Origin of the sequence: Prosthecobacter sp. SYSU 5D2 (genome assembly GCF_039655865.1) — a bacterium.
GTDB lineage: Bacteria > Verrucomicrobiota > Verrucomicrobiia > Verrucomicrobiales > Verrucomicrobiaceae > Prosthecobacter.
Map to the genome: position 1 here is coordinate 115,344 of NZ_JBBYXL010000010.1, position 115,343 is coordinate 230,686.

Annotated in this window: 94 protein-coding genes and 1 tRNA gene (2 of these 95 cut by a window edge); 57 read left to right on the top strand and 38 right to left on the bottom strand. The window is 59.1% G+C overall.

All coding sequences use genetic code 11. The features are described 5' to 3' along the window. Positions 1 to 827: the 3' portion of an MFS transporter gene (locus WJU23_RS17540; protein ID WP_346333909.1), read on the top strand. 439 nt of this gene lie to the left of the window's left edge; only the last 827 of its 1,266 coding nucleotides appear in the window; its start codon lies beyond the left edge, outside the window; the stop codon is at positions 825 to 827. Positions 828 to 873: 46 nt separating this feature from the next. Here WJU23_RS17540 and WJU23_RS17545 read toward each other — a convergent pair whose 3' ends face one another. The 3 genes from WJU23_RS17545 to WJU23_RS17555 form a co-directional block, all read right to left on the bottom strand. Beyond that, positions 874 to 1,890 (bottom strand): hypothetical protein, encoded by a 1,017-nt coding sequence (locus WJU23_RS17545; RefSeq protein ID WP_346333910.1) that lies wholly within the window; start codon positions 1,888 to 1,890, stop codon positions 874 to 876. 152 nt (positions 1,891 to 2,042) lie between these two features. Then, positions 2,043 to 2,879: an acetyl-CoA carboxylase, carboxyltransferase subunit beta gene (gene accD / locus WJU23_RS17550; protein WP_346333911.1), complete on the bottom strand. Its 837-nt coding sequence runs from the start codon at positions 2,877 to 2,879 to the stop codon at positions 2,043 to 2,045. Positions 2,880 to 3,012: 133 nt separating this feature from the next. After that, complete coding sequence (locus WJU23_RS17555) at positions 3,013 to 3,804, bottom strand: ComF family protein (protein ID WP_346333912.1); 792 nt, start codon at positions 3,802 to 3,804, stop codon at positions 3,013 to 3,015. Positions 3,805 to 3,918: 114 nt separating this feature from the next. Here WJU23_RS17555 and WJU23_RS17560 point away from each other — a divergent pair, with 114 nt between their 5' ends. Further along, on the top strand, positions 3,919 to 4,677 hold the full coding sequence (locus WJU23_RS17560) for a hypothetical protein (RefSeq protein WP_346333913.1): 759 nt from the start codon (positions 3,919 to 3,921) through the stop codon (positions 4,675 to 4,677). 7 nt (positions 4,678 to 4,684) lie between these two features. After that, on the top strand, positions 4,685 to 4,954 hold the full coding sequence (locus WJU23_RS17565; RefSeq protein ID WP_346333914.1) for a hypothetical protein: 270 nt from the start codon (positions 4,685 to 4,687) through the stop codon (positions 4,952 to 4,954). Between the two features lie 67 nt (positions 4,955 to 5,021). Here the strand turns inward: WJU23_RS17565 and WJU23_RS17570 are convergent, their stop codons facing one another. Beyond that, positions 5,022 to 5,924 carry an RNA polymerase sigma factor RpoD/SigA gene (locus WJU23_RS17570; RefSeq protein WP_133793399.1) on the bottom strand — a complete coding sequence of 301 codons (903 nt, stop codon included), beginning with the start codon at positions 5,922 to 5,924 and terminating at the stop codon, positions 5,022 to 5,024. A gap of 492 nt (positions 5,925 to 6,416) precedes the next feature. On the opposite strand from WJU23_RS17570, the gene WJU23_RS17575 reads away from it, so the two are divergent. The 6 genes from WJU23_RS17575 (at position 6,417) to WJU23_RS17600 (ending at position 11,676) form a co-directional block, all read left to right on the top strand. Next, positions 6,417 to 6,490 (top strand) — tRNA-Gly (locus tag WJU23_RS17575). Between the two features lie 183 nt (positions 6,491 to 6,673). Then, on the top strand, positions 6,674 to 7,090 hold the full coding sequence (locus WJU23_RS17580) for a hypothetical protein (RefSeq protein ID WP_346333915.1): 417 nt from the start codon (positions 6,674 to 6,676) through the stop codon (positions 7,088 to 7,090). 67 nt (positions 7,091 to 7,157) lie between these two features. Then, positions 7,158 to 8,336 carry an outer membrane beta-barrel protein gene (locus WJU23_RS17585; protein ID WP_346333916.1) on the top strand — a complete coding sequence of 393 codons (1,179 nt, stop codon included), beginning with the start codon at positions 7,158 to 7,160 and terminating at the stop codon, positions 8,334 to 8,336. Positions 8,337 to 8,446: 110 nt separating this feature from the next. Beyond that, a complete protein-coding gene (locus WJU23_RS17590; RefSeq protein WP_346333917.1) occupies positions 8,447 to 10,639 on the top strand; it encodes a polysaccharide biosynthesis tyrosine autokinase in 2,193 nt (730 codons plus the stop codon). A gap of 24 nt (positions 10,640 to 10,663) precedes the next feature. Next, positions 10,664 to 11,227, top strand: a complete 564-nt coding sequence (locus WJU23_RS17595; RefSeq protein WP_346333918.1) for a polysaccharide biosynthesis/export family protein — start codon at positions 10,664 to 10,666, stop codon at positions 11,225 to 11,227. Positions 11,228 to 11,235: 8 nt separating this feature from the next. Next, a complete protein-coding gene (locus WJU23_RS17600; RefSeq protein WP_346333919.1) occupies positions 11,236 to 11,676 on the top strand; it encodes a YkgJ family cysteine cluster protein in 441 nt (146 codons plus the stop codon). A gap of 52 nt (positions 11,677 to 11,728) precedes the next feature. On the opposite strand, the gene WJU23_RS17605 is transcribed toward WJU23_RS17600, so the two are convergent. After that, positions 11,729 to 12,514, bottom strand: coding sequence for a hypothetical protein (locus WJU23_RS17605; RefSeq protein ID WP_346333920.1), 786 nt, complete (start codon positions 12,512 to 12,514; stop codon positions 11,729 to 11,731). A gap of 155 nt (positions 12,515 to 12,669) precedes the next feature. Here WJU23_RS17605 and WJU23_RS17610 point away from each other — a divergent pair, with 155 nt between their 5' ends. Genes WJU23_RS17610 through WJU23_RS17620 form a run of 3 tightly spaced genes read left to right on the top strand, consistent with a single transcriptional unit; the run spans position 12,670 to position 18,784 of the window. After that, complete coding sequence (locus tag WJU23_RS17610; protein ID WP_346333921.1) at positions 12,670 to 16,899, top strand: FHA domain-containing protein; 4,230 nt, start codon at positions 12,670 to 12,672, stop codon at positions 16,897 to 16,899. Between the two features lie 24 nt (positions 16,900 to 16,923). Then, on the top strand, positions 16,924 to 18,414 hold the full coding sequence (locus WJU23_RS17615; RefSeq protein ID WP_346333922.1) for an Hsp70 family protein: 1,491 nt from the start codon (positions 16,924 to 16,926) through the stop codon (positions 18,412 to 18,414). 34 nt (positions 18,415 to 18,448) lie between these two features. Continuing rightward, entirely contained in the window at positions 18,449 to 18,784 is a 336-nt protein-coding gene (locus tag WJU23_RS17620) for a hypothetical protein (RefSeq protein ID WP_346333923.1), read from the top strand. A 29-nt stretch (positions 18,785 to 18,813) separates the two neighbouring features. Here the strand turns inward: WJU23_RS17620 and WJU23_RS17625 are convergent, their stop codons facing one another. Further along, positions 18,814 to 22,458 (bottom strand): DEAD/DEAH box helicase, encoded by a 3,645-nt coding sequence (locus WJU23_RS17625; protein ID WP_346333924.1) that lies wholly within the window; start codon positions 22,456 to 22,458, stop codon positions 18,814 to 18,816. A 136-nt stretch (positions 22,459 to 22,594) separates the two neighbouring features. Beyond that, positions 22,595 to 23,077: a TspO/MBR family protein gene (locus tag WJU23_RS17630; protein WP_346333925.1), complete on the bottom strand. Its 483-nt coding sequence runs from the start codon at positions 23,075 to 23,077 to the stop codon at positions 22,595 to 22,597. A 96-nt stretch (positions 23,078 to 23,173) separates the two neighbouring features. On the opposite strand from WJU23_RS17630, the gene WJU23_RS17635 reads away from it, so the two are divergent. Beyond that, entirely contained in the window at positions 23,174 to 25,219 is a 2,046-nt protein-coding gene (locus tag WJU23_RS17635; protein WP_346333926.1) for a serine hydrolase, read from the top strand. A gap of 110 nt (positions 25,220 to 25,329) precedes the next feature. Beyond that, positions 25,330 to 26,328 carry a sulfite exporter TauE/SafE family protein gene (locus tag WJU23_RS17640; RefSeq protein ID WP_346333927.1) on the top strand — a complete coding sequence of 333 codons (999 nt, stop codon included), beginning with the start codon at positions 25,330 to 25,332 and terminating at the stop codon, positions 26,326 to 26,328. Positions 26,329 to 26,338: 10 nt separating this feature from the next. On the opposite strand, the gene WJU23_RS17645 is transcribed toward WJU23_RS17640, so the two are convergent. From WJU23_RS17645 to WJU23_RS17655, 3 genes are all read right to left on the bottom strand, one after another. Then, positions 26,339 to 29,419: a DUF2339 domain-containing protein gene (locus tag WJU23_RS17645; protein WP_346333928.1), complete on the bottom strand. Its 3,081-nt coding sequence runs from the start codon at positions 29,417 to 29,419 to the stop codon at positions 26,339 to 26,341. Positions 29,420 to 29,529: 110 nt separating this feature from the next. Beyond that, positions 29,530 to 33,012, bottom strand: coding sequence for an autotransporter domain-containing protein (locus tag WJU23_RS17650; protein WP_346333929.1), 3,483 nt, complete (start codon positions 33,010 to 33,012; stop codon positions 29,530 to 29,532). 263 nt (positions 33,013 to 33,275) lie between these two features. After that, positions 33,276 to 36,125, bottom strand: coding sequence for an autotransporter domain-containing protein (locus WJU23_RS17655; RefSeq protein WP_346333930.1), 2,850 nt, complete (start codon positions 36,123 to 36,125; stop codon positions 33,276 to 33,278). A gap of 285 nt (positions 36,126 to 36,410) precedes the next feature. Here WJU23_RS17655 and WJU23_RS17660 point away from each other — a divergent pair, with 285 nt between their 5' ends. Together WJU23_RS17660 and WJU23_RS17665 are read left to right on the top strand one after the other, a co-directional pair. Then, positions 36,411 to 36,785 carry an NADH-quinone oxidoreductase subunit A gene (locus WJU23_RS17660; protein WP_346333931.1) on the top strand — a complete coding sequence of 125 codons (375 nt, stop codon included), beginning with the start codon at positions 36,411 to 36,413 and terminating at the stop codon, positions 36,783 to 36,785. 19 nt (positions 36,786 to 36,804) lie between these two features. Continuing rightward, positions 36,805 to 37,122, top strand: coding sequence for a Dabb family protein (locus tag WJU23_RS17665; protein WP_346333932.1), 318 nt, complete (start codon positions 36,805 to 36,807; stop codon positions 37,120 to 37,122). A gap of 12 nt (positions 37,123 to 37,134) precedes the next feature. On the opposite strand, the gene WJU23_RS17670 is transcribed toward WJU23_RS17665, so the two are convergent. The 5 genes from WJU23_RS17670 to WJU23_RS17690 all read right to left on the bottom strand — a co-directional run bounded on the left by WJU23_RS17670 (position 37,135) and on the right by WJU23_RS17690 (position 43,114). After that, positions 37,135 to 38,010, bottom strand: coding sequence for a DUF6268 family outer membrane beta-barrel protein (locus WJU23_RS17670; RefSeq protein ID WP_346333933.1), 876 nt, complete (start codon positions 38,008 to 38,010; stop codon positions 37,135 to 37,137). Between the two features lie 70 nt (positions 38,011 to 38,080). Then, positions 38,081 to 39,967 carry a glucosamine-6-phosphate deaminase gene (gene nagB, locus WJU23_RS17675; RefSeq protein ID WP_346333934.1) on the bottom strand — a complete coding sequence of 629 codons (1,887 nt, stop codon included), beginning with the start codon at positions 39,965 to 39,967 and terminating at the stop codon, positions 38,081 to 38,083. A gap of 202 nt (positions 39,968 to 40,169) precedes the next feature. Further along, positions 40,170 to 40,802 (bottom strand): bifunctional 4-hydroxy-2-oxoglutarate aldolase/2-dehydro-3-deoxy-phosphogluconate aldolase, encoded by a 633-nt coding sequence (gene eda, locus WJU23_RS17680; RefSeq protein ID WP_346333935.1) that lies wholly within the window; start codon positions 40,800 to 40,802, stop codon positions 40,170 to 40,172. An 89-nt stretch (positions 40,803 to 40,891) separates the two neighbouring features. Beyond that, a complete protein-coding gene (locus WJU23_RS17685; RefSeq protein WP_346333936.1) occupies positions 40,892 to 41,767 on the bottom strand; it encodes an Ig-like domain-containing protein in 876 nt (291 codons plus the stop codon). Positions 41,768 to 41,995: 228 nt separating this feature from the next. Next, positions 41,996 to 43,114: a hypothetical protein gene (locus WJU23_RS17690; RefSeq protein WP_346333937.1), complete on the bottom strand. Its 1,119-nt coding sequence runs from the start codon at positions 43,112 to 43,114 to the stop codon at positions 41,996 to 41,998. Between the two features lie 351 nt (positions 43,115 to 43,465). Between WJU23_RS17690 and WJU23_RS17695 the strand changes: the two genes are divergently transcribed. Then, on the top strand, positions 43,466 to 44,566 hold the full coding sequence (locus WJU23_RS17695) for a serine hydrolase domain-containing protein (RefSeq protein WP_346333938.1): 1,101 nt from the start codon (positions 43,466 to 43,468) through the stop codon (positions 44,564 to 44,566). A 66-nt stretch (positions 44,567 to 44,632) separates the two neighbouring features. On the opposite strand, the gene WJU23_RS17700 is transcribed toward WJU23_RS17695, so the two are convergent. Continuing rightward, complete coding sequence (locus WJU23_RS17700) at positions 44,633 to 45,163, bottom strand: LysR substrate-binding domain-containing protein (protein ID WP_346334059.1); 531 nt, start codon at positions 45,161 to 45,163, stop codon at positions 44,633 to 44,635. Further along, complete coding sequence (locus WJU23_RS17705; RefSeq protein WP_346333939.1) at positions 45,164 to 45,526, bottom strand: LysR family transcriptional regulator; 363 nt, start codon at positions 45,524 to 45,526, stop codon at positions 45,164 to 45,166. Positions 45,527 to 45,664: 138 nt separating this feature from the next. On the opposite strand from WJU23_RS17705, the gene WJU23_RS17710 reads away from it, so the two are divergent. Continuing rightward, positions 45,665 to 46,618, top strand: a complete 954-nt coding sequence (locus WJU23_RS17710) for a zinc-binding dehydrogenase (protein ID WP_346333940.1) — start codon at positions 45,665 to 45,667, stop codon at positions 46,616 to 46,618. Between the two features lie 173 nt (positions 46,619 to 46,791). Further along, on the top strand, positions 46,792 to 47,445 hold the full coding sequence (locus tag WJU23_RS17715) for a hydrolase (RefSeq protein WP_346333941.1): 654 nt from the start codon (positions 46,792 to 46,794) through the stop codon (positions 47,443 to 47,445). Positions 47,446 to 47,620: 175 nt separating this feature from the next. Here the strand turns inward: WJU23_RS17715 and WJU23_RS17720 are convergent, their stop codons facing one another. Together WJU23_RS17720 and WJU23_RS17725 are read right to left on the bottom strand one after the other, a co-directional pair. Next, positions 47,621 to 49,612, bottom strand: coding sequence for an FAD-dependent oxidoreductase (locus WJU23_RS17720; protein ID WP_346333942.1), 1,992 nt, complete (start codon positions 49,610 to 49,612; stop codon positions 47,621 to 47,623). A 350-nt stretch (positions 49,613 to 49,962) separates the two neighbouring features. Further along, positions 49,963 to 50,343, bottom strand: a complete 381-nt coding sequence (locus tag WJU23_RS17725) for a hypothetical protein (protein ID WP_346333943.1) — start codon at positions 50,341 to 50,343, stop codon at positions 49,963 to 49,965. Positions 50,344 to 50,899: 556 nt separating this feature from the next. On the opposite strand from WJU23_RS17725, the gene WJU23_RS17730 reads away from it, so the two are divergent. The 10 genes from WJU23_RS17730 (at position 50,900) to WJU23_RS17775 (ending at position 61,294) form a co-directional block, all read left to right on the top strand. Then, a complete protein-coding gene (locus WJU23_RS17730; RefSeq protein ID WP_346333944.1) occupies positions 50,900 to 51,445 on the top strand; it encodes a hypothetical protein in 546 nt (181 codons plus the stop codon). Positions 51,446 to 51,656: 211 nt separating this feature from the next. Beyond that, positions 51,657 to 52,430 carry a glucose-1-phosphate cytidylyltransferase gene (gene rfbF, locus WJU23_RS17735; RefSeq protein WP_346333945.1) on the top strand — a complete coding sequence of 258 codons (774 nt, stop codon included), beginning with the start codon at positions 51,657 to 51,659 and terminating at the stop codon, positions 52,428 to 52,430. After that, positions 52,430 to 53,533, top strand: coding sequence for a CDP-glucose 4,6-dehydratase (rfbG, locus tag WJU23_RS17740; RefSeq protein WP_346334060.1), 1,104 nt, complete (start codon positions 52,430 to 52,432; stop codon positions 53,531 to 53,533). The genes rfbF and rfbG overlap by 1 nt, the downstream gene beginning before the upstream one ends. 14 nt (positions 53,534 to 53,547) lie before the next feature. Further along, complete coding sequence (locus WJU23_RS17745) at positions 53,548 to 54,777, top strand: class I SAM-dependent methyltransferase (protein ID WP_346333946.1); 1,230 nt, start codon at positions 53,548 to 53,550, stop codon at positions 54,775 to 54,777. Positions 54,778 to 54,962: 185 nt separating this feature from the next. Then, positions 54,963 to 55,499: a dTDP-4-dehydrorhamnose 3,5-epimerase family protein gene (locus tag WJU23_RS17750; protein ID WP_346333947.1), complete on the top strand. Its 537-nt coding sequence runs from the start codon at positions 54,963 to 54,965 to the stop codon at positions 55,497 to 55,499. Then, complete coding sequence (locus WJU23_RS17755) at positions 55,496 to 56,368, top strand: NAD(P)-dependent oxidoreductase (RefSeq protein WP_346333948.1); 873 nt, start codon at positions 55,496 to 55,498, stop codon at positions 56,366 to 56,368. Before WJU23_RS17750 ends, WJU23_RS17755 begins: the two co-directional genes overlap by 4 nt. 125 nt (positions 56,369 to 56,493) lie before the next feature. Beyond that, positions 56,494 to 57,240 (top strand): CmcI family methyltransferase, encoded by a 747-nt coding sequence (locus WJU23_RS17760; protein ID WP_346333949.1) that lies wholly within the window; start codon positions 56,494 to 56,496, stop codon positions 57,238 to 57,240. 39 nt (positions 57,241 to 57,279) lie between these two features. Beyond that, positions 57,280 to 58,515, top strand: coding sequence for a glycosyltransferase family A protein (locus WJU23_RS17765; RefSeq protein WP_346333950.1), 1,236 nt, complete (start codon positions 57,280 to 57,282; stop codon positions 58,513 to 58,515). Positions 58,516 to 58,637: 122 nt separating this feature from the next. Next, positions 58,638 to 59,726, top strand: coding sequence for a TIGR00180 family glycosyltransferase (locus tag WJU23_RS17770; RefSeq protein WP_346333951.1), 1,089 nt, complete (start codon positions 58,638 to 58,640; stop codon positions 59,724 to 59,726). A 134-nt stretch (positions 59,727 to 59,860) separates the two neighbouring features. Beyond that, positions 59,861 to 61,294 (top strand): oligosaccharide flippase family protein, encoded by a 1,434-nt coding sequence (locus WJU23_RS17775; protein WP_346333952.1) that lies wholly within the window; start codon positions 59,861 to 59,863, stop codon positions 61,292 to 61,294. Between the two features lie 6 nt (positions 61,295 to 61,300). Here WJU23_RS17775 and WJU23_RS17780 read toward each other — a convergent pair whose 3' ends face one another. Beyond that, complete coding sequence (locus tag WJU23_RS17780) at positions 61,301 to 62,590, bottom strand: glycosyltransferase (RefSeq protein ID WP_346333953.1); 1,290 nt, start codon at positions 62,588 to 62,590, stop codon at positions 61,301 to 61,303. Between the two features lie 638 nt (positions 62,591 to 63,228). Here WJU23_RS17780 and WJU23_RS17785 point away from each other — a divergent pair. From WJU23_RS17785 to WJU23_RS17800, 4 genes are all read left to right on the top strand, one after another. Further along, complete coding sequence (locus WJU23_RS17785; RefSeq protein ID WP_346333954.1) at positions 63,229 to 63,405, top strand: hypothetical protein; 177 nt, start codon at positions 63,229 to 63,231, stop codon at positions 63,403 to 63,405. Position 63,406: 1 nt separating this feature from the next. Further along, entirely contained in the window at positions 63,407 to 63,703 is a 297-nt protein-coding gene (locus WJU23_RS17790) for an ISAs1 family transposase (RefSeq protein ID WP_346333955.1), read from the top strand. 79 nt (positions 63,704 to 63,782) lie between these two features. Further along, entirely contained in the window at positions 63,783 to 65,123 is a 1,341-nt protein-coding gene (locus tag WJU23_RS17795; RefSeq protein ID WP_346333956.1) for a PQQ-binding-like beta-propeller repeat protein, read from the top strand. 317 nt (positions 65,124 to 65,440) lie between these two features. Then, the gene (locus WJU23_RS17800; protein ID WP_346333957.1) at positions 65,441 to 67,174 is read left to right on the top strand and encodes a hypothetical protein; all 1,734 of its coding nucleotides are present in this window, start codon (positions 65,441 to 65,443) and stop codon (positions 67,172 to 67,174) included. Between the two features lie 19 nt (positions 67,175 to 67,193). Here WJU23_RS17800 and WJU23_RS17805 read toward each other — a convergent pair whose 3' ends face one another. Next, positions 67,194 to 67,913 carry an ABC transporter ATP-binding protein gene (locus WJU23_RS17805; RefSeq protein ID WP_346333958.1) on the bottom strand — a complete coding sequence of 240 codons (720 nt, stop codon included), beginning with the start codon at positions 67,911 to 67,913 and terminating at the stop codon, positions 67,194 to 67,196. A gap of 182 nt (positions 67,914 to 68,095) precedes the next feature. Between WJU23_RS17805 and glpX the strand changes: the two genes are divergently transcribed. After that, a complete protein-coding gene (glpX, locus tag WJU23_RS17810) occupies positions 68,096 to 69,145 on the top strand; it encodes a class II fructose-bisphosphatase (RefSeq protein ID WP_346333959.1) in 1,050 nt (349 codons plus the stop codon). Positions 69,146 to 69,207: 62 nt separating this feature from the next. Here glpX and aroE read toward each other — a convergent pair whose 3' ends face one another. From aroE to WJU23_RS17845, 7 genes are all read right to left on the bottom strand, one after another. Beyond that, positions 69,208 to 70,122: a shikimate dehydrogenase gene (gene aroE / locus WJU23_RS17815; protein WP_346333960.1), complete on the bottom strand. Its 915-nt coding sequence runs from the start codon at positions 70,120 to 70,122 to the stop codon at positions 69,208 to 69,210. A 71-nt stretch (positions 70,123 to 70,193) separates the two neighbouring features. Then, complete coding sequence (locus tag WJU23_RS17820; protein ID WP_346333961.1) at positions 70,194 to 71,717, bottom strand: MFS transporter; 1,524 nt, start codon at positions 71,715 to 71,717, stop codon at positions 70,194 to 70,196. A 134-nt stretch (positions 71,718 to 71,851) separates the two neighbouring features. Next, a complete protein-coding gene (locus WJU23_RS17825; protein WP_346333962.1) occupies positions 71,852 to 73,225 on the bottom strand; it encodes a voltage-gated chloride channel family protein in 1,374 nt (457 codons plus the stop codon). A 28-nt stretch (positions 73,226 to 73,253) separates the two neighbouring features. After that, positions 73,254 to 73,490 carry a hypothetical protein gene (locus WJU23_RS17830; protein WP_346333963.1) on the bottom strand — a complete coding sequence of 79 codons (237 nt, stop codon included), beginning with the start codon at positions 73,488 to 73,490 and terminating at the stop codon, positions 73,254 to 73,256. Further along, positions 73,487 to 74,257 carry a tetratricopeptide repeat protein gene (locus WJU23_RS17835; RefSeq protein ID WP_346333964.1) on the bottom strand — a complete coding sequence of 257 codons (771 nt, stop codon included), beginning with the start codon at positions 74,255 to 74,257 and terminating at the stop codon, positions 73,487 to 73,489. The genes WJU23_RS17830 and WJU23_RS17835 overlap by 4 nt, the downstream gene beginning before the upstream one ends. Positions 74,258 to 74,289: 32 nt before the next feature. Next, positions 74,290 to 75,570 (bottom strand): tubulin beta chain, encoded by a 1,281-nt coding sequence (locus WJU23_RS17840; protein WP_346333965.1) that lies wholly within the window; start codon positions 75,568 to 75,570, stop codon positions 74,290 to 74,292. 61 nt (positions 75,571 to 75,631) lie between these two features. Then, complete coding sequence (locus WJU23_RS17845) at positions 75,632 to 77,044, bottom strand: tubulin beta chain (protein WP_346333966.1); 1,413 nt, start codon at positions 77,042 to 77,044, stop codon at positions 75,632 to 75,634. A gap of 302 nt (positions 77,045 to 77,346) precedes the next feature. Between WJU23_RS17845 and kdsA the strand changes: the two genes are divergently transcribed. From kdsA to raiA, 5 genes are all read left to right on the top strand, one after another. Further along, positions 77,347 to 78,177, top strand: a complete 831-nt coding sequence (gene kdsA, locus WJU23_RS17850; protein ID WP_346333967.1) for a 3-deoxy-8-phosphooctulonate synthase — start codon at positions 77,347 to 77,349, stop codon at positions 78,175 to 78,177. A 1-nt stretch (position 78,178) separates the two neighbouring features. After that, positions 78,179 to 78,697, top strand: coding sequence for a hypothetical protein (locus tag WJU23_RS17855; RefSeq protein WP_346333968.1), 519 nt, complete (start codon positions 78,179 to 78,181; stop codon positions 78,695 to 78,697). Positions 78,698 to 78,699: 2 nt separating this feature from the next. After that, positions 78,700 to 79,674 (top strand): LptA/OstA family protein, encoded by a 975-nt coding sequence (locus WJU23_RS17860; RefSeq protein WP_346333969.1) that lies wholly within the window; start codon positions 78,700 to 78,702, stop codon positions 79,672 to 79,674. A gap of 128 nt (positions 79,675 to 79,802) precedes the next feature. Beyond that, positions 79,803 to 80,555: an LPS export ABC transporter ATP-binding protein gene (gene lptB / locus WJU23_RS17865; RefSeq protein ID WP_346334061.1), complete on the top strand. Its 753-nt coding sequence runs from the start codon at positions 79,803 to 79,805 to the stop codon at positions 80,553 to 80,555. Between the two features lie 68 nt (positions 80,556 to 80,623). Next, positions 80,624 to 81,214, top strand: coding sequence for a ribosome-associated translation inhibitor RaiA (raiA, locus tag WJU23_RS17870; RefSeq protein WP_346333970.1), 591 nt, complete (start codon positions 80,624 to 80,626; stop codon positions 81,212 to 81,214). A gap of 730 nt (positions 81,215 to 81,944) precedes the next feature. On the opposite strand, the gene WJU23_RS17875 is transcribed toward raiA, so the two are convergent. The 4 genes from WJU23_RS17875 to WJU23_RS17890 all read right to left on the bottom strand — a co-directional run bounded on the left by WJU23_RS17875 (position 81,945) and on the right by WJU23_RS17890 (position 87,688). Beyond that, positions 81,945 to 83,243, bottom strand: a complete 1,299-nt coding sequence (locus WJU23_RS17875; RefSeq protein ID WP_346333971.1) for a DUF1501 domain-containing protein — start codon at positions 83,241 to 83,243, stop codon at positions 81,945 to 81,947. Positions 83,244 to 83,282: 39 nt separating this feature from the next. Beyond that, positions 83,283 to 85,508, bottom strand: a complete 2,226-nt coding sequence (locus WJU23_RS17880) for a DUF1549 domain-containing protein (protein WP_346333972.1) — start codon at positions 85,506 to 85,508, stop codon at positions 83,283 to 83,285. A 196-nt stretch (positions 85,509 to 85,704) separates the two neighbouring features. Further along, on the bottom strand, positions 85,705 to 86,742 hold the full coding sequence (locus WJU23_RS17885) for a sugar phosphate isomerase/epimerase family protein (RefSeq protein ID WP_346333973.1): 1,038 nt from the start codon (positions 86,740 to 86,742) through the stop codon (positions 85,705 to 85,707). An 85-nt stretch (positions 86,743 to 86,827) separates the two neighbouring features. Further along, a complete protein-coding gene (locus tag WJU23_RS17890) occupies positions 86,828 to 87,688 on the bottom strand; it encodes a phosphoenolpyruvate hydrolase family protein (RefSeq protein WP_346333974.1) in 861 nt (286 codons plus the stop codon). A 113-nt stretch (positions 87,689 to 87,801) separates the two neighbouring features. Between WJU23_RS17890 and WJU23_RS17895 the strand changes: the two genes are divergently transcribed. From WJU23_RS17895 to WJU23_RS17955, 13 genes are all read left to right on the top strand, one after another. Further along, positions 87,802 to 88,689, top strand: coding sequence for an AraC family transcriptional regulator (locus WJU23_RS17895; protein ID WP_346333975.1), 888 nt, complete (start codon positions 87,802 to 87,804; stop codon positions 88,687 to 88,689). 188 nt (positions 88,690 to 88,877) lie between these two features. Then, positions 88,878 to 90,596, top strand: coding sequence for a GspE/PulE family protein (locus tag WJU23_RS17900; RefSeq protein ID WP_346333976.1), 1,719 nt, complete (start codon positions 88,878 to 88,880; stop codon positions 90,594 to 90,596). A gap of 356 nt (positions 90,597 to 90,952) precedes the next feature. Further along, positions 90,953 to 92,197 (top strand): type II secretion system F family protein, encoded by a 1,245-nt coding sequence (locus WJU23_RS17905; RefSeq protein WP_346333977.1) that lies wholly within the window; start codon positions 90,953 to 90,955, stop codon positions 92,195 to 92,197. A gap of 77 nt (positions 92,198 to 92,274) precedes the next feature. After that, positions 92,275 to 92,721 carry a type II secretion system major pseudopilin GspG gene (gene gspG / locus WJU23_RS17910; RefSeq protein ID WP_346333978.1) on the top strand — a complete coding sequence of 149 codons (447 nt, stop codon included), beginning with the start codon at positions 92,275 to 92,277 and terminating at the stop codon, positions 92,719 to 92,721. A 173-nt stretch (positions 92,722 to 92,894) separates the two neighbouring features. Continuing rightward, positions 92,895 to 93,332: a prepilin-type N-terminal cleavage/methylation domain-containing protein gene (locus WJU23_RS17915; RefSeq protein ID WP_346333979.1), complete on the top strand. Its 438-nt coding sequence runs from the start codon at positions 92,895 to 92,897 to the stop codon at positions 93,330 to 93,332. Between the two features lie 152 nt (positions 93,333 to 93,484). Continuing rightward, positions 93,485 to 93,907, top strand: a complete 423-nt coding sequence (locus WJU23_RS17920) for a prepilin-type N-terminal cleavage/methylation domain-containing protein (protein ID WP_346333980.1) — start codon at positions 93,485 to 93,487, stop codon at positions 93,905 to 93,907. Next, complete coding sequence (locus WJU23_RS17925) at positions 93,882 to 94,538, top strand: prepilin-type N-terminal cleavage/methylation domain-containing protein (protein ID WP_346333981.1); 657 nt, start codon at positions 93,882 to 93,884, stop codon at positions 94,536 to 94,538. Before WJU23_RS17920 ends, WJU23_RS17925 begins: the two co-directional genes overlap by 26 nt. A gap of 346 nt (positions 94,539 to 94,884) precedes the next feature. Beyond that, positions 94,885 to 95,814, top strand: coding sequence for a hypothetical protein (locus WJU23_RS17930; RefSeq protein ID WP_346333982.1), 930 nt, complete (start codon positions 94,885 to 94,887; stop codon positions 95,812 to 95,814). Continuing rightward, entirely contained in the window at positions 95,804 to 97,030 is a 1,227-nt protein-coding gene (locus WJU23_RS17935; RefSeq protein WP_346333983.1) for a hypothetical protein, read from the top strand. The genes WJU23_RS17930 and WJU23_RS17935 overlap by 11 nt, the downstream gene beginning before the upstream one ends. Positions 97,031 to 97,033: 3 nt before the next feature. Next, entirely contained in the window at positions 97,034 to 97,624 is a 591-nt protein-coding gene (locus tag WJU23_RS17940) for a hypothetical protein (protein WP_346333984.1), read from the top strand. Continuing rightward, entirely contained in the window at positions 97,621 to 98,289 is a 669-nt protein-coding gene (locus tag WJU23_RS17945; RefSeq protein WP_346333985.1) for a hypothetical protein, read from the top strand. Before WJU23_RS17940 ends, WJU23_RS17945 begins: the two co-directional genes overlap by 4 nt. Positions 98,290 to 98,341: 52 nt before the next feature. Next, the gene (locus WJU23_RS17950; RefSeq protein ID WP_346333986.1) at positions 98,342 to 98,731 is read left to right on the top strand and encodes a DUF3307 domain-containing protein; all 390 of its coding nucleotides are present in this window, start codon (positions 98,342 to 98,344) and stop codon (positions 98,729 to 98,731) included. Between the two features lie 62 nt (positions 98,732 to 98,793). After that, entirely contained in the window at positions 98,794 to 100,026 is a 1,233-nt protein-coding gene (locus WJU23_RS17955) for an LL-diaminopimelate aminotransferase (protein ID WP_346333987.1), read from the top strand. Positions 100,027 to 100,121: 95 nt separating this feature from the next. On the opposite strand, the gene WJU23_RS17960 is transcribed toward WJU23_RS17955, so the two are convergent. Next, positions 100,122 to 100,835 carry a hypothetical protein gene (locus WJU23_RS17960; protein ID WP_346333988.1) on the bottom strand — a complete coding sequence of 238 codons (714 nt, stop codon included), beginning with the start codon at positions 100,833 to 100,835 and terminating at the stop codon, positions 100,122 to 100,124. Positions 100,836 to 100,943: 108 nt separating this feature from the next. Here WJU23_RS17960 and WJU23_RS17965 point away from each other — a divergent pair, with 108 nt between their 5' ends. From WJU23_RS17965 to WJU23_RS17980, 4 genes are all read left to right on the top strand, one after another. Continuing rightward, complete coding sequence (locus WJU23_RS17965; protein ID WP_346333989.1) at positions 100,944 to 101,237, top strand: hypothetical protein; 294 nt, start codon at positions 100,944 to 100,946, stop codon at positions 101,235 to 101,237. Between the two features lie 276 nt (positions 101,238 to 101,513). Further along, entirely contained in the window at positions 101,514 to 104,015 is a 2,502-nt protein-coding gene (locus tag WJU23_RS17970; RefSeq protein WP_346333990.1) for a serine/threonine-protein kinase, read from the top strand. Positions 104,016 to 104,081: 66 nt separating this feature from the next. Beyond that, positions 104,082 to 105,620 (top strand): 4-alpha-glucanotransferase, encoded by a 1,539-nt coding sequence (malQ, locus tag WJU23_RS17975; protein WP_346333991.1) that lies wholly within the window; start codon positions 104,082 to 104,084, stop codon positions 105,618 to 105,620. 229 nt (positions 105,621 to 105,849) lie between these two features. Further along, the gene (locus WJU23_RS17980) at positions 105,850 to 108,717 is read left to right on the top strand and encodes a PAS domain S-box protein (protein ID WP_346333992.1); all 2,868 of its coding nucleotides are present in this window, start codon (positions 105,850 to 105,852) and stop codon (positions 108,715 to 108,717) included. 25 nt (positions 108,718 to 108,742) lie between these two features. Here WJU23_RS17980 and WJU23_RS17985 read toward each other — a convergent pair whose 3' ends face one another. Both WJU23_RS17985 and WJU23_RS17990 read right to left on the bottom strand, forming a co-directional pair. Then, the gene (locus WJU23_RS17985) at positions 108,743 to 109,345 is read right to left on the bottom strand and encodes a nitroreductase family protein (protein WP_346333993.1); all 603 of its coding nucleotides are present in this window, start codon (positions 109,343 to 109,345) and stop codon (positions 108,743 to 108,745) included. A gap of 129 nt (positions 109,346 to 109,474) precedes the next feature. Next, positions 109,475 to 111,259 (bottom strand): phosphoenolpyruvate carboxykinase (GTP), encoded by a 1,785-nt coding sequence (locus WJU23_RS17990; RefSeq protein WP_346333994.1) that lies wholly within the window; start codon positions 111,257 to 111,259, stop codon positions 109,475 to 109,477. A 360-nt stretch (positions 111,260 to 111,619) separates the two neighbouring features. On the opposite strand from WJU23_RS17990, the gene WJU23_RS17995 reads away from it, so the two are divergent. After that, entirely contained in the window at positions 111,620 to 111,931 is a 312-nt protein-coding gene (locus WJU23_RS17995) for a type II toxin-antitoxin system RelE/ParE family toxin (protein ID WP_346333995.1), read from the top strand. A 6-nt stretch (positions 111,932 to 111,937) separates the two neighbouring features. On the opposite strand, the gene WJU23_RS18000 is transcribed toward WJU23_RS17995, so the two are convergent. The 3 genes from WJU23_RS18000 to WJU23_RS18010 all read right to left on the bottom strand — a co-directional run. Continuing rightward, a complete protein-coding gene (locus tag WJU23_RS18000; protein WP_346333996.1) occupies positions 111,938 to 113,698 on the bottom strand; it encodes an ATP-binding cassette domain-containing protein in 1,761 nt (586 codons plus the stop codon). 92 nt (positions 113,699 to 113,790) lie between these two features. Then, on the bottom strand, positions 113,791 to 114,936 hold the full coding sequence (locus tag WJU23_RS18005; protein WP_346333997.1) for a 1-deoxy-D-xylulose-5-phosphate reductoisomerase: 1,146 nt from the start codon (positions 114,934 to 114,936) through the stop codon (positions 113,791 to 113,793). A gap of 18 nt (positions 114,937 to 114,954) precedes the next feature. After that, positions 114,955 to 115,343, bottom strand: the 3' end of a protein-coding gene (locus tag WJU23_RS18010; RefSeq protein ID WP_346333998.1) for a phosphatidate cytidylyltransferase. It continues 508 nt past the right edge of the window; 389 of the gene's 897 nt are visible here — the last part of the coding sequence; its start codon lies beyond the right edge, outside the window; its stop codon occupies positions 114,955 to 114,957.

Sequence of the window (115,343 nt, forward strand, 5' to 3'; positions counted from 1 at the left end):
GCACCCATGCAGGAGGCATTTTTCATGCAACAGGGGTGCTGGGCACCTGGCTGGCCACGCTGACATCCATAGGAGTGGAGAATGAATGGCGGCTGGCGTATCTGATCGGCATCCTGCCGGCGCTGCTGACACTGTGGGTGCGTAGCTCCGTGAAGGAGCCTGAGAAATGGGAGGAGGCCAGGTCCAGCGGTAAACGCATGGGCAGCTATGCGGATCTCTTCGGCGATGCGCGCTGGCGCATGCGGGCGCTGCTGGGCATGGCGCTGGCGGCGGTGGGGCTGGGCACTTTTTGGGGCGTGTGCGTGGCCACGCAAGACCTGACGCGGGAGCTGCTGGAGAAGCTTAATTATGAAAGCGGGGATGCGGAGAAGAAAGCCAAGTTTGCCTACGGTATCATCCAGGTGGCGGGGGCGGGGCTGGGCCAGCTCAGCTTTGGGCCGCTGTGCGCGCGGATGGGGAGAAAACGTACTTTTGCGCTGATGCATGTGCTGAGCTTCCTGATGGTGCTGGTGGTCTGCTATCTGCCGCAAAGTTATGGGCAGATGCTCTTCATGCTGCCGCTGTTCGGCTTTGTGACCCTGAGCATCCACTCGGGCTACGCGATCTATTTCCCGGAGCTGTTTCCGAACCATCTGCGCTCAACCGGATCCAGCTTCTGCTTCAATGCGGGCCGTTTGTTGGCAGCCCCGATGCTCATCCTCTCCGGTTATGTGAAGACGAAGGCCGATCTGCCAGATGCGGTGGCGATGATGGGCGGACTGTTCCTGGTGGGGCTGGTCGTGCTGGCTTTCCTGCCGGAGACGAAGGACCAGGAGCTGCCGGAGTGAGTGGCCTTACGCTGCCTTGATGACCTTTCAGGGCCACCCGTTAGCTTTACTGCGCCGATGTTTTCACCACGTCGCGGGCGAGTTTCAAGACTTCGCCCCCGTGCTCCATGATGATGGATTTTTCTTTTTCGGGCTCCTTTTTGGCGGGCAGCGGGGTGCTGGGGGCACCGCTGGGGTTATAGGCTTTGATCTCGGGAAGAGGGATCTGTTTCTTTTGGCTGGTGGTGGCTGCTTGCGTGCCGGAGGCGGGTGCAGGGGGCGTCAGGGCAGGGGCGGTGGCAGGGGCGGTGGCAGGGGCGGTGGCAGGGGGTGTCGCACCGGGAGTGGGCGGAGCGGGTTTTTCGATCTCAGCCGGGGATGAAGCGGGAGGGGTGGTGGTTGCCGGGTTGGATGTGCCTGCTGCGGCTGCAGGTGGTGGGGTGGAAGGAGTGCCGGTTGCCGAAGCAGACGGTGGGGTGGCTGGCGGACTGTCGGGGGTTGGAGTGGAAACGGTGGCGGGTGAAGCTTCCGTCTTCATCTTCACGGCCTTGTACAGCAGGTTGTAATTATGCCGGATGGCAGCGGGAAAGGAGACGCGGCCGGGCTCGACGATTTTTTCGCGGAGGAGCTTGGAGGAGAGGTCGGCGACGAGGTCGGTGCCGACTTTGACGGCGCGCTCGATCTGGGGGGCCGCGACGGAGGTGGAAGCGGAGGCACCGCCTTTGATGAGCTCGCTGCTGATGGTGCGGCCCTGGAGGGCGAGGCTGCTCTGGGCGGAGACGAGGTCGCCATTGGGGGCGAAGCTGAGCTCGAGGCTGGCGTGGTCATCGGAGGCGAAGAAGCCGCGGCGATGGTCAATGCGGACGGAGACGAAGATGCCTCCATCCGGGGAAGGGGAGACCTCGGGCTGATAGGTGCGGTAGCCGGCCTCGGACAGTTCGTATTCGGCGGCCTTGCCTTTCCGCGCCAGCCAGCCGCCCAGGCTCTCGCCAAAGGCATCCACATCCACTTCAACTTCGGCATGGGCCGGATTCAGCATGCCTAGCAGGGCGATGAGGAGCAGGGGGCGTTTCAGCATTTTCATGGGGAGAATACGGGGAACGCTTTTAAACTGTTTCCAAAGCGGGTTTATTCAACCGGGATTGTGGGGCCGGTCATGGAGCAGGGGCGTGGACATGCTGGTAGTGCAGCGCACTCACAGACGGGGAAGTCAGAATCAGTTGGGGCCCAACTGAACTACTTTGCCTTGCTGGTGTACTTGAGCAGGTTGGCGAGGGTGGAGCGCATGTCTTTGCGCTCGACGATCATGTCCACGAGGCCGTGCTGTTTCATGAACTCGGCGGTCTGGAAGCCTGGGGGCAGGTCGGCATGGGTGGTCTCTTTGACCACGCGGGGGCCGGCGAAGCCGATCATGCACTTGGGCTCGGCGAGGATGACATCCCCCAGGGTGGCGAAGCTGGCGGTGACACCGCCGGTGGTGGGATGGGTGAGGACGGAAAAATAGGGGAGGCGTGCCTCGGCATGGCGGGCCAGGGCACCGCTGGTCTTGGCCATCTGCATAAGGCTGAGAATGCCCTCGTGCATGCGTGCGCCGCCGGAGGCGGAAAAAACGATGACGGCTTTTCCCTCAGCGGTGGCGGCCTCAATGGCGCGGGTGATTTTCTCTCCAACGACGCTGCCCATGCTGGCTCCGAGGAAACGGAAGTCCATGATGGCCAGGAGGACGGGTACGCCTTCGATATTGGCACGGCCGGTGACAACAGCTTCCTTTAGGCCAGTCTTGTTCTGATAGGCTTTGACCTTGTCCACATAACCTTTGAAACCGAGGGCGTCCACGGAGTCCAGATTCGTGTCCATTTCCTGAAAGCTGCCTTCATCCACCAGGCTGGCGATGCGTTCGCCGCTGCTGATGGTGAAATGATAGCCGCAGTTGGTGCAGACGCGGAGGTTGCGGGCGAGGGTCTGCTCAAAGAGGCTCTCGCTGCAGGACGGACACTTGGTCCACAGCCCTTCAGGCATGTCCTGCTTCTTTTCACCCAGTTCGTTGACAGTGCGCTTTTTGAAAAATCCCATGATGTGATGTTTGTCGGAAGACCGGTCAAGACTGGGGGCTCCATTCATCCCCGGATGGCTACCGCAGGAGCGGCTGTGGAAACGCTCCACAACCCGAACAGAGGCCCGGAGGTGACCGGACGTGAAACGGATACTAACCACGCGCCACGGTAATCACCACCACTTTTTCTGCTCCAGCCTCCTGCTTTAAAATTTTGGCGCATTCATGGGCTGTGGCACCCGTGGTCAGCACGTCATCCACCAGCAGGATGCGCCTGCCTTGCAGAGGGGGAAGGGTGTGCCAGGGACGGGGTTTGCGGAGCGCAAAGGCGCGTTTGAGGTTTTGCAGCCGCTTTTTCCGGTGCAGGCGGGCCTGGGGGCTGGTACGCGAATGGCGGCGCAGAATCTGGGCGGCGGGGATGCCAGTGTGGGCGGAAAGCCTGCGGCAGAGCTCCCAGCTCTGGTTAAAACCGCGCCAATACTGGCGGGTCCAGTGCAGGGGCACAGGAACGAGCAGCCACTGGCGGAGATCTTCCCCTGCCAGCCGCGGGTCACTGAGAGCGGCGGCAAGCATGTCGGCCAGTCCGGCGCGGAGGGTGAGCTGACGTCCGTATTTAAATTGGAGGATCATTTCCCGCAGGGGCCCGTCAGCCTTGAACCCGGCGACGGCAAAATCGAAGGCGATACGGCGGCCGGCACAGTTTTTGCAGACGAATGCCTCCGTCATCGCACCGTCAAAAGGCTCGCCGCAGACGCAGCAATAGGGAGCCTGGATTTCAACCAGTTCCTCACAACAGGAACCGCAAAACCAGGCAGCCTTGCCTTGGTGGGGTGCATCCTCCGGCAGCGGATCCTGGCAGCCGTGGCAGACCCGGGGATAAAGCATGTCCAGAGCGGTCTGCCAAAACCGCCGGGCGGTGCGAAGGACTGGCTCGGCAACAGACATGAGGTGTGGAGAGAAAATGATCTTCTGCTGCAGCTCGCAGGAAAACAACCTGTAAGTAAGATCGTGAAAACGGATGCTCTTGCCAGCCTGCCGGATGGCTGTCTTAATGGGAGCATGACACGCCTGCTATGGATGTTGGTTTGGATCTGGGCCTGCCCGCTGGCGCTGGCGGTGGAATTGCTGGGGGAGCCGCAGATTCGGGTCGTAGGTACGGAGGCCACATTGACCTGGAAGACCGATGTGGCTTGTGGCACACGCGTGAGCTTTGGACGTGCAGAAGGAAAGCCGGATCAAAAGGTGGAAGGGCCGGTGACGGCGATTCATGAGGTGACGCTGAAGGACCTGCAGAAGGATGTGACGTACCACTTCACCCTGGGCAGTGCCCGGCAAAAGCTGCATACAGGGAGTTTTCAGACCGGCAGTGCAGCCCTCACGCCAGCACCGCCGCAGGCGGCTCCGGCGCGCTCTTCCGTGCTGGACAAGGTGAAAGGTTTTTTCACGCCGGATGAAAAACCGGCGGCCAGTCCTGCCGCCACGCAGGCGCAGCCGCGTGCTCCGCCGACTCAGCAGACGTGGGGGCGCATGGAGACATTGCGGGATCATTTTGAAAGACACGGGCCGGATTTTCACAGTCGCTCCATGGAGGATTATGCAGCGCAGGCCTGGCACTTTCTACAACGGGCCCGCGCCGGTGAGGTGCCGATGAAATGGGATGACAGTGATGCGACGCTCAGGATCTTCGATCCAAGGACGCGGGCCTTTGCCGCCTATGGCCGTGATGGCAGGACCAAAACTTTTTTCCGCCCGGGCAACGCCTCTTATTGGCAGCGCCAGCCTGGCCGTCTCATCCAACCTTCAAGCCTGCCTTTTTGATCCGTCTATGAAAACGCCATCATATTTCTGTCCTGTCTGTGGTTATGCCAGGTTGAAAGAACTGCCCCGCAGTGCTTCCGGCGGTCCCAGCTATGAAATCTGTCCGGCCTGTGGTTTTCAATTTGGCGTGAGCGATGACGACGATGAGATCACCTATGAGCAGTGGCGTGCGGACTGGGTGGACGGGGGTATGGAATGGACCAGCCTGGGCATCCCGAAACCGCGCGGGTGGGAAAAGCAGAAAGTGACGCTCCTGCCGAAGGAAGGAGATGCCTAACAATAAATAAAAAAGGCAGGCCATTGCCGGCCTGCCTTTTCGGGAATGCGTTTGTAAGCTGGAACGATCAGCCGAGAAGCTTGTCCTCAGCGGCGGCGGCCTTTTTCTTTTTCTTGGCGCCGGCGTTGCGGAGAGCTTTCGGAATGGGGTCTTCCTTCTTCTGCAGCGCACGGCGCAGCTTGCGCAGGGCGATGTTCTGAAGCTGGCGGATACGCTCACGCGTAACGCCGAATTCCTGGCCCACTTCTTCAAGCGTGCGGGGCTTCTGGCCGGCGAGGCCAAAGCGTGCGTCAATGATCTTGCGCTCGCGCTCGTCCAGCACGGTCAGCAGGCCGTCGAGCTGGCCATGCATGTTTTTGTGGCTGAGGAGATCGAATGGCGTCTGGGCATTTTCATCGCCGACGATTTCACCAAACTCGGTGCTGTCGTCATCGCTGATAGGCGCGTCCAGGGAGGCTGGGCGCATGGAGGCGACCTTGAGCTGGCTGAGCTTGGCACGGTCAATGCCGATCTCTTCGGACAGTTCGTCATCGGTCGGTTCGCGTCCCAGCTCTTCAGACATAGCCATCGCGACGCGACGCATCTTGCTGATCTTGTCCACCATGTGTACCGGGAGGCGGATCGTCTTTGACTGGTTGGCGAGCGCGCGCTTGATGGACTGCTTGATCCACCAGGCTGCATACGTGGAGAGCTTGCCGCCCTTGTTAGGGTCAAAGCGCTCCACAGCCTTCATCAGGCCGATGTTGCCTTCTGAGATCAGATCGAGCAGCGGCAGGCCATAGTTGGCATAATCCTGGGCGATTTTAACGACCAGCCGGAGGTTGGCGCGGATCATGTGTGAGCGCGCTTCCGGGTCGCCGCGCTTGATGCGTTCGGCGAGTTCTACCTCCTGATCAGGAGTCAGCAAGTCGGTCTTGCCGATCTCCCGCAGGTAGATCTTGATACCTCCGTCGAGTTCCATGTTAGACATTACAAATATAAATACGGTGCAGTTTTGCTTTTCTTGACGCCCTGCTGAAAAACAGGGGGTCGGCAGCTTAGCATAAGGATGACTGACTTTCTCCTCATTTTTTCAAAGCAACTTTTCTGCCAAATTGATGCGATACGGAAACGGGCCGGATTCACGGTCTCAAGGCGTGCCTTTTGACACTGTGGTTGAACTAAAGTTTGAAACGAACGTCAACAAAATTTACAGATATTTTTAAGATTTGTTAACAAATTGGATTTTTCAGGATGAGGTCATCATGAGTGATACCGGATTTTTGAGGAAGGGTTACAACTTGCAAATTCAGCCTTGCCAGATGCTCCTGGCCTGCTATTACTCGGCAAAGAATGAAAAGCAGGTCTTTTTGAAATTTGGCAAAACACATTTATCAGTTTTTCTAAATTTTAAAAGTTTTTGTGTTAATTCTAAAAAATATCTTGCGAGCTTAAGATCTTGCAGGTTATTATGACTTCAATCGCGGGTATAGCTTAGTGGTAAAGTTCCAGCCTTCCAAGCTGGCCATGTGGGTTCGATTCCCACTACCCGCTCCAGTTGTAATAATCTGACAGAAACTTTTCGCCATGAGACATTTCAGCGCTCTGAGCCTCATCCATTGCCTTCTTGGCCTGGCTTTCACGGCTATTGCCCCTCTTGCCCAGGCACAATCTGGCGGATGTGATGATATTTCACGGGATGTTGCAACGGCGATTCAGAATGATCCTTCAAAGGCTCTGATGATTGTGGAAGATGCGCTTGTGATCAATGAATCTTGCGCCTGCGAGATCATCAAGGCCGCAATCATTGCTTCCCAGGCTGACAGCGCGATGGTGAACCAGATCGTCCAGACTGGCATTTCGGTGGCCCCAAAAATGTCCGGAGTGATCATGGACTGCGCGACAGCGGTGTCACCGGCGGCGATGAGCAGCGTGAGCGCCACGACGACGGCTTCTTATGAGCCTACAGATTCCGGCAAGAATCCTGACAAGAACCCGCTGCCCATTGTGGCCCCCGCTGAGGAAGATTTCATCATGAGCCCAAGCATTCGCGGGGTGTATCTGATCCAGCCGCCGCCAACAGGCTTTGTCCCTTGTGATCCCAAGTATCGCAAGTGCTATGACAAGCCAACTTCCCCGTGCTTTTGCACGCCCTGAAACCGGGAATCATTGTTGAGCCACCCTCAAACCTCATCCCTCCCCGACTATGTGCATTCCCAATGCTATGATTGTTACGGCCTTTTTGGCCGTTTTTGCTACGTCGGCTTTTTCTCAAGGGCTTACAGCGGTACGGGATTTTTCGGGTGATTTTGGTGAGGATCAGCCCCTGACCTTTAGCGTCACCGGCCGTGGCGGTTATGACTCGCTGAGCTACAAAGTGCAGTCGCCGTTTTTGCAGGATTTCGACTCCTATTACATTCAGGGCGGAGTCGGTTTGACGTACGCAGATGCAGATCCGACGACGCCCTGGAGCATCGGGCTTGATCTGGGTGCCATCCACTATCTTGACGGCATTCCCCGTTATGATGATACCTTCTACAATGCCCGGATCGCGTTCAACATTGCTCATCAGATAAACCAAAGGCTGAAAATCAGCAATAATTTCTACCTGACGTATGAAGCAGAGCCGAATGTGGCGATGGGCGGGTCCACCACGCTATATAACGGACAGTATCTTTACGGGTTCAATAATTTCAATGTCAGCTATGCATGGTCCCAGCGTTTCTCCACGACAACATCGTTGACGGTGGATGCGATTTCGTATGAGGACGATGTGGTCTCCGGCCTGGAAGACCGGCTGTCGGTCCTGATAGCCCAGCAGTTCAGCTACGCGCTGACGCAGCGGACCAGCCTGGCTGCGGAATACCGTTACCGGATCGTCGAATTTGCTGAGCGTGATGATGTAAATTCCACCTCCCACTTCGCCCTGGTGGGTGTGGACCATGCCTGGAGCGAGCGTTTTTCCGGATCATTCCGTGTGGGTGCTGAATTCTTCAAATCTGACCGCGCTGAAAACACCTCCCCATATGGAGAAGTGGCAGCCAGTTACCTGGTGGCCCGCAGGACCACAGCCCGCTGGTTTGGCTCCGTCGGCTATGATTCGGCTGAAATTGGCGGTTTCGACACTCGCTATGCGGTACGCACCGGCCTGAATGTGAATCACCAGATCACCAAGCGAGTCGGGATCAATGGAGGTGCTTCGTATGCCTACAGCACCTTCGATGGCGGTGGCGGCAGGGATGTCACGGAGCATTCACTCCTGCTTTCCACAGGACTCTCCTTCCAGATGCTGGAAAACCTTTCTCTGGACGCCCGCTACACCTACTCCATCCTCCAGTCGGACGACTCGTTGCGTGAATTCAGCCGCAACAATGTGTCGCTGGGCGTGACCGCCTCCTTCTAATCAGTTTCAGCCAACAGCCCAAATCTCCCGCCAGCGCCCGGCTTTCTTGTCGGCGCTGGCGGGTTGATGAAATCCCGGTTCTCTAACTTTTCCAGATAATCAACACAGCTATGCGCGAAAATGGAAATGAACTTCAGCAACAGGCCCTGGACTCCTGGCAGGTCATCCGCAACCGCTTTGGCCTGATCATCCTGTCGTTTCTCCTCGTCTTCGCCACGGCGGCCATCATCACCTACATCATGCCGCGCAAGTATCGCGGGCGGGTGGAGATGAAAATTGAGCGCATCCAGAACAAGGTGCATGTCTTCCAGCGGAGCACGGAAGACATGATGGCCCCCAGTGATGTGGTGATCAAGAACGAGTTTGAGAGCATCACGAAGCCGGAAACGCTTTATCCCGTCATTGAGAAGCTGGATCTGCAAAAACGCTGGGCGCTGCCCAACCGGCAGGCGGCGCTCTCGAAATTGAAAGGCAATCTGGACACGCAGTCGAGCGTGCGTTCGGATTTTGTCGTCATCGAGTTTTTTGATCCGGATCCGGTGCTGGCGGCGGAGGTGGCCAATGCGGTCTATCAGAGCTACATGACACGCCGGGTGGAGGTGGAATCCAAGCAGAAGCAGGATGCCCTGGCCATGCTCGGCAAGCAGATATCCGAGCAGGAACAGCTGCGGGACCAGGCGCGGCTGAAAATGCAGGAAGCCCGGAAAAAGGGGAACATTGTCGGGGAGTGGTTTTCCAGTGGTACGAATTCCACCGCGCCCGGGGCGAACCTGCGCACGACGGAGGATTCCATGGTCATGACGCGCGAGCAGGCGCTGCTGCAGGCGGATCTGGAGGTGCAGTCGCTGCGGGCAGAGATCGAGGAACTCAGCAAGCTGGAGGGAGATGAACTGGTTTCGCGAGCATCGGGCCTGAAACTGGAGAATACCAATGTCACAAGCATGATGGCAGAGCTGAACAAGCTGCAGGTGACACGTGAGGGTCTGGTGAATGCCGGGCGGGGACGTAAGCACCCGGAGGTGATGGGGGTGGACAGCCAGATCGTCCTGTCCAAACAGCTCATCCTGGATGCGGTCAAAGCGCACCTGGCGGCCTTGCAGACGCGGCTGGACTTTGCGCAGAAGCGTTATGAGGCCCTGAAAAATTCCAATGAGGATGCTAAGGCGGAGATGTTCGACCAGCAGTCGGCACAGAATGATTACAAGACGGCGGTGGATGATGTGGCCTACATTGAGAACCTGCTTCTGCAGCTCAAGTCCAGCTACTTTGAGACCAAGGCCGGGCTGGAGCTGGTGAAATCTCCCGCCACCCTGTATGCAAAGGCGGAGCCTGAGGGCAAGCCGGCCAAGCCCAATGTGGCGCTGAACCTCGCGCTGGGCGGGGTGCTGGGGCTGATGCTCGGGGTGGGGCTGGCCTTCTTCCTGGAGTACATGGACACGTCGGTGAAGAGCCTGGATGATGTGGAGCGTTTCCTGGGTGTGCCGGTGCTGGCGGTCATTCCCAAGGACGTGGCTGTTTTGCATCGTGCCAGCGGCTTTAACCCGGATGCGGAGGCCTACCGAATTTTGCGGACTAACATTGAGTTTAACAGAAGGAATCCGGATGCGAATTGCATCACTGTGACCAGCGGCGGTGCCGGGGAAGGGAAGTCCACCACGCTTTGCAACCTGGCCTTTGTCTGTGCGCAAGGAGGCTACAGCGTGCTGCTGATTGATGCGGATCTGCGCCGTCCGCGCATGCACACTCTGTTTGATGTCAGTAACGCAGTCGGCCTGACCAATTATCTGACCACGAATGTGCAGCTGGAGGAGGTGGTGGTGCGCACGCCGGTGGATAACCTGTATTTCCTGCCCAGCGGCATGCTGCCGGCGGACAGTGCCGGAGTGCTGAACTCCCAGCGGATGTCCGAGCTGATTGCCGATGCGAAAAGCCGATTCGACCTAGTGCTCATTGATTCACCACCCATTCTGGGGGTCAGCGATGCATCGGTGCTTTCCAATGAGGCGGATCTCACACTCATCGTGGTGCAGCATCGCAAGCTGCCCCGTCACATGCTGATGCGGGTTAAGCAGACGGTGGAAAATGTCGGTGGTACGGTCCTGGGCGTGGTGCTGAACAATGTGGATCTGCGCAGCGACTCGCAGTACCAGTACTACACCAGCTACTACACTTATTACTCGCCTAACAACACGGCGGCTCCGGCGGGCAGCAAACCTGAAAAGCGTAAAAAACAGGTCCAGCCGGGGCATGTGGCCCAGGCATCCCCTGCACCTTCGCAGACTCCCCGTGGCGATCTTTTTTAAACGGGTGTATATTGGATCATGATTATGAAAACACTGCTTTCCCTCCTGGCCGCTGCGGCGGTGGGGCTGCCTTGTGCGTATGCCCAAAACGGCGAGCTTCCGCTTCGTCCGGGTGACCGCATCACCATTTCCGTGGGGGCGATTCCGGACAACGAAGTGCCGCAAATACGTGGTGTCTATACGGTCAGTGACGGGGGGACCATCAACCTGCTGCACATCGGTGAGGTGCGGGCCAGCGGTCTGAAACCTTCGACGCTTCAGCGCACCATTGAGCAGACCTACATCAGCCGGGAGATCTACACCCGGCCAAACGTGCTGGTTTCCATTGACAGCGTGGGGGATGCGACGATGCGGCAGGTGACGGTGACAGGCGTGAACAAGCCTGGCGGGGTGCCTTATCAACAAGGGATGACGCTTTCCCGCGCGATCATGTCGGCTGGCGGGCCGACCCCGTTTGGCAGCATGAAAAAGGTGAAGCTGCTGCGTGCCGGGCGGGCACCCACCATTCATAATCTTTCCAACGGCATCGGCAATCCTGCCGTGGATGTGCTGGTGCAGCCGGATGACCAGATCATCGTGCCTGAATAATTCCTGCTGTGGCCCGCAAGCAGCCTGATCCCGCCCTCCGTGCCACCTACGAGGAGGTGAAGGCCGTGTATGCGGAGCTGGAGAAGCGGCCGATGGAGCGCGACTGTCAGATGCGCACCCAGTGCTGCCATTTCCGGCTGACGGGGAAGACGCCGTTTTTAACTTTGGGGGAGGCGCTGTATGCCGCCCAGGGAGTGCGCGCGAGCGGGCGCAAAGTCATCAAGCCCCATCCGGACGGCGCCTGCCCGCTGCTGGGCAAGGAAGGGCGCTGCACCATCTATGCCCACCGGCCTTTTGGCTGCCGCACCCATTTCTGCCAGCCTGCCGGGGGCATGTATCCGCGCAAGCACATTGCGGATCTCATTCACCGGCTGGAGGCCCTGGATGAAAAACTGGGCGGCGATGGCTCCCGGGAACTGGAGCCTGCGGTGGCGGATGCGCTGAAGTGAGGGGGCAGACGCCCAACGACTCAGGATTTCGGTGCTACGAAGTGTAAGAATCTCACAGCTTCCGCTTGTACCCGTCGCAGCGGTTATGCCAGCCAGCGAGCCAGCGCTGTTCTTTGCGCGCAGCGGGAGCATTTTGTACGCGGCGCGAGAGGACGGCTTTGGCGGATTCGGCAAAACCGGCCGGGGTTGGCTGCTTCATGCCTTCCAGGACTTGCAGGAGGCCCCAGCCCTGGCCGTTATAGCGCTCCGTAGGGGCGGTGCCCTCACCTTTGAAATTGACGTAATCAATGAGGCAGAACGCTCCCTCCGGGGTGGCCAGGAGAGCATCGAAGTGAGCCTGAACCAGACTGGGCTTTTTGCTGCTGGCCTTCATTTTCGGCAGGGCACGCTGCAGGCGGGCGATGATGAATTCCGTCTGCAGGCCGACGGTTTTGGAAAGGGTGCTGCGCAGTTCCGTCTGGCGGGGACCGTTTTTGTCCGCCTCAAAGGCGGCCTTTCTGGGCCAGGGGCATGGGCCCTGGGTCCAGGCAGGCATGGCCACGCCACGTGATTGCAGGAAGGCGGCGAGGGGCGGGAAGCTTTCTTCAAACGGGCCTCTTTTCCCGGCCGGATACCAAATGAAATGGCCGATGCCCAGGGAGGCGAAGGCCTCGCCAGCATTCCAGCTGGTCAGGCCGGCGACGGTGCCTGCGCATTCGTTCTGCCAGATACGCTGTCCCACCCGCTGCAACTGGGCGGCGCTGAGCTGGACGCCTGCGCTGGGTGCCGAAACTGGGGCGGTACAGGCTCCCAGAAGAAAAATTAGCCCAGAAAGTTTTAAAACTCTGCGGAGATTCATATTTTGGTTAGATTAAGTTAATCTGGCAGTTCTGGCAGGAGTCTGAAATGATGGCATGCCGATGCGAACTGAGCAGCCAACTTGGTTTATTAAGATTGATTCAATGATTTTCCAAAATTAATCTCGCCGTCCCGATCCACAGTTACGCTCCCTGCATGCCTTATCTGGCCTTCAACCTCAATGACGGAAACGAATTCGTCTTCGACATCCTCGAAGAACGTCTCTCCATTGGCAGGGACTCCAAGAATGACATCGTTATTGACAATACTTATATCTCCGGGTTTCACGCCGAGTTCATCCGTCAGGCGGATGGGGGTTACGAATTGCTGGATCTGAAGTCATCGAATGGTACCTTCGTGAATGGGAAGCGCATTGAGCGTACCGGAGTGAAAGGGGGGGATAAAATCCGTTTTGGCCAGTTGGATTCCCGTTTCCGGGAGCGCCCGCCCAAAGGCATGGCTCCAGCCGCAGAAGTGAAATCCCCCTCCACTGGCAAGGGACAGCCGGTCCGCACAGACGGACGGCGCGGCGATACAGAATCAATCCCCGCCAGGGACACGGCGGCGAAATCCGACACCAGTCCAATAGCCCCTGTCAAGGTCCCGCTTGTCCGGACGGAAGGAACAGGAGGGGAGGGGCCATCGCTGGCTGCTCCACAGACCAGCCCCATCCAGCGGCCTGCGGGGCTGGACCCTGCTTTGCAAAAACAGACGGAAGAGTTACGGCTGGAAACGACCGCGCTGAAAAAAGAGCGTGACCTTTTGCGGGAAGAAAATGAAAAGGAGCGCGGACGTCGCGAAGAGATGCTGGAGTTGGAAAAGCGCATCGAAGAGCGGCAGAAATCCGCTGAGGAGCTGGAGACCCGGATCGCCGGGCTAAAGGCGACGCTGGGCAGCGCGGAGGCGGACATCTCCCAACTCGAGATCAAACGACGGGAGGCTGCCAACCTACACAGCCAGGTGGAGTCCTCCCGCAGTGAGCTGGCCAAAGTCCAGGGGGACATCGCGATGGCGGCCAAGAGTCTTCAGTCTCTCCACATGGAGGCTGACAAATCCAACGCTGAGCGCAGCACAATGGTGAAAGAAAGGGAGGTGGCTCTGGCGGAACTGGCCGCCTTGCGTGAGCAGATCCAGCAGGCCGAAGCAAAGACAAAAGAAGCCATTGAGAAGCTGACGGAGGCGCAAAAATCTGAAAGCACGGACGTTCAAGGCCGCAGCGCAGAATTGCGGGCGCTGGAAGAGCAGGCCGTGGTCCGAAAGATGGAGATCAAGGACCTGGAAGGGAAACTTGAAGAGCTCCGTCAGGAAGAGGCGAAACTGGCCGTGAGGCTGAAGGAACAGCAGACCCTCAACGCGGACATGCAGCAACTGGAAGCCGAGGTCAAAAAGCTGCAGACACAAAGAGACCAGCTTCGTGAACGGGAGCAGAATGCGGAGGCGGAAGCCGCACAGAAGCTGGCCGGACTGGAAGAAAAAGTCCGCGTCAAGACAGACGAGTTGCAAGCCTTGGAACGGCGCTCGGCCGATCTCACCAACAGGCTCGACGATCTGGCTGCAGCAGATACGCAGCTCAAGAGTTCCAGTGATGCTCTGAAAGCGGTGGAATCCCACAAAGCTGAACTGGCTGCCTCCATCACCCAGATGACCCGTGAGCGGGATGCCCTCTCGCGTGATCTGCTGGAAAGAACGGAGAAAGGCCGTGCGCAGCACACGCTTACCCAGACGCTTGGCAGCAGACGCGAAGCCCTGGAGAAAGAAATCCGCAGTCTGGAGGAGCAGAAAGAAACAGTCTCCACCGAGCTGGGCAAATCTCGTGAAACCCTCCGCCAGACAGAAGCCACCCTGGAGGACTGCCAGCAGCAGGTCAAAGCCGCTGAGGCCAAAACCCATGAGCTGGCTGGCAGCCTGAAAACCCAGCTGGAAGCCAGCCAGCAGGAGCTCACGTCGGCTGAGGCCAGACTGGAAAGCCTGAAAGGCCAGATCGCAGAAAAGGAAAAGCAGTTTGCCGAACTTGGCGAGTCTGAGAAAAAGCTGGCGGAGGTCCGGGCAGAGCTTGCCACGGCCAAGCAGGACCAGGAGAAGGCCAAAGGCGAATGCCAGCGTCTGCAGACGGAGCAGTCCGGGCTTGAAAACCGGGTGACTGTGCTACGCACCGACGCGGACAAACTGCAGTCCGAGTTGGCCGGCAAGCTGAAGGAACTGGCTGACAGCGAAGCCCGTATGAGCCAGCTCACCGGGGAAACAGCCGGGCTGGAGATCAAGGTCAAGGAACTCGCGTCAGTGGAAGAGCGGCTGGAACAAAGCCGTGCTTTGCTGGCCAAAAGCCAGGAAGAGCATGAAAAACTGACTGCGATTCTGCTGCCCATGGCGGCAGAGCGGCAGGAACATGAAAAGGTGCTGCCCGGCCTCAAGGCGGAAACCGACAGCCTGCGTGCGCATATGTCCGCGCTGCTGCGTGACAAGCAGGCCACGACTGCCGCCCTGGAGAAGGCGCAGACGGACCGCAAGGCGGCCCTGGACCAGACGGAAGCCCTGCGCACGGAAGCTGCCAACCTGGAAAAGCTGCTCCACGACAAACGCAACAATCTGGAGGCTGAAACGAAGGCCAAACTGGCGGATGCAAGTGCTGCAGATGCCCGTTTGCGTGAACTCCAGGCGCAAATTTCCGCCAGCGAAACTCGCACTGCCGAGCTGGCCGGGAAAGAGCAGCAGCTGACCATTGCCAGCGCAGCACTGATTGAGGCTGAGAAGCAGCGCCAGGCCGAGGAGAAGACCCTGGCGGAGCTGTCAGGACTGCAGGAAAGTCTGCGCAAAGAGATTTCGCGATACGAAGCGGAATCCAAAACCCTCCTTTCCCAGATCACTGAACTGGGAAAGAAAGCCAAAGCGGAGGAAACCCGCGCAGGCGATGCGGAGACCCGTCTTCAAAAGGCTACCGCTGCGGCCCAGTCCACAGAAGCGAAGCGGCTGGAATCTGAAGCCGCCATCGCCAAAGCCCGGGAGGAGGAAAAACTTCTGCGCAAGCAAATCCCGACGCTCAATACAGAGCTCGCCGGTTTGCAGGCCATGCTGACCAGCCTCACCAAAGAAAGGGAGGAAGCCTCCCAGTTTGTCACCCGGCTGAATGTCACGACGGAGAATGCCAACAAGAAACTGGCTGACGTCCAGCAACAGATTTCCCAGCTTGAGGCTGCCCACCAGGTGCGTGAGGAACGGCTGATGAAAGCCCAGGAGGAGGTGGACAGGGAAGCCGCCCGGCTGAAAGCAGCCCAGGAAGCCACCCGTGCTGCCGAGCAGTCCCTGCAAGTCCTGGAAAGGGAGGTGCGGGAATCCCGCCAGAGGTCAGATGCGGCGCGCACGCAGGCCACCGGACTGGAAGCGGAACTGAACACCCGCATGGACCGCGTGGAAAACCTGAAGCTCGAAGAAACACGCCTCCTCAAGGAAGTGGATTCGCAAAGGCTGGAGGTGCAGAGCAGCAAAGCGGTGCTGGCCGAACTGCAGGACAAAATACGTCAAGAAGAAAGCCGCCTGGCCGAGTTTACCCAGACCGGCGGCAAAGTGCTGACACTCGGCGCGGCTCTGGCCGGACTGGAAGCCCGGCAGGGCGAGGTCGGAAAATCCCTGCGGGATGCGGCTGAGCGGGAGCTGGCCCTGCAAGTCAAGATCAATGCCCTGCAGGAAGCCGTAAACCGGGAATCCGCCCGTGTGGAGCAGGTGAAGAAAGAGCGCACTGCCGTGGAGGCCGAGCTGGGGACCTACACCCAGCAGGCAGAAAAACAGGCCGCCAGTTTGCAGGCAGCAGAGAGCGAGCAGCGCAAGCGCCTGGCGGACATTGATACCCAGGTCCGCGAGCACTCCGCCACAGCGGACCGCCTGAAGGCCGAGATCACGTCCCTTCATGACCGTCGCGCTGAGTTTGCGCAGGCTGAAGCGCAGTTGCATCACTGGCAGGAGATTGAGGCAAGGCTGCGCGGCCAGCTTCTGGAGCTGGAGGAAAAGCACGAAATCCTCCGCCGCGGACTGGCCACGGAGGAATCCACCGTGGTCATGTTTGCCCATGACATCATCAAGCGCATTGACCTCATTGATGCGCTCAGCTCCCGCTATGCCGGTCACAATGGAGGTGACGTGGTGGCCCAGTTGCGCACCTTGCGGCATTCCTTTGAAGACATCCTGTTCCAGCACGGCATCAGCGAATTTGACGTGGGGGGCGGGCTGGAGGTGGATGTGGAGCTGCGCCGGCGCATCACCGTTGTGGAATCCATCCCTGGTAAAAATAAACCACGCGTGGTGGAAACCTGCCGTTCCGGGTTTATCTACTCCCGCGAGGAAGGCCATGAGCTCATCCTGCGCAAGGTGGAGGTGAGAACTTCCAGCCAGTAGATTTCTTTTTTTATCCTTTTTGTTATGGCAGAATACGTTGGCATTGATCTTGGCACCACGCTCTCGGGCCTGGCTTATTTGAAACCTGATGGCAATCCCGAGATCGTGCCAAATTCCGATGGGGAGCGTCTGACTCCATCCGTGGTGTTTTTTGAAGCGCATGAAGATGTGAAACTGGTGGGCAGCCCGGCGCGTGACGGCGGGGAGCCGGACCGCACCATTTTCCAGATCAAGCGTCACATGGATGACCCGGAATACCTGGTGGAGATTGACGGCAAAAAGTGGACTCCGGCGGAGATCTCTGCGCTCATCCTGGCCAAACTGAAGCGGGATTGCTCCAAGATCATCGGGGACATTGAGGAAGTCGTCATCACCGTACCGGCGAACTTCAATGAACTGGCCCGCAAGAGCACCATCGCCGCCGCAGAGATGGCGGGGATGCGCGTGAAGAGGTTGGTCAATGAGCCGACAGCCGCAGCCGTTTATTATGCGCACAGCCAGAGCGTGCAGGGCCGGATCCTGGTCTTTGATATGGGCGGTGGCACGTTGGATGTGACCATCCTGCAGGTGGAAGGCGATAATATCCGCATCCTGACCAGCGAAGGCGCGCGGCACCTGGGCGGCAGCAATATTGATGACATGCTGCTGACGGCTTATGCGGAGCAGTACACCAAGCAGACAGGTGCGCCGCTTTACAACGAGGAGCGCCACCGCCGCCGCGTACTCCTGGCCACGGAAGATGCCAAGAAGATGCTCTCCAAGCTCCAGCGTGTGAATGACACGGTGGCCAATGACAAGAACGACGGCCTGGCCCGAATTGACCTGTCACGGGACGCTTTTGAAAAGATGATCCGCCACATGCTGACCCGCACGCTAATGCTGGTGGAGCAGGCCCTGGATTCGGCCAAACTGAAGGTGGGGGACATAGATCATGTGGTCCTCGTCGGCGGTTCCACCCGCATCCCGAAGGTGAAGACCATTCTGGAGAAGATGTTTTCCAAGACGCCCAAGTCCTGCGGCAATGTAGATGAATGTGTAGCGCTCGGCGCGGCCCTCTTTGCCAAAAAATCCGCCCGCATCCAGGAGGTCTGCAATGCCAGCTACGGCACGGTGGCCATGGTGTACAACGCCAAGACGGGGGAGGAGAAGCTGATGAACTCCGTGGTCATTCCAAAGAACACTCCCATTCCCTGCTCCCGCACCCAGGTCTATCAGACCAGCGAGGACAACGAGCGTGTCATCGAGGTGGACATCACCCAGGGCGAGGATGAGGACGCCAAATTTGTGGACATCATCGGCCGCATCACTCTGGAGGTGCCGCCGAACCGGCCCAAGGGCTGTGAGGTGGCCGTGACCTTCAGCTATGATGAAAACCAGCGTGTGCGTGCTCTGGTGCTGGACAAGCAGTCCGGACGCAGCCGTGAGGTGGCGGTGAGCTATAAAGGTGCAGGGGTGCTCTCCGATGAAGATCTCAAGCGCAAGAGCGCGCATCTGCGCACGATGAGAATCGAATAACGCCAGCGGCATCCACCCCCAGCCCAACACCGCGATGTTTAAAAAAATCCTACAATCCCTGTCGAAGTCCCAGGCTGCCAAACCGGCCGCCGCCCCTGTCAGCAAACCGGCGGAAACCGCCCGGCCCGGTTCTGTCTTGCAGCGGATGGCTCCTGTTCCGGTAGCTGCTGCGCCCTCAGTCCGCAGCCCGGAAGATCTGTGCGAAATCCCCCCCAAGATGCCGAAGGAACAGATCCAGGCGCGGCTGAAACTGCTTTACCGCCGTTACAACCGCAGCGCCTCCAGCCTGGATCCCAAGATCCGTGGTGAAGCCGATGCGATGCTGGATGCTATTGTCCGCGTCCGCGAAAAACACTTTGGAGAGATCTGAGATGACACCGCCCGGCGCGGTGCAGCCATCTAGCCTAACAAAAAGCTAAAGTCACTAAGGGTAAGGCCCTGGGCGAAGCTTTCCTCCCCCAGGATGTCCTGGGCAAGCGCGCCTTTCTGCTTTTGGAGCATGCGGATTTTTTCCTCGATGCTGTCCTTGATGAGCAGGCGGTAGGCAAACACGGTCTGCTTCTGGCCGATACGGTGGGTGCGGTCAATGGCCTGGGCCTCCACGGCAGGATTCCACCAGGGGTCGTAAAGGATGACGTAGCTGGCGGCGGTGAGGTTAAGCCCGAACCCGCCTGCCTTGAGGCTGATGAGGAAGATGGCCGGACCGTCATGCTCCTGAAAGGCGCTGACCAGGGCACCCCGGTCCTCCGTAGCACCGGTGAGAATGAAGGTGGTCCAGCCTTGCTGACTGGTCTCTGCCTGGATGATCTCCAGCATCTCCACGAACTGGGAGAAGACGAGCACCTTCTGGCCCTCCTCCATGATGGGCTCCATCTGCTCGATGAGAGCGGCCAGCTTGGCGCTTTCGACCTTGGAGGCGGCGGCTTTCTTTTTGCGCTTGCCGGGCTGGGCTTCTTCAGGAACGGCGGCCTTTTCCAGGCCGATAAGGCGTGGGTCGCAGCAGATCTGGCGCAGGCGCAGGAGGCTGGTGAGAATGTTAAAACGAAACTTGTCTAGCTGGCGGCTGGTTTCGACTTTGAGGAGCTGCGCGCGTGCACGTTTGATCTCCGCCTGGTAGAGGGTGGCCTGGGTGCCTTCCATTTCCACGATGAGGTCTTCCTCCACGCGGTCCGGCAGGTCGGTGGCGACTTCTTGTTTGGTGCGGCGCAGGAGAAAGGGCTTGGTGCGGGCGGCCAGGCGGCGGCGGGCCAGCGGGTCCTCGCTAGCATCAAAGATGCGGTTAAAGCTGGCACGGCTGCCGAGGATGCCGGGCATGGCAAAGGCGAAGATGGACCAGAGATCCAGCAGGCGGTTTTCAATTGGCGTGCCGGTGAGTGCCAGGCGATGCCGGGCATCCAGAGCGCAGGCGGCTTTGGCACTTTGGGAGGTGGGGTTCTTGATGGCCTGGGCCTCGTCCAAAATGACGGCTCCCCAGCTCACCTCACGGAGGGTTTCTTCGTGGATGCGAAGATGCGGGTAGTGGATGACGAGGAGGTCTGCCTGGCCATCCAGACCGGTTTTGCCGGCATTGCTACGGTTCCAGACTTCCACTTTCAAGTCCGGGCAGAAGCGGGCGGCCTCGGCACGCCAGTTGTCCTGGACGGACTTCGGGCAGACGACGAGCAGTGGTTCCTTTACTTTTTGTTCGGCGCGTAGCCAAGCCATCCAGGTGAGGGCTTGCAGGGTCTTGCCCAGGCCCATGTCATCCGCCAGCACGCCGCCGAAGCGGTTGGTGGAGAGGTAGGCCAGGAAATGGAATCCCTCGGTTTGATACTGGCGCAGCGTGGCACTGATCGCGGCAGGTTGGTCCGGGGTGACGCGGGTTTCGATTTCCTCCAGCCGGCGGCGCACCTGCTGCGCGCGTTCCGCAGGAAGGAGATGGCTGTCACCACGGGCCACACTGCCGAGCTGCAATGCGTGAAGACGTTGTTTCTCCCCGGTGAGCTGATGGGTGGAGAGGCCCAGATCGGCCAGGTCCTGCTGCTGCTGGGTGGAGAGGTCGAATTCAAGCTTCCGCCAGCCTTTGCTCCCCAGCTTGACCCATCTGCCCTTGGCCTTCAGCAGGAGGTCAATTTCTTCTTGAGTCAGGGTGTGGTCGCTTACATCCAAGGCCAGGCTGAGATCAAACCAGTCCACACCGCTTTTGGATTCCTCAATGTCCAGGCGCATCGTCCCGGCCACCTTGCCATCGCGAAGGGTGGCCAGCTCGGCATCCAGTTCCACGTTGATGCCGGGCGGACGGCGGTCCAGCCAGGCGAGGAACTGGTCCGGCCAGTCTTTGCCGACGATGCGTTGTTCCACTTTTGCTTCGCCGTCGCTGGTGGGGCGCAGGGACATCTGGCGCAACCAGGCCCCTGTCGGGGAAAGGGCGGATTTGTCGAGCTGGATGAGCTGCGCGGAATTCTTCTGGGAGGCCTGGTGGCGGTAGTGGGTGATCCATTGGCTGCCATTCCAGACCCGGGGTGCTTCCACGCCGCCGAAAGAGGCTTTGGCGTCCAGGCGAAAGTATTCACTGGGGGAATGGGAATAGCGGTGGATCCCGCTGCGGATGGTAATGTCCGCCTTGACCAGCTTGATTTTCCCGGCCAGCCGGGCCGGTGGTTCGAGGCCCAGCTTGGCCAGGGCACTGACGCCCTCGCGTGTCTCCAAGGCCTGGGCAGGAATGGTGACCGGCCAGGTTTGCCGTTCATTTTTGAAGGGCCAGTAAGACAGGGGATAAACCACCTCGCTGGTGACGTAATGCATGGGGCTGCCGGGAAGAATGGCGACGGGCGGTGGCGGTGCTATGCCTTCTGCGGTCAACAGGCGCAGCTTGTAATTGCCGGTGGCGTCCAGGGCTGGCAGAAGCTCCCATTTCAGGGCTTCTTCAGAAATCTGTACCGGCTCCCCGGAGGCGGAGGCGACATGCAGGAAAAACATGTCCTGACTGCTGATCAGGCGGGCCAGACTGCGGTTCAGGCTTTCTGACATCGCACCAATCTCTGAGCCGATGACTTCGCGGTACATGCCCTGGGCTGACTGCAGCACGATGCTGGAGCCAGCGCTGAGCTGGGGGACTTGTGGCCCGTAAGAAGGGCCATAGGAAGGCCCGTGAGAGGCATTTTGACTGAGTTCCTTGAGCAGTTTTTGGGTGACTTTGCCAAACTCCGCATCGCCTGGATGACGGACCTGGATCAATGCGGCGCTGGAATGCAGGACGAGGCGGAGTTCTGGAGCGGGAGCACCGGCTTCCTCCTCAGGCTCCTGCCAGCTGCCGAGATTTTTTTTCCACTCTTCGATCTCCTGAAGGCGCTGCCATTTTTTCAGAAGCTCTTTTTGCAGCATTGGGTCCACGACTTCGGGGAGTGGGGGCGGCATCTCCAGGCTGGATTTCTTCATGGCCATGGCCAGGTAGGCGATGAATTCCCAGAGAGTGGTGGGAGGCAGTTCATCCGGCCACAGGCTGAGCTGACGGTAGCCCCAGTAATTGCTGCGGCCACAGGCCTGATGAATCTCCATTTGATCCACCAAGGAGGTTTTGTTCAGCCACCAGGGCTCCACTGTAGCGAGGAATTTGAGGGCTGTTTTGTTCAGCTTTTTGCCCACTTTGGCTTCGATCTGGCCGGCGAAAGAATCGGGAGGAAGGGATGGGACTTCGAATGCCGTGGGTTTTTCCGGTCTGCCTGAAAGAGTGCCGGCTGGGGATGCGACGGATTTGGCATGGCCAGCGTGTTTGCGCAGTTCCAGGATGACGGCGGCGGCGTGTTTGCAGTCATGTTGGTAGGGGCAGGTGCAGTCTGTGACGGCTTCCGGGCCATCAAAGAAAAGAGTGGTCGTATAAAGCTTCCCCCCCTGGACCCTGGCCTCCAGCCCCAGCCCGTCCTCCACCCGGCGCAGGCTGCGCACCGCCCGTTCACGCATGAGGGCCGCACCCCGGCTGACGATGTGAGACTCAAAGAGATTCAGCGCTGCAATGATGGATTCTCTTTGTTCCTGGGTGAGCTGAATGACGGCGGCAGCGGACATGATAATTAAACCGCAGAAAGAAGCATGCTGCGGTCTGGCTTCCAGAGTTTTCCCATGAATACTGTGGGATGGCTGTGGCCAGGCAGATGCGCCGATGGCGTGCCAATGGCCGCTTCATGATAGGGCTTGAGCTGCTTCAAGGATTCATCCGCCAGAGAGTGAAATTGAGCGTCGTTGCAAAAGTCACCCAGGCCAGATAGGGAACCAAGAGCAGGCCAGAAGACAACCTCACCCGCCAAAAGTTAATCAGCGTCAGCAGGATGGCCAGCCATAGGGCGATGATGACAGCCAGGGCGGCACCCATTTGATGGGCACCGAAGAAGACGGGAGTCCAGGCGGCATTGAGGGCCAGTTGAATGAAATACAAGGTCAGGGGTCGGCGCTGCCGGGTCCACCCGCCCTGCTTCCACACCAGCCAGGCGGCGACGGCCATGAGGGTATAAAGCAGCGTCCAGGCGGGACCAAAAACCCAGGAGGGCGGATTCCAGGAGGGTTTGTTCAGGCCCGCATACCACTCGCCAGGAAGGGTAAAGGCTCCCAGGGCCGGAGCACAGAAGGTGATTACCAGGAACCCCAGCAGAGCCAGGGTTGAGTTCCATTTGGAAAGAGCAGGTTTCATTCGGAATCACTCTATACACCTTGTCAGGCATTCGCCAGCGTGCAGTCTGATCATCTTCAACGGAAAGGAGGCGGGCGCAGATGAAGTAATGGGTTTATGCCCATCTCTTCTTTGCGCGCCTGCTTTTTTCTGCTGGTTCTTCACAGCGCCTTGCAGGCCCAGGTTCCGGGAGGCTCTTGGGAAAAGCTGGCCGATCCTGCCAAAAAAGGCTGGTCAGTGGGAAAGCTCCAGGCCGCACGGCAATACACCAGCACGCTGGACACGGAAGCTGTGATGATCGTCGTGGACGGCAAGGTGCTGGATGAATGGGGCGCGGTTGAGCAGCGCTTCAATGTACACTCCATCCGCAAGAGTTTCCTGAGCGCACTCTATGGCATTCAGGTGGAGGGGGGCAGCATCAAAATGGAGGAGACGATGGCTGACCTGGATGTGGGTGATAACGAACCCGGCCTAACTGATATTGAAAAAAAGGCCACCGTGGCGGATTTGCTGAAGGCGCGTTCCGGCATCTATCATCCTGCCCTTTATGAGACAGCGAAAATGAAGGCGGCACGCCCGCAGCGGCACAGCCACAAGCCGGGGGAGTTCTGGTATTATAACAACTGGGACTTCAATGCCCTGGGCACCGTCTATGAGCAGAAGACCGGGGCTGGCATTTATGAGGACTTCAAAAAGCAAATTGCGGATCCCATAGGCATGCAGGATTACCGCGTGGAGGATGGCGAGTATGTGACGGGCGCGGATTCCATCCATCGGGCCTATCCATTCCGCATGACTGCGCGGGACATGGCACGCTTCGGCCTGCTGTTTTTACGCGGAGGCCAGTGGGACGGCAAGCAGGTGATCCCGGCGGCGTGGGTGGAGGAAAGCACCACCTCGTATTCCAATGCTGGCAACAGCGGCGGATACGGCTACCTTTGGTGGATCGCCACCGGTGGGAAGCATTTTCAAGGTGTAAGTCTGCCGGATGGCAGCTATTCGGCACGCGGAGCAGGCGGCCATTACATCCTGGTCGTGCCGCCGCTGGATCTCGTCATAGTGCACCGGGTGAATACGAACAAGTCGGGCCGCAGAGTGGAATCCACCCAGTTTGGTGAGCTGGTGCGCCTGATCCTGCAAGCCCATGAAACGGCAGGAGAGACCTCTTCGTCCTCCTCTGTTCTGGACCGGGAGGTGCCGGTGCTCATGACGAAGCACCATGTGCCTGGCGTGGCGGTCATTGGCATTGAAAACCACCGCATCACCTGGGAGAAATACTTCGGTGTGCGCGAGGCCGGAAAGGAGGCACCGGTGGATGAGCGCACCGTTTTTGAGGCGGCTTCCATGACCAAACCGCTGGCGGTGTATGCGGCCTTGAAGCTGGTGGAGCAAGGCAAGCTGGACATGGACCGTCCTCTGAACGAATACCTGCCCGCGCCTTACCTGCCGGATGAGCCGTTGCACCTCAAAATTACCGCACGCATGGTGATGAGCCACACGGGCGGCTTCCCGAACTGGCGGGGTGACAAGCCGCTGAAGGTCATGCATGAGCCAGGCACAAATCACCTGTATTCGGGAGAAGGCATACTCCTTCTCCAGCGCGTCATGGAGCAGATCACCGGGGAGGATTTGCAGCCCTATCTGCAGCGGACCCTCATGGAGCCGCTGGGCATGAAAAGCAGCAGTCTCATCTGGCAGGAGGCCTATACAGTCCATGCCGCTGCCGGTCATGATGATGAAGGCAGGGCCAAAACCGGGCGTAAGCTCTATACACGACCAAATGCCGCCTACAGTCTGTATTGCACCCCACGGGACTATGCGGCCTTCGTTTTGGAAATGATGAACCCGGATCGCAGCGCCCCGCATTCCCTCACTGCTGAATCCATCAAGTCCATGCTCACCCGCACCGGTCCGGTTACAGATAAAGAGGGACTCACACGGCGGGATGGCCGAACCGGCGAGGAGGTTCGCTACGGCCTTGGCTGGAGCATCGAAAGCACTGCCTCTGGTGATCGCATCCGCCATGGCGGCTCCAACGGTACCGGTTTCCGCAGCTACACGGAGTTTGATCCCAAGTGCGGACATGGAATGGTGATCATGACTAACAGCACCCAGGGAGATGAGCTTTGGCAGGAGGTGGTCAGGCTCATAGGCACCCCATGAGGCGGGCTATTTCTTATGCCGGGCCGTTATCACAGAACCTCTAAAATAGTATCACCACCTCCTTTTTTTGCCAGTTGCCTGGATAAGCTCCTGCTTGTCAGTGCAGACGAATGTTTCGCAGCAAAGTATTTACGTTTTGGTTCATCGGTGCGCTCATCGTCTGGGCAGGGCTTTTTTACAGCTTCTCGGACCTGGCTTTCCTGGCCTCTCATCTTCATTACCCGGCCATCATGGTGGTGGGGGCTTTCGTGGCCGGGCTGACACCGGAGGGCGGCGGGGCGGTGGCCTTTCCGGTGCTGAGCGTCTTCTTCAATATTGACCGCGTCATCGCCCGCGATTTCAGCCTGATGATCCAGAGCATCGGCATGACCAGTGCCAGCATCTTCATCCTGAGCAATCGGGCCAACCTGCTGCGGGCCTACAAACCGATGCTGTATTTTATACCGGTCGCCTTTGTGGGTTTTGTCATCGGGATGCTGACGCTGCAGACGATGCCGGTGTATATTATCCAGGCTCTGTTTCTCAGCCTCATCACCACCTTTGCCATCGCCTACATCAACAGCAGCCATCGTGGCAACCGGGTCCTTTTGGAGTATAAGGGCGGCTGGGATGCGGTTTATCTGGGAGTGATCCTGCTGCTGGCCGGGATGTGCGCCAGCCTGTTCGGCACCGGGGCGGACATCATCCTTTATACACTGCTGGTGACGCGGTTCACGATGAATGAAAAGGTGGCCACGCACCTGAGCATCATGCTCATGGCAGCCATGAGTGTGCTGGGGTATGCCTACCGTCATTTCGTGGATGCGGGTCTCTCGCACGACCAGGTGCGGACATGGCTGTGTGCGTATCCGGTGGTGCTTTTCATGGCACCCTTCGGCACCTACATCCTGCACAAGATGAATGTGGAATGGATGCTGCGTGGCGTGGTTCTGCTGAATGTCGGCCAGCTTCTTTACTTCAATCTGAACAAGCCTTCCGTGGAGAAATTCATCGCCTCTGCCCTCTTTTCCATCGTCCTGATGCTGGTTTTTGCCGTCACTCTTTCACGCCTGGCGAAGAAGAGCCGGAAGGTCAGTGAAGAAGCGCTGCCGCAGCCGAAGGAGGCGTAAAATTCCATTTCTACCCCGCCCTCCCCTGCCGCGCATAGAAGCGCTGGTAGAGGAAGGAGGCACCGAGGGCGATGAGGGCGACGACGATGAGGGCGGCGATGCGGTAGATGCTTTCGATGTTGGCAAGATCGTGGAGGAAGAGCTTCAGCAGGGTGATGCCCATGAGGGCGATGCCGGCATAGCGGGCACCTTTGGCATCCAGGCGGAAGCCGATGATGAGCAGGCTGAGAGCAAAGAGAGCCCAGGCGATGCTGAAGGTCATGCTGCGGGCGAAGTCGCCGCCCCAGCGGGTGGAAATGAAGCGCTCGCCGACGGGAGTGAAATAATCGGCGATCTCGATGTTAACGAGGAGGAAGAGCAGGATGCCACCGAAGCTCCAGAGCCAGGCGCGCAGGTTGATTTCGCCCAGGCGGTCACGCGGCGGGGCCAGCCACCAGGCGGCGGCGAACATGGCCATGGCGGTGATGCCATAGGCATAAAGAAACCAGTTCCAGACGGGGGGGCCGCTGCGCTCGTGATACTCCAGCACCAGAGGGTTCAGCGACAGGCGGACAAAGGCGGCGGTGAGCAGGCCCAGGCCCACCCGGCGGAGGCCGCTGTGCGGGACGCGGGTGAAGAGCCAGCACAGCGCGGCTCCTTCCAAGGCCCAGCCGAGGGTCAGCCACTGGCGGTCAAACTGGACCGGAAAGATGAGCGTGATGAAGGCCAGGGCCACGCCCCCGAACCAGGCAAGCTGCGTGTTGCGCACCAGCCGGTGGATGAGGCTGTCCGCAGGCAGGGGCATTTTAATGACGGCATAGAGCGAGGCCAGCGGCGGCAGGGCCAGCAGGGCAGGCACCCAGCCCATGCGGTTCTCCATCATGGGCAGGGTATCGCAGACCCAGTAGATGAGCAGCCCTTGCAAAAGCCAGGTGCTGGCGGAGACGACCCACGGCAGGGCCACTTCTTGAAAGCGTGATTTCCAGACAAAGGGATAGCTGGCGAAGAGGGAGGCGATGCCCAGAAACCACCCGAGTGCCATCCAGGGGCGGTCAGGGTGGAAGTGCAGGTCCATCCAGACATGCTGCAGCAGCCACATGCAGATGAGCGCGGCCAGGCCGAGCGCGGGCAGAAGTGACAGGCGCATGAGGACCAGCAGGCCTAACGACAAGAGTACGCCAAGGGTGAAGACCGGGGTGGGGTTGACCAGGTTCAGCCGGTAGGTGGCGATGATGAGCAGGATGAATGGCAGGCTGGCGGAGGCCATGGGGAGCTGGCCTTCCAGGCTGGTCAGCCATTGAGTGCCGCTGGGTTTTTCACCGCCCTGGCGCAAGCGCACTCGGGCGGAAAGCACGGCTCCGGCAGCGGCAAACACCAGGGCAAAGCCGCCCAGGGTAAACAGGAAGCACCACGGCCCGGCCAGCGGATCTAGCCGGAAAAGCCAGAAGCCCATGGCCAGGAGGGTGACGCAGAGGGCCAGCAATACTGGGGCCAGCGCGAAGGTGACCGCCGCCACCGCAATGGTCATGAGGTTTAGCAGCAGGACGGTCGGCCAGATGAGCCAGGGCACCGTCGGCAGGGCAAACATGGGCGCGATAACCAACAACACCGCGACGGGGCCGAGCCAGATACCATGCTTCTGCGCCTGCATCGTCTCTGGTTTCTTGCGCATGGCCAACAGGGCAAAACCGGTGTGCATGAGACCAAAGACCAGGTAACTGACCAAGGCGGGGATCAACGTCGCATCCGTGAGGCGAAGGGAGCTCCACACGGCCAGATGCACAAAGCTGAGCAAGGCGGCCACCCATTGTGCCAGGGCCACCCGTGGCTGCGTCCAGATCTGCAAGAGCACGGCGAGATTGATGGCAAACAAAAAGCCGTTCAAGACCAAAGGCCGCGAGGTGATGTAATCATGATTCAGGAATACAAAGGCCACGACGAAACTCCACGCCGCGAGCGCCAGCCCGCCATACGCCGGATACAGCGAGGCGTTTTCTTTTGAAGCCAGGCTACTGCGATCCTGCGGCCGGTGCAGCCACCAGGTGGCTGTGGCGAACAGGGCCGGGAAGAAGACATGCACGGTGACCGGGATCCAGATTTTCGCGCCCAGGTGGTATTCACCCCGGTGGAACCATTCGGCAAACCAGCCCGCCTCCAGCAGCAGCGTACCAGCGGCTCCGCAGGCGATGAGGTAAAACCAGCCACGCTTTTTGGCCACCGCCATCAGCCCCAGGTCAATGAGCAGCACATAACCAAACAGGCCTAACGGATTGTCTGTTCCGGTATTGACAAAGATGGGCGTGAGGAAACCTCCGGCCATGCCCAGCACGGCGATAACGGGGGCCTCCATCCTCACGGCCAGTACAAAGGCACCGGCCGTGATCAGCGACATGTAAATGAACGTGCTCAGCGTGCCAAAGGCCGGGAAGTGATACAGCTCATGCGCGGCATAGGTGACGCCATAAAGAATGAGCACGCCCGTGGCCGCCAGGGTCTGCGCCAGCACCGCATAGTCTTTGCTGCGGCGCATGACGATGCCTGTAGTGACCAGGCTGCCGCCGATGATAAAACCAATGATTGTCCGCAAAGCAGGCGAGATGAGATTGCGCTCAAAGGCATACTTCACAAAAAAGACGATGCCCAAAAACAGCGCCAGCCCTCCGATCCAGGCGAAGAGCTTGACGCCCAGGAACTGCTCCAGCGAGATCTCCGGTCTGGCAATGACAGCCGGTTTGATGACGGGTGCGGGTTTAGGCGGCAGTGGCTCAGGGGAATTGTCCGCAGGCGGTGGCAGAGGCGGTTCTTCGATCTTTTGAAAAACCGGGAGCGGCGGGGGTAAAGGAGGCTGGGGGACAAAGACGGGCGCTTCTACACGAGGCAAGAGAGGTTCAGGTGCTGCCAGGACCGGGAGCGGCGGCTCTTCCACCGGCAGGGTGGGACGGTGGGAGATTTCTTTCTGAAGCTGGGCCATCTGAAGGCGCAACTTTTCCATCTCTTCGCGCAGGTCCGAGGCTTCCTTGCGTGCCGCAGAGGCTTGAAACCAGGCGATGCCCGGGCTGGCCAAAAAGTAAAAAAGCACTCCGAGGCCCAGGAGAAAACCGAGAATTTCCATGGCCCATCTTCACCGAGGCGAAGGCAATGTGCGACAAGGAAATCAACGCAAAAAGGCCGCCTCCCGAAGGAGACGGCCCATAGATTTGGATGCCTTTCGAGGCGGTCAGCTTAGAAGCTGATGCGCATGCCGAGCGTCACGTTGTGGGAAGAGTAGTTCTCACGTCCGACCTGGCCGGAATAAAAGGTATAGGCGCTCACCGAAGGGGTGAACTGCACATTGAAACCTGCGGTGATGAGGGCGCTGTCGCGACCGATCTCGGGACCGTCCACACTGAAGACCGGGCCGGGGCCGGAGGCGAAGGAGGAGTCCATGGACTGGGTGCTGTCCATAAATTCGTGCTGCCAGGTGATGCGGGCCATCGGAGTGACACGCACGCCGCCCACCAGGGTGGTATAGCTGATGCGCGCACCCAGGTTGGACCGGAGGGATTCCTGATGCTGGTCAGGATAACGCAGAGGTGTCAGCGAACCGGATTCGGTGAAGCTGTCCAGGCTGACCCGGGTATAGGCCAGGGAAGCGACGGGGCCGTAGCTCCAGTTGCCTGAGCGGATGTTATACCCGCCGTTGAGGAGGGCGCTCATTTCCAGACCGTTGGTGCTGCCTTTGGCGCGGCCGAGGAGGGCTTCGCGCTCGGTATCGTATTCGTTATACGCCAGGCCCAGGAGACCATCCAGATAGAAACCGCCGCCAAAGACGGTCGCATAGACAGCGCCGCGATAACTTTCGGTATCAATGCTGCCGCCATTGATGAGACTGGCATCTGAATCGGCATAACCGCCGGTGATGCCGATGGCAAAGTTTTCATTCACCAGGTAATCCGCGCCCATCATGGCACCGATCATGTTGAAGTCATAACCGCTGGCGTTGGAGGTGCCGTTCACATTGGCACCGCCGCCGAGACCTTCCACAAACAGATTCCAGCGACCTTCCTGGGACGCAGGGGCGGCTTCCGGGGCGGTGTCCACCACGCCTTTGCCACCTGTGGCAGATGCGATGCTCTGGTCCTGGGCATCTACCTCGCCACCGGCGCGGCGAGCACCGAAGCGCACCTGCTCCAGATGCTGCTGGATGCGGGAAGCCTGGATCTCGGCTGCATGGAAACCCATCTGGAAAATGGCTGTCAGCTCATCTGGAGCGATCAGGTCATAGAGACCTGGCAGGCTGGCCAGAGGCTGTGCATTGAGGTAAGTCAGTGCGCCATCCAGATCTCCCGGATTCACGGCCTGGTAACCGTCCAGACCTTCGCCGACGGAGTCCTGGTTGGGGGTGAGACCTGGAGGGGAAGTGTAGGAGTCGCGAACCCAGGTGACATACGCGTTGTTGGCGTCATAAGTGATCGTGGGATAAAGCAGAGTCTGGCCTTGGGCGTAATTGATGACGCGGTCAAACTGGGCGTTATAAAACTGCGCTTCAGGCAGGTTGGAGGCGAATTCGCCGGTCCGGCCGCCGACAGTCTGGACGATGGTCTGCATGTCGCCAGCAGAAGTGCCTGCACGGGCTCCATTCGGCACATAGTTGCCGCTGGTATTGTAAAGGAAGACGGTGCCGCCGGTCAGGGTGGCGATGCCGCCCGTGTTGTATTGGGTATAGGAACCTGGGGTGGTGCCTTGCAGATGCAGGCCGATTTCGCCACCGCTCTGGGTATAACCGCCGACGTTAATCTGAAGGACCTGGCCGTTCAGCGTATCCACATAACCCTGCTGGATGTCCAGTGTGCCGGTGCCGTAAGGGGTGCCTGAAATGGCGGAGGGATTCCCCGCCAGGACAATGCCGGTGGTATTGATGATGCTGCCGCCGCTGAAGGTGTTCGTGCCTTCGAAAACGGTCGTGCCAGGGCTGATGACAAGCATGCTGCCCGTGCCGCTGATGACGCTGGTGGAGGCCTGGGAATTGCTGCCAGGGGCGATCCAGTGGAGTTCTCCATTGTTTACCACGTCGTTGGCCCAGTTGCCGCCGTCAATGAGGCTGAGGTGAAGTTCAGCTCCGGCATCAATGGTCACGTTTGAGAGAGCGTTGATGGAGCCGGAGGTGCCGTCGCCGATCTGCAAAATCCCGTCCGAAACCAGGGTGGTGCCGGTATAGGTATTGGTGCCCAAAAGCACCGTGGTGCCTGTGCCGCTCTGTTCCAGAGCGCCTGCACCGCTGATCACGCTTGTAGATGCCTGGGTGTTGACCCCTGCGGCGATCCATTCCACGGTGCCAGTATTGGCCACCTGATTGCTGAGGATGCCACCGTTCACGAGATTGATGAGCAGAGTCGCGCCCAGATCCACTGAAACAGGCGAAGTGGCAAGAATGCTGCCGGTGAGGCCATTGCCCAGCTGCAGGGTGCCTGCGGAAACGTTGGTTGGGCCGGTATAAATGTTTTCCCCGGTGAGGGTGAGCAAGCCCGTGCCTGCCTTGGTGAGACCGATGCCGCCACCGATGACACCGCTGACGAGCATGCCGTCATCATTGTTCACCGTGATGGTCTGGGAAGTGCCAGCCAGGGTCAGATTGGAGGCAATGGTGAGCAGTCCGGCTCCGTCGTTGACCCGGATGCCTGTGATGAGACCGGCCCCGTTGATGGTCAGGGTATTCGGCCCGGAGATGCTGACGGCGACATTGTCATTGATGATCAGACTGGCGATCTCCTGATTCTTGTCCAGGAGGGTATCCTGGTTCACCGGGACCACACCGGTCACGGAAAAGATGACGTTGGCCCCTGCGGCGGCGAGGTTGGCATTCACTGCGCCCGTGGTGTCTGGGGACCAGTTGGTGCCGGACCAGAGGTTGCCTCCGGGACCCACGTCTCCCTTCCAATAGGTACCCGTGACCGGGTCCAGAGCGGCAGCCGCCCCATTGTTGACGATTGCGCTGTCCAGGGTGACGGCTCCGTTAATGGCCAGTGCCCTGCCGTTGGAGATCCCGGCCCCGGTGGCGAGGGTGATGCTCTGATCCGCCAGAATGTTGCCATAAAAGTCGGTCCCAATGCCCAGGGTGGCGGAAGTGCCAATCTGCCAGAAGACGTTGGGTGACAGGCCCAGGCCAAGAAAGTCCACGGCAGAGAAATCCGCCGTGGTCAGGGTGGAGCCGATGAGAAAGTGAAAGGTCTGGTTGGCCAGGCCGCCGGGGTCCAGGGTCAGGATACCGGTGAGCTGGGCGGAGGTATCAAAGTGGTAAACGCCGGGAGAGAGAGTCATGCCGCCGAGGTCCGAGCCCGTCAGGTCAGTATAAATCAACTGGCCCGCGATCAAATTATAGGCGGTCACAGTATCCGCATGGGCGGCGACTGCCGGGCCGTCGCTGCCGGTGTAAAGAGTGCCGGTGAGGCTTCCTGGAGGAAAACCCGTGATGGCGGAGCCAGGGCTGACGCCGAGATCGCCGGTGATGAGAGTGGGTCCGGTATTGGTCACGGTGGATCCACCGAGCACGGCGAAATCTGCGGCAGCGCCGAGGGACTGTCCGTGAGCGGCGGGGGCAAAGAAAGCGAATCCGCCTGCCAGGAGGCATAAACTGCCACAGGCTTGTTTGAATAGCCCTTTAAAATTCGCGGCTGAGAAGCGCGAACCGAACCCGGGGCGGCTTGGTTTATGGATAATTAGTTTCATTATGGTAATTCTTTCTTTTTTCGTAAAATTATAATCTGGCCCATTAACGGTTAATGAAATTAATTGTCAATGAGTAATGCCCCTAAATTGAAAATATATATTTCGTTAACGCATCAATCAGACGGCTTTCTGGAGATTAAATTCACTCGTCTTAATTCATTGTATATGAATGTTTTATGACTCTTTCAGAAATGAGCCCCATAAAAAGGCCGCCTCCCGAAGGAGGCGGCCAGATGGATTTTGTGCCGTTCAGGACGTTCAGATCAGAAGCTGATGCGCACGCCGAGGGTCACGTTGTGGGAGTCGTAGTTTGTCCGGCCGAGCTGGCCTGTATAGAAGGCATAGGCGGCGACGGAAGGATTGAACTGAACGGTCAGACCCGCTGTGACGAGGGCGCTGTCGCGGCCCATTTCAGGACCGTCCACGGTAAAGACCGGACCAGGGCCGGAGGCGAAGGAGGAGTCAATGGACTGGGTGGCGTCCATGAACTCATGCTGCCAGGTGACGCGGGCGGACGGGATGATGCGCGCGCGGCCGGCAGGGATTGAATAACTGATACGGGCACCGAGATTGGTGCGGAAGGATTCCTGCTCCTGGTCGCTGTAGCTCAGCGGGGTGAGGGAGCCGGATTCCGTGAAGCCGTCCAGATCCACCCGTGTATAAGCCACGGAGGCCACCGGACCGAAGGTCAGGTTGCCTGCGCGGAAGTCATAGCCCGTGTTCAGCATGGTGGTAAATTCCAGGCCGTTCGTATCGCCGGTCGCGCGGCCCAGGAGGGCCAGGCGGTCGGTGTCATACGAGTTATAGGCCAGGCCCACAAGGCCGTCGAGGTAGAAGCCGCCCTTGAAGAAGGTGCCATAGATGGCAGCGCGATAGCTGTCGGTCTCAATGCTGCCGCCGTTGATGAGGCTGGCATCGCTGTTGAGGTATCCACCGGTGAGGCCGATGGCGAAGCTCTCATTGACCAGGTAGTCCACCCCCATCATGGCTCCGTACATGTCGAAGTCATAACCTGTTGCGTTGGAGGTGCTGCCGACGTCGGCATTGCCGCCCAGACCTTCGATGAACATGTTCCAGCGGCCTTCGGGGCTTTCCACTGCGGGAGCGGGATCTTCAACGTGCTTGCCACCGGCGGAAGCCTGGATGCTGTGGCTCTCTTTGTCACCCATGGGGCGGCGGGCGTTGTTACGCACGTATTCCAGATGCTGGACGATGCTGGCGGCCTGCATTTCAGAAGCATGAAAACCCATCTGGAAGATGCCGGTGAGCTCTTCTGGAGCGATGAGGTCATACAGGCCGGCCAGGGTACCGATGGCCTGGGCATTGAGGAAGGTCAGGGCACCGCCGGCATTGCCTGCGTTCAGTAAGGCAAAACCGTCCAGACCGCCGGCCACGGAGCGCTGGTTGCGCGTGAGGCCGGGAACGGACTGATAGGAATCCCGCACCCAGGTGACATTGGCGTCGTTCACATCATAGGTGATGGTGGGATAGAGGAGGGTCTGGCCCTGGGCATACACGAAGGTCTGGTCGAACTCGGTGTTATAGATCGTCGCAACCGGAGTATTGGAGGCAAATTCACCCACCAGACCACCGGTGGTCTGGACGATGGTCTGCATGTCTCCGGTCGGATTGCCCGCCCAGGCGCCTTCGGGGACGTAGGTGCCCGTTTCGTCATACAGGCTGACGATGCCACCACTCAGGGCGGCGGAACCGGTCACGTTATACTGTGTATAGGTCCCTGGCAGGGTGCCGAGAAGGCTGATGGCGATCTCGCCTCCACTTTGAACATATCCGCCGACATTGATCTGGAGGACCTGGCCGCCTACCGTATCCACAAGGCCCTGCTGGATTTCCAGAGTGCCAGTGCCGAAGGCGGTGGAGGTCAGGAAGGGGCTGCTTACCAGGACAGTGCCGGGGGTATTGATGAGGGTACCGCCGGAGAAGGTGTTGTTTGCCTCAAGCGTGGTGGTGCCGATGCTGGTGATTTCCATGCTGCCGGTGCCGCTGATGACGCTGGTGGCGTCCTGGGTATTGTCCACAGGGGAGATCCAGTGGAGTTCGCCATTGTTGGTCACGTCATTTTCCCAGATCCCGCTGTCGGCGAGGCTGATGTGCAGTTCACCTGCGGCACCAATGGTCACGTCTGAGAGAGCGCTGATGGAGCCGGATGTGCCGTCACCGATCTGCAAAATACCGTCCGAAACCAGGGTGGTGCCGGTATAGGTATTCTCACCCAAAAGCACCGTGGTGCCTGTGCCGCTCTGCTCCAGAGCACCTGCGCCGCTGATGACGCTGGTGGAGGCCTGGGTGTTGGTCCCTGCGGCGATCCATTCCACCGTGCCTGCATTGGCCACCTGGTTGCTCCAGACGGTGCCGTCAGCCAGATTGATCTGGAGGGTGGTCCCTGCGGTCACTGTCACGTCTGAGAGTGCATTGAGGGAACCGGTGGTGCCGTTTCCGACCTGAAGCACCCCTTCGTTGATGACCGTCGCGCCAGTATAGACGTTGGCGCCGGTCAGGATCAGCTCACCGGTCCCATCCTTGATGAGGCCGATGGTGCCGGAGATTTCCCCGGAGATGTTCAGGCCGCCAAGGTTGTCCACAATGATGGTGTTGGATAAGCCATCCAGGACGACATCGCTGAGGATGGCGACCGGCCCTGCGAGCAGCCCGACATTGATGGCGGTAGCCGCATTGCCGTCGATGGTCAGCGTCCAGTCAGAAATGCTGGCGACTGCCGGGTCATTAATGGTTAGGCTGTTGACCGTCTGATTGGCACCCAGGATGGTATTAACCTGATTCGCGGGGTCAATAATGGTCGAAAAGATGACGTCAGAGTTTGGTGCCAAGGGGCCATTTGCGGCCACCCCGGTGATATCAGTCGTCCAGTTGTCACCGGCCCAGGAACTGTTGCCAGCCGCACCGTCCCAATAATAAGTAGCCTGCGCCGCAGCCGGGGTGTGAAGGAGGGTCAGTCCGGCAGCGCCCAGGAAAAGACTGCAGCAGGCGGATTTGACAGCAGCCCTGCAGGATCTGGTGATCGTATCTAGAGAGGAGGTCTTGCGACCTCTCTTTTTTGTTCCGGCGGGTGTTTGGCTTCTGGATCTTTTCATAGGAGTGTGCGCGTGTGTTTAGGGTGGTATGACCGCAAAGCGACCAGCAAGCCGACGGCGTTAGCCACCAGCGTGCCCCTTCATTCGCCCCCCTCCCGGATTCTGGTTGTGTCTCAATCGGCACATAATTTCCAAGAAATGGATTTTGAATGAATTCAAATATCTATGGAAACTATTTGGGCGGAGGCCCTCTTGATGCACCAAGCCAATCCTTTAGACCCTGCTAACCGGGCTGCTTGACGCTGCGGCCAGGGGCGTCTATTACTCCACGCTTCCTTTCCCGCCATGACCGAGAACTACCTTCCTGTCCTTTTGCAAGTCGCCATCGCAGGCGGCTTTGCCGCCGTCACACTGCTGGTTTCCGTGCTCTTCGGCAAATCAGCCAAGCGCAGCGCCATGAAGGACAGCTCCTATGAGTGCGGGATGCTTCCCCTGATGGAGGGCCAGCCCCGGTTCAGCGTGAAATTCTACATCGTCGCGATGCTGTTTGTGCTGTTCGACATCGAAGTGGTCTTTTTGTACCCGGGGGCCATCATTTATAAGGACTATCTGGCCGTTTTCGGAGCGGGCATCGCCTGGTCGGCTTTGGGCTTTATCAGCATCCTGGGCGTGGCTTTCCTTTATGCCTGGCGCAAAGGGGTGCTGGACTGGAAAAACTGATTCTTTTTTTGAGGCTGCCATGATTGCCTATCTCAGCCTCTACAAGCTCAGGCCGGAGGTTACGGAGGAAAAGCAGGAGGACATGATGTCGCGTGCGCGGATGTCTCTGCTGCGCATCCCCGAAGTACTGACGGTGAAAACGGGGAAACGGGTCAACCCCTGTGACCCGTTTCCCTGGTTCGTCTATTTGGAGGTGGAGAGCATGGACAAGCTAGCCATGTGCCTGGACGATCCCCACTACATTAAATTCCGCGATGAAGTACTGAAGCCCCATGTGGCGGAGCAAGAGGCGACCGCCTTTGAAATGGAGCCGCGCAAGAATGTGAAATACTCGTAGCCGCTTTTAGCATTAGAAGGCCCAACGGATGTTGAAGGCACCAAAAGGGGCCGGATCCAGATTTTCATCCACCAATACGCGCTCACGCGTGTCGCGGAGTTCAAATTCACCGGCAAAATTGATGCCCGCACGGAGGGAGAGGGACAGCTTGTCCGTGGCCTTCCAGATGATGGAGGCAGCCCCCTGCCAGCCTGAGAGATCCACGGTATTGATGCCATCCTGGCGGTCCACATCCCAGGAGCCGCCGCTGGGATACATACTGAGGCTGACGGTCACGGGATCACTGATCTTGTACCCCAGCACCATGAAGGGGGGCGTGACCTGGAGCGTCCAGTTTCCCGGATTCCAAATGAAGCCCAGAGCCGGAAGCAGGGTGCCGTCATCATTGGCATAACTGGCGAAGACACCACCGGCGATGGTGAAGGTCTCCGTAAACTTGTAGCCCAGGAGGCCGAGGGCGGAGATCTGGAAGTCATCAAAAGAGATGCCGTTGAAATCGGTGCCAAGCCCTGGAGTGACGAAACCCAGGCCCCACCAGTTGGAGGTAGGGGAGTTCCAAAAATAAGACACCTGAAGCTCCAGGTTGTGCAGATCCATGCGGTCACCCGGATCAAAGTTGAGCTGGGTGATGTTGTACCCGAGCGAGGTGGCAATGCGCCCGCCCTCCCCCACCTTGGTGCTCCACACGGGGAGGATGGTGCGGAGTTCAAAGACCTCCAGGCTGCCACGGATGCTGCCGTCGAAATCCTGCCCGCCAATGACGGTGGTATCCACCATGTAACCTGGGCGGCCAAATCCGAAGGCCGCAGGGTCAATGAGTTCGGCAGCGGAAAGAGGACCTGCCAGGGACAGGGCGGCGATGATGGAAAGGCTGGCTTTGGAGAGCATATCTTTACAAACGGAAGCCGTTTCTTCCGGGATGCGTGGACCTGAGCAGAGTGGAAAAATAAGCAGTTCTTTAGACCCGGCTCCAGCGCTGGAAGGTTTCAATGGCTTCGTATTCCGGCAGGCCGAGGGCATCGTAATGCTCGGCGTTCTGGCGGTTGGATTCCGGGGAGGAAAGCTCGAGGCTGGACAGGGAGCCGTAGCGTGAAAGGGCGCGGGCTTTGCGGCCGAGCTGCATGGGGCTGAGGGGCACGGCCATGTCAATTTCGTGCGCGGCCAGGGGTTTTTCCTTGCCGCGATACAGCCACAGGCTGGTGCTGCCGGCCCAGTCCTCGCCTTTGCAGGCTTTCATGGCGCTTTCGAGGACGCGGAAACAGATGCCGGAGACGCTGCTGGGATCGGCGGCATCGCCAGTGGTATAGATCTGGTGAGGTTTGTTTTCGCGCAGCAGGGCGGTGAGGACTTCGACATCCTCCGCACTGCTTTTGAAGCGGCGGTAACGGCCCTGCTCATAAAAGGGCAGGTCCAGAAAGGTAACGTGGTCCGTGCCGACATTGCACGCGTGGGCGGCATCACGCAGCTCGCCGCGCAGGATGAGGCCTTTGAGCTGGCGGAGGACGGGTGTGTCCTCGCCGAATTCACCCTTCTCTTCCAGCAGGCGGAGGACTTCCCGTGCGTAGGCGGTCTGGTTTTGCCAGGCAGGGCTGTCTTCGACGACACCCGCCAGCTCCAGCAAGGTGCCGGCAAATTTATCGGCCTCGCTGTCGGCCACGCGCAGGCTGCCGCTGGTGAGGGCGACGATGCGGACATCGTGCCCCTGCTCGACCAGGCGCTCGATGGTGCTGCCCATGGCGACGATGGCATCCTGGGGTTCCGGGCTGAAAACGAGGACGCGTTTTGGATACGGTGTGGCGCGCTCAGGGCGGTAGGTATCGTCCTCGTTGGGCTTGCCGCCGGGCCAGCCGGTGATGGTGTGCTGGAGCTGGTTAAAGATGCGGATGTTAAGCTGGTAGGCGGGGCCCTGCTCGGAAAGAAGGTCGCTGAGGCCGTGCTCGTTGTAATGCTCGTCCGTGAGCTTCAGGACGGGGCGCTGGGTCTTGAAAGCCTGCCAGCAGACGGCGCGGCGGGTCTCGCGCGGGGTCCAGGAAACCGGGCCGACCAGCCAGGGCAGCTTGATGCGGGTGAGCTCGCGGGAGGCGCCGCTGTCAATGAAGAAGCGGGCATCCGGATGGTCCTGCAGGAAGGAGGCGGAGATGGCTTCCGTGACCTGGCCCTCGACGGCCTTGGCCACCATTTCGGCCTTGTTCTCCCCCCAGGCCATAAGGACGAGTTTTTTCCCTCGCAGGATGGTGCCCACCCCCATGGTGATGGCAAAGTGGGGCACGTTTTCCTCCCCCCGGAAGTCGGCGGCGGCGTCCTGGCGTGTGACGCGGTCCAGGGTGATGCGGCGGGTCAGGGAATCGCGGCTGGAGCCGGGTTCGTTGAAACCGATGTGACCGGTACGGCCGATGCCGAGGATCTGGAAATCAATGCCGCCAGCGGCGTCTATTTTCTCCTCATACTCGCGGCAGTGGGCGAAGACCTGATCTCCAGGGACCAGGCCGCTGGGGATGTTGATGTTCGCTTTGGGGATGTCAATGTGATCGAAAATCTGCTCGCGCATAAAGCAGGCGTAGCTTTCCGGATGGTCGCCGCTGAGGCCGTAGTATTCATCCAGGTTAAAAGTGATGACGTTCTTGAAGCTGAGGCCTTCCTCTTTGTGCAGGCGGATCAGCTCGCGGTAAAAGGGGACGGGAGTGGAGCCGGTAGCCATGCCGAGCACGACGTTTTTGCCTTGTTTGGCCCGTTCTTCGATGAGCGTCTTCACCTCGGCGGCCAGGGCTTTTGCAGCGGCACCGGAACTGGGGAAAACGTGGGTCGGGATGTGCTCGTAGGACTCAGCAAGGGTGCGGCGGGACATGGGGGCGATTGGGCGGAGGTTGGTGGGAGGATGGCGCGGGCCTGCAAAAGGGCGCATGACTCCATACGCCGAATCTGGCGATGTTTCGTCAGCGCTCAAGACCGAAGGTGACAACCTGGGAGCGGTGCGCGGCTTCTGCCCATACTTCTGTGACGTAGATGTGCTTTGACGGCACCCTTTTGAAGAAACGGCACAGGGCTGCTCAGGCAAGCGAGCGGACGATTTCCACGGTTTTGGCGGTGGCCTCCCGTACCTTGTCCCAGGCGGCTTCCTGCATCCATTCCCGCCGCACCATCCAGGTGCCGCCACAGGCGAAGATGTTGGGGTTTTTGAGATAGGCCCCGAGGTTTTCGAGATTGATGCCGCCGGTAGGCAGGAACTTCATTTTGGGAAAGGGACCTGTGAGTGCTTCGATGGCGCTGAGACCGCCGAAGGCATGGCTGGGGAAAAATTTGATGAGTTCTACGCCAAGGTTCTGCGCCTGCATGATCTCCGTGGGAGTGACGGCCCCGGGGATGACGAGCAGGTCCCGCCGCCTGCCGTGACGGAGAATGTTTTCATCAAAACCCGGGGTGACGATGAACCGTGCGCCGAGCCGCCAGGCGGCATCAAACTGGGCCAGGGTGGTGACGGTGCCCGCGCCGACAATCATGTCCCGGCGGTCAATGATGCGCTCCAGCGCGGCGAGCGAATCCGGTGTACGCAGGGTGATTTCCACCACGGGCAGACCGCCTGTAACCAGGGCATCTGACAAGGGTTTGGCGTGGCGATAGTCGTCTATGACAACGGCCGGAACGATGCGCTGCTGGGAAAGGAGATCGTAGGTCTCGGTCATGAAAATCGGGTGGCTGGGCTGAAGCTCTGAAGCTTTAAGGAGCTTCATTGCTCAATACCGGATTAATCCTGGCCGGTTACAAAAAATCTTTACGGGAGGGTGAACTTGCGGGAGATGACAGGCTGTGGCCGGGGTATGGCAGGTTCCGTGACGTCGGTCTCGAAGGGCTTGACCAGGCTGTTGCCGGCGAGATCTTCAAGAAGGGGATCCATGCGCAGCTCGTAGCTGCCGGGCTGCCAGGGTTGATCTGGCTTAGCACTCCAATGCGTGCCCGTCCGCAAAACGGTGGGGTGCAAGATCATATCCGCATCTGAGCCGATGGGCCGCACCGTGAGGGCGCTGGTGAGCATGGCGGTATCCAGCGGTTCATCAAAGGTGATTTTGAGCGGCTCCAGGGTGTGGGAGTGAGGCAGGTCCAGCTTCCATTCGGCAGGCTGCGGGCTTGAGTGATCGGCAGGGCCGACGGTGAGAGGAAACGATTCATGATTGCCCAGAGGCACTGCGTGCACGCTTCGCCAGGAGGCGGCTACGTGGAGAGTGTAATGACCGCCCTCGATCAAGACGGGGCCTTCGTCCTCGTTCAGGTTCACTCCGGTTTTCTGGCGGCCGGGATGGAACCAGACGGTCAGCCTTTTGCCATCGGGCGACCACAGTTCGGTTTCACGAAACGGGCCGTGGATTTCGTTTCCAGAGGCATCGGTGAGGCGGAGCTTTTCGAGGAATACCCCTTGCTCCATGGGCTGGCTGAAGTGGAGGTAGAGTTTCAGCGCATTGGCTGGCAGAGGCACGCCTTGAGGCCGCAAGGCGACGGCAGGCCGGGTGAGTTGGGCGGCTTCTAACGCTGTGGTGTAGGTGACCTGTTTCCCGGCTTCGTCATGCCACAGCAACTGATAAACCTGCCCGGCGATCAACGGCAGCGCAGGTTCAAAACGGAGGACACCGTCCTCATGCCTGGTGCTGCCCATGAGGGCAGGACCAGGAGCATCCTTGAACATCGGGCGGACCTCCAGACCGGGCGTCGCGGACGTTCTTCCTGCGACTTCAATCAATGCGGGAGTGAGCGTGACACTGAATGGAAAAGCTTTGTGGCCAATCCGGGTGAAGCCCCAGCTTATCACCATCGAGATGGCGATCAGGCATGAAGACCCATACAGCAGGAGCCTGAGGTCGCTCGCTCGATGCCACATCTCTGGTTAGGGCAGGGCCACGACTTCCAGGGAGATTTTGCCGTCGTTGTCCTTGAGGGCGATGGCGCTGGTGTTGTCCAGTTTGTCCACCTGGATGGCCCCGAAGAGGGCGTCCACGATCTCGATGCCTTCGGGTCCGGTTTTGGCCTTCACTTCACGCCAGGTGGCTTTTTCATTGGCCTTGTCCTCGCTGGCGTTGATGTGATCCATGCTGATGCGCGCAGCCCAGAACTTGCTCGGGCCAAAGAGGTTGTCCTTGAAGCGCTGGGTATGTACCACCACCCACTCCTTGCCGCTGCTGTCAGTGTAATCAAACAGGTCCAGGGGGCGGTTGCCGCTGCCCAACTCTACCATGCTCACGCCTTTGACTTTCGCGCCGTTCTCAATGTCATCCACGCGGAACTTGGCCACAGGCGTGCAGGCGAATGCGCCGACGATGTAGCGGCCGTCTTTGGCATTGTAAGGGATGAAGCTCTGAATAGGGGCCTTGGTTTCCCATTTTTTATGCGCCACATGGTAGGTCTCGGCGCTGAAGACTTCCGCCGTGCTGCCGTGTTTCACCGGGACCGGCAGGGTGAAGATGCGGCTGGCGAATTCCTCATTGCTGGAGCCGGTCGCGAAGACTTTTTCACCATCAAAGGCGACATCGGTGATCTTGGTGATTTTGGTCCCTGTGCCGCCAGGAAGCGTGACGCTGGAATAAGACAGGCCGCTGACATCCAGCGGGGCCACCTTGCCGGCGGCATCCACGGTGAGGATGAGCGCGGCATTATCCGGCTTGCGCTGCACGGCCAGGTAAACGGTGCCGCTGGCCGGGTTCACCGCCATGTCCACCAAGGTGATGTTTTCCGCTGTGGTACCCAGGCCGCCGGCGATGACACTGGTGATGTCCTGCACCGGCGCGCTAAGTTTGGCAAAAGGGCCTGTGTCTTTTGTCTCAATGGCCACCACGCTGGCCGCAGCGGTATCCGCCACCAGCAACAGACCCTCTTTGCCAAAGCCGAGAGACGTGATGCTTTTCAGCTTGAGCCCGTTCTTTTGCGGGGAATCGAGCAGGGCGGCGTAGGTGGTGGAGACCGTTGCCAGGGCAAGAACGGCGAGGCTGGAGAGGAGGAAAGGTTTCATGGCAGAAGGGTTGGTTATACCAAACGTCGCGGGATGGGGCGAGTTATCCGGGGAGTTACACAAGACCCGGGTTAAACTGCAGCATCAAATGAAGGTGACTTGATTGATCGACGGAATGCTCATAGGATTTGTGCTTGTGCCGGATAGACAGTGCGAGAATCAGCCAGCCATGAAAGATCCTGCTTCGCAAGCTCTGGGGAAGCTTTCGAGGCATTTCGAAGCGATAAGTTTGGGATTCCAATATTCCCCTCAGGAGGCGAAGAAGCCCTCCGAAGCTCGCAGAGCAAAGGATGGGTCCCACATACCGGATGACTCCTGGCCGCTGACGGTGTAGAAAGGCTACAATAAAGTATGAAACGACGCCACTTTATCCACAGCAGCCTGACGGCCTGCCTGAGCTCCCGTGTGTTCGGCTCCCTGCAGCAGGAGAGGTTCGACGAAGCATCCGATATCCTGGCACGCGCGACCGTGAATGGCGGGATAAGCACCGCCGTGTTGCATGTGAACCAGCGGGGAAATTCGTTCACGCGGGCGTTCGGCCAAGCTCCATCGGAACAGGCCATGTTTCTCCTGGGCTCGATCTCAAAGCCGGTCTGCGTCACCGCGCTGATGTCGTTGTTCGAGCGGGGCGAGTTCAAGCTGGACGATCCGCTGAAAAAGTTCATTCCGCAGTTTACCGGCGGCGGGAGTGACGATGTGACGATCCAGCACCTGCTCACCCACCTCTCCGGATTGCCGGATCAGTTGGTGGCTAACAATGAGTTGCGCAGCAAGCACGCCCCGCTCGCGGAGTTCATTGAGCACGCTATTCGTACTCCCCTGGGTTTTGCCCCCGGTTCCCAATATCAGTACTCGAGCATGGGGATTCTGCTCGCCACACATGTGGCAGAGATCCTCAGCGGCACGGATATCCTCACCCTTGTTGATCGCACGGTGCTCCGGCCGCTGCGCATGGAACATTCGGCGCAGGGGCTCGGCCACTTCAAACTCGGAGACATGGTGCAATGTCAGACCGATCGCGCAGCACCCGAATCCGGCGGCGGTGATCCCGCGGCGAAGAATTGGGATTGGAACAGCGAGTATTGGAGAAAGCTGGGCGCACCCTGGGGCGGCACCCATGCCTCCGCGCCGGACGTGGCGGCATTCCTCGCGGAATTTCTCAACGAGGCGGGCGCTGCAGTGAAACCTGAGACGGCACGCCTGATGGTCGCGAATCACAATCCACCCGGCATGACTCCACGCGGCCTGGGGCTGAGCGTCGGCCCGGCGGCAGGCATCGTCGGATGCTCGGAAAAAACGTTCGGGCACACCGGCTCCACCGGAACGATTGCCTGGGCAGATCCGGCCACGCGCACGATCTGTGTCGTGCTGACGTCGTTGCCCGCCCGGTCCGTAAATCCTCATCCGCGGGATCTCGCCGCGAATGCCGTCGCGGCCGCCATGGTCAGGTGATTGGGGTTCCCCTCTGGCCAGCGGTCTTGGCTGACGGTACCGGCCAAAATGCACCTGACTCCTTCGCTACTGGCTCCGCGCTTTATCAATCAGCAAACGAGTGAACCTCTCAGCATGAGGCTTGGGGCGCAAAGCAGGGAGCCCCATCACAATCGGGACACTGGGCAACTTCTGCACAAACGGCCTGGCGACCAGAGTCTGCGGCAAGATACCCGCGATCCCCTCGATGAGAATGGCCGCAGCATTTTGTGCTTCCAGCTCCACAAAAAGCGTGGAGAAGTTATCGTTCACCAGTGAAATGAATCGTGGCGAGATGCCAAAGGGTTTCAGCAGCTCGCGCGCGCTCGTCACATATTCGGGATAGTTTTCCTTCGCCAGACCCACCAGCCGCAATTCATTCACTCGCTCGACGGGGATGCGCTTCAGCTTCGCCAATGGATGCCTCGCCGGCAGGACCAGCACAGGCGGCAGGCGATGCAGCTCGGTCCATTGAAATCCCGGAATCCCGTTCGCGAAGGCAATTTTAGGACTGATCACAAGGTCGAGCCGGCCTTCGCCAGCCATTTCATTGATCTCTCGCGATGAAAGATCGGCCAGCTAGATCCTCACGCGCGGCGTGGCTGCTTGGAATTCTGCCAGCACGGAGGAGATGATGCCCGTGGTGATCGAAGAGGTGTAGCCCACCCGCAAAATCTCCTGGCCCGTTTCCCCACGCACCCGGCGGACCGCAACTTCCGCGCGCGCGAGCACTTCGCGTGCTTCTTCATAAAACACCTCACCCGCTTCCGTGAGCTTCACTGAGTTGGATCCTCGCACGAGGAGCGTCACTCCCAGTTCCTCTTCGAGGTCCTTCACCTGCCTGCTGAGCGGTGGCTGCGTGAGGTGCAGAATCTCCGCCGCACGATTGAACGATCCGTGTGAGGCGACAGCGACAAAATAGCGGAGGTGACGTAGCTCCATGAGCCCATCGTAGCTCAACCAAAAAGGTGGAGCCAGCCAATTAAATAGGCATTGGGCCGTTCTCCGCAATGGCCATATTTTCAGCACTTGCCCGGGGACAACCACCTGGCCAGTAAAATCCAAATTTAGGAGACAAACATGAAAGTGGTAATCATTGACCAATTTGGGCCTCCAGGCGTGATGAAGCTGATACATCAGCCCACACCCGATCCAGGTGACGACGAAGTTCTTGTCAGAGTGAAAGCGGCTTCCGTGAACCCTGTCGATATCCAAACCCGAAGGGGAGACTACAAGGATGCCATTGCCTTACCCGCCAGGCTCGGAGTGGATTGTGCAGGCGTGATTGAGAAAGTAGGTAAAGATGTCCAGGGTTTTCAGGTTGGAGATGAGGTGTTCTATGTCCCGAGGCTGCTGGCAAACGAGGGCAGTTATGCAACGCATCATGTCGAGAAAGCCTCCATCGTTGCCAAAAAACCTGAAACGCTTTCTTTTGAGCAGGCTGCGACGTTGCCGTTAGCCGCAGGTACTGCCTGGGAGTGTTTGATGGAGAGAGGGCGCTTAAAGTCGGGTGATAAAGTTCTCATTCATGGCGGGGCAGGAGGCGTCGGTGTGTATGCAATCCAGATTGCCAAGTTTTTTGGAGCCCATGTTGTCACGACATCGGGTCCGCATAACAAAGAGTTTGTTGAAGGCCTGGGGGCTGATGTCAGTTATGATTATCGGAGGGAGTCGTTGTATGAAGAGCTTCGTCACGACTATCCCGCCGGTTTTGACATTATCCTGGATACCGTGGGTCAGAAGACAATAGAAAACAGTCTTTCATTGCTGGCGGCCTCAGGACGGTTGGTTTCAATTGTGGATATGGCTGTGCCTCAAAACTTGATGAGTGGCTGGCTGGTGAATGCAGAGATCCATTTTGTTTTCACAACTCAATCCGCCAAAAGGCTCGCTGAACTTGCAAAGGCGGTCGATGCGGGTGGTATAAAGCCTGTTATTGAACGAGTGATGAAGCTAAGTGACATCGTGTTAGCTCATGAGCTAATCGAGTCTGGAAATAGAAAAGGAAAGATCGCAATCTCCATAGATGAGTGAGCTCCATAACTTCAAACGCAGCCCAACCTAGAAGGTTGAGCAGGCCAATAAACTAAATATTGGGCCGTTCTCCGCACTGGCCATACCCTCAACGGGTGGTCCGGAAACATCCGCTGAATACTCTGCTCAACGTCGCTCTCCGGCTCACAAGTGACTAACCCTAAAACACGTTTATGAATGACCCTAAGACCGGCCTCAAAGCCCTCCTCCGCCCCGAAGATAGCATCCTCGTGCTGATCGACCACCAGCCCTACCAATTCACCAACCTGAACAGCCACGAGCCGACAATGATCGTTAACAACGTCGTTGGCCTTGCCAAGGCCGCGAAGGTTTTCGATGTCCCCACCATTCTCACCACGGTGATCGAAGAACGCGGCGGCTATATCATCAAGGGACTTCAGGATGTTTTCCCCGAGCAAAAGCCGATTGATCGCACTTTCATCAACACGTGGGAAGATCCGAAGGTCACTGATCTGGTGAAGAAGAGCGGCCGCAAGCAGCTCATTCTCGCTGCGCTCTGGACAGAGATCTGCCTCGCGATGCCAGCGATCCAGGCGCTCGGCGAAGGCTACGACGTTTTCATCGTCACCGACGCCTCGGGCGGCGTCAGTGCGGAAGCCCATGACATGGCCGTGCGCCGCATGGTCCAGGCTGGAGCGGTGCCGGTCACATGGCTGGCCGTTGCCGCAGAATGGCAGCGTGATTGGGCGCGCGAGAAAACCGCCGCCGGACTCTCCAACGTCCTCCTCGAGCATGGTGGTGGCAGCGGGGTCGCCTTAGCATGGGAAATGCAACTCCTGGCGGGCGCCCAAGCGGCCAAGAAGTGAAGTAAAGTGCCGAGGTAACTGCCACCGCATTAGCACTGTCGGTCATCATGAGTTGATGGCAGCGAAGCTTGCCCGCGTCTTGTTAAGCTAACAGGACGCGGGCACAGTGTGAAGGACGGACCATCCTTTTCTCCCCGCTTCGAACGTCACGCCAGCTTTCGAATGAGGCTGCGCCTTACAGCTTCGGCAGCGAACCGGCCAGGCGGACAGTGAGCTGCTTCACCTGCGCGGCTGGGCAGGTCTTTCCGGCGCGGGCGTTCGCACGCCAGTAGCCTTTGGAATCGGGGAACAGGTTCGCGGAGGCAAGATGGTCGAGGGCTTCATCCACGGTGCTGACGGGCTTGGTAAGTCCGGCGAAGCGGATCAGCAGTCCGCCTACTTTCACCCCGTCAATGTTTTCGCCGGGCTTCATCTTTTCCAGCCAGGCAAGATCGCCATCCAGGACCTGGGCCTTTTTCAAACGCAAGACGGCTTCGCTGAAGGGATCCTTAACCTTGGCTTTGGCAGCGGGTTTCTCATCCTCGGCACCGGCGGGCCGGATTGCGGCGATGAGTGCGGCAGTGCCAAGATGGGCGCGGATTTTTTCGGCGGAGATGGACTGAACGCTTTGCTTTCCATCAATGGCTTGCGCGGCGGCGAAGGCAGAGGCCTGGCCGAGCATCATGAAGACCGGTTCCATGCGGATGGAGCCATAGGCCGCGTGGGTGGCGGAAAGGCACACCGGCACGAGCAGGTTAGTGCACTCTTTTTCCTTTGGCACGATGGCGCGGTAGCTCACTGGGTAAGGCCTGACCTTGACGAGAAAGGTGCCCTCACTTCTCAGCTGGCCTTCCGGGTCGGCAAAGCGCGAGGTGGCGTGGGAATCCATGGAATACGAGGCGAGCATGATTCCGTCCGGTGCCAGCCGGGTCCGCCGGCAGTCATGCTCGGTCACGATGTAATCACTGGTTAGGCGGCGGGCTTCGCGGACGTAAAGCTGGAAGGGCCAGCCGCCCGTGTCCGTGAACTCGTCCTTGGGAAATCCCCAGCGGAGCGTCTCGGTCCTGACCATCTCCGGCACGCGTGCGTCGTTGCCGAGGAACCAGAGCCAGCTCTGCACATAGTCCGCATGCTCCTGCCACATCTGCTCTCGCCGCGCATAGCTGGCCTCGGCCCATTCCGCGCTGCGGCCCACGAAGTCTGTGGAAAAGGGCCCGTGGTTGTTGGAGTCCGTCTTCCGGTTGGGCATCGGCGTGAGTTTGAAAAGAGACTTGCCGGGTATCGCTGCCTTGGGATTCGCGAGAATCCAGCGAAGGTGTGCTTCATACGCCAGAGGATCATAACCGGCAGGCTTCGTCACCGGCAGCCGGTTCTCGGCGGCGTCTGTCAGGCACAGGCGGAACGTGTAGGCCTGCACCCGCTTGTCCGCCGCACCAGTTTCCTGTGGCGGAGCAGGCTCGATGCCCGGCAGGAGACCACTGGTTGGATCGCCGGGAACCTTATACGGATCAACGGCCTTTTCGTTGGGATAGCGTGGCCTGGTGCCATTCAGCGTCTCGCCATGCTGGCTGTTCGCCTCGCGGCCCACGAAATGAGAGACCCCGGCACCGGCCATCAGATCGCCCTCATAGCTGGCATCAATGAAGACTTTTCCGCTGAAGGTCTTCCCGCTTTCGGCGGTGATGCGGACGATGCGGGTGCCTTCTTTTTCGACTCCGCCCGCTTCCCGCTGCAGACGCTCCCCGGTAATGACCTTCACGCCCGCTTCGGTGAGCATTTCGGTGAGGATCTTGTCCGCCACTTTCGGCTCGAAAAACCAGTGCGTCTCCAGGTGGTCACTGATGGCATCGTGATGCTTTGGCTTATACTCCGCGCGTGTCTCGTATTTCCAGGCCGCCGGGTCCTGATAGTGCTTCCAGACGCGGTGGTAAAATTCACGCGCCAGCCCGATGATGGTGGTCTTCGATCCAATGTCCGTGGCACCCAGTCCGCCCGCCGTCATGCCGCCGATGTGTTTCTGCGGCTCAATGAGGACTACGGATTTCCCCAATCGTCCGGCTTCCACAGCGGCAGCCACCCCGCCGCCAGTGGCTCCATAGACGACAATGTCGAATGGCTCCTCGGCTGCGGAGGAGATCCCTGAGAGCGAGAGGGCGGTGAGGAGAGCAAAGAGCGGGCGGCTTTTCATAAAAAACGTGAAGATGCTGGCAGGCAGGAGAGAAAAGGGAACGATGCGAAGAGCGGTGCGCTTATGAAAGAGCACAGGCTGGAGCCGCGCAAACTCAACCCGGTCATTTTTCCTGACAGGCATGGACATCAGCAAGAATAACGTGGTCGTGCAAACCTGGCTTCGCTTCGTCATCCAGGAAGCACACAGGTTTACCTGATCCGGCTATGCGACGCCGACGGCAGACGCACCCGCAGCCTGACTTCAAAAGTCTTCCAGCAGGGAGATCACTACCATCATTACAAACACCCACTCCGTTGTGAGACCTGAGGCCGGTGCCGGTTTTTGAATGCCCCTCAGCGCCTCTCAAATCAGGCGCTGGCCTTTGCGAGCATCCACTTTCTGGCTGTCTGCACCAGGCGCTTGCACCGAAAGAAGGTCCCATAGCGGTTGCTGATCGTGGGATGCCGGAGGACCGGGGACAACCATAAGGATTTCAGCAGGAAACCGGCGGCTTCGCGGAAGCGACCGGCATCATGATAAATGATGGCCGCTTGATAGTACGAAAAAGCCCAGGTCCTGTTCCAATCAGCACGCTGAAGCCTCTCCCCATGTCGCATCTGTGCCCGCTTCAGCACAGCCTGGCTGGAAGCCAGTTGCCGCAGGCCATTGTGGCTCATGCTCTGACCGTGCACACGATACTGAACCGTCACCTTGCCCAGGAGAAGCAATGGCCTAGGGGACGCGGCCACCTCAATCCAAAGGGACTTGTCTTCACTTCCGCGGTAGACCCGGTCATCGGTTTCAAAACCGCCGAGGGACAGGAGGAATTCCCTCTTCGCAAGCACCGTGGGACAAATGGCGTAAACATGACCACTTCCTCAAGCAGCACCCGCCTTGTCCCGTCAAAAGTCACCGGGTGCGGGACAATACCAAGGGGCTTGGCATCCGGGTCAACGAGATTTGCACAGCCGGCCACCACACCGGGCTCCTCCGGTGCCTCTTCATAGGCCTGCAGAAAGTTGACCACCGCGCCCGGGGCCAGCATGTCATCCGCATCCAGGGAAATCACAAACTCATGGCTCGCCTCCCTCATTCCCTGGTTCCTGGCCGCATCCATACCCCCTGTTTTTTTTCCGCAGACACCGCACTGGCGGCAGATAAAGATTCTGATGGCGCATGAAGGATGCATACTAATGAGCAGGCAAAGCCGGTCAAGATGAGCTGCCCTGCCGGAAGGTAAGTGGCGGGCGTCTTTTTTTGGATTCCAGTTGCAATTCGTTCAGATCGTTCAATTAATTCTGAACGATGTCCGCAATATTCCACTCATCAAAAAGCTGGACGCAGGAGGTCCATCGTTTTGTCGAGGCTGGCGGAAACACCACCCATTCTTTTGGGCTTGGACGCATGATCGGGCGCATCTATGCCCTGCTTTACCTCACCCCGACGCCGCTGGCACTGGAGGAGATCGCAGCCCGGCTGGCCGTCAGCAAAGCCAGCGCCAGCAGCCTGGTGCGGCAACTGGCCGCCTGGCACGCCGTCCGCCAGATCTGGATTCCTGGCGACCGCCGGGATTTTTATGAAGCCGAGACCGACTTTTCCATCATCGTCAAAGAAGGCCTGATGCCCGGCATCCGTAAAAAGCTTCATTCCGCCGGCGTCCAGATTGAGCACACTTTGGCGGCAGATCTCGACGCAAAGTCTCCGGCTACCGCCTCATCTTCGGCATCTGAAATCCCTGCACTCACACACGCGGAGCAAACTGAATTGCGCCGCCGTTTGAAATCGGCGCAAACTCTCCACCGGCGTATCGACCGCCTCCTGGGCAGCAAGCTTCTCTCACGTTTCTTGTAACTTTTTCTTTGGGCACAGCCTCCTATGGCAACCCTGTCTTTATTTTTTTTAATCGTATGCCATCACCTTCAGCAGCCTTCGAATCCACTCGGGACTTGATCATAAAACATTTGATCCTATCGAAGAAACTTTGGATCAAACCCGCAATGGATAATCCGGCCACATGCCCGGGGTATTCCGTCCGCGTCTCAACTGTTCATTTAAAAAATTCATGAAAGTTATTATACTATGTGGTGGCCTAGGCACCCGGCTGCGCGAAGAAACGGAGTATCGTCCAAAACCCATGGTGCCCGTTGGAGGGCAGCCCATTTTATGGCACATCATGAAGTCCTATGCTCATCATGGATTTCGTGATTTCGTGCTTTGCCTTGGATATAAGGGTGAAGTCATCAAAGACTATTTCCGCAATTACCTTTGGAACCGCAGTGATGTGACGCTCAAATTAGGGCACAATCCGCAGATTACATATCATAATACTCACCAAGAAGAAGACTGGACCGTGACCCTGCTGGAAACAGGGCTTGCCACCCAGACCGGAGGGCGTCTTTTGCGCGCCATGAATCATGTCGGGGATGAAGATGTGCTGTTCACCTATGGTGACGGCCTCACAAACATGAATATCCGTCAGTCAGTTGATTTTCATTACGCTCAGCACGGCATGGTCACCATGTCGGCCGTTCGTCCAGCGGGTCGCTTTGGCGAGCTTGGCATTAACGGAACGACCATCATGTCATTTCAAGAAAAGCCACTGCAGGAAGATGGCTTTATTAACGGCGGTTACATGGTTCTGAACCAAAGCGTGCGTAATTATTTGACCGGCGATGAGTGCATTTTCGAGCGTGAGCCGCTGCAAAGCCTGGCTGCAGCAGGCAAATTAAACGCCTATAAGCACGAAGGTTACTGGCAGTGCATGGATACTTATCGTGAATTTGAAATTTTGAACAAGCTTTGGGATGCCCGCGAGGCCCCCTGGAAGGTCTGGTGATGTTTGGAGGAATATACAGAAACAAGAAAGTTCTTGTCACGGGTCATACCGGCTTTAAAGGCGGCTGGTTGAGCTTGTGGTTGCATCAGCTGGGCGCAGAGGTCAGCGGCTTTTCCCTCCCCCCCCCTGCAGAGGATACTTTGTTTCACATCCTGCCCCCAAACTGTTTCACCAGATCAATTTTCGACGATCTCCGGGATGAGCATGCCATTAACAAGGCCGTGGCGGAAAGTAATGCGGACGTCATATTCCATTTGGCCGCGCAGCCCATCGTCGGGACTTCATATCGCGAACCCATCAGTACATTTACCACCAATGCTCTCGGCACTGCGCTGCTGCTGGAAGCAGTCAGGAAGGCTGGCAGCTCTGCGGCCATCGTGGTGGTGACGAGTGACAAGTGCTACCTCAATGACAATAGCGGCAGGCCGTTCATCGAAACGGATGCGCTGGGCGGCCATGATGTTTATTCGATGAGCAAAGCCGCGACAGAAATGGTGGTTACAGCATGGCATTCCTCCTTTTTTTCCAAGCAGGCCAAGCTAGGCCCGCTCGCCACCGCAAGGGCTGGGAATGTGATTGGCGGTGGAGATTATGCGGAGGACCGCATCATTCCTGATGCCGTGCGGGCCTTTGAATACAATCAGCCGCTGGTGCTACGCCGACCACAGGCCACGCGGCCCTGGCAGCATGTGTTGGAATCGCTCAGCGGTTATCTGGCGTTAGGCCAGCGAATTCTCTCGGAACCGGATTGCTTGCAGCTTATGAACTTTAATTTCGGCCCTGAACATGAAGCCGAACGGAGTGTGCAAGATCTGATGAACGCCTGGCTGAAAGGCTGGCCCGGAGCTTTCGATCTGCAAATCATGCCCGAACCCACTTATGGCGAAGCAACTCGCTTGAGTTTAAACCACAGCAAGGCAAAGGAGCAGCTTGGCTGGTTGCCAGTCTGGGACTTTTACGACACCGTCAGCCAGACGACCGCCTGGTATCGCCAGCGGCATGAAAACAAATCCAGCCCTGCGGACATGCTGGCCTTTACTCATCAACAAATCGCTCTCTATTGTGACGCAGCCCGCAGTAAGGGGGCCGCCTGGACAGCCTAGCTCCATACTATCGCGTGGAAAATCTACATTGCCGCTCCTGTAACTCTCCCGGGCTTTTGCCCGTTATTGACCTTGGCTCCCAACCATTGGCCAACAATTTGCTAAACCCTGAGGATCTGGGAAAACCGGAGCCTCGATTCCCCCTGAAGGTCAATGTATGCACCAGCTGCTGGCTCATGCAAATTTCCGATACCGTCCCGCCAGTGGACCTGTTCAGCGATTACGTTTACTTCTCCTCTTTTTCGGATCACATGCTGCAGCATGCTCGCGAAGCCTCCTTACGATACATCTCTGAAAAGTCTTTGAGTTCTGGCAGCTTTGTAGTGGAGGTGGCCAGTAATGACGGGTATCTGCTCAGAAATTTTGTGGAAGCCGGAGTTCCCTGCCTTGGCTTTGAGCCGGCGGCCAACATCGCCAAAGTAGCACGTGAAAACGGTGTAGAAACTCACTGTAGCTTTTTTGGCTTGGAGTCAGCCTCTGCCCTCAGCGCTGACCGCGGCAGAGCGGATTTGATTTTGGGTAACAATGTTTTTGCTCATGTACCAGCTCCCAACGACTTTGTGGCCGGTCTTAAAGAGCTGCTCAAGCCTGCTGGCTGGATCGTTCTGGAGTTTCCATATGGAGTGGACATGATTGACAAGGTGGAGTTTGACACCATTTACCATGAACATGTTTTTTACTTCACCCTGACTCCGCTGCTCCCGCTTTTCGCACGTCATGGACTTGAAATCTTCCATGTCGAACGCCTGGCCATTCACGGCGGATCATTGCGCCTGTTCGCCTGCCATCACGGTCAGGAACAGATCCGCCCCAGTGTCAGCTCGCTGTTGAAGGAAGAGGCTGGCCATGGTGTCGGCACAACAGGCTATTACCAGGAGTTCAGCAACCGGGCTGCAAAGGTGAAGGCAGAACTTACCGCCTTTCTCGAAGAACAGCAGGCCGCAGGCAAACGCGTGGCCGCATATGGAGCCTCCGCCAAGGGCAGCACCCTCCTTAACTATGTGGGGGAAGCCGCCAGGACGATCGAGTTCATCGCTGACCGCAGCACATACAAGCATGGCAAGCTGAGTCCTGGTGTGCATGCACCGATCTTGCCAGCCGAAGAGCTTGCAGCCAAATTTCCAGATTATGCGCTGCTGCTGGCATGGAACTTTGCCACTGAAATCGTCTCTCAACAGAGTGTCTATATTACCCAAGGCGGTAAATTTGCAGTTCCACTACCAAAGTTAAAATTAATTCCTTAGGGATGCAATTTCTAGAGACCTCACTTCCCGGAGTTTTGAAGATTATGCGATCTCCTCAAATTGATAAACGTGGTTCGCTAAGCTGGACTTATTGTGCATATCGTCTTATTCCTTTGCACTGGTCTCTACAGGCTGACTCCTTGTCATCTTCAGTGCGCATTTGAAGGTTCTTGATCCGTTGTGTCATGAAATTCACCTCTGCCAGACTGCCAGGCGTTTTCCATATCAGTCTCCAGCCCCAGGAAGACCACCGAGGCTATCTGCTCCGAACCTACTGTGAGGACACCTTCGCCGCCCACGGCCTGAACACCTGCTGGAAGCAATGCAACCAGACGCTCACCCACGAATTGGGTGCGGTGAGAGGAATGCACTGGCAGACCGAGCCTCATGCCGAAATCAAACTCGTGCGTTGCCTGTCCGGGCGTGTCTGGGACGTCGTGGTGGACATCCGCCGGGATTCGCCCACATTTGGCCAATGGGAGGCCTTTGAGCTGTGCGCGGAAAATCCATCCGCCCTGTATATCCCTGCCGGTTACGCCCATGGCTTTCAATGTCTACTTCCTTCCAGCATTCTCTTTTACATGATGTCCGCACCCTATATGCCCGAGTACGCCCGGGGTCTTCGGTGGGATGATCCATTGGTCGCTATTCCTTGGCCGCTTCCTGCCTCCGGCATCTCGGCTCGGGATATGGAGCAACCTCAACTCTCCGATCTCAAGTGAAAATCCTAGTGACGGGGGCCAATGGTTTTATCGGCAGATCCTTTTGCCAGAAAGCCTCGGCAGATGGGAACGAGGTGCTGGGTATGGTGCGCAGCCCATCCGGCCTTCCGCATCCTGAGGTCCTGGGCAGCCTAGAAGCGCCCCCCTGGAAACAGATCGAAGCGTTTGCGCCGGATGCCGTGGTCCATCTGGCTTGGACAGCCACCCCAGGAGTGTATCTAAACTCGCCTGAAAACCCGGTCTTCCTGGGGCAGAGCAAATTATTTCTCAACCGTTGCCTTACGATGGGCGTCCGGCACATCGCAGCGGCAGGCACCTGCATTGAATACGCCTCTGACTCCGGCCCGCTTGATGAGATGCAGTCACGATTGTCTGCAGCTTTCCCTTATTCAAAGGCCAAGACGGAGTTGTTCCACTGGCTTAAAGACAGCATGGCGGGCACTGGGAACCCCTGGACTTGGTTCAGGATATTCTATCCCTATGGTCCAGGGGAGCATAGCAACCGGCTTCCAAGCTTCATCACCCGGCAACTCCTCGCCGGGCAGCCAATTCAGTTGCTTACTCCAGACAGCATCAAGGATTATATATTCATTGATGACCTAACAGCCGCCATGTGCCGCGCCCTGGAGCAGGGTTTCACCGGCCCCCTCAATCTTGGCACCGGTCGGGGCGTCAGGCTCCGGGACCTCGCGTACGAGGTGGCCAGGGTCGTCGACGCAGACCCATCACTAGTCGGGGACGCCGTGCCCACTGCCCGGGATCCATGGCCAGTGATGGTAGCTGGCCAGGCAGGTTTGGATCGCCTCGCATGGACACCCCGCACATCCCTCTCCGAAGGTCTCTCCAGGCTCGCTCACAAACTCCAGTGACCGGCATGATTCTGTTCCAGCAATGATGTCAAAAAGCAGTTGTGCACAACTTTGGCAAAGCCATAGTGAAACGGCTTTCACTCAAGCCGGGGCATCTTATAAGTCAGCCATCTCCCGAATATTCTATGTCTAGCGCAGATCCAGTCAGCCAGTTTTTTTCCGAGCGTGAAGCCGATATTGACCGCATGGGACAGGATTCCGAATTCGGCCGGAAATCGCTGGAGTGGATGCTGCATGCCGACCATTATAAATACAATTACAACTTCACGTGGATGGGCAGGCCGGTCATTAAGTTTCCGGGGGACATGATCGTCCAGCAGGAGTTGATGTGGAAGTTGAAACCTGACTTGGTCATCGAAACCGGAATCGCCCATGGCGGCTCGCTGGTCTTTTCGGCCTCCATGATGGAAATGATGGGTTACGAAGGGGAAGTGGTGGGCATCGACATTGACATACGACCTCACAATCGGGAAGCCCTTGAGGCGCATCCCTTGATGAAGCGCATCACGATGTATGAAGGCAGCTCCGTCGATACCAAAATCGTCGAAAAAGTCCGCCAACACACGGTCGGGAAGAGGTGCGTGATGGTCATTCTGGACTCCTTGCATAGTCATGAGCATGTATACCAGGAGCTGCGGGCCTATGGTGAAATGGTCACCTTGGGTTCCTACTGCCTGGTGACGGATACCTATGTGGAGTTTTTCCCCAAGGGCCACTTTTCCCACAACCGGCCGTGGGATGTGGGTAACAACCCCTACACGGGCATGAAGCAGTATCTGTCCGAGACAGACCTTTTCACCACCGACCCGGTCCCGGATCGTAAAGCGGTCATCACGGAAAACACCGAAGGCTACCTCTTGAGAATTAAATAACAAACCCTGGTGACTATCAACGAAGAAAAGCCACGTCCGTTGTTTTCAGTCGTAATTCCTTCCCGGACGAGGGGGGATACACTACCCTTCACCATCGAATCATGCCTGAATCAGAGCCAGTCCGGCACGTTTGAGTGGGAGGTCCTGGTTTTTGACAATGCCAGCGAGGACGACACGGCAACGAAAATCGCGCTGTTCAACCACCCCCGGATCCGGTATGAAAAAATCGGCACACCTTTATGCATGGCGGATTCATGGGAAACCGCCATCGGCCTGGCGCGGGGCGAATATATCGTCCTGGTGGGCGCGGATGATGCCCTGCTGCCCGGCTGCCTGGCCACGCTGGAGGTGATCCTGCGACAACACCCTGGACAGGTGGTGAGCTGGGCCACCGCCGGTTACCACTGGCCTTCGAGCGGCGAGGTGCAGAAGCGCAACATCCTTCAGATCCCCCTTGGGCAAACCCTGCGGAGGCTGAATTCTGCCTCGGTGTTGAAAGCTGTCCTGCAGTTTCGCATCGGCTATGAGATGCTGCCAACTTTTTATAACAGTTGCATCCCCCGGACGCTGATCGAAGAGGCCCGCCGGGCCACGGGACGGGCCATCCATGCCAGCGCGCCGGACATCAGCAGCGGCATGATGTTTGCCAGCCTGACCAAAAGTTACCTTTATTTGAACTTCCCCTTGTCCGTCGCCGCGACCTCCGGTGCCAGTAACGGTGCCTCCATCCTTAAAATGCGCGATGTCGGCATCACCGCTGAGACGAAGGCCGCCCGCGAGTTTTTAGAGTTGAGCGCCAAGGCGCAGATGAGCTTTCATGAAAGCCTGCCCCAGGTCCCCCTGCTGGCGGTGCAGATTGCGGATGCCTTCATCCGGGCCTGGTCCTCGCTCGGCCGGGACCCCGTCGGCAAGGTCAACATGAAGGCGTTCAAACAAAACTGTTACGCTGAACTGGGTTACTCCAGCGAGCCAGTGAAGAGCGAATGGGCAGGCATCCTGGCAAGCTACTTCAAGCAAACCACGCCTGTCGAAATTGCTCCGGCGGGGAAGCAGCATCTGCGGCTGGGTTACAATATAAAGAGACAGGTCATGCATCTCGATATGTCTAACTGGGGCATTAAGGATGCCTGCCAGGCCGCAGCTTTCAGTGACAAGCTGGTTAATCCCCTGGCCATCGTAGGGGATCTGGAAGCCATGCCCCCCGCACGCTTGAGTTTAGGGAGGAAGATTAAACGGGTGACTAGGCTCTTGTGGGATGGAGAAGGTGAGAGTTAATTTCCAGTCCTGATGAACTGTTGCAGAATCAAAATGGCTGATTTAAATATAATCAGATTTGTATGCTTGTTGAGCCTGCCTGACATGCGCCATTAGCTTGGTCAGCACGGTTATTCCCAGTCATGTCGTCCTCCCCCTTATCGAGTAAGTTGACATTGGTCGTTCCGACACGGAACCGGCCGGGCATGTTGGACCGTCTTTTGAAATACTGGGAGATGAGCATGCCGCCACTGCCCATCATCGTGGCTGACTCCAGTGAAGCCAGTCCCATGGCGGTCAACAAGGCCCTATGCGCTGAAACGAAAAAGCATGACATCAGTCATCATGCCTTCGACGGTGAAATTGCCTTCATCGAAAAGGTAGCCCGTGCTGTCGAGCTGGTTCGCACCCCATACATGTTCCTTTGTGCAGATGATGATTTTCTGCTACCCAGCCCGTTGGCTGAGTTTCTAGCCAATCTGGAGGCCGCCCCCGACATCGTCTGCGTTCAGGGGCTCTCCGTATTTTTTCGGCCAGCCATCTCGGTCGGCTACAATGACCGGCTGCTGCTGGATGTGCATAGCGGCTACCGGCTCGACCAGTCGACGGCGACAGAGCGGCTAAATGCTCATCTGGGACATTACCGGGCGCTCATTTACAGCCTGCGCCGGACGTCTGAATTCCTGGAGGATGTGCGGCTGGTGGTCCCGCTTCAGGATCAGTTGATGCTCATGGAATTGGCACTCGGCTCCCTGGATGCAATCCGGGGTAAGATTAGCCGGCCTGAGAAGGTGATGACAATGATCGAAAGCCATCCCGGCGGAGCCTATCACAAACACAAGAAAGTGACCTACTGGAACCAGGTCATTTTTGCCCCCGATTTCTCCCATTGGCTGGGCATCTACATCCAGATCATCGCCTCACAGTTGGAGCGTTTTTCAGGGCTGCGTGGTGAGGCCGCCGAGGAGGAGGTGCGCCGCTCTCTCGTTGCCTTCAGCCAGGAGCACTTCACCATGCGCGCCCCCAAAATAGATAACAAGGCGAAGTTTTTCAATCTGCCTGTCGTGGGTCCCGTGATAAAGAAAGCCTGGTTGAAGGCGGCCAAACTGTATGACTACTGCCGCTTGATGAACAAGCACGGTCAGGCCCTCAAGGCGGAGGATTTCAGGGACTTGATCAAATATCTTGAGAAGCACATTGGCTACGCGCCTGACAAGTCCATCATCCGCTGATGGCACTGGCGCGGGCTAGCGCCGTGCCAGGGCAGAATCACTCTTCAACATCTTCGGCCATCTCTGATTCCTCCCATCTCAAAAACCGGATTTTTTCAGCTTCCGCGCTGAGCCTGCTGGATCAATGCGTCAAGGTGGCGACTGCCCTGGTGGTGTCTCCCTTCATCATCAACGGGCTGGGATTTAACAACTACGGAGCCTGGCTGCTGGCTACTTCCTTTGCAGGGTATCTGGAGTTTCTGGACCTGGGCTTCAGCACCGCCGCCGTGCGATCCTATTCCCGGGCGATCGGGACCAACAATACAGGCCAGCTCAGGGGGCTTTTTGAGTTCCTGCAGAAACATTACCTCCGCCTTGGTGTAGCGGTGATCGGACTTGGCGGCCTGCTGCTATTGGGAGCCCTGTCTTTCAACCCAGGGCTGGCGGTTCCCAGTGTCACGTTGATGACGGCGCTTTTGATCGTGTTGAACGGGATCGTGTTTTCGTTTAGGGCGCGGGCAACCTTGTTAAAAGCCCGGCTGGAATATGGCAAGATCATCGGGACCGGACTGGCGCGGCTGCTTGTGTTTACCGGTGTCGTCGTCTGGTGGGGGGAGGAGGGAGTCACTTTGTGGAAGCTCATCGGGCTCCAAGTGATGCTTCAAATTCTGGAGCAGGTGGCGGTCTATTTCTGGGCCGGACCGCTGGTTCCCAAGGCCAGCGGCGCGGAATTTTCCAAGCAGGACCGTTCCATTTTTTTAAGTTTCGCCAAAGACGTGGCTTTGTCAGGGGTGACCACCGCTCTGCGCCATCGCATTGATGTCCAGTTGCTCGGCTGGTATGTCTCCATGGCCAGCATCTCGCATTATTCGATTGGGTCCCGCCTGCCCTCGTTGTTTTTTGACATGGTGAACTCCGTTTTCGGGGGGCATCTTATGGCTGGCTTTACCCAAATGGTGGCGACGAACGATCCCGCACGGGTGCAGAACGCCTTATTTCGCATGCTGCGATTAAGCGGGGTCGCCGCAGTCACGGGAGGCACTGGCATCTGCGTTTTCGGCCCTGTGTTTATCGAGTGCTGGCTGGGAACCCATCTGGCGGCCACGACACCTGTGCTTCAGATGCTGACGCTCGGGGCTGCCGTCACCGCCCTACACTACCCAGTCATCTCCTTTCTTGGGGCCATCAATGCCTGGGGGACAGTTGTCCGAATGTCCGTGATTTCGGCCGCACTCAACTTCATTTGCAGTTGGATCCTGGTTCAGCAGATGGGGACCATGGGCGTGGTATGGGGCACTTTCGGAGAGCAACTCGCTTGGAGTCTTTTGCTCTGGCCGGTGATGATCGCCAAAGAAACCGACATCCCGCTATGGAAGTATGTTCGTGTCGTGTTTTTCGAAAGTGCGCTGCCTCTGACTTTGACGACCGTGCCCCTGTGCTTGGCATTGCGACATTGGATGCAGCCAGACAGTTTCCTGGACCTGGCTCTATGCACCTCGGTGGTCGGCGTCCATGCGGCCGCCGCTTGCTGCGTTCTGGATGTGGAAACCCGTGATCTGGTCATGCGCAAGCTGGGGATCCGAAAATAGGAAGATCTACCGGACGGCCCGCACCTGCTGCTGCAGACCCTCCAGAATCTCAAACAGCGGCTGGTTGACGCGGTCGATCTGGTAGCTGGCCATCTTTTCCTTCACGCTGGCGGGCAACCCCCAGGTGCCCAACTCCCATTGCTGGAGGAAATCCTCCAGGACACCGGCAATCTGCGCGGCATCAGTCTGGTCCGCAACAGGCAGCCCGCAGTCTTTTAGCACGCGGGAGACAGCGCTGGCAGGTTCAGTAATGCCCAGAACGGGCTTTTGAAAGGCGAAGTATTCGATCAGTTTTGAGGGAAGGAAAATGCCCTCGCACCCTAAGGTGTCAATCATCACCGGGAGATCGCATTCATCAAGAAGGCGGTGACATTCCGACAGAGACACGGAGGGCTCAAATGATACCAAGCCTGCCAGTCCAAGGCTTTGGGCCATTCCTCGATAATTTTCGTTCTCGCCACCTAACAGAGTCAGGCTCAGTCGTCCTTCTAGAGAACGCTTATTGTGCAGCACCCGCAGCGCTTTAAACAAAGTCTCTGGAGTGCGCTGGCCTGGATAAAAAGCCCCGGCGTGGAGTAGGCGCAGGGGACCGGAACTTGGGCCATGGATGGGATTTGGTGCAGACACTTCCTTAGCGTAGCCGTGAGGAATGATATTGATCTTTTTTTGCCACGCCTCGGGATACTGGCGCATGACAACATCGGCGGTTTTTTGGGTTACAAAGACCACTTTGTCGGCATCCCGAAGGATTCTTCTCTCAAAAATTTTGGCCAAGCATCTGGCAAGTGGAGCCTTCAAATGCATGCTCCAAGGGTCGCTGAAGTGGGCGACCCAAGGCAGGCCGGTGGTACGTTTCAATCGCCAGCCGCAGACGTTGCTGACGTGCTTCTGCGCACGGGAATAGATGATGGAAGGATTTTCAGCCAGATGCCGCCGCCCCCTCCGGTATGACGAAGGCAACCACATCATGTAGCTCTCCGGCAGAAATGTTCGCTCCATGGCCTGCAAGGCCACACCACCAACTCTGGGAAACTTGGCTTTGAACCAAGCGTCATAGCTGACAGTGCGCAAGACCTTGATCGCCGAGGGCAGTGCATCCAACAACGCGCTGTCGTATTGCTGCTTGGTGTGTTTGAATTCGTGAGACGAAGTCAGAACTGTAACTTGGAAGCCTGCCCGGTGCAAGGACACCGCGTTGAGATACACCAGATAAGATTCCGGCCCGACCACAGGGGGGAAATTATGCGAAACGAGCAGCACCTGCGGATTTTGTCGCCAAGTTGGGTGGGAAATCATGGGTGGTATGTGGGAAGTGTGCAAGGTTCGTGCGTGAACCGTGATTCTTCAAAAAGAGCGGAGAATGCGGTCATGCATCTCCTTTCTCCACAGACATCATGAAATCAGGACATGCAAAGTTTATTCTGCAACGGATCCGATCAGGGTTTTGAGGTGCTGTAGATTTTTTGGCCAGGGGCAAAACCAAAAGCACCTACGCGCTCCATGAGTCAAAAAACCATACTCAATGGCTCCTGACAATTGAACTAACTTCGCGGATGAACCGAAAGAGTTGAGGTCGTGTCAAGGGATTGAGGTGGACCCCATCTTTCGGCCAGGTTTCTGGGGCAGCAGCCCTGCGCGCAGAAGAGTAACGAGTAAAACGTCCTGCCGCCATTGCTTGCCAGCCTGGAACTCAAAGTTGCCGTGGTGAGCATTGATGCCGTGGCCGGGCATCCCGAAGTGGCCCGCACCCTGCATGAGGCGCAGGCCGATTACATCCTGGCCTTGAAGAAGAACGAGAAAACAACCTTTACCATGGTGGCCACCTACTTCCGGGGCTTGAGCGGGCAGGACGGACGGCTGCCTGCCCTCTGGTCACCTGCGTCCCGCTGCATCCCGGCGAGGACGTGCCCATCAGCGGGCCGGCGGAGGTCTCCGTGCACCGCACCTCAGAACTCAGCCACGGGCGCTACGAGGAGCGTGAGGTGCTGGCCTGTGCGGTCAATAATAAGTGGTTCCCAAAGAACTTCCTGTGGTATGGACTGCGCAGCGCGTTATACGTCATCCGCCGCAGCATGCGTCTAGGGCACGATGGGGAGAACTCCGACCCATGAGGTGCATTACTACCTGAGCAGCTTGCCGCCGGATGCCGCGAAGCTCGGCGGCCACATCCGGGCGCACTGGGCCATCGAGAACCAGTGCCACCATGTCCTGGACACCACCTTCCGCGAGGATGAGAGCCAGATGCGGGATGTGCCAGCTGCGCACAACCTGAGCCTGATGCGGAAGTTTGCAATGAAACTGCTCATGGACCACTCGCTGAAAGGCAGCCTGCGATCCAAACGCCAGAGGGCCGTCTTGTCCCCAGAATTTCGCTCTCAATTGATCCAAGCTTTGTTTCCCCATTTTTAATGCGTAAGCCCTGGACCTGCACACCTGCTGCCGAAACATCTCGACAACTCGCCCCGTTATCATTCTCTTACACTGACGCATGAAACTGACCTACTTCCTCGCCCTGACTCTCGCGGCCTCCTTTGCCAATGCTGAAAACTGGCCCAACTGGCGCGGGCCGGCCATGGACGGCTCCAGCCCAGAGAAAAACTTTCCCGCCAAATTCAGCAAAACCGAAGGGGTCAAATGGTCCGTGGATGTTCCGGCCATCTCCGCCTCCGTGCCGGTGGTCTGGGGGGACAAGGTCTTCCTGACCGCGCCCATCGTGGACAAGCAGCAGCTGGTCGGTCTTTGCTATGATGCCAAAACCGGCAAGGAACTCTGGCGCAAGGTCGTCTCCGAAGGCGGTCTGCAGTGGGATAACAAGAGCAACCTGGCCAGCCCCTCCCCCGTCACCGATGGCGAGCGCGTCATCTTCCTCTTTGCCGATGCCGTTGCCGCCAGTTTTGATCTGGCTGGTAACCTCCAGTGGAAGCGCGACTTCAAAGAAACTCACGGTGCCTTCGCCACCCAGTGGACCTACGGCAGCAGCCCCATGCTGGACGGTGGCAAGCTCTACATCCAGGTCCTCCAGCGGGATGAACCCTTCGAATTCCAGGGTTTCCCCAAAGGTACCCCTGGCAAGGACATGACCAGCTACATCCTCGCCGTGGACCCCGCCACGGGCAAGGATGTCTGGAAGCAGCTCCGCAAAACCCCGGCCGAGGTCGAGTCCCTGGAAGCCTTCAGCTCCCCTGTCTTTGCCGACCATGACGGCAAGCGCATCATGCTCATCTCCGGCGGTGACACCCTGACCCTGCACGATGCCGCCACCGGCAGCGAATACGCCCGCCTCACCACCTGGAACCTGGCCGGGGAAGGGTATAACAAATTCTTCCGTCTTGTCCCGTCCCCAGTTGTTGGCGAAGGTATCGCCCTCGTCTGCGCCCCGAAAAATTCCCCTGTCTTCGCCATGCCTCTGGACAGCAAAGGCAACGAAATCAAACCCCTCTGGGCCAGCGATCCCAAAGAAGTCACCACCGACGTCTCTACTCCCGCGTTTTATGAAGGCAGCTTCTACGTCCTGGACAGCGGCCGCCGCACGGTCAGCCGCGTGGAACCAAAGACCGGTAAGGTCATCTGGACGGGCGAAACGGGCAGCAAAGCCAAGTTTGAAAGCAGCCCCACTGTGGTGGACGGCAAAATCTACATGACCAACTTCTGGGGCGACGTTTACGTGGTCAAAGCCGGTGGCGACAAGTTTGAGCTTCTGAGCGTCAACGAAATGGGCAACGGCAGCAAACCCAACGGCGACGCCGCAAGCTGCCGCAGCAGCATTGCCGCCGCCAACGGCTGCCTCTTCATTCGCACCCAGGACAAGCTGTACTGCGTTGGCCAGTAAATCTGTTTAGCCGGGCAGGGAAGGGGAAGTGTTTCGGGTCCTTCTCACACACTCCTTACAACCCTCTTACCCGGCCCTGACCCAACCTGCCTGCACAACCGCCAGGGTATTTGCAGATGGATGATCCTCTGCGGTGTCCATCCCTTCAATGCAGGTTGTCTTCTGGCTGTTGGTAACCTTCCATAATACATCAGGGCGGACCGAGTGGTCCGCCCTGAATGTTATGCGACAGGTCACTTCTCAACGTCTCTGGTTATACCCGGGTGTCACAAGCCACCGCCGTTGGGCTAGTAGCTGAGCACACTATTCCGCCAGCCATGCCTACCAACAGCACACCATTGCCAGTAACTGGCACCCTTTCATTTGACCAAATTTCGCAGCACTTTACCCAAAATGATGACCATCAGTTGCGGGTGCAGAACAACCAGCTTGTGGCCAAGCTCGCCAACGAAGGCACCCTGGGTGTCCTTTGGAGAAATGGCCAGTTCAATCAGGCTGAGCAAGTGCTCAAAGACGCCTTTCAACGCACCACCGGCGTCCAGCCATCCCCCGCCATCGAGCCCCTGATCCGCGAAGCCGTCCGGCCAGGGGCCAAATCCGTCAACCAAATCATGGGTGATATCCAGACTGAATGGAGCAATCAGCTTCAGCAGACCTATGGCCAGAGCTCCCTCAACCTTGCCTCTCCCACCTTAAAGGCCAGCTTGGATAAGGCCATCTCTAAAAGCCTGGAATCAGCCACCACCCAAGCCTCCAATCAGAACGTCCTGTTTAGCGACCCGCAGGCACAGCACCTCGCTGCCTCGATGGATGCCAATATACAGGGAATCCTCAATGCGGGCTCTCCCGCCGCCGCCATCCAGGCAGCCCAGCAGGCATTGGCCACTCCAGATGCCTCGCACCACATCGGCGGCAGCGTGTTCCATGCCCTCAACACCCGAGGAGACGTCCAGGTGGCTGATTACAAGGTCCTCATGGACCAGCTCATGACTGCGGAGCTGGGGCATCCTGCCACCAAGAATGACACCATGTTCAGACAAGATTCACTGGCCACAGAGTTTGCCCGGGAGTGTCTCACCACTTTGGCAGATCCCTACTTTCAGGCCGTCCAGCAGGATGCGGGCCGGCTTCATGCCCATCTGGCAGGTGGTGCGGTGCAGACCCAGGCTCAGAATGCTTCGGCGCTCCTGAAATCCATGGATGACAACGCCCAGCTTCTCCAGGATGTGCGCCCTTTGTTGCAGAGCATCCATCAGGCTGCCCAGGCAAATCCTCTCCTTGGCAATGCCGGTGCCGACAAAGCCGTGACCAACATTCTTTGTTTGCGCTGCACCAACAACCAGCTCACGGCAACTTACACCCAGTCTATGGCGCAAAGTGTGGGCTCTCAAAAAGCCGCAGACAAAGGCCTTGTCCTGAGTGTCCAGGCCGCAAACTCCTTCGTTTCCACCGCTGGTGATCCCGGCGGGGCAAATCACCAGATTCCGGTCAGCACCCCTATTGATAATGTCGTCAATGAAATGCGTGCAGCCGGTGCCTACAATCAATGGCAGGGCACTCTGGACAAGATTCGTGGCCCTGTCTCACCGGTTATTGCCGTCGCTGTTCCAGTTGCCCCTGTGGCTGTTCCAGTTGCCCCTGTGGCGGTTCCAGTTGCCCCGGTGGCGGTTCCAGTTGCCCCGGTGGCGGTTCCAGTTGCCCCGGTGGCAGTTTCTGTGTCTGCTCCGCGCCCTCCTTCATCTCTGGATGTGGCCGCTTATGACTCTTCACCTGAGATCGTATCCGTGTCAGCTCCGCAGCCTGGCAAAACTCAAACACGGGCGGCTCTCATGGCTGAGGATGAAAACCCGATGGAAGCGTCCTTGCGCCGGCGTGATATGCTCAATGATCTGGATGATGAAATGGACGCCATTTCTGCCAGAGCGGATACTGGTCCGTCGGTGAAAGATGATTTCAAAAGTGAGTATATGAAGGCCAAGGAGCAGCTTAAAAGCCCCTCGCTGGACACGACACCGAAACTGGAACGCTCGACATCATCACAGACACTTTAAACACGACGGCAATGGCAGCCTAACCCACCATCTCCAGGAAGATCTCCTCCAGTCTCAGGCCCTGCTTCTCCTGGGCCGCATGCAGCTCCTTCAGTGTGCCGACGAAGAGCAGCTTTCCCCGGTGGATGATGCCGATGCGGTCCGCCACTTCTTCCGCAATGTTCAGCAGGTGGGTGCTCATCAGCACTGTCGCTCCCGTTTGTGTCTGGCGCTTCAGTTCCTCCTTCACCACCCGTGCATGGATGGGGTCCAGGCCCACCATCGGCTCATCAATCACGAAGACCTTCGGCTCATGCAGAAGCGCGCTCGCAATGGCCAGCCGCTGCCGCGTGCCATGGCTGAGGTTTTCAATGCGCTGGCCGCAGTGCTCATGCAGGCCAAACTGGGTAAACAAAGCCTTCGTCCTCGCCGCCGCATGGGCGATATCCATTTCAAACAGCTCCGCAATGAAGTGCATGAACTCCGGCGCGCTGAGCTTTTCGTAAAACACTGCCACATCTGGTACATATCCCAGCAGGGACTTGGCCTTCATCGGCTCTTTCTGGATATCAATGCCGCAGATGCGCACCCGTCCGCTCATCGGTTTCATGAGGCCCGTCAGCAGCCGGATGGCGGTGGTCTTGCCAGCGCCATTGGGGCCTAGGAAAGCAAAGAGTTCTCCCGGCCGGATCTCCAGCGACAGGCTGTCCAGCGCCTTCAGGTCGCCATAGTTCATCGTCAGGTCTTCGATCTGGATCATGGAGGTTATACACTTTTCCGCCGTCGCCGTTCAGTCTTCGCTTAACCACGGATACTTCATCCGCCGTCAAAAAAACTTATCCTGCCATTCTTTGTTCGTCATTACCCATTTTCCCGTTATTTTCAGTCACCCGATCTCCTCTTTATGGCACTCCGCCATGAAGCGCCTTCTTATTCATCATCATGTCTTCAGACCTTCCGCCCCTTCGCAGCCCCCTGGATCTTGAGCGTGTGCTTGAGTTTGAATTTGTACGTGCCACGGAAAATGCGGCGCTGAATGCCATTCACTGGCTGGGACGTGGGGAAAAAGAGCTGGCGGATGCTGCGGCGTGCAATGCCATTTATGGTGTCTTTGACATCCTGGACATCCGGGGAGAGGTCATCATCGGGGAAGGCATCAAGGATGACTCTCCGGGCATTTTGGTGGGGGAGCATCTGGGCACCTGGAAACCCGGCAGCCCGCGCTTTGACATCGCCCTGGACCCGATTGACGGCACCACCAACATTGCCAAAGGCACGCCTAACAGCATCTCGGTCATCGCTGCCGCCCAGAAGCCGGATGGTGCGCCGACTGCCATGATGAACATCCCCAGCTTTTACAGCCACAAGCTGGCCTATGGCCCGGCGGTGAAGCGTGCGCTGAAGGAGAAAGGCGACCGCAATTTTTTGGACATGCCTTTGAAGGAGGTCATCGAATTCATCGCCGACGCCCTGGGAAAAAAAGTCCGCGATGTGGTCGTGGTGACCATGGACCGGCCACGCCATGCGCAGATCGTCAAAGAAGTGCGAGACTGCGGTGCCGCCCTGCGGATGATCACGGACGGGGACATCGCCGCTGCCGTGGCTCCCTCCCTGCCGGAAAGCGGCGTGGACATGTATGTGGGCATGGGCGGCAGCCCGGAGGCCGTGCTGGCCGCTGCAGCGCTGAAGTGTCTGGGCGGTGACATGGACGTGCGCATGTGGTTTCACAATGAGGAGCACCGGGCCGAGGTGGCGGCGAGTACCAGCGAGGAGGAGATGAACCGCACCTACCGCAGTGACGACCTGATCATTGGTGAAAGCGCGCTGTTTTGCGCCACCGGCATCAGCGACAGCCCGCTGCTGCCGGGAGTGAAGATCATCGGTCATCGCATTGAGACGCACAGCATCCTCATGCGCTCACGCAGCGGTACGATCCGGCACATTCATGCGAGCCATGATCTGGATCGCAAGGTGGTGCCTTTGAGGGAGTAGTTGGGGGCGGTGGATTCCAAGGTGTGAGGCCGTCCCGGCCTCATGTTGAGGGCAGGATGCCCTCACTCCTTGTTAGCCAAACCAGCGCGCATGGCTTCGAGCGGAGCCGTGTGGCCGGGGAACCAGTGCTCAAAGGAGATGGCACCCTGGTGCAGGAGAAGGCACATGCCATCGGCATGGCGGGCACCGGCGGTGGTGGCGGCCTGGATGAGCTCGGTGGGGCCGCTGGCGCGATAGACCATGTCGTAAACGCAATGGCGGGCTTCGAGGCAGCCGTCCGGCAGCAGCTTTTCATCCTCCGGTTTCATGCCGAGGGAGGTGGCATTGACAATGAGGTCCACGTTGGCCAGTTGTTCGGCCAGATCGTCATGAACGAGGGTGCAGATTTGCAGTGTTGTCTTGGATTCCGGTAGCGATTCCAGCTCCTGCATGAGTGGAGCCAGCTTGGATTGGGTGCGGGTGGCCAGGAGCAGGTGTCTGCATCCGGCCAGGACACTTTGCACCGCAACGGCGCGGCCTGCGCCGCCGCCGGCACCAAGGATCAAAATGCGAAGATCCTTCACTTCCGCACCGAAGGCTTCCTTCACACTGCGGAGGAAACCGGGCCCGTCGGTGTTGTAGCCGTGCATCTTTCCATCACGAATGGCCAGGGTGTTCACTGCGCCCAGACGGCGGGCCAGCGGGTCCACATGATCCACCACATCCAGCGCTTCAAACTTATGCGGAATGGTGATGTTGGCACCGTGAAAACCGTGCTGGATGAAAAGGCCAAACGCCTCCTTTACACTGCCAACCGGCACCTGCACGCGCACATACTGGGCGCCCAGCCCGCAGGTTTGGAGCGCCGGGTTATGCATCTGGGGGGACTTGGAATGCCCGATGGGATCCCCGATGACAGCCAGCTTTGCAGGCGGGTTCAAGGAAGGAGCCACATCGGCCCAATGACGAAGCTGGTCGAAGGTGTAAAAGAAAGCCACGGAGGAGACAGGTGAGGCGGGCACTTTTGTCCGGGCGGATCAAGAGTGCCAGTGCAATCCCAAAGGCGGCATCAGGCCAGCGCCCTGCCCTTGGTTTCCGGGGCGAACCAGACGAGCACCATGCCGACGAGGTAAATGGCGCAAAGGGCGGAATAGGCATTCGCGGAGGTGCCGAAGGCGTGGACGAGGTTGGCGATCTGAAGTCCGCCGATGGCGGCGATGATGCGGCCGACGTTGAAGCAGAAACCCTGGCCGGTGGCGCGCACACTGGTGGGGAACAGCTCTGGCAGATACAACGGGAAGAAACCGTAGAAGCTGGCGGTGATCCCGCCCATCAGGAAGGCGGAGGTGAAGAACCAGTAGTTGATGGTGTCGTTGGTCTGATAGAACAGAAGCGCTGCGCCGAGGGCGGAGATGCACATGACCAGATAGGTGATGCGGCGGTTCAGCATGTTGGCCAGGAAGGGGGCGAACATGGCGAAGAGGATGGCCCCCACGGAGGTGGAAATCTGGGTGTATTGGGCGACGTTGGTCCAGCCGTTGGGAGCCAGCTCAGTGGACCACTTGGCGGACTGCTGGGCGGCACCCCAGGTGCCCAGCAGGGCGATCCCGGCCAGGGTTGCACCGATGAGGAGGTTCTTGCCGATGGTGAGCTGGCTTTCGCGGGTGATGCTGTTGGCGGCCTGGGCACGCTGCAGATAGCGGCGCACGGGCAGCAGGTAACCCCAGACCACAACGGCAAAACCGACGACGGTAATCACGACCGCCATAAGGGAAGTCACGCCGGCCTCGATGCCCATGGGCGACCAGGACCAGATGATGCCGAGTGCGACGACGGCACCAATGAGCACGCCTTTAAGATCGGGGGTGCTCCAGAAGGAAGTCTTGCCAGCGGCTTTTTCATCCTCCCATTTGTCAGACTCGGGCACAAAGATCCGGATGAGGAAGATGATGCCAGCAGGCAGGGCACCGATGATCATGAGGAAGCGCCAGGCCTGGTTTTTCAAAAGATAGCCAGCCATAGATTCAGAGCCGCCCATGGCCAGGATCCATTCGCGCATGGTATCAATGAAGGTGTTCATGCCGAGGCTGAGCGCGGCGACGAGGAGGTAGCCGAAGTTGGCCGCTGCACCGATGGCCCCGGCCACCAGAGCGCGGTTGCCTTTGGTCCAGAGTTCATTCACCAGGGCCACTCCCAAGGCCCACTCGCCGCCCATGCCGAGGGAGGCGATGAAGCGCAGGATGGCCACGTGCCAGGCCTCGGTGGCGAAGCCGCACAGACCGGTGAAGATGGCATAGGTGAAGATGGAAAGGGACATGGCCTTGACGCGGCCGATGCGGTCGCCGAGCCAGCCAAAGAAGACGCCGCCAGTGGCTGCGCCAACGAGGAAGGTGGCAATGATGACGCTGAACCAGCGGTCCAGATGGCCGGACATGGCCTCCGGTGCGACGGTGGAAGCCAGCAGGTCCTGAAGCGCGGGTTTGCCGATCAGCGGAAACAGCCCCATCTCGAATCCGTCAAACATCCAGCCTAAAAAGGCGGCAATGAGTGCCATGTTGCGACCGGTGGAGGAGGGAGCTTTGGGAGAAGACATGTGGCGTGGATCGGGAGAATGACTGAAAAACCGCAAAAGCGGTTAAAAAGAACGCAACCAGAAGGGACATTCTTCAAGGAGATGCAACGGCCTGGGAAGAACAAAATGCGATTTGTTTGTGACGCCGAAGAGGATCAGGGATCGCCTTTAGGTTCGGCAGGCTTTTCCTGAGGGGGCGGTTTGGGGGTGCGCAGGTCCCTGAGAGTCGCACCCGGTGGCAGCAATACGCGGCCATATTTGGAAACGGCCACGCGCTGGGCCAGGTAGATGCCGGTGTGGCCGCTGCACAGGTAGGCGATGAAACAGGCCACGGCGATGTACACGCCGTTGGCTGCGCCGAAGAGCTCGATGCCCATGATGGTGCAGGCCAGCGGGGTGTTGGTGGCTCCGGCAAAGATGGCGACAAAACCCAGGGCGGCGAAGAGGTCCAACGGAGCGCCGAGGAGTCCGGCGAGGGCATTGCCCAAAGCACCGCCGATGAAGAAAAGAGGTGTCACCTCCCCGCCTTTAAAACCTGCGCTTAATGTCACCACCGTGAAGACCAGCTTCCACCACCAGGCGGTGGGATGCACCTCCTGGGTGGTGAAGAGGGAGGCGATAGTGACATGCTCAGGATCTGGCGAGGTGACGCCAAGGCCGAGATACTGGGTGGTGCCCAGGGCATAGACGAGGCCGATGACGAGCACTCCACCAATGGCAGGCCGCAATGGTGCATAAGGGCAGATTTTTTTATAGCCTGCCGAGGCGGCATGAGACAGTTCGGAGAACAGATAACTGGCCATGCCAAAAGCCACCGCCGCCAGGGCCACCTTGGCCAGCATCACTGCCTCCAGGTGGAAGAAGTGTGTGGGCACCATGCCATCACTCATGTAGCCCACATTGTAAAGCGTGTGGCCCACACCCCAGGCGTGGCAGGTCCAGTCGCCAATCATGGCGGAGGCCAGGCAGGCAGTGAGGGCATCATAACGCATCTGGCCGATGGCGAGCACCTCCAGGGCAAAGACGGCTCCGGCCAGCGGTGTGCCAAACACCGCGCCAAAACCTGCGGCGATGCCGCCCATGAGAAGGATGCGCACGGCGTGTGCCTCCAGCCGGAAAAGCCGCGCCACACTGCTGGCGATGCTTCCGCCCATTTGCACGGCAGTGCCCTCTCGTCCAGCGGAGCCACCGAAGAGATGGGTGATGACGGTGCTGATGAGGATGAGCGGGGCCATCCGCTTCGGCACGCCGCAGCCCGGCTGGTGGATCTCCTCCATGATGAGGTTGTTGCCGCCTTCCGCCGGCTTGCCAAACCAGTGATAAGCATACCCCACGACGACGCCGGCGACGGGCAGCAGGAAAAGCAGCCAGGGATTGGCAAAGCGGGTCTCCGTCGCCCGGTCCAGGCTCCATAAAAAAAGAGCGCAGGCGGAGCCCACCGCCACGGCCATGGGCCCGATGACGGCCAGCCACTTCAGTCCTGCCCAGGCCTGCTGGAGGAGCTCTTGGAGGTAGTGGCGGGGTGACATTCCGGGCGGCTGCTTTTCGCCGCCATGCCTACGCTTCGTTTTCCAGATAGTCCAGCGCCTTGGTCAGGCTGGACTGGGTGAGGAAGTGGTTCAGCCGGGCGGGCAGCTGCGGCTTCAGGCGGGTGTGCTCGGCGGCCAGGGCTTCAGAGACGCGTTGCAGTTCAGCCAGGTGGGCGGCCGGGTCGCGATCACGAAAGGCGTGGTCGGCGATGGTCTCCAGCCGCTGGCGGAGGAGAATCTGGAGGGTGGAAAATTTTGGATTCACAACGATTTGTCCATGAGCAGAGAGGCGGCGCGCCGCGGCTGCGGGTGGTAGCCATTCATGCCGGCACGGATCTTCTTAGCATGTTCCACACAGGTTTCCGCTTTTTGAAAATCTCCAGAGGCTTTGTACACGGCACTGAGGTTGATGTAGGTTTGGGAAAGGTCGGCTTGGTCGGTGGCATCATTGGCCAGATTCTGCCGGATGCTGAGCGCATGTTCATGCATCTTCTGAGCATTCTCCACATCCAAGTTGGTATAATAAAGCACGCCGAGGTTGTTATAGACGCTGGCCACACGGGCGCTGTGGCTGCCGTCGGAGAGCAGAAAGAGGTCAAGCGCCTCGTTGTAATACTGCTCAGCCTTGGCGTAGTCGCGCAACTGCTTGAAGATCATGGCCAGATTGTTCTTGATCGTGGCCACTTTGTCACTGTCGGCGACTCCCCCTCGCACGGCCACATCGAGCGCCTTTTGATAGTGCTCCGCAGCCTGGTCCATGCGGCCCCAGCGGTCATAAAGATGGGCGATGAGGGACAGGATGCCCGTCAGCAGCTCCGCGTCCGGCTTGCGTGGCTCCAGGGCGCGTTGCAGCGCCTCACGGTAAAGAGATTCCGCCTTCCGAAAGTCCCCCTCCTTTTGGCGCAGGTCCGCCAGCACGCTGATCTGCTCCACAAGCAGGCCGATGCGCGTTGCATCGCGGTAGGCCGCGCGCCGCGCCTCCTCGACGCTGCGGGAGGCGGCGGCAATCAGGCGCTCCAGGTTGGGGTCCACAAAAGTGAAGTTGGTTAGGCCGCAGTTAGAGGTCAGCTCGCGTCGCGGTAGGACTGGGCCAGGTTGGCGATCTGATTGCGGGCCTCGGCCATCATGTCACGGGACACGCCTGCATTTTCATACCAGTGCGTGTAGGCATGGTTGTCAAACATGATGTCAAACTGGGAGATGAGCCTCTCAAAGACAGCGGCGATGCCGGTGTGGTTGACCAGGGCCAGACCGCTGGAGGCAAACCCTTCCGGGGCGGTCTCCGCATAGCCCAGCTTCAGCCCGCCGGAGGCCGGCATGTAACTGGCATAGTTCAGCGACTTGCGGATGCTGGCCATGTTTTCATCCACATCCTTGGCCTTCACATCCCCGCGAAAGAGTGCGCTGGCGGCCAGGTAAACTCCCTGCTGCCAGTCAATGGCGGCGGTGAAATTGTCCTGCGAAAAAGTCTCGCGGGCGAGTTCGGGAAAATTCGTCCGCACCTGGCCTTCCTGGCCCAGGTTGCGCATCGGCGCAAAGCTGGCGGTCAGGAAATGGTTGCCGGGGAAGGGGACCAGATTGGTCACAAACTCGCTCAGGTCCGTGTTCAGCTTCCCGGGAAAACGCAGGGAAGCCGTCACCGAGCTGACGATGAGCGCGATGATGTTGTTGAGGTCCATGTAATTCGGGCTGCGGTTCAGCTTGGACTTGGCGATGCGGAACAGCGCCTCGTTATCCAGCAGCACCGCGCCATCCGCATGGTCAAGAATGCGCTGAAGGGTCAGGATGGCATTGTAGGGCTCCACGGCGGAATCCGAGATGAGCGGTGAAGGCACCACGGAGAAGGTGAAGATGCGCTTCTTCGGGTAGGCCTGCCGCAGACGCTCCAGGATGAGCGAGCCGAGGCCAGAGCCGGAGCCGCCGCCGATGGAGTGCGTCATCAGAAAACCCTGCAGGCCTTTGGTTTTTTCCACGGCGCTGTCAATGACGTTCATGATCTGGTCAATGACCCGGTCTCCCTCCACATGGTAACCGCGCGCCCAGTTGTTGGCCGCGCCCGGGATCTTGCGGACGATGCTGCTTTCATCAAAAAGCTGGGACATGTCTCCGCCCTCAATACGGGCGATGACGCCCGGCTCCAGGTCCACCAGGACGGCGCGGGGGACGTATTTGCCATCCCGCACCTTGTGGAAGAAAACCTCCATGTTGCTGTTGGCGGCGGCATTGCTGCCTTCCTTGAGGGTGCCTGCCTCGGTGAGGCCGTGCTCGCGCAGGGCAAGCCTCCAAAAGCTGTCTGCAATCTGGTTGCCGCACTGTCCGACGTGAATGCTCAGGATCTCTCTCACTGTTTGTCCTCCGGGATGGTTCTTGGAATCATTTAGCTTTTAAGCGGGTGCAGGTGGAAAATCAGCGGCGGCGGTCCACCAGGTCGCGCAGGCTCATGGAGCTGCGGGGATCCTCCATGCTGCTGGAGCGGGCGACGGTCTCGCCCGCAGTGTCCTGCACCTTCGCCTTGGCACCGCTTTCCTCAGCCACCTGGTAGCTCTGGATGAGCTCTTGGGCGGAGGCGCGCAGCCCGTTGATCTGCTCCTCGGTCATCCCTTCATTGAGGTACCAGTTGGCGAAGGCCTTGCGCTGCCAGAGCTTGTCAAAGTTGTGGCAGATGCGGTCCAGCACCCGGGCGATCTCGGTGTTGTTGGCCAGCAGCACCATGCTCTTGCGGTGGGAGGTGCCGGGCTGCTCCACGTATCCGATTTTAAAAGCGGTGGGAATCCAATACGTGAGCGGCAGCTTCTCCCGCATCGCGGCCAGCGCGGCATCCGCCTGCGGCTTGTCCTCCATGATGCCGCGATAAAGCACGGCCGTGCTCAGGAAGCGCCCTTCCATCGGCGAGCAGGCGGCAAAGACGGACCCATTGTCAAAGAGGGACTTGATCATCTCCTCAATGCCCATTTCCTCGAACTTGCTGCGGTCGGGCGGCGTCAGCGGGGCAAAGGCGCACATGAGGAAATGCAGGGAGGGCTGCGGGACGAGATTGGTCAGCAGCTCGCGCAGGCTGATCTCCACCGTCAGAAAGCCGCTGAAGCGCATGGAGGCGGTGATGCCCGCCAGGGCCTCCGTGATGAGCAGGTTCAGGTCATCCACCGTGGGGCTTTCGATGTTCCACTTGCGGTGCGCCAGTTCAAAGAGCGCCTCATTGTCAAAGATCAGGCAGGCATCGGCCGCACGGCGCAGCGTGTTCATGGCAAAGACCGTATTGTAAGGCTCCGTCACCACCGAGGAAACCTGTGGGGACGGCAGCACGGCGCAGCTCAGCACGGGGAATTCGGGATACTTGTCCTTCAGCGTTTCAATGAGCAGACAGCCCAGGCCGGAGCCGGAGCCGCCGCCGATGGCATGCAGCACGATGATGCCGCCGACGTTGTCACAGCGGTCGATCTCATAATCCAGCCGGCCCATGACCTCCGGCAGCACCTCACGCCCCGCACCCATGTAACCGACGGCGAAGTTGCCCCCCGCCCCTTCGGTGCGGGAAATGAGGCTGGCGGGATTAAACAGGGAGCCGCTGGTGGCCTTCACATGTTCGATGACGCTTGGCTCCAGATCCACCATGATGGCGCGCGGCACATAGCTGCCGGAAGAAGACTCCCCAAGCTTGGAGAAAAACGAACTCCAGTTCCCCAGTGGTGCTGCGCCTGCAGCACACTGTCCGGTGAGCGGATCAATCCCGTGCTCCTGGCAGACCGTCTTCCAGAACGAAGAAGCGATTTGGTTGCCGGCCTGGCCGATCGAAACGACGATTGTGTTATTGACCTTCATTCAGTTGACGGGTGACTCTAGTTTCAAGCCTTCATCTCAGCTTTGAGAATATTTGCAGCGGTTGTTCTCAAAATTGGCGGCTCATGGGCTTGTTAGCAGGAATGATCCCAATTTTCAGATTGGTTTGAAAAAAGTGTAAAGTTACAAGCCGATGCGCTTTTTCCTGAGGTGCAGCGGCCGAGGCATGAAGAGCCGCATCGGCATGCAGTATCCTTGCACTTGCCTGTTGTCAGGACGGAGTCGGCTCGCTATCCTGCAAGTCGCAAGGTGGCACCCCGCCCACCTTCATTTTTTTCGTTCTCATGCTCCCTCTCCCCGTTGTCAAGGTGGGTTCCGTGCCAGTGGATGGCACGCAGCCTTTGTTCATTCTCGGTCCCTGCGTCATCGAGAGCGAGGCCTTTATCTGGGAGGTGGCGGAGCGGCTGGGGGCCATTGCCAACAGCCTGCGGCTGAAGTGGGTCTTCAAAGCCTCCTATGACAAGGCCAACCGCAGCGCCATCAGCTCTTATCGCGGCCTGGGCGTGAAGGACGGCTGCCGGATTCTGGAGCAGATCGGCCAGAAACTGGGCGTGCCGGTGACCACGGATGTGCACTCCCCGGAGGAGGCCAAAATCGCCGCAGAGCACGTAGACCTGCTGCAGATCCCGGCTTTTCTATGCCGCCAGACGGACCTCATCCTCACGGCCGGGGAGACCGGCCGGGCCGTTAATGTGAAGAAGGGCCAGTTCATGGCTCCGTGGGATGTCAAAAACATCGCCGAAAAACTGGCCAGCACCGGCTGCGAAAACTTTCTTTTTACTGAACGCGGAACGACCTTTGGTTATCAAAACCTGGTAACGGATATGAGGTCGCTATACTGGATGCGGGAGCTGGGCTATCGGGTCATTTTTGACGCGACCCACTCGGTTCAACGGCCAGGCGGCCTGGGAACGACCACCGGCGGAGATGGCAAACTGGCCCCCGTGCTGGCACGGGCCGCCGTTGCGGCAGGATGTGACGGTGTGTTTATGGAGACGCATCCCAATCCGGCGGAGGCCCTCTCTGACGGCCCTAACCAGGTGCCCATGTCAGACATCGCCCAGGTGGTGGAGAAATTGCGGCGTATTCACAGTCTTGTGACGGAGGATTCTTAACATGCGGCGGGTCAACACGCAGACATTTTACAGAGCCGGTCTTTCCCTGGGCATGCTGGCCCTGGCAGCCGTGGCGCTGGCCCAGACGGTGGCAGAGCCGGAGGAGGCCAAAGGCATGAACGCCTTTGGCAAAATGATCCCCCTGGGTTTCGTGAACAAGAACGTGGTGGTGCCTTCCTTTAAAGACGGCAAGCCTTCTTCCCTGCTCACGGCGGATACCCTGACCCGGCTGGATGAGGAGCTCCTTTCCGCTGTCAATGTGGTGGTGGAGGTTTATGCAGAAGATCCTGCGGCGACGCTGCGCGTGGATTTGAAAAGCGCGGTTTATAACATGCCGGACCAGATCATGCGCAGCGGTGAGCGCAGCCGCGTCAGCCGGGCCGATTTTGAAATGGAGGGTGACAGCATGGTGTTTGATACGGCCCATTCCATCGGCAGCATGAAAGGCCGTGTGCGAACATTGATCTTTGACATGAACCCTGCTCCGGGCAAAGCGGAGGGCAACCCAACCAACGAATGACTATGAGAACGCTCGCCACCCTTGCCCTGCTCCTTGCCGGCATGATTCTGTCCGCCAGCGGGCAGGGTGCTTCACGCCCCGGCACACCAGCCGTGAGCGATGAGAAAAAACAGATCAGTGAAGCGGCTGAAAAACTGCGCCAGGCCCAGGCCAGCGGTGAGCTGGACAAGGCTAAAGCCACAGCCAAAGGCCTGATGGGAAACCTGCCCGGCAACCTGACCGATGCGGCGAAGGCCGCCATGCAATCCCCTGAAGTGAAAGCCCAGGCCGCAGCCGCCGCCAAATCGCTGCTGCCTGAGGCGCAAAAGATGCTGGATGCCCGCAGGCAGGCTGCAGAGGGCGCACCCCCTGCTGCTGCCGCAGGCACGACTGCTGCTGGAGACCAGCCACCGGCCCCGGAAGGCCCCAAGCCACAACTGCTGCAACCCATTGCCGATAGCCCGCCCACGGCTCCGGCGGCCCCGGGGTCAGCACCGGCCCGCAAACCCATGGTCGTGATCGAGGCGGACAACTCCGTCTTTGATCCCAATACCAACATCCTCATCTACACGGGCAGCGTGCGCGCCCGCCACCCGCAGTTTTACATCGAGTGTGAAGAGCTGGTCGTCCACCTGGAGGAGGAGAACGGGAAAAAGGAAACCAAGCCAGATCTCTCCAAAAAAGATCCGCTCCTGGCCGCGCCCAAGAAAAAAGGCCCGCAGGAGGAGGAAAACAACATGGTCAAAAAAGCCATCGCCTCCGGCCCCATGGTGCGCATCGAAAAGAAGGATCCTGAAGGCAAGGCGCAGCGTGCCTTCTGCCGCAATGCCGTCTATGACGGGGCCACGGGTCTCATCACCATGCGTGACAATCCCCAGGTGCAGACGGATAACGTGATGCAGACCTCCATCAGCCCGGACACCGTCATGACCTTTGACAAAAACGGCAAATTCAGTTCCAACCGCCCGACCCGCACCGTCATCCTGTCCCAGGAATAAACCAGCCAGCCCCGCAGCCCCCATTCTACCTTTCCAACGGCATGTCAGCCACCCGTCCTAAAAACTCGCGCAATTCCCAGGACTCCTCCCGCATCTGGGAGGGGACGCCGGATGCCTCTTCTGCCGGGATGACCTCCGCTGAGGACCGGGAAGAACGGAGCATGCTGCTGCACACGGAAGGCCTGAAAAAGGTCTATGACGGCCGTGCCGTGGTCAACGGTGTGGACATCGAGGTGAAGGCCGGGGAGATCGTCGGACTCCTGGGACCGAACGGCGCAGGCAAGACCACCACGTTCTACATGATCGTCGGTCTGGTGCGCCCCAACGGGGGCAAGGTTATCTTTAATGGCAATGACGCCACTGAACAGCCAATGTTTAAACGCGCCCGCCTGGGCATGGGTTACCTGCCGCAGGAAGAGTCCATCTTCCGCCGGCTGACCGTGAAGGAGAACATCCTGGCCGTCATGGAAACCCAGAGCTACACCAAAAAGGAGCGCGAGGAGCAGTGCCAGCAGCTCATGGAAAAATTTGGCATTGACCATGTGGCGGATAATCTGGCCCTCACCCTTTCCGGCGGTGAAAAACGCCGCCTCACCATCGCCCGCAGCCTCGTCACAGAACCCAAACTCCTGATGCTGGATGAGCCTTTCAGCGGCGTGGACCCCATCGCCGTCAGCGAGATCCAGGACATCATCCGCATGCTCCGGCAGGCCGGTCTGGCCATTCTGATCACCGATCACAATGTACGCGAAACACTGAACATTGTGGACCGTGCTTATCTCATTTTCGAAGGCCAGGTACGGCGGCATGGTAGCAAGGAATTCCTTGTCAACGATCCCGAAGCCCGCCGGCTTTATCTTGGCGAAGACTTCTCCATGTAGCAGCTTTTACCCCCGCATTTTTTTAACCAACCTTTTCTCAACCAACCCCAAATAGGAGGATACATACCATGCAAAAACATAACGTGAACCTGCCCGTCGTCGTCACCGGCCGTCATATCGAGATCACCGACGCCATTCGCGAATACTCACACAAAAAGATCGAGAGCCTCCACCTGGACTACCCGCGCATCATTGAGGCGAAGATCATCCTGGATGTGGAGCACCACCGCCAGATCGCCGAGATCATCCTCTTCTGTGCCGACCACATTCACATCGAGGTCAAGAGCACCACGGAGGACATCTATGCCTCGATTGACGAGTCCATCTCCAAGATCGCCCGCAGGATGCGCAAGTTCAAAACCCGTCTGCTGAAGAGCCACCGCCCCCGCAAGGACGGCAGCATCCGCCATCTGGAGCAGAAAGTATTTCATGCCGATGATTTGCACAGCGAGCTCGAAACCATCGAGCACTCCTACATCCACCAGGAGCAGTACAAAGTGCGTCCGCTGTATCCTGATGAAGCCATCATGGACCTCGAGATCAACGACCGCCCGTTCGTTGTCTTCCACAACCAGACCACTCACAAGCTGGCCATCATGTTCCGCCGCAAGGATGGCGAGTACGGCCTGATCGAGCCTGAAGACAAAGTCGCCGCCTGAGACTGGGCCGGCCAGGGGATGCCTGGCTGCTGAATTCAAGACCCCAGACACATTTGTGTTTGGGGTTTTTTTATCCCGGATTCCGCGATCCAGCACAAGACTGCAGCAAAAAAGCCTGAGTTTCATACCCTTTTGCGCCACGGACTGGCTGGATCCATCAAAGCAGGGCAGCCGACACGAAGTGACGAGTGATGGAGCCCGCAGGGTTTCCGCAACCTCGCCTGAGCGCAGGCAAGCCTCTGTTTGGCCCGCTTTTTCTAGCCCGAAGGGCTAACCCATGAATAGCCGGAAGGTGACGCGAGCCTCGGCGAGCTAACCTCCGGTCAGGCAAGCGGGACCCGTCTAGAAGACCAACCCGCAGGGTTGCCCCATCACGTCGCAGCCAGAATGACCGGGGCGTGGCCGATGGGACTACTCCTTTGGAGTAGTCGGCACCGTGGAAACATTGTCACCCGTTACCGGAGGTCCAGCTCGTCAAGACTCGCCTGACCTCCGGCTATTCATAGGCAGCCCTTCGGGCTGAGGGAGCCAAGCAAAGCTCAGCCGAATTTCGGACACTCTTTTTGGAAATCGGTATAGTGCCCATCAGTGGTTTTCAAAGCTTGAATTTTGATGCGCAAGCCCTGGGTAACCGGGGATTTCCAGCAGCGCAAAAAAAAGCACCCGGCCAAAATGGCCGGGTGCCGGGTATCCAGATCGAGAAGAGCGGCGACCGGGATGATTTGCCAGATCAGGCAAAGATGTCTGTAACAGGCACGCCCTTGTCCGCCACCGTGAAGGGACGGTTGGACGGGGACATGACCACTTCTTCCACAGGCAGGCCCATGGCATGGCCGATGGTGGCCAGGAAGTCCTGAGGGCTGGTCTGCTTGTCGGCAGGCCGGCGTCCTTCCTTGTCGGTGGCTCCGTAGGCAAAGCCGCGCTTGGTGCCACCGCCTGCAAAGACCGTGGAGTAAGCCAGCGGGTAATGGTCGCGACCGTCGTTTTCGTTGATGTCCGGTGTGCGGCCGAACTCGGAGCCGAGACAGACCAGGGTGGATTCCAGAAGGCCTTTGGCTTCCAAATCCAGCAGCAAGGCTGAGAAGGCTGTGTCCAGCGTATTGCCGTTGTTGGTCATGCCATTGTCAATGAGGTTGTGCATGTCCCAACCGCCCATCTGGACTTCGACGAAACGCACGCCGCTTTCGACGAGACGGCGGGCGAGGAGACAGCCCTGTCCGAAGTTGTTGCGACCGTATTTCTCACGGGTCTCTGGGGATTCCTGGCTCAGATCGAAGGCTTTGAGGTCTTCGCTCTTCATCAGCTTCAGGGTCTCGTCGTAGAACTCGGTGTAAGCCTTCACATCCTCCGTCTGGAACTTCTTCCGGAAGGAGGTGTCGAACTCGTTCATGAGGTCAATCCGCTTGCTGAACATGGATTCAGCCGTGGTCGGGCGGATGTTCTGCAGGCCGGTTTCCGGATTGGAAATCGGGATCGGGGACATGGCCGGCGGGAAGAAGCCGGCACCTGGATAGGCGCTGCCGCTGTTGACGATGACGCTGTCCGGCAGGGTCACATCCTTGATTTTGCCGAGGAAGTGAGTGGCCCAGACGCCCATGCAAGGATGGACGATCGTGGTGCGCGGCTCATAACCGGTCTTCATGATGTAAGTGCCGGAATCATGCACGCCTGTCTTGGAGGACATGGAGCGGATGATGGACAGCTTGCTGGCGTTTTCGGCCAGCTTCGGCAGGTAGCTGCCCAGGTAGTCAATACCTTCCGCCTTGGCCTTGATCGGCTCACCCGGACCTTTGGTCGGGCCGGTTTTCGGGTCAAAGGTGTCCAGGTGGGTCATGCCACCGTTCATCCAGAGGTAGATCACGTGCTTGGCCTTGCCAAATCCAGGAGTGCCCGGACCGGTGTTCCCTGCGGCGGCGGCCATTTTGGAGGAGAGGCCGGACATCACGCTGACGCCAAGAGCTGTCTTGGCAGTGTTCAGCATGAACTGACGGCGGCTGTGGTCGTTCAGGCGGAGTAATTCGGATTTCATATAAAAAGGTAAGTTCAGGTATCGTTTCGGTTATAATGATTACTGGATGAACATGAACTCACGGGTGTTGATCAAAGCCCAGATCATGTTGGAATAGCCTTCTTCACCGCTGGCAGCGAGTGCGCGCTTGGCGATGTCCTTCTCCTGCATGGTGGGGCGGCGGTTCAGGATGGTCATGAACATGTGCTCCACTTTCTCAGGCTGGCTGTTGACCTTGTCCATCGTGCGGAAGACCAGGGAATCGCGGCTGGTGAGCATCTTCTGCGCCTTGCCGTTCATAATCGTCAGCACCTGCGGCACGTTGCCGATCCGGGTGCTGCCATCAATGATCATGCGGGGGGACTGGCCGAAATCAATCAGGAAGTGACCGCCAGGAGCAGGCTGCTGGATCTCAGCGGACCGCATCAGGCGCATGCCTTCATAGGTGAGGATTTTGCCGGGACCATCAGCGGCCGCCACGGTTGCAGCATCCTTTTTGGAGGCCCCTCCGTCCATCATCATGCTGTCACCGCCGACCATGTCCAGACCGCCGCCCATGAGGGCACGTTCTTTATTCTGCATGTCGCGGTAGGCGCTGTATTTGATGAGGGCAGTCTGGGCATCCACAGTCTCCAGGTTCATGTCAATGGAGCGGGCATACAGGTCCTGAAGGGGGGCCTTGTATTCATCAGGCTTGCCAAGCACCAGGGTCATGTAGGAATCCCAGGCCTGCTCGGCGCTCATGCGGCGCAGCATCGGCCCCTGGAAGTAATACAGTTCACCCAGGGCGATGTTTTCAGACGTGGCTTCCGACTGGTAGGCACGTGTGTTGTAAACAATGCGCATGAACTCTTTGAGGTCAAACTTCACCCGCTTCATTTCCTGGGCCAGATGCATCAGGAGTTCCGGATTCACCGACTGCTCCGGATCATCAATGTTGGTGACAGGCTCATTGACGGCTGCGCCAAAGGCACGCTTCCACATGCGGTTGGCGATGGTCATGGCAAACCGGGGATTTTCAGGATGCGTCATCCAGTTGGCGAAGGAAAGGCGGAGCTTCTCTTCGGTGCCTTTCTTCTGCTTGTAGGCAGGGTTGTTCTTGTCACCGGCGGACCAGGTCACAAATTTAGGGGCCACAGGATCACCCGGCTTGCCGTCTTTATACTGGTAGTCATGTGGCAGCTTGGTGCTGTTCATGTCGCGGTCCTTGATGGCGGACGTGTTGGCGCGAAGGAAGTTCTGGATGCCATTGCGCTGGCGACGGAGGTCCTGGCCGGACTTTTCAATAATCGGCTCAATGCCTGCCATCAGACGGTCCACCGGGTTGGTGCCGCCAAAGTCTTTCGCATTCAGACGCGTGGTGGTGGCGCCGAAAAAGGCGGCCATCTCATAAAACTGCTTCTGGGTCCAGTCGGCGAACGGGTGGTCATGGCATTGCGCGCAGGCCACGTCGGTGCCGAGAAACACGGTCAGAGTATTGGCCAGGTTGTCCAGAGGCATGCCGGCATCGCGAAGCAGGTAGCCAGCGGCGCCGTTGTAGCTGCCGTCAGGCAGTTTGTCCCACATTTTGCCAGTGGCGGTGACCATCTGGTAAACCATCTTGTCCCATTTTTCGTTTTTGGCGATCTGCTCCTTGAACCACTTGATGTAAGGGGTGCCGCGGACGTTGTCCTGCTCGAACTCGTCCTTGATGCGGAGCATTTCGGCAAAGTAGTTGTAAAGATGCGTCTTGTAACCATCCGACTCCAAAAGCATGTCAATCAGATTGGCCCGCTTCTTCGGATCCTTGTTTTGGATGAATGAAGTGGCTTCTTCAAAGTTTGGGATGCGCCCGGCGATGTCCAGATACACACGGCGGACGAACTGCTCGTCATTAGCCATGGGATTAAAGCTCTTGATCGGGGCTTTGCCGATGCTGGCGCGAGTCGGATTCGCCTTGATGAGGCCGTTAGCCACCAGTTGGTCAATCTTCGCAGCTGCCTGGGCAACCGTGGCATTGGCCAGCATCTGCGGGGCCGCAGCTGCCGTGGCTGATTCGGCCGGGGCGGCGGACTGGGCGGCCTTGGCTACAGCCTGGTCTTCCGCTGAAAGGCGGGCCAGAGGGAAGCGGTGCTGGGCACCATCTCCTGTCTGCAGAACGATGGCATCTCCATCAATCTGCACAAAGGTGGCGGAGACTTGGCGGCCCTCGACGTCCGTCCAGGTGCGAAGTTCTGCCGCTGTGGCGGAACCGCTCCCGAAACCGGCGATCAGGAGACCGGCGAGCATGTATTTGGTGGCTTTCATAGGTGGTGTTGGAGAATGGAGATCGAATCTCTGCGGCTGAAACGGGGCAGCCCCGTCTTCATTAGTGAAATTCTAACAAAATTGACCGGAAATCTCCATCGCGTACTTTGTTCACCCGCTAAAAAAGTCCGAAAACCCCCTTAAATGCCTCGGAACCGCTGCCCGCTGTCCCGGAAGCAGGCACAGGGCGGCAGTTTCAACGCATCAGTTCGGTCGCACGGGACTGGCACGCCAGGATGTTTTCCTCCTCCAGATTGAGCAGCGCCAGCTTGGAAAGCCCGCGCAGGTCCGGAAGTTTTTCTGCCTCATGCGCTTGCACCCAGGCCAGGGTACGGGCCAAGTCCAGTCCCGGCTTGTCTGGAAAGCTGGCCCAGTATGTCTCGCGCAGGCAGGGGATGTCCAGCGGCTCGCGGGTGATCATCTCCAGGTGCATCTGAATGCCAGGGACCGCTTTCCGCAGGATCTGGATCATTTTTGGCAGGTCCAGGCTGCCTGTGCCGAGGGGTACCTCGCTCATTCGAAACCCGTCTTCATACGCCCGCACCGCCACATCCTTTAGATGAACCGTCACCGCATACGGTGCCAGTGCTTCCACCACTGCCAGCGGATCTTCCAGCAGCGCCAGGCTGTTGCCCGTATCCACACAGGCTCCTATGGATTCGCTGGACAGGCCTTTCAGGGCGTCCAGCAGCTCAGAAAGCTCCCAGTCCTTGTGGTTTTCAATGCCGATCTTTACCTGCACTTTTCGCGCTACGGGTTCGGCCAGGGCCATCGCTTTCAGTGCGCCGGTTTTCCACGCTTCGAAGTCTGCCCGCCGGGTGAAGAGTTCATAACGCCGCCCGCCCAGCGCGCTGCGAAGCACTGTCACGCCTGCCTCACGGGCCGTGCGCAGTTCCCGTTCAAAACGGCCGGCATCCGCCTCCGTCATCGGCAGCCGGATGCTGCCCTCAATGCCCATCCCGTAGGATTCACAGGTGCGCCGGATCTGCCGGGCCAGATCCAGCGTCCAGTCATTCACCGGCATCTGCAGGGAGCCAAATCCCAGGCCACGAATGTGGTCCATGACATCCAGTGCATCTTTAAAAGGCGGTATCTTGAAGCTGGAATACTTGCCCCGCCAGCGATGCGTGTATGAGGCCAGCACCAGTCCCAGCCGCCCGGCGTCTGTCCTTTCCGCAGCCGGGAGCGGCAGCGCCGTAGCCAGCATGGCAGAAAAGAGACAGCGGCGGTTCATGATCCACCCTTTCGTGCAAGGTCCGTGCCGTCAAACAGGATCATTGCCGCCGAAATTCGAATCCGGACCGCCAGAAATCCGGAATCTAACCTCTCGATACCTTTTTAAATTCGCGCGTCAGCGTGGTCAGGGAGTCTTCGACGCCCATGCGCTCCAGGCTGCTGGCCCCGACGAAACCGTCGGCGGTGGTTTTGCTGAGGATGAATTCGACGTCTTTCGGCGTGTTGATGGGACCGCCGTGAGTGAGGGTGAAGACGTTGGGATTCACGCTTTTGGCGGCATCAATGATGTCCTGGGTGATTTTAACCGTGTGGTCCCAGCTCACCACGGCATTGGTGACGCCGATGCTGCCGCCGACTGTGGTGCCCACGTGGGCGATGATGGCATCGGCGCCGTTTTTGGCCATCTCGATGGCTTCTTCCGGTGTCGCCACATAGACGACGCTGAAGAGGTCCATCCGCGTGGCCAGGCCGACCATTTCAAATTCTTTCTGCACGCTCATGCCCGTCTCCTCCAGCACTCCCCGGAAATGGCCGTCCACGATGGTGTGGGTGGGGAAGTTGTTCACGCCGGAAAAGCCCATCTCCTTCACGCGGCCTAACCAATGCCACATGCGGCGACGGGGATCCGTGGCGTGGACGCCGCAGATGACGGGGATTTCTTTGACCACCGGGAGCACCTCGTATTCGCCGATCTCCATTGCGATGGCGTTGGCGTCTCCATAGGCCATGAGGCCGCAGGTGCTGCCATGGCCCATCATGCGGAAGCGGCCGCTGTTGTAGATGATAATAAGGTCCGCGCCGCCCTTTTCAATGAACTTGGCGCTGATGCCCGTGCCGGCGCCTGCGGCAATGATGGGCTCTCCTTTGGCCAGCGTGGCTTTGAGGCGGTCCACGACTTCCTGCTTCGTGTAGGGATTTCCGGTTCCGGTCCAGGGATTGGGCATAAAGGTGAGGGTAGCGGTTGTTTGCAATTGTTGGCGATTGTTTACAGTTGTTGTTTAAACCACTGCAAACGTGCGAAGCATCAACAATTGCAAACAACCGCAAACTTCCATTCATGCACGGTCCTTCTTCCATCCTCGAACTATCTGAAACGCACACGCTGGGAGCGGAGACGGAATCCCGTGTGGTGCGGGCCAGCGAGGCGGACCGGCGCGCCTGGCTGCGCGGGGCGCCTGTTTGCGGGACGCTAAAAACGCACCGCATCTGCCATGCGGGCGTGATGACGGCGCGGGCCCCTTACCGCGTGGTGCGCATGCACCAGAGCGGCCTGTATTTCCTGGCCTGCCTGGAGGGGGAGGGGCGGGTGCTGGTGGACGGGCGCTGGCAGAAATGCAGCGCGGGCATGGCCGTGGCGCTGCCGCCTTTCATGGTGAACGCCTTTGAGGCGGTGAAGGGGAAGGACTGGCGCTGCTGCTGGGTGCGCTACGAGCAGCAGCCGGAGCAGAAGCCCATTCTTAACAGCAGCTCCCCGCAGATGGCGGCCTTCCAGGGGCAGGCGCTTTGGAATGCCATCGAGGGGCTCATTGAAGAAGCCGGTCACGAGGCGAAGCCGGCGGCGATGTTTCACTGGGTGGAGCTGATTCAGAGCTATGTGGAGCGCTTTGCCCAGCCCTGGCAGCAGGATGACCGCCTTTGGCGCGTGTGGGAAATGGTGGCCGCCGATGTGGGGCGTGACTGGACCCTGGATGAACTGGCCTTCCAGGCTCATGTGAGTGCCGAGCACCTGCGCCGCCTGTGCCGTCGTGCGCTGGGCCGCACGCCGATGCACCACGTCACCTGGCTGCGCATGAGAAAAGCCTGCGAGCTGCTGGCCACGACGAATCTGAAGGTGGAGACCGTGGCCCACACCGTTGGGTATCAAAATCCCTTTGTTTTCAGCAATACCTTCAAAAAATGGATCGGCTGGCGGCCAAGCGAGCACCGGTCAAAAATGGCGCATTGAATCTGAGGCATTGCAGATCAGGGCGATGAAGGGGTAGGCCTCTATTTCATCAGGAAAAACGAAAGGTTCGGATTTATTTAATTCTTGATTTTTATGATAATAACCATAATTATTGGGTTGTGCCAGACGGTTTTGAGTCTGGATAAATGCCAAAGTCCTCGTTTTCGCCCCTGCCGTTACCTTTCTTCATGATGCCTCTTATCCACCAGATCCTCGCGGAAGCGGGCTGCGCCGGCAGTGCGGCGGTGCAGTCGGCGGTGGAGGAGGCGTGCTATAATCAGATGTCGTTTGTGGAGGGGGTGCTGGATTGTGAGGGGGTGCGGGAGAGAGATTTTCTGATGGCGCTGGCGCACACGCTGGCGCTGCCGTGGTGGGAGGGGGGCGGGGATGTGCCGGGGGAGCCGGGACTGCGCAGGCATCTGCCGGCGGAGATCGCGCTGCGGCACCGGCTGCTGCCGGTGTCGCTGGAGGAGCGCGGGGAGGACGGGAAGGCGCGGCTGCATGTGGCGACTTTTGATCCGCTGAATCTGGTGACGCATCAGCGGGTGGCGGCCAGCCTGAACCACCCGGTGGTGTGGCATGTGGGGCAGCGCACACGCATTGTGGAGGGGCTGCAAAAGCTTTACGGGCTGGGTGCGGACACGTTTGAAAAGATCCTGCGCGGCCGGGCGGACTGGGGCGCGGAGGAGGTGGGAGATGAGATCACGGTGCTGGACGAGCCGGAGGATGAGGAGGCGAGTGTGGTGCGGTTTGTGAACCAGATCATCCGGCGCGGGCTGGAGCAGCGGGCCACGGACATCCATGTGGAGCCGCAGCAGGACCGCCTGCGCATCCGCTACCGCATTGACGGACGGCTGGAGGAGCTGCCAGTGCCGGAGAACATCAAGAGCCTGCAATCCAGCGTGATCGCGCGGCTGAAGATCATGGCGCGGCTGGACATCGCGGAGAAGCGCCTGCCGCAGGACGGGCGCATCAACCTGGAGCTGGACGGCCTGCCGATTGACGTGCGTGTGGCGACGATCCCGAGCGTGGAGGGGGAGAGCATCTCGCTGCGGCTGCTTTCACAACAGGCGATGACGATTGGACGGCTGGGCCTAACGGAAAGCATGAAACCGCTGGTGCTGGATCTGCTGAAGCAGCCGAACGGCATTGTGCTGATCACGGGGCCGACGGGCAGCGGCAAGAGCACGACGCTGTATGCCTTCCTGAGCGAGATGAACCAGACGCACCGGCGAATTGTGACGATTGAGGATCCGGTGGAGTACAAGATGCCGGGCATGGTGCAGATCGCGGTGAAGCCGGAGATCGGTCTGACCTTTGCCACGGGGCTGCGGAGCATCCTGCGCGGGGATCCGAACGTGGTGATGGTGGGGGAAATGCGGGATCTGGAGACGACGGAGATCGCCATCCGCGCGGCGCTGACGGGGCATCTGGTGTTCAGCACGCTGCACACGAATGACGCCATCGGCGGCATCACGCGGCTGGTGGACATGGGAGTGGAGCCTTTCTTGGTGAGCAGCGCGGTGCGGGCGTTTTTTGCGCAGCGTCTGGTCAGGAAACTCTGCCCGCTGTGCAAGGCCCCGGCGGAGGTGGAGCCGGAGTATCTAAGGAGCATTGGATTTCCATTGAATTCATCAGGAAAAATTATGCGGGCGGTGGGCTGCGAGGCCTGCCGGGGCAGCGGCTACCAGGGCCGCCTGAGCATTTATGAGGCGGTGCAGATGACGGGGGGCTTGCAGCACCTGATCAACATCCGCGCGCACCCGGCGGAGTTTCATCGCCAGGCGCTGAAGGATGGTTATGTGCCGATGCGCGGGTATGGTTTTGAAAAGGTGCTCGTGGGGGAGACGACCATTGAGGAGGTGCTGAGTGTGACGGCGGTGGAGAGGGGGCCGGATGGTGGGTGAGGGGCACCGCTTTTTTTACAGGATTAACAGGATTTCATGATTAACACGATTTCAGAACGGGGAAGAATTAACCACAGATGACACAGATGAACACAGATACTCAGAAGGATGAATGCTGGATGTGGATGGGACTAACTGGAAGTTTGGAATGTTGGATGCCGAGAGCGTGCTGAAGAACCTAAAATCAAAATCCTGTTAATCGTGAAATCTTGTTAATCCTGTATGAATCACCTCCTTTGACCCCTGGCCTGACTTTGAACTTTGAACTGAGAACTTTGAACTTTGAACTGAAGAGGGACGCTGCGCGTCCAGATTTTTAAATGCGGACAGGAGTGTCCGCGCTCCGCTTTAACACCATGCCCACTTTTTCCTACAGCGCGCACAGTCCGTCCGGTGTCATCACCGGGGAGGTGGTGGCTGGGGACCGGGCGGAGGCGATGAGTTTGTTAGGCCGGCAGAGATTGCAGCCGTTTAAGCTGGAGCAGGCGGGGGGAGCGGGGCGGGAGGTCTCGGCAGCGACGGCGCGGGGCAGTGCGGCGGCGGCGATGCCGGGAGGACCGATCCGGCTGAAACTGGCGCAGGTGGTGCTGTTCACGGAGGAGCTTTCCGATCTGCTCGGCGCGGGGATTCAGCTGGAGCCGGCGCTGGCGACGATGGAAAGGCGGCGGGAGCTCTCCAGCGTGAAGACGCTGGCGACGGTGCTGCGGGCGAAGGTGCGGGACGGGATGCCGTTTTCAAAAGCGGTGGCATCGACGAGCCCCAGCTTCGGGCATCTGTTTTGCGCGCTGGCGGCGGCGGGGGAGGCGAGCGGATCGCTGCCGTCCATCCTGCGGCGGCAGGTGGTGTATCTGCGGTCGCTGGCGGCGCTGCGGGCGAAGGTGGCTTTCGCGCTGATTTATCCGGCCTTTCTGGTGACGGCGGCGGTGGCGGTGACGCTGCTGTTTGTGGTGTATTTGATCCCGAAACTGACGGAGCTGCTGGATTCCACGGGCGGCTCGCTGCCGCTGGGGGCGCTAATTATTTTGAAATTCAGCGAGGTGTTCAAGGCGACGTGGTGGATGCTTTTGCTGGGCGGGTTTGTGGTTTATCTGGCGGTGAAAGGGTGGCTGAAAAGGCCGGAATCGCAGGTGCCGTGGGCGCGGTTTTTGCTGCGGCTGCCGCTGTTTGGGAACATCCTGAAGGCGCGTTTTTATGTGCAGTTTTTGGAGACGATGTCCAATTTGTTAGGCAGCGGCCTGCCGATGGTGCAGGCGATGCAGCTCACGCATCAGGCGATCGAGAATCCGCATTTTCGCGTGGAGTTTGAAGGAGTGATGCGGCATGTGGGAGAGGGCGTGAGCCTGTCGCGCGCGCTGGATCGCAGCGGGCTGTTTCCGCCGCTGCTGCTGGACATGGTGAACGTGGGCGAGCAGACGGGCGACCTGTCCGGGGCGCTGTCGAAAGCGGCGGAGCGGTTCGACCGCGAGCTGGCGCAGAAGGTGGAAAAACTCAGCGCGATGGTGCAGCCGATGATCGTCTGCCTGATGGCGGGCATGGTGGGCATCATGGCGTATCTGATGATCACGACGATCTTCCAGACGATCTCGGGGATGAGCGGGTAGGAGAAGAAAAAGCAGAAATTTTGAAAGCAGAAAGCAGAAAGCAGAAAGAAAAAGAAGAAATTTAAAAAGTGACCCACATGAAGATAACAAATTATCAATCAAGAATCATCCATGGTAAGACCTCCGGCTTCACGCTGGTGGAGATGGTGCTGGTGCTGGGCATTGTGGCGCTGCTGGTGGGGGCGGGGATTGTGTCGCTGGTGGGGGTGCTGGATTCGGGGAAGAAGACGCGGGTGAAGGCGGACCTGAACACGCTGACGGCGGCGCTGCGCAGCTATGAGACGGACAACATGTTCCTGCCCAGCACGGAACAGGGGGTGATGGCGCTGGTGCAGAAACCTTCATCCCGCCCGGCCCCGACGAACTACACGCCGAAGCTGAAGAAGCTGCTGCTGGATCCCTGGGGGAACCCGTATCACTACAAACGCCCAGGCCAGAAGGACAAGGGCGGGTTTGATGTGTACTCGGCCGGGCCGGATGGGGTGGCGGATACGGGGGATGACATTGGGAACTGGGACCTCTAAAAAAGTAGAAAGGGGAAAGCTGAAAGCAGAAAGAGGAAGGCGATAGAAGCGCGGGGCAGGGGAGCGGTTTTTTTAGACAGGATTACAGGATTGGCAGGATTTACAGGAAGGGATTTGGATAACTAATGATGTGTTTAAAAGATAGCTTGAATTTGGATGGGCCGGGCAGGGGATTGAGATCTCCGGCGCGGGGCATTTGTTATTCGGGTTTCACTTTGATCGAGGTGTGTGTGGCGATGGCGATTGGGGTGCTGATTTTGGGGGTGGCAACGCTGAGCATGGCGGGGGTGCAGGGGGAGGCGCGGCTGAAAAAGATGGCGGCGCAGGTGGAAGCGCGGGCGCGTGGATCGCTGCTGGAGGCGGTGATGGAGCAAAGGGCAGTGCGGGTGGACCTGGCGGGCGGGCTGGGCGTGGACGGTCGCGTGCAGGTGCGGCGGGTGGGGGAGCGGGCGTTCCGGAATCCGCAGAAGGGGGAGGTGTGGGACTTTAGCCCGACGGGGGTGTGTGAGCCGGTGTCGGTAAGGGTGAGCAATGAGGCGGGGGAGATTGAGCTGGAGTTTGATCCGCTGACGGGTGTGGCGGTGAGGAAGGAGGTGCGGGTGAAGTCATGAAGATGGTTTTTTCAAAATGTGGCCTAACGAGAAGGAGGGGAAGTCTTTTGCATTTGGGTAATTGCCGGAATGTGGAGGTGAATGCGCGGGTGGGGAGTGGGCGATCCATGGGAGAGGGAGAGGAAGTGGGACGCTGCGCGTCCGGGTTTTCGATGGCGGACAGGAGTGTCCGCGCTCCTCTCTCTGTGGCTGCGCAGGGCTTTGCGCTGCTGGAGATTGTGCTCGCCATCGCATTATTTTCGATTGTGGCGGTGGGGATGACGCGGGCGCTGGACCAGATTGCGCAGACGTCGAAGCAGTCGCGGCAGGAGGCGCAGGTGCTGCGGGTGCTGGAATCGGTGCTGGCGGAGGTGGCGCATCAGCCGGCGCTGAAGGAGACGACGGTGAACTTTCCCAAAAGCGCGGACGGGGTGGATGCACGCGCGAGCATTGTGAAAGTGAAGCTCATCACGAAGGACAAGACGGAGCTGGACAGCATGTTTAAAGTGGAGGCGGAGGCGTGGCTGGAGACGGGGTTCAATCGGTCGCTGAAGAGGCGCATGGAAACGTATGTTTATTCACCGCACAGTCCGTAGCCGAAAGGCGTGGAAGGGGTTCACCCTGCTGGAGGTCATCGCCGCGCTGGCGCTGATCTCGCTCATCATTGGTGGGGTGTATGGGGTGGCGGATGGGGCGCTGAAGCTGAGTGCTTCCATGAGCCGCGCGCGGACGGCGGAGCTGCGGGTGAGCAACTTCGTGCATCAATGGCGCGACTGGTTGGAATCTGTGCCGCCCACGATCCGCCTGAGCTCGGGCCTGGAAAAGGTGAAGCGCGGTGCGGCGGGCACGCTGCTGGTGGAGGGCGGGCCGTCACCGTTCGCCTGGACGCCATCGGTGCAGCGGGCGGATGCGGTGGAGTTCGCGACGGTGAAGGGGGACAAGCCGAAGTCGTTGATGCTGCTGGTGCGCCATTTGAAGAAGCTGGAGAAACCGACGGCGCTGGATGATTACGAGGAGATCGCGGCGCTGCCGCTGCTGACGGGGCTGCGGGAGTTCAAGACATCTTTTTATGATCCGGTGGAGAAGCGCTGGTACACGAGCTGGGATGCGAAGAAGCGTGAGAAACCGCCGCTGTTTATGAAGCTGGAGTTTTCCTTTTTAGAGGATCCGCGAGAACATGAGGCGACGTTTTGGGTGGCGGATGATCTGGCGGTGCCGAGTGGGTGACAAATAATGACGAATGACGAATGATCCCGCATGCGGGAACGAATGACGGAATGGGCGTGGGGCAGGGGGGCGTTTTTTTTGACAGGATTAACAGGATTGCAGGATTAACAAGATTTCAGACGGGGAAGGATTAACCAGATGACACAGATTTACACAGATATTTAGAAGGATGAATTTTGATCAGGATTGGGACTAACTAGAAGTGTGAAATAACGGATGCAGAGAATGTGCTGAAGGCTTGAAATCAAAATCCTGTTAATCCTGAAATCTTGTTAATCCTGTATAAGAGAACCTGCCCGCACTCCTGACTTCTGAGCACTGAATACTGAATACTGAACCCCGCCCCATGATCCTCCACTCCATCACTCCCCGTCGCCAGGGCTCTGCGTTGATCGCGGTGTTCTGGATGATCGCGGTGCTGGGGCTGGTGATCTATGCGGGGGCGAAGGCGCTGGAGGCGGACTCGGCGTATGCGCGGCAGATGCGGGGGCGGACGTATGCGAAGCGGATGGCGCACATGGGACTGGAGATCGGGCGGCATCCGGGGCTGCCGTTGCATGATCCGTTGCTGCGCTACACGAGCGCTGAAGGGGGCTGGTATGAGGTCAAGATTGTGGCAGAAGAGGCGCGGCTGAACATCAATGTGCTGATGCAAATGGATGACCGGGTTTTGCTGCCGAGGCTTTTTGCCGCCTGGGGGCTGGAGCCAGACTTTGCGGCGGGACTGCGGGATGCGCTGAAGGACTGGGTGGATGCGGACTCGCACATCAGCCTGAACGGGGCGGAGTCGCGGGAGTATGAAAAGGCGGGGCTGGAGGGGATGCCTTTTAACCGGCCGTTTCAGGCGGTGGAGGAGATGCGGCTGGTGCGCGGCATGGCGGAGCTGGACGCGCTGAGGCCGGACTGGCGGGAGTGGTTCACGGTGTATGGGGACGGGCGTGTGGATGTGAATGATGCGCGCCCGGAGCTGATCGCGCTGCTGGCGAATGTGCCGATGGAAAGGGTGGGGCCGCTGCTCACACTGCGGGCCGGTTTGGACGGGATGCAGGGCACGGAGGATGATGTGAAACTGGCCTCGGTGCCGCAGGTGGCGCAGCTTTTGGGGGTGTTTCAGCCGCTCATCGTGGAGCAACTCACGCAGTGGATTCAGTTCAACGGACCGATACGGCGCATTGAAAGTAGTGGCCAGTTCGGTGATATTCGGCGTCGTTGGGTGCTCATCACTCAAAATCAGAAAGCGCTCTGGCGCGGCGAGATTCCCCCTCATGGCCTCTAAACCCCGAAAATCCACCCAAGACCTGCTGATGCCGGGCGCTGCTGGCTGGGAACGCTGGACGGCCCCGGCGGGCGGGGTGTGCACGCGGGTGGCGGAGTATGGGCCGGGCGTGGCGGGGGGGTTTGGCAAGGAAATGATGACGCGTCTGCTGGCGCTGCCTTTGGGTCATGTGTGGGTGCTGCCCGCCTGGCTGCAGGGGGCGGAGGCGCATCTGCGGGACATGGCGGCGCTGCATCTGGAGCGGCTGGGCGTGACGGTGACGGATCTGCCAAACGGCCTGCAAGTGCGGCCTGTGGCGCAGCGGGATGGCGCTTTTCTGGTGTGCATGACGGCGCTGAAGGAGGGCCATGCGCCGCTTTGGGACACGGGGCGGCTGCCGGATGAGGTGCTGCTAAGCGCGGACTGCCTGCCGCTGCCACCGGATGCGATGGTGATCTATCGCGAACTGGGCAAACTGGTGCTGGTGATCACGAACGGCAGCGAGATGGTCTATGCAAGCCCGCTTTCGTCTCATGATCTGGATGAGCATGCGCTGGGGGAGGTGAACCACCTGTGCCTGCAGCTCGGTTTTCAAGGTGTGCTGGGGCAGGTGCAAAACATCATCCTGTGGCTGGAGGAGGAGGGGAATCTGGAGCAGGTGAAAAAGGTGACGGGTCTGCCTGCGCTGCGGATACCGAGGCCTGCGCCGCTGATGCCGAAGCCGGGCCGCAGCACGCTGGTGCCGCCGGAGATCCTGAAGGCGCGCGAGCAGGCAGCACGGTCCGCGCGCACGCGGATGCTGGCGCTGACGGCGGGCTTTGCCGTGGCGGCGGCGGTGGCGGTGATGGCGGTGCTCATTGCCCTGGCCACGCAGGAGCGGGACCTGCTGCGCGAGCGCGTGGCGGAGCTGACGCCGGCGGCTTCTCAGGTGCTGGATCACAAACGCAGCTGGCTGGAGGCGGCGCCCGCCGTGGACCCGGCGCACTTCCCCATGCAGGTGCTGCTGGAGTGCCAGGTGCCGAAGGCGGCCGGGGAGGTCTCCATGACACATTTTGAATGGCAGCCAGACCAGGTGCTGCTGCGCGGGCGCACGCCATCGCCCTCGATGGCGCTGCAGTATGCGCAGGAGATCCAGGCCGTGAACGGGCTGATGTTTTACACTTGGGAGACTCCTGCGCCCACCATTGCCAGTGACAACAGCGCCACCTTTGAGCTGAAGGGAGGCGTGAAACCCTAGGCCATGAAACGGAGTGAACGCATTTTGTTAGGCCTCTTTGCCCTGCTCTTCCTCGTCATCGTGGGCGGTGGCGGGCTGGCCTTTGGCCTGCGGCATTACCAGGGCATCACGGAGGAGACGGACCGCCTGCGGGACCGCCTGGTGGAGATGAACATGGCCATCACCCAGGGGGCGGACTGGCAGCGCAAGAGCGAGTGGCTGGACGCGAATGCGCCCGCCTTTGCCTCCCGCCAGGAGGCCTCCACGCGCCTGCTGGAGGTGATCCAGCGCGAGGCGGAGAAAGCCGGTCTGACCCTGGCCGGGCGCGAGTTCATGGAGACCCAGCGGGAGATGGGGCCGGACGGCCTGCCGGTGGAGGAAGCCAGCGGTTTCTTCGATACGGCGACGGTACGCCTAACCATCAATCTGGCCAAAGAGAAGGCGTTTTTCACCTGGATGCACGCGGTGCAGCAGCCGGGCAGTTTCCTGGGCGTGACGCGCCTTTTGATGAACCCCAGCGGTAAGGACAAGACGATCAATGCCGAGGTGGAAGTGACGCAGTTTTATCGTGAGGCTCCGGTGAAGATAACGGGGATGAAAGGGGGGGAGGGATGAGGGCGCGCTCCAGAGATGAGAAAATGGGACGCTGCGCGTCCGGTTTGTTCGATGCGGACAGGAGTGTCCGCGCTCCTCTCGTTCGCTGTGCTCTGGGAACTGAGCTCAGAGCACTGCGCGATTTGCAATTCTTTTTGTTAGGCCTTGCTGCTCTGGTCACTTCCTTTCTGGCCGCCCAGGAGCCAGCACCTGCTCCTCCTCCCGTTCCATTTCCAGACCTCACGCATTATGCGCCGCTGTGGGAGAAGTCCCTTTTCACCACGCGTGATCTGCCTTCGCCGGATGCGCCTGCTGGACCCATTTTCACGGACTCGCTTTCCCTCACGGGCATCTATGAGCTGGATGGTAAAACGGTGGCCGTGCTGGTGGACAAGGCCACGTCGCTGATCTCCGAGGCGCGCTTTGACGAGGAGAACGAGGCGGGCATCAAGATCCGCAAGGTCACCCCTGGAGCCTCCATGGACAAGACGCGGGTGCAGCTGCAAAAGGGCGACCAGGCCGGCTGGGTAAGCTTTGGCGAAGTGGCCCCGGCACCCGCGCCGCCCGCGTCTGCGCTGGAGACGCGGGTGCCGCCGGGGGCTGCCGGACCGCCCCCTGGCGGGGTGACCTCTCCCCTTTTGCCCCCGCCGGCACCACCCGGAGACGTGCCGCTGCCGCCGCCGTGAAGGCTTGATTTTCAGGTTGCCAGCGCGCGGGGGAGGGTGAAAATTGTTCGTCATGTTTGAACTCGTGGAGTTTCCCCCACTCGAATGGCTGAGCGCACTGAAAGTGCTGTTTGCCCTCTGCATCGGCCACGCAGTGGCCGACTTTCCCTTGCAGGGCGAGTATCTGGCCACGGGCAAGAACCGGCGCTTTCTGATCCGGATGCAGGATCCCGCGCGCCCGCAGAGCATCTGGGTGGTGTGCATGACGGTGCACTGCCTCATCCATGCGGGGGCCGTCTGGCTCATCACCGGTTCAGCGCTGCTGGGGGCGGTGGAGTTTGTCATTCACTGGGCCATTGACGTGGCCAAGTGCGAAGGACTGACCACATTTAACCAGGACCAGGTCCTGCATGTCCTGTGCAAGATGGCCTATGTTGGCATCGCCTGGGCAGGCATGCTCTGAGGCTCTCTTCGCCGTTGCATCGGCGTGGTGGCTCGCCACAATAACGCCCCCTTTTCATCGCCATGGCCTACCTCAACGAAAATTACCTCAAGCTCAAAGCCGGATACCTGTTCCCAGAAATCGCCCGCCGGGTGAAGGCCTTTACCGAGGCCAATGCTGATGCTGCCAAGCGCCTGATCCGGTGCGGGATTGGCGATGTGACTGAGGCGCTGCCTGAGGCGGTGCGTGCCGCCATGCACCAGGCGGTGGATGAACTGGGCGACCGGAACAGCTTCCGCGGCTACGGCCCGGAGCAGGGGTATGACTTCCTGCGCAATGCCATCGCCGATAACGACTACAAGGCCCGCGGCATCCATGTGGAGGCGGATGAGATCTTCATCTCAGACGGCAGCAAGTGTGATACTGGCAACATCCTGGACATCTTCGGAGCAGGCAACAAAATCGCCATCACGGACCCGGTTTATCCTGTTTATGTGGACACCAACGTCATGGCCGGCAACACCGGCGAGGCGGATGAATCCGGTGCCTATGAGGGTCTGCATTACCTGAAGTGCACGGCTGAAAACGGCTTTGTGCCGGAGATCCCAAGCGAGCCTGTGGACTTGGTCTATCTCTGCTATCCTAACAATCCCACCGGTGCCACCGCCACCCGCGCGCAGCTTGAGGCCTGGGTGCAGTATGCCCGCGCCAACGGCACGATCATTCTTTATGATGCCGCCTATGAGGCCTTCATTCAGGACCCGGAAGTGCCGCGGAGCATCTTTGAGATCGAAGGGGCGCGCGACTGCGCCATCGAGTTCCGCAGCTTTTCCAAGAATGGCGGGTTTACCGGCGTGCGCTGCGCCATCGTGGTGATCCCGAAAGGTCTGATGGGCAAGAAGAAGGACGGAACGAAACTGGCCGTGCATCCCCTGTGGAGCCGCCGCCACAGCACCAAGTTTAACGGCGTCAGCTACATCGTCCAGCGAGGAGCCGAGGCCATCTACAGCGCCGAGGGCAAGGCCCAGGTGGCCGCCCTCATCGAGCATTACATGGGCAATGCGAAGCTGCTGGTGGAAGCCTGCCAGAATGCCGGGCTGACCGTCTTTGGCGGTGTGAACGCCCCTTATGTCTGGGTGCGCTGCCCGGAGGGCGTGACGAGCTGGCAGATGTTCGACAAGATGCTCCATGAAGCCAATGTGGTTATCACTCCTGGCAGTGGTTTCGGCAGTGCTGGCGAAGGATTCTTCCGCATCAGCGCCTTTAACAGCCGTGCCAATGTGGAGGAAGTCTGCCGCCGGATCGCGGTGCTGTAAGTGGGGGAAGCAGCGGTCTCAGAGATTGATACAAGCCACTCGGGCAGGCTTCGGTCTGCCCGAGGAGGTCGTGGAATGTCGCCGCAGTTTGAGCTTCATTGGTCATCCAGGCCTGATTTGCGCACGCTGGCCACGATTTCGAGCAGGCTTTTGGCCAGAGGGGCAGTCAAATACCAATGGACGTTTTCCAGGTAGGGACGTGATGCATACGCCTGGAGGGAGACCGTGCCAGGGCATTCTCCTGGGCCGTGCGGCAAGAACATCTGCGGTTGATTGAAGAGTACGGTTTTGATCATCTTGACCCCCCGGCCAGCATCCACAATCTGGTAAGGAACACAGTTGCCGGAGCTGCCGTTGTAGCGGTCTTCAATGTAGTTGTAATAAGGTTCCAAAATGCCATTGGGGCCGGGCGATGGCCAGTTGACTGTTTTGGGGCTGGTTTCGACAAGCTGAATGCCAATGACACAGCTTTCCGTGTCGCATATGAAGCTGAGGTATTTGAAACGGTTGCAATGGTCTTCAAATACCACCCGGCCGTCCATTGCCATGGTGGTGATATGCAGGGAATCCCGGGGGAAAGCCAGATTGGCCATGCGCATTTCGCGGTGTCTGCGGGCACCGGCAGGGAGGAGTTTCATCGCATCCCGCAGCGGCATCCGCCAGGCGATGGGCCCCCAGATTTTGTCCGGGATCGCGGGTTCGGCAGCGGCGTTCCCGCCCAGCACCGCCAGACTGTAGAACTCCAGGTTGTTCAGAAGAATCTTTCGCACATGGATGTTATGAGGCACCCAGTTTTTAGAAAGCTTCATTTGGGCAGGGTCGCCAGCTGGCGGAGCGGCAGCGGGAGAATTTGCGGCCGGTGGATTGCCCGTTACGACGGTTCTGAGCTGTCCGCGCTGGCCGGAAATGACCGTTCCTTGGCCGCCCGTTTGCGCAAATGCCATCAAATCGGGAGTGAACCTGAGATCAATGCTCTGTTGGGTGGGAAAAGTCACCCGGACGGTTTGGGGATCAAGGGATGTCCACTGGCTCACTTTTCTCTCCCTCGTCATCAAGGTGCCATCTGGCTGAAAAACGACCAAAGTTTCAAACTCGTTGCCTTTCCAAGTCCAGTAATACTGTGGAAGAGCTTGCTGAAGCTTTGTTTGTTCTTCACCGCAGGCGGTGTGGACTGTCAGCAAAGTGATCGCCAGCCATTTGCTGAAGCTTAAGAAATAAAAATATCCTACGACGAAAGGAGTAAGTTGAGTTCTTGATGGCATGCGATCATGCAATTCGCAAACAAGTCCCCATTTTCAAGATAAAAGACATGTTATTTCACCCTATCCACCTATGTCTTTTTGTGCCTTCCGGCTTCTCGGCTTGGGTGCCAAGTGCCATAACGGTATATGATAGGATAAAAACTCAAGAATAAATACATGATCATGCAGGGGAAGGTCCCGTCTTGACGACTTGCCGAATTGAATGCTTGTTGGAATGAAGAACGCATGAGTCACGCTAATCCTCCAGCTACGGCTTCATCGGATCTGCTGATCCCGCCGACGCATAACGCGCTGGCGATGCTGGATTTGGCCCTGGATGCTGGTGCTGATGGCCTGTCTGAGGGGCTGCTGGAGCAGCCTGGGGATGTGATTGGCCCCTACACCTTGGGAGAAAAGCTGGGCGAAGGCGGTTTTGGCATTGTCTGGCAGGCAGAGCAAAGCGAGCCTATCCGGCGGTCGGTGGCCATGAAGGTGATCCGGCCGGGCATGGATTCGCTTGCGGTACTGGCGCGCTTCCGTGCGGAAAGGCGGGCTCTGGAGCGGATGTCGCATCCTAATATTGCGGTGGTGCTGGATGCGGGCAGCACTCCGCTAGGGCGTCCCTATTTCGTGCTGGAACTGGTGCGGGGGCGGCCCATCACGGCCTTTTGCGAGGAGGCGGGCCTGGACCGCCGCCAGCGGATGCGGCTTTTTCTGGATGTCTGCCGCGCGGTGCAGCATGCACATCAGCGCGCGGTGCTGCACCGGGACCTGAAGCCTTCCAACATTCTGGTGGCCAAGGGGGACGATGGCCCGGTGGCCAAGATCATTGACTTTGGCATTGCCAAGGCATTGACGGAGGATTCCGGCCTGGCGGAGAGCATGGCCTGCACGATGCGGGGCATGGTCATAGGCACACCGGAATACATGGCACCGGAGCAGGCGGCACTGGGCGGGGAGGTGGTGGATGTGCGCGTGGATGTTTATTCCCTGGGGGCCATTTTATATGAAATGCTGACTGGCGCCGCCCCGCTGGAGCCGGATACGGCAGGGCCAAAGTCCTCGCTCACCGCCATGCTGCAGCGGATTTATGAGGTGGAGCCTGTACGGCCCAGCCTGCGGGCACGTCAGCGGCAGGCCCTGGGCAAGCATTCCCCCTGCAAGCAGGAGGAGCTGGCCGGGGACCTGGACTGGATCATCACCCGGGCCCTGGAAAAGAATCCAGAGCGGCGTTATGACTCCGCCACGGCGCTGGCGGATGACATCCAGCGTCATCTGGATGACGAGCCGGTGAGCGCGGGGCCGCCGGACCGCTGGTACCGTTTTCAAAAGCTGGTCAGGCGCAACCGCACCGCCTTTGCCCTGGGCACGGTCATCGGGGTCAATCTGGTCATGCTCGCCGGGGTGAGCACCTATGCTTTCATGCAGGAATCCCGCGCACGCCGTGATGCGCAGCGGCTGCAAACCGTAGCGGAGGCCCAGTCTCACAAGGCCCAGGCGCTGACCGATTATTTGACCCGGCTTTTGAGCCAGGCTGGCGATTTTGTCAGCAAAGGGAAAAACCCGGAAGCACTCAGGCTGGCACTGAACGAAAGCGTCCACGAAGTGGAGAATCTCAATGCCGATCCCGCTCTGCAGATTGATCTGCTGGGGCGGCTCACGGAGGTGATGATGGCCATGGGGGACAACCGCAGCGGCTTGCCGCTGGTCAGGCGGCAGCATGAGCTGGCCGCCGGTCTCTATGGGGAAAAAGATCCGCGTACGCTCGCTGCCGGGCAGCTCATGGCACGGGCCTATTCCAGCATCGGGGACAAGGATGAGGCGGTCCGCATCTACCGGTCCCTGGACCAGATCTGGAAGTCCCTGGGCAGTGCTTATACGGAGCAACGCCAGGAGACCCTGCGCTTCCAGGCCCGGGAGCTGGCCCGCCAGGGACGGAAACGTGAGGTCATGGATCTGATGCGCAGTGAACTGGTGGCCGCGCCGGCGAAAGATGCCCGTCAGAAAGCGCTGAATTTCCTTTTTGTGGCTGATCTGCAATTGAGCATTGGCGAAAGCGAAGAGGCGGAAATGAATCTGCAAAAAGCCCTCAAGATTCTGCCTCCCACGGATGGTACCCGCAGTCTGCTGCTGCGTTCCTATTCCCGTGTCAAAGCCAAGCAGAAGGACTATGTGAAAGCCGCCTCACTGCTGGAGGAGTGCATCCAGATCAATACCAGCCGGCAGGGGGGCGATCAGTACTCCCTGATTGACCGCTGGATGGAGGTGGCCAATCATTACATCAAGACGGACCGCGTCCAGGATGCCTTCCGCGCCACGGATGAGGCCATCCTCATCAGCCGCAGCCAGGGCAACGACCAGCGGCTTCCGCGCGCCCTGCGGGCAGCGGCGGAGATCCGGGAAAAGGCTGGCTACCTGGACGGTGCGCTGGCCTACCGGCGGGAGTGCATGGAGAAGGAGCGGCTGTTTAACACGGACCGTGGCAAGTGGCTCTATGAGCTTTCCCAGATTGTCCGGCTGGAGTCCGCCCTGGGCCTGCATGCGGATGTCCTGCGGGATGCGGAACTGCTCTGGGAGCATTCCCAGAATGAGCCTGCCGTGACCAGTGACCCGCCCTTCATGCGGTCCATCTGCCGCATTTTAACAGCCGCGTGTGAAAAATGGCAGAAAGCCACAGGCGAACTGGCCTTTCAGGACGATATCCTGGAGTGGAAGACCATCACAGCCCAGGGCGTGGTGCAAAAGTAATCAGGCCCGCTTTGTGCTAGCTGGTGGTTGACCCGGCCAACCTCCGTCCTATCCGTCCCGCACATCATGTTTTCCATCCCGCGTTCCAGTGGCATCCTCCTGCATCCAACATCACTGCCCGGGAGGTTCGGCATCGGGGAGATCGGGCCGGAGGCCCATGAGTGGCTGGACCGCCTGCACCGCATGGGGCAGAAGCTCTGGCAGATGCTCCCCCTCGGCCCCACCGGTTATGGAGCGTCACCCTACCAAAGCCTGTCCAGTTTTGCAGGAAATCCGTTGATGATCAGCTTTGATGCGCTGCGCCAGGACGGGGTGCTGAAACCGGAAGACCTGGCCATGATTCCGGCGTTTCCAGACCACAAGGTCAATTTCATTGCCACGGAGGAAGTGCGCAGCGCCTTTTTGAAGCTCGCCTGTCAGCGCTTCCTGGCCCAGTGCGGTGCCAGTCCTTTGTTAAAGCATGCCTTTGAAGCCTTTTGTGAGCGGGAGGCTGACTGGCTGGAGGATTATGCCATGTTCATTGCCATCAAAGGCGAGAACGGTGGCCGGCCCTGGAATGAATGGCCCAGGGAGCTGGCCATGCGGAATCCGGAGGCCATCGCCGGGGCGATGGTGCGGCTGGAGGAGAGTATCGAGGAAGTGAAGGCGCAGCAGTTCTTCTTCTTCCGCCAGTGGCAGAAGCTGCATGCGCGGGCGCAGGAGCTGGGCATCAGCCTCATCGGGGACATCCCCATCTTCACTGCGCATGACAGTGCGGATGTCTGGGCACGCCCGGACCTCTTTGAGCTGGATGAGCATGGAGGCCCGGTCACCGTCGCCGGTGTGCCGCCTGATTACTTCAGTGCCACCGGCCAGCGCTGGGGGAACCCTCTGTATAAATGGAGCGCGCACGAAGCGGAAGGCTTCGCTTGGTGGAAGTCCCGCTTGCGCAAGACGCTGGAGATGGTGGACATCGTCCGCATTGACCACTTTCGCGGTTTTGCCGCCTACTGGGAGATCCCGGCCAGTGAACCCACGGCAGTCAATGGCCGCTGGGTGGGTGCCCCCGGAGACGCCTTGTTTGAGGCACTGAAGGGAGAGATGGGAGACCATGTCCCGGTCATCGCTGAGGATCTGGGCATCATCACCCCGGACGTCACCGAGCTGCGGTTGCGCCATGGGTTTCCTGGCATGAAAGTCATGCAGTTCGCTTTTGGCGCGGATACGCTTTCTGAAGACTACATCCCGGAGAACTATCCGGATGAATGCGTGGCCTATACCGGCACGCATGACAATGACACCGTGCAGGGGCTCTTTAACAGCGGTGTGGGGGAGGATACCACCCGCACTGCCGAGCAGGTGGAGGCCGAGCGCCGCACCATCCTGGGCTATACGGGCACGGATGGCAATGACCTGCACTGGGACTTCATTCATGCTGTCTGGAAATCCCGTGCACGCATGGCCGTGGCCCCTCTTCAGGACCTCATGGGCCTGGGCAGTGAGTCGCGCATGAACACCCCTGGCAAGATGGGGGATTTCTGGAGCTGGCGGTTCACCTGGGACCAGCTCAGCCCGGAGATGGAAGCCCGCATGCTCGCCATCACCCAGGAATCCGGCAGGCAGTAAACACCGCCATCCGTCCGATCTGAGGCCTCACTCCTTATCACGTCATGAGACGGTTTGGGGACCTGAAGCAGCGGAAGCAGGGCTGCACCCATTCCTACACCGGGGGTCATTTTGATGACATCCGGGAGGTTGAAGTCTGGGCGAAAATCAAGGATATTTTTTGCGGTGACAAAAATTACCATAATCCAATGATTTTTTGACCGACTGCGTTCCAGTGAAATCCGCCACTATGATTCCAAGGAATCCACTGCCTCTTTCCTCTGGGTGGCAGTCTTCCATTCTGGATGCCCTGCCCGCCCACATCGCGCTGCTGGACAGGCGGGGAATTGTTTTGGCCGTGAATGAATCCTGGCGCCGGTTTGCTGCGGACAATGGTATGCAGGCGCAAGGATATGGCGTGGGCATGAACTACCTGGAGGTGAGTGACCATGCCTGCGGAGCCCATGCTGAAGAGGCGGCCGAAACCGCAGAGGGCATCCGCCGGGTTCTTAGTGGGGATCTGCCAGAATTCAGCATCGAATATCCCTGCCACTCACCGGATCAAAGGCGCTGGTTCCGGCTGACGGCGACCCCTTTGAATGAGCAGCGGCACCGGAGGGCGGTGGTGATGCATGTGGACGTGACTGAACGCAGGCTGGCGGAAAACCGCCTGAAGGAGAGTGAAGAGAGGTTCCGGGCCACCTTTGAACAGTCAGCCGTGGGCATGGCCCATGTGGCCATGAACGGAGGCTTTCTCCGGGTTAACCAAAAGCTCTGTGATATCACTGGATACTCCAGCCAGGAAATGCTTGGGCTGACGTTCCAGGATCTGACCCTGCCAGAGGAACAAACCGGGAGCGAGGAGGCCAGAAAGGCAATGCTGAAGGGGGAAATGCCGGTCTTTTCAGTTGAGAAGCGCTACCGGCGCAAAGATGGCCGGCTAGTCTGGGTCAATCTGGTCGCCACCCTGGCGAAGGATGTCATCGCGGAGGAGAAGTATTTTATTTCCGTCTTTGAAGACATCACCGCCCGCAAGCTCGCCGAATTTCGTCTGCACCGCATGAACCGGCTTTATGCGGTGCTCAGCAAGATCGCCGAGGCGATCGTAAGGGCGGAGCAGTTGCAGCCGCTGTATGATGAAGCCTGCCGCATCCTGGTGGAGGACGGGCTGCTGAAGATGGCCATGGTGGTGCATGTGGAGGGTGAATCCGGCAGCATAAGGACCGTGGCCAGCTACGGGCAGAAGGGGGATTATTTGGAAGGTCTCACGATCACCTCCAGGGATGAGCCGATGGGCCACGGGACCATCGGCACCTCCATCCGCAATGGCCGGTACAATGTCTGCAATGACTTCAGCTCTGACCCCCGCATGGCGCCCTGGCGTGATGCGGCTCTCCGGCATGGCTTCCAGGCCACGGCCTCATTTCCGCTGAAAACTGCTGGTGAGACGGTGGGAGCGCTTGTCGTCTTTGCCGATGAAGCGGGGTATTTTAAAGAAGATGAAGTCCGGCTTCTGGTGACTGTGGCGCATGACCTTTCCTTCGCCATTGAGGCGCTGGAAAAGGAGGCGAAGAGGCTGAGCGCAGAGGACGCCCGCCGGGAAAGTGAAGAAAAATTCACCCAACTGGTGGAAAACATGACGGATGTGTTTTGGATCACCTCCCCAGAAGGGACGCTGCAGTATGTAAGTGCGGCCTATGAACAGATCTGGGGACAGGAGGCGGCAGCGCTGTATGGGAAAGTCGGGCAGTGGCAGGAATCCATCTTGCCGGAGGACCGGCAGCGGGTGGCGGTCCAGTTTGCCAGCCTGGCCAGTGACGAGCCAAAGATCAGCATGGAATACCGGATCACCCGGCCGGACGGCTCCATGCGCTGGATCTATGACCGGGGTTTTCAGATCCGGGATGAGGCTGGGGGCCTGGTGAGACTGGCCGGCATTGCCACGGACATCACTGAGCGTAAAAACCTGGAGCAGCAGTTTCTCCGTGCCCAGCGCATGGAGAGCATTGGAACGCTGGCGGGCGGCATCGCCCATGACCTTAACAATGCTCTGACCCCCATCCTGATGTCCATTGAGCTTCTGAAGCTGACTGAGACAGATGACACGCGGATGAACGTGCTGAATACCATTGCAAAGAGCACCCAGCGGGGGGCGGACATGGTGAAGCAGGTGCTGAGCTTTGCACGCGGTGTGGAGGGGGAGCAACTGGAGCTGGACATGCTGCCGCTGCTCAAAGAAGTGGAGAAAATGTGCAACGAAACCTTCCTGAAAAACATCCAGGTCCGCAGTGAGATCGCGGCGGACTTGTGGCAGGTGAAGGGGGACGCCACGCAGCTTCACCAGGTGCTGGTGAATCTCTGCGTGAATGCCAGGGATGCGATGGCTTATGGCGGTACGCTGACGATCTCGGGTAAGAATGTGGAACTGGATGAGCACTACGCGGCGATGCACCTGGAGGCCACCCCTGGCCGCTATGTGCAGATTCTGGTGGAAGACACCGGAGAGGGCATGAAGGCCTCGGTGCTGGAGCGGATCTTTGAGCCCTTTTATACCACCAAGGAACTGGGCAAGGGCACGGGGCTCGGCCTTTCCACGGCGCTGGCCATCGTCAAGAGTCATGGCGGTTTCATGCAGGTCCAGAGTGAGCCCGGCGTGGGTACGCGCTTTCTGCTGCATCTGCCCGCTGTGAGCTCATCCGCCCAGCGGCTCCCGACCCTTGATATATCAGCACCCCTGCCGCGCGGCCAGGGGGAACTGATCCTGGTGGTGGATGATGAAGCCGCCGTGCGGGAGATCACCCAGCAGACGCTGCTGGCTTTTGGCTACCGTGTGCTGACGGCCACCGACGGGGCGGAGGCCATCGCCATCTACGCGATGCACAAAGCTGAGGTGGCCGTGGTGCTCACAGACATGATGATGCCCATCATGGACGGTCCCACGATGATCCCGGTCCTCCTTCGCATGAATCCGGGCGTCTGCATCATTGCCGCCAGCGGCCTGAATGCGAACGGCATGGTGGCCAAGGCCGCGAATGCCGGTGTGAAGCATTTTATCCCGAAGCCCTACACCGCCGAAGTTCTCCTGAAAACCCTGCGCGAGGTGATTGCCAAACGGTAACCGGTCTGCGCGGTTTCTCTTCAGACTAAAACGTATTTTCGATCACCACCTCGTCATAGCTTAGCTGACCAGGCTTCGGCCAGGCCGGCTGGGTGCCTTTGCCAATGGCGATCATGAAGGAGATGACATGGTCGTCCGGCAGCTTGATCAGCTTGGCGACAGCATCGAAGTCAAATCCGTCCATCGGGCAGGAGTCGTAGCCCATGGCCTTCGCCGCCAGCATGAGCGTCATCCCTGCCAGGCCGGTGGAGCGCATGCACTCATCCCGCTGGACCTGGGGGCGGTCTTTGTAATAACCGTCAATGGCGGGGACGAGGATGTCCTGCACGGGCTGGGGGGCGTCTTTCCAGTAGCGGGCGGCGTCTCTTTTCCAGGCGGAGAGGTCGGCACACAGGATGAGAAGCAAAGAGGCATCCGTGACCTGCGCCTGGTCCCAGGCCACCGCCCGGATCTGTTTGCGCAGTTCCGGATCGGTGACGTTGACGAAGCGCCAGTGCTGGATGTTGAAGGCCGTGGGGGCCTGCATGGCAGCCTGAAGAAGCTGACGGGTCTCGTCCTCTGTCAGGCGGTGGGTGGGGTCGTAATGCTTGATGGCGCGGCGGGCGGCGATGGCTTCGAGAGTGTTCATGGGAGATGGGTGAGCGGAGTGTTTTACGCCGGTGGCAGACGTTTGGGAATGGTGAAATGATCGGATTGGGGCATGAAAAAGCCGCCATCTCCGAGAGTTCGAAGGCTGGCGGCGAGGTGGTAAATCTTGTTAGACTCGTCCAGCCAGCAGCTCGCGCTGGTAGTAGAGTTCCTTGGGCATGTCGTCGTAGAGGTCGAGGTACAGTTCTTCGGTGCTGAGGAGTTCCTGGCGGAATTCGCGGTTGTCGAAGTGCATGAGCTCATTCCACTGCTCGCGGGTGAATTCGAGGCCGGTCCAGTTGATTTCGGAGTAGCGGGGCATCCAGCCGAGCTCGGTCTCGTGCCCGCGGGCCTCGCCCCGGCACCGTTTGACGACCCATTCGAGGACGCGCATGTTTTCGCCAAAGCCGGGCCAGAGGAACTTGCCCTCGGCGCTTTTGCGGAACCAGTTCACATGGAAGATGCGGGGCGGCTCTTTGATGTTTTTGCGCATGTGCAGCCAGTGGGCAAAGTAGTCGCCCATGTTATACCCGCAGAAGGGGAGCATGGCCATGGGGTCGCGGCGGACCTTGCCGACGGTGCCGGCTGCAGCGGCAGTGGTCTCGCTGCCCATGTTGGCACCGAGGAAGACGCCGTGGGTCCAGTTAAAGGACTGAAACACGAGAGGGAAGGTGGTGGCGCGACGGCCGCCAAAGATGATGGCGGAGATGGGGACGCCTTCGGGTTTTTCCCAATCGGGGTCAATGGTGGGGCACTGAGCAGCGGGGGCGGTAAAGCGGCTGTTAGGGTGGGAGGAGGGGCGGCCGCAATCCGGCTCCCACATCTCGCCGCGCCAGTCAGTGAGATAGGCGGGCGGCTCCTTGGTCATGCCTTCCCACCACACATCGCCATCGTCGGTCAGGGCGACGTTGGTGAAGATGGTGTTTTCCTTGCAGGAGGCCATGGCGTTGGGGTTGGAATCCCAGGAGGTGCCCGGGGCGACGCCGAAGTAGCCGGCCTCCGGGTTGGTGGCCCAAAGCTGGCCATCGGGGCCGGGACGGAGCCAGGCGATGTCATCACCTACTACAGTGACCTTCCAGCCCTGCTCCAGGTAGGAGGCGGGCGGGACGAGCATGGCGAAGTTGGTCTTGCCGCAGGCGCTGGGGAAGGCGGCGGCGACGTAGTTTTTCCGCCCGTCCGGGCTTTCAACGCCGCAGATGAGCATGTGCTCCGCCATCCAGCCGTCATCCCGGCCCATGACGCTGGCGATGCGCAGGGCGAGGCATTTTTTACCGAGGAGGGCATTGCCGCCGTAGCCGCTGCCGTAGCTCCAGATGCTGCGCTCTTCCGGGAAATGGACGATGTATTTGGTGTCGCTGCAAGGCCAGGACACATCCGCCTCACCGGGAGCGAGAGGCTTGCCGACGCTGTGGAGGCAAGGGACAAAGGTGCCGGAATCCCCGAGCTGGTCCAGAACGGGCTGGCCCATGCGGGTCATGATGCGCATGGAAACGACGACGTAAGGGGAATCGGTGATTTCCACGCCGATGACGGAGAAGGGGGAGCCAAGGGGACCCATGCAAAAGGGGACGACGTACATCGTGCGGCCCTTCATGCAGCCGGTGAAGAGGGCGGTCAGCTTCGCTTTCATCTCCGCTGGCGGCATCCAGTTGTTGGTCGGACCAGCGTCTATTTTCCGGGTGCTGCAAATGTAGGTGCGGTCTTCCACGCGGGCCACATCGTTAGGGTCTGACCAGGCGAGGTAGGAATTGGGGCGCTTCTTTTCGTTGAGCTTTTTGAAGGTGCCGTTGGTGACGAGGAGGGCGCAGAGTTCGTCGTATTCAGCCTGGGAGCCATTGCACAGGCGGACATCATCCGGCTGGCAGAGGGTGCGGATCTCTTCGATCCACGATGTAAGTTTCGTGTTAGCAGTCATATTGGGGTTGGGGCCAGCTTATCACGCAGGGGTCGTGCCGAAATCGCTTTGTATGTGCCGTTGTTGTGATTGGGATAAAACAGGGACGGAAGTTGATTCTCACAAGGCCGGTGGTATGTTCTGGACTATGGCTGCAACGATTGACAGCATTTTTGAAGAAGCTCTCCACCTCAGTGAAGATTCCCGAATGAATCTTGTGGAACGTCTCATTGTCAGCGCGTCCACTTATCAACAGGTTGAGGAGGAACAGGTGCAGGAAGCCAGATGCCGCCTCTATGAGATGCGGTCCGGGGCGATCAAGGGGGTCCCTGTGGAAGATGCGTTTCGGCGAGTTCGGGAATCCTTGATAACCATCCAGGAATGACGCGAGATCTCCATCCGAAGGCGGAGGAAGAACTTCACGACAGCGCTCATTGGTATGGAGAACGCAGCCTTTTTGCGGCAGAGAGGTTTCTGGTTGCGATGGAGAATGCCATGGACACCGTGATGAAAGATCCCGTGCGATATCAACCCGTTGGCGACGGCGTCAGGGTTTACCGGCTGGACCGGTTCCCCTACAAGCTTTATTATGAGCATGATGAAAGCCGCCAGCATGTGAGTTTTTTGTGCATCATGCATCACAAACGGCGTCCTGAATATTGGCGAGACAGGGTGACGGGATGGTCTGAGTAAAAGATTTCACTGTGTCTTCTTCAGACCGCGCAGGGCGAGCAGCACGCCGAGGCCGAAATGAACAAGCAGGACGCCAGCCGCCAGTGCAGGGGAGGCAAACCAGGTGCGCACGAACAGCGTGAGAGGTTCAAAAAAAGGCGTGCCCTGAAGCGTTTCCATGCCGCCGGACCAGCCGTAATACGCCGTCACCAGCGGCTGCAGCACCCCGCCCAGCACCCGGGGAAAGCCGAGCAGAGCACCGCAAAGAAAGAGATTGGCAAAGGCCAGCATCCAGGCCTGGCTGTGCGCCCGCTCCGCGCTGCGGCAGTGGGCGGAGATGGCCAGGCACAGGCTGCTGAAGGCCACGCCCGTGAGACAGAGCAGGGCCAGCCGCATGAGGGCAAAGCCCGGCAGTCCGCCGGTCAGGATCTCCACCACTATGCCTAACATAAAGGTCTGAAAAAGGACCGCAGGCAGCACATACCCCAGCTTGCCCAGCAGGTAGGCCAGGGGCCGCAGCCCGCCCGCCCGCTCACGCCGGTAAAGCGCCCGCTCTCCCGCGATCTCCCGCGCCCCGGTGCGGACACTGAAGACCAGCACCAGCATGATTTGCAGGAGCCAGCCCATGGCACAGGTGTAGGCCGCCGGCCAGAGCACTTCCGGTGAAGTGTCGCCGGAGGTCACTTCGCTCAGATAATGGTCATTGGGAAGCATCATCATCGCTGCTCCCAGCGGTGCCAGCACTGTCAGCATCAGTTGCGCTGTCCACTGGCGCTGCGTCCGTTTTAAGAGGGTCCAACGCCGCAGGCTGAGATGCCGCGCCTGGGAAAGCAGGCCGGGCAGGGGAGGGGCGGCTGGCGGTGGCAGTGTTTCGGATTCCGGATCAGCCTTTTCGGGTTTTTCATTTGCCGGGAGCGTGATGCGCTGAGGGTCCGCCGCTTCATCCCCCTCTTCCCTGGCTTTCAGGGACTCGCCGGAACTGCCCAGCTTAAACGCATCGTAATATGAATCGCGATGCCGCATCCAGGATTCCCCCCAGCGGGCGGCAGGCCGTTTGGCCAGGCGGGGGTACAGTTCCTCAATGGCCTGGATGCTGAAATAATGGGTCACGGCGCGGGAAGGGCCGTGAAAGCACACATGCCCTTCATGCAGGATGACCACGGTGTCATACACCGCCAGGTTGGCTGCCGTCTGGGTGGCGTGGATGACCACCCGGGAGGGGTGGTCGGTGGTGATGAATTTCAGCAGCGCCGCCATCTCGCTCTGAGATTTCGCATCCAGACCGTCGGTAAATTCATCGCAGATGACCAGTCCTGGATCGCTAACGAGAGCCACCGCCAGTTTTAACCGTCGTTTCTGGGTGCTGCTGAGGGTGCCGACCGGCTGGCTGGCCACATTTTCCAGTCCCGCTCCCACCAAAAGATGAGAAGCCCGGTCCACGCGCTCCTCGCTGGTCTGGCCGCCCACGCGCAGCATCAGTGCGCTCATCACACTTTCACGTACGGTCAGAACATCTGAAAGCACATCGTCCTCCGCAGGTACATAGCCGATGTCATTGGCGTGCAGCGGGGCCTGGGAAACGTCCTTGCCACGAAACAGCACGCTGCCGCCTTCCGGTGGTTGCAGCCCCGCCAGCATTTGCAGCAGGGTGCTTTTGCCGCTGCCTGCCGCGCCGATGACCGCCAGCAAATGTCCTGCGGGGACACTGAAGCTCACATGATCCAGGGCCTTCAGGGCTTCCTGCGCGGGCCGTGTGAAAATGTGCGAGACGCTGATGAGTTCGAGCATGCGCCGATGAAAGCGGGAAACGCGCCGCATACAACTCGCAAAAATTAGCGGGCCGTCTGGTTCCGGTAAGAAATGCGAAAAGGCCGGCTGTTTCAGCAAGCGGCTTCCCGGCGTGCCCAGGCATCGGCTTCAATGAGCGTTTCCAGGTCCGGATGCTGGATGACCTGATGTTTTTCCATGACACGGGCGACGGTCTGCCAGATGGCGGGAAAGGGGGTGCGTTCGTTTAAAAAGGCCTCCACGGCCACTTCATTGGCGGCGTTTAAAACGGCGGGCAGGGTGCCGCCGACCTCTCCGGCTTGCCGGGCAAGGTCCAGGGCGGGGAAGTCCTGGGTGCGGGGGGCCTCGAAGTGCAGGGAGGCGAGCTGGGCGAAATCCAGCGGGCGCAGGTTGTTGGACACGCGGTCCGGCCAGGTGACGGCGTACTGGATGGGAAAGCACATGTCGCTGTGGCTGAGCTGGGCGATGACGCTGTTGTCCACAAACTCCACCATGCTGTGGACGATGCTCTGCGGATGCACGACGACCTCGATCTGGCTCATGGGGACATCAAAGAGCCAGCGCGCCTCGATCATCTCCAGGCCCTTGTTAAAGAGCGTGGCGGAATCAATGGTGATCTTGCGGCCCATGCTCCAGGTAGGGTGCTTAAGTGCCTGGGCGACGGTGACGTGGGGGAGATGGTCTGCGGGAAGCTGACGGAAGGGCCCGCCGCTGGCGGTGACGAGCAGACGGCGCACATCGGTGGAGCGGTGGCCTTCCAGGCACTGGAAGATGGCGTTGTGCTCGCTGTCCACAGGCAGGACGTGCACGCCTTTGCGGCGGGCGGCTTCCATGACGGCCTCGCCCGCCATGACGAGGATCTCTTTGCTGGCCACGGCCAGGTGCTTGCCCTCCTCAATGGCAGCGAGGGCGGGAGCCAGGCCGGCGACGCCGACGATGGCCACGAGCACCATGTCTGCATCGCTGGCACGCACGAGGTCCACCAGGCCCTGGCTGCCGACGTGCAGGCTGACATCCGCAGGCAAAAGCGGGCGGGCTCTGGCAGCGGCGGCTTCATCCGAAAGGGCGACCTGCTTGACGCCCGTGGCATGGACCTGGGCGACGAGGGCCTCCACACTGCGGGCGGCGGCCAGGCCGACGATCTCCATGCGGTCAGGGATGTCCTGGGCCACTTTGAGGGCACTGGTGCCGATGGAGCCGGTGGAGCCGAGGAGGAGAACTTTGCGTCGGGATGCCATGCTGCTGATTTCCATGCCTCAAGCCGCGATGGCTTCCAGGTAAAAATAAAAGACCGGGGCGGTGAACAGCAGGCTGTCAGTGAGGTCCAGGATGCCGCCGATGCCGGGGAAGGCATGGCCGGAGTCCTTGATGGAAGTGCAGCGTTTGATGACGGATTCCGCCAGATCCCCGGTGATGCCGGCAGCGCAGAGGACCGGTGCCAGGATGAGGCCGTGCAGCCAGGTCAACGGCAGGAGCTCCACAGGTTTCCACCACAGCATGATCACGGCCCCCGCAAAGGAGGTAATGAAGGCACCAGCCAGGCCTTCCCAGGATTTGGCCGGGCTGATGTGGGGGATCATCTTATGCTTCCCAAACACGACCCCAAAGGCATAGGCACCCATGTCGCTGAACTTGGTGACCATGA

What these genes read in the sequence shown, in the direction of transcription:
- WJU23_RS17545 (WP_346333910.1), bottom strand. Translation starts at nt 1,890, where the DNA reads ATGAAAATGCTGAAACGCCCCCTGCTCCTCATCGCCCTGCTAGGCATG.
- accD (WP_346333911.1), bottom strand. Translation starts at nt 2,879, where the DNA reads ATGGGATTTTTCAAAAAGCGCACTGTCAACGAACTGGGTGAAAAGAAG.
- WJU23_RS17555 (WP_346333912.1), bottom strand. Translation starts at nt 3,804, where the DNA reads ATGTCTGTTGCCGAGCCAGTCCTTCGCACCGCCCGGCGGTTTTGGCAG.
- WJU23_RS17560 (WP_346333913.1), top strand. Translation starts at nt 3,919, where the DNA reads ATGACACGCCTGCTATGGATGTTGGTTTGGATCTGGGCCTGCCCGCTG.
- WJU23_RS17565 (WP_346333914.1), top strand. Translation starts at nt 4,685, where the DNA reads ATGAAAACGCCATCATATTTCTGTCCTGTCTGTGGTTATGCCAGGTTG.
- WJU23_RS17570 (WP_133793399.1), bottom strand. Translation starts at nt 5,924, where the DNA reads ATGTCTAACATGGAACTCGACGGAGGTATCAAGATCTACCTGCGGGAG.
- WJU23_RS17580 (WP_346333915.1), top strand. Translation starts at nt 6,674, where the DNA reads ATGATTGTGGAAGATGCGCTTGTGATCAATGAATCTTGCGCCTGCGAG.
- WJU23_RS17585 (WP_346333916.1), top strand. Translation starts at nt 7,158, where the DNA reads ATGATTGTTACGGCCTTTTTGGCCGTTTTTGCTACGTCGGCTTTTTCT.
- WJU23_RS17590 (WP_346333917.1), top strand. Translation starts at nt 8,447, where the DNA reads ATGCGCGAAAATGGAAATGAACTTCAGCAACAGGCCCTGGACTCCTGG.
- WJU23_RS17595 (WP_346333918.1), top strand. Translation starts at nt 10,664, where the DNA reads ATGAAAACACTGCTTTCCCTCCTGGCCGCTGCGGCGGTGGGGCTGCCT.
- WJU23_RS17605 (WP_346333920.1), bottom strand. Translation starts at nt 12,514, where the DNA reads ATGAATCTCCGCAGAGTTTTAAAACTTTCTGGGCTAATTTTTCTTCTG.
- WJU23_RS17610 (WP_346333921.1), top strand. Translation starts at nt 12,670, where the DNA reads ATGCCTTATCTGGCCTTCAACCTCAATGACGGAAACGAATTCGTCTTC.
- WJU23_RS17615 (WP_346333922.1), top strand. Translation starts at nt 16,924, where the DNA reads ATGGCAGAATACGTTGGCATTGATCTTGGCACCACGCTCTCGGGCCTG.
- WJU23_RS17620 (WP_346333923.1), top strand. Translation starts at nt 18,449, where the DNA reads ATGTTTAAAAAAATCCTACAATCCCTGTCGAAGTCCCAGGCTGCCAAA.
- WJU23_RS17625 (WP_346333924.1), bottom strand. Translation starts at nt 22,458, where the DNA reads ATGTCCGCTGCCGCCGTCATTCAGCTCACCCAGGAACAAAGAGAATCC.
- WJU23_RS17630 (WP_346333925.1), bottom strand. Translation starts at nt 23,077, where the DNA reads ATGAAACCTGCTCTTTCCAAATGGAACTCAACCCTGGCTCTGCTGGGG.
- WJU23_RS17635 (WP_346333926.1), top strand. Translation starts at nt 23,174, where the DNA reads ATGCCCATCTCTTCTTTGCGCGCCTGCTTTTTTCTGCTGGTTCTTCAC.
- WJU23_RS17640 (WP_346333927.1), top strand. Translation starts at nt 25,330, where the DNA reads ATGTTTCGCAGCAAAGTATTTACGTTTTGGTTCATCGGTGCGCTCATC.
- WJU23_RS17645 (WP_346333928.1), bottom strand. Translation starts at nt 29,419, where the DNA reads ATGGAAATTCTCGGTTTTCTCCTGGGCCTCGGAGTGCTTTTTTACTTT.
- WJU23_RS17650 (WP_346333929.1), bottom strand. Translation starts at nt 33,012, where the DNA reads ATGAAACTAATTATCCATAAACCAAGCCGCCCCGGGTTCGGTTCGCGC.
- WJU23_RS17655 (WP_346333930.1), bottom strand. Translation starts at nt 36,125, where the DNA reads ATGAAAAGATCCAGAAGCCAAACACCCGCCGGAACAAAAAAGAGAGGT.
- WJU23_RS17660 (WP_346333931.1), top strand. Translation starts at nt 36,411, where the DNA reads ATGACCGAGAACTACCTTCCTGTCCTTTTGCAAGTCGCCATCGCAGGC.
- WJU23_RS17665 (WP_346333932.1), top strand. Translation starts at nt 36,805, where the DNA reads ATGATTGCCTATCTCAGCCTCTACAAGCTCAGGCCGGAGGTTACGGAG.
- WJU23_RS17670 (WP_346333933.1), bottom strand. Translation starts at nt 38,010, where the DNA reads ATGCTCTCCAAAGCCAGCCTTTCCATCATCGCCGCCCTGTCCCTGGCA.
- nagB (WP_346333934.1), bottom strand. Translation starts at nt 39,967, where the DNA reads ATGTCCCGCCGCACCCTTGCTGAGTCCTACGAGCACATCCCGACCCAC.
- eda (WP_346333935.1), bottom strand. Translation starts at nt 40,802, where the DNA reads ATGACCGAGACCTACGATCTCCTTTCCCAGCAGCGCATCGTTCCGGCC.
- WJU23_RS17685 (WP_346333936.1), bottom strand. Translation starts at nt 41,767, where the DNA reads ATGGGCAGCACCAGGCATGAGGACGGTGTCCTCCGTTTTGAACCTGCG.
- WJU23_RS17690 (WP_346333937.1), bottom strand. Translation starts at nt 43,114, where the DNA reads ATGAAACCTTTCCTCCTCTCCAGCCTCGCCGTTCTTGCCCTGGCAACG.
- WJU23_RS17695 (WP_346333938.1), top strand. Translation starts at nt 43,466, where the DNA reads ATGAAACGACGCCACTTTATCCACAGCAGCCTGACGGCCTGCCTGAGC.
- WJU23_RS17705 (WP_346333939.1), bottom strand. Translation starts at nt 45,526, where the DNA reads ATGGAGCTACGTCACCTCCGCTATTTTGTCGCTGTCGCCTCACACGGA.
- WJU23_RS17710 (WP_346333940.1), top strand. Translation starts at nt 45,665, where the DNA reads ATGAAAGTGGTAATCATTGACCAATTTGGGCCTCCAGGCGTGATGAAG.
- WJU23_RS17715 (WP_346333941.1), top strand. Translation starts at nt 46,792, where the DNA reads ATGAATGACCCTAAGACCGGCCTCAAAGCCCTCCTCCGCCCCGAAGAT.
- WJU23_RS17720 (WP_346333942.1), bottom strand. Translation starts at nt 49,612, where the DNA reads ATGAAAAGCCGCCCGCTCTTTGCTCTCCTCACCGCCCTCTCGCTCTCA.
- WJU23_RS17730 (WP_346333944.1), top strand. Translation starts at nt 50,900, where the DNA reads ATGTCCGCAATATTCCACTCATCAAAAAGCTGGACGCAGGAGGTCCAT.
- rfbF (WP_346333945.1), top strand. Translation starts at nt 51,657, where the DNA reads ATGAAAGTTATTATACTATGTGGTGGCCTAGGCACCCGGCTGCGCGAA.
- rfbG (WP_346334060.1), top strand. Translation starts at nt 52,430, where the DNA reads ATGTTTGGAGGAATATACAGAAACAAGAAAGTTCTTGTCACGGGTCAT.
- WJU23_RS17750 (WP_346333947.1), top strand. Translation starts at nt 54,963, where the DNA reads ATGAAATTCACCTCTGCCAGACTGCCAGGCGTTTTCCATATCAGTCTC.
- WJU23_RS17760 (WP_346333949.1), top strand. Translation starts at nt 56,494, where the DNA reads ATGTCTAGCGCAGATCCAGTCAGCCAGTTTTTTTCCGAGCGTGAAGCC.
- WJU23_RS17770 (WP_346333951.1), top strand. Translation starts at nt 58,638, where the DNA reads ATGTCGTCCTCCCCCTTATCGAGTAAGTTGACATTGGTCGTTCCGACA.
- WJU23_RS17780 (WP_346333953.1), bottom strand. Translation starts at nt 62,590, where the DNA reads ATGATTTCCCACCCAACTTGGCGACAAAATCCGCAGGTGCTGCTCGTT.
- WJU23_RS17795 (WP_346333956.1), top strand. Translation starts at nt 63,783, where the DNA reads ATGAAACTGACCTACTTCCTCGCCCTGACTCTCGCGGCCTCCTTTGCC.
- WJU23_RS17800 (WP_346333957.1), top strand. Translation starts at nt 65,441, where the DNA reads ATGCCTACCAACAGCACACCATTGCCAGTAACTGGCACCCTTTCATTT.
- WJU23_RS17805 (WP_346333958.1), bottom strand. Translation starts at nt 67,913, where the DNA reads ATGATCCAGATCGAAGACCTGACGATGAACTATGGCGACCTGAAGGCG.
- glpX (WP_346333959.1), top strand. Translation starts at nt 68,096, where the DNA reads ATGTCTTCAGACCTTCCGCCCCTTCGCAGCCCCCTGGATCTTGAGCGT.
- WJU23_RS17820 (WP_346333961.1), bottom strand. Translation starts at nt 71,717, where the DNA reads ATGTCTTCTCCCAAAGCTCCCTCCTCCACCGGTCGCAACATGGCACTC.
- WJU23_RS17825 (WP_346333962.1), bottom strand. Translation starts at nt 73,225, where the DNA reads ATGTCACCCCGCCACTACCTCCAAGAGCTCCTCCAGCAGGCCTGGGCA.
- WJU23_RS17845 (WP_346333966.1), bottom strand. Translation starts at nt 77,044, where the DNA reads ATGAAGGTCAATAACACAATCGTCGTTTCGATCGGCCAGGCCGGCAAC.
- kdsA (WP_346333967.1), top strand. Translation starts at nt 77,347, where the DNA reads ATGCTCCCTCTCCCCGTTGTCAAGGTGGGTTCCGTGCCAGTGGATGGC.
- WJU23_RS17855 (WP_346333968.1), top strand. Translation starts at nt 78,179, where the DNA reads ATGCGGCGGGTCAACACGCAGACATTTTACAGAGCCGGTCTTTCCCTG.
- WJU23_RS17860 (WP_346333969.1), top strand. Translation starts at nt 78,700, where the DNA reads ATGAGAACGCTCGCCACCCTTGCCCTGCTCCTTGCCGGCATGATTCTG.
- lptB (WP_346334061.1), top strand. Translation starts at nt 79,803, where the DNA reads ATGACCTCCGCTGAGGACCGGGAAGAACGGAGCATGCTGCTGCACACG.
- raiA (WP_346333970.1), top strand. Translation starts at nt 80,624, where the DNA reads ATGCAAAAACATAACGTGAACCTGCCCGTCGTCGTCACCGGCCGTCAT.
- WJU23_RS17875 (WP_346333971.1), bottom strand. Translation starts at nt 83,243, where the DNA reads ATGAAATCCGAATTACTCCGCCTGAACGACCACAGCCGCCGTCAGTTC.
- WJU23_RS17880 (WP_346333972.1), bottom strand. Translation starts at nt 85,508, where the DNA reads ATGAAAGCCACCAAATACATGCTCGCCGGTCTCCTGATCGCCGGTTTC.
- WJU23_RS17885 (WP_346333973.1), bottom strand. Translation starts at nt 86,742, where the DNA reads ATGAACCGCCGCTGTCTCTTTTCTGCCATGCTGGCTACGGCGCTGCCG.
- WJU23_RS17890 (WP_346333974.1), bottom strand. Translation starts at nt 87,688, where the DNA reads ATGCCCAATCCCTGGACCGGAACCGGAAATCCCTACACGAAGCAGGAA.
- WJU23_RS17895 (WP_346333975.1), top strand. Translation starts at nt 87,802, where the DNA reads ATGCACGGTCCTTCTTCCATCCTCGAACTATCTGAAACGCACACGCTG.
- WJU23_RS17900 (WP_346333976.1), top strand. Translation starts at nt 88,878, where the DNA reads ATGATGCCTCTTATCCACCAGATCCTCGCGGAAGCGGGCTGCGCCGGC.
- WJU23_RS17905 (WP_346333977.1), top strand. Translation starts at nt 90,953, where the DNA reads ATGCCCACTTTTTCCTACAGCGCGCACAGTCCGTCCGGTGTCATCACC.
- gspG (WP_346333978.1), top strand. Translation starts at nt 92,275, where the DNA reads ATGAAGATAACAAATTATCAATCAAGAATCATCCATGGTAAGACCTCC.
- WJU23_RS17920 (WP_346333980.1), top strand. Translation starts at nt 93,485, where the DNA reads ATGGCGGACAGGAGTGTCCGCGCTCCTCTCTCTGTGGCTGCGCAGGGC.
- WJU23_RS17925 (WP_346333981.1), top strand. Translation starts at nt 93,882, where the DNA reads ATGTTTATTCACCGCACAGTCCGTAGCCGAAAGGCGTGGAAGGGGTTC.
- WJU23_RS17930 (WP_346333982.1), top strand. Translation starts at nt 94,885, where the DNA reads ATGATCCTCCACTCCATCACTCCCCGTCGCCAGGGCTCTGCGTTGATC.
- WJU23_RS17935 (WP_346333983.1), top strand. Translation starts at nt 95,804, where the DNA reads ATGGCCTCTAAACCCCGAAAATCCACCCAAGACCTGCTGATGCCGGGC.
- WJU23_RS17940 (WP_346333984.1), top strand. Translation starts at nt 97,034, where the DNA reads ATGAAACGGAGTGAACGCATTTTGTTAGGCCTCTTTGCCCTGCTCTTC.
- WJU23_RS17945 (WP_346333985.1), top strand. Translation starts at nt 97,621, where the DNA reads ATGAGGGCGCGCTCCAGAGATGAGAAAATGGGACGCTGCGCGTCCGGT.
- WJU23_RS17950 (WP_346333986.1), top strand. Translation starts at nt 98,342, where the DNA reads ATGTTTGAACTCGTGGAGTTTCCCCCACTCGAATGGCTGAGCGCACTG.
- WJU23_RS17955 (WP_346333987.1), top strand. Translation starts at nt 98,794, where the DNA reads ATGGCCTACCTCAACGAAAATTACCTCAAGCTCAAAGCCGGATACCTG.
- WJU23_RS17960 (WP_346333988.1), bottom strand. Translation starts at nt 100,835, where the DNA reads ATGAAGCTTTCTAAAAACTGGGTGCCTCATAACATCCATGTGCGAAAG.
- WJU23_RS17970 (WP_346333990.1), top strand. Translation starts at nt 101,514, where the DNA reads ATGAGTCACGCTAATCCTCCAGCTACGGCTTCATCGGATCTGCTGATC.
- malQ (WP_346333991.1), top strand. Translation starts at nt 104,082, where the DNA reads ATGTTTTCCATCCCGCGTTCCAGTGGCATCCTCCTGCATCCAACATCA.
- WJU23_RS17980 (WP_346333992.1), top strand. Translation starts at nt 105,850, where the DNA reads ATGATTCCAAGGAATCCACTGCCTCTTTCCTCTGGGTGGCAGTCTTCC.
- WJU23_RS17985 (WP_346333993.1), bottom strand. Translation starts at nt 109,345, where the DNA reads ATGAACACTCTCGAAGCCATCGCCGCCCGCCGCGCCATCAAGCATTAC.
- WJU23_RS17990 (WP_346333994.1), bottom strand. Translation starts at nt 111,259, where the DNA reads ATGACTGCTAACACGAAACTTACATCGTGGATCGAAGAGATCCGCACC.
- WJU23_RS17995 (WP_346333995.1), top strand. Translation starts at nt 111,620, where the DNA reads ATGACGCGAGATCTCCATCCGAAGGCGGAGGAAGAACTTCACGACAGC.
- WJU23_RS18000 (WP_346333996.1), bottom strand. Translation starts at nt 113,698, where the DNA reads ATGCTCGAACTCATCAGCGTCTCGCACATTTTCACACGGCCCGCGCAG.
- WJU23_RS18005 (WP_346333997.1), bottom strand. Translation starts at nt 114,936, where the DNA reads ATGGCATCCCGACGCAAAGTTCTCCTCCTCGGCTCCACCGGCTCCATC.